This window comes from Micromonospora sp. WMMA1976 (genome assembly GCF_027497335.1).
GTDB classification, from domain to species: Bacteria; Actinomycetota; Actinomycetes; order Mycobacteriales; family Micromonosporaceae; genus Micromonospora; species Micromonospora aurantiaca.
On sequence record NZ_CP114912.1, the window covers coordinates 1,075,460 to 1,188,926 of the forward strand.

At 73.5% G+C, this 113,467-nt stretch carries 111 protein-coding genes, 3 tRNA genes and 1 pseudogene (2 of these 115 cut by a window edge); 81 read left to right on the plus strand and 34 right to left on the minus strand.

The window, feature by feature from the left end:
* On the minus strand, positions 1-44 hold the 5' end (the start) of the coding sequence (locus O7546_RS05110) for a 3-methyladenine DNA glycosylase (RefSeq protein WP_269696277.1). The gene continues 841 nt to the left of window position 1, outside the view; only the first 44 of its 885 coding nucleotides appear in the window; it begins with the start codon at positions 42-44; the stop codon falls past the left edge of the window.
* 34 nt (positions 45-78) lie between these two features.
* Positions 79-1,563: a hypothetical protein gene (locus O7546_RS05115; protein ID WP_194799671.1), complete on the minus strand. Its 1,485-nt coding sequence runs from the start codon at positions 1,561-1,563 to the stop codon at positions 79-81.
* Between the two features lie 215 nt (positions 1,564-1,778).
* On the opposite strand from O7546_RS05115, the gene O7546_RS05120 reads away from it, so the two are divergent.
* The 4 genes from O7546_RS05120 to O7546_RS05135 all read left to right on the plus strand — a co-directional run bounded on the left by O7546_RS05120 (position 1,779) and on the right by O7546_RS05135 (position 3,134).
* A complete protein-coding gene (locus O7546_RS05120) occupies positions 1,779-2,582 on the plus strand; it encodes a fumarylacetoacetate hydrolase family protein (protein WP_194799672.1) in 804 nt (267 codons plus the stop codon).
* Between the two features lie 107 nt (positions 2,583-2,689).
* Positions 2,690-2,761 (plus strand) — tRNA-Gln (locus tag O7546_RS05125).
* Positions 2,762-2,837: 76 nt separating this feature from the next.
* A tRNA-Glu gene (locus O7546_RS05130) sits at positions 2,838-2,910 on the plus strand.
* A 151-nt stretch (positions 2,911-3,061) separates the two neighbouring features.
* A tRNA-Glu gene (locus tag O7546_RS05135) sits at positions 3,062-3,134 on the plus strand.
* A 150-nt stretch (positions 3,135-3,284) separates the two neighbouring features.
* On the opposite strand, the gene O7546_RS05140 is transcribed toward O7546_RS05135, so the two are convergent.
* Positions 3,285-3,971: an IclR family transcriptional regulator gene (locus O7546_RS05140; RefSeq protein WP_013284529.1), complete on the minus strand. Its 687-nt coding sequence runs from the start codon at positions 3,969-3,971 to the stop codon at positions 3,285-3,287.
* A 49-nt stretch (positions 3,972-4,020) separates the two neighbouring features.
* Here O7546_RS05140 and leuC point away from each other — a divergent pair, with 49 nt between their 5' ends.
* From leuC to O7546_RS05160, 4 genes are all read left to right on the plus strand, one after another.
* Positions 4,021-5,463 carry a 3-isopropylmalate dehydratase large subunit gene (gene leuC, locus O7546_RS05145; RefSeq protein WP_194799673.1) on the plus strand — a complete coding sequence of 481 codons (1,443 nt, stop codon included), beginning with the start codon at positions 4,021-4,023 and terminating at the stop codon, positions 5,461-5,463.
* 16 nt (positions 5,464-5,479) lie between these two features.
* The gene (gene leuD / locus O7546_RS05150) at positions 5,480-6,067 is read left to right on the plus strand and encodes a 3-isopropylmalate dehydratase small subunit (protein WP_194799674.1); all 588 of its coding nucleotides are present in this window, start codon (positions 5,480-5,482) and stop codon (positions 6,065-6,067) included.
* A gap of 159 nt (positions 6,068-6,226) precedes the next feature.
* Complete coding sequence (locus O7546_RS05155) at positions 6,227-6,838, plus strand: HU family DNA-binding protein (RefSeq protein WP_135243714.1); 612 nt, start codon at positions 6,227-6,229, stop codon at positions 6,836-6,838.
* 136 nt (positions 6,839-6,974) lie between these two features.
* Positions 6,975-8,954, plus strand: a complete 1,980-nt coding sequence (locus O7546_RS05160) for an endonuclease/exonuclease/phosphatase family protein (protein ID WP_269696279.1) — start codon at positions 6,975-6,977, stop codon at positions 8,952-8,954.
* 6 nt (positions 8,955-8,960) lie between these two features.
* Here O7546_RS05160 and O7546_RS05165 read toward each other — a convergent pair whose 3' ends face one another.
* From O7546_RS05165 to cofC, 4 genes and pseudogenes are all read right to left on the minus strand, one after another.
* A complete protein-coding gene (locus O7546_RS05165) occupies positions 8,961-9,878 on the minus strand; it encodes an NUDIX hydrolase (protein WP_194799676.1) in 918 nt (305 codons plus the stop codon).
* A gap of 7 nt (positions 9,879-9,885) precedes the next feature.
* Positions 9,886-12,030, minus strand: coding sequence for an RNA degradosome polyphosphate kinase (locus O7546_RS05170; RefSeq protein WP_228531705.1), 2,145 nt, complete (start codon positions 12,028-12,030; stop codon positions 9,886-9,888).
* 216 nt (positions 12,031-12,246) lie between these two features.
* Positions 12,247-12,444, minus strand: a complete 198-nt coding sequence (locus O7546_RS05175) for a cold-shock protein (protein WP_043330566.1) — start codon at positions 12,442-12,444, stop codon at positions 12,247-12,249.
* Between the two features lie 39 nt (positions 12,445-12,483).
* Positions 12,484-13,092: pseudogene (gene cofC / locus O7546_RS05180) on the minus strand (2-phospho-L-lactate guanylyltransferase); the annotation flags it as partial.
* 95 nt (positions 13,093-13,187) lie between these two features.
* Here cofC and O7546_RS05185 point away from each other — a divergent pair.
* From O7546_RS05185 to O7546_RS05205, 5 genes are all read left to right on the plus strand, one after another.
* A complete protein-coding gene (locus O7546_RS05185) occupies positions 13,188-13,913 on the plus strand; it encodes a lysophospholipid acyltransferase family protein (RefSeq protein ID WP_194799679.1) in 726 nt (241 codons plus the stop codon).
* The gene (locus O7546_RS05190; RefSeq protein WP_013284538.1) at positions 13,910-14,917 is read left to right on the plus strand and encodes an NAD(P)H-dependent glycerol-3-phosphate dehydrogenase; all 1,008 of its coding nucleotides are present in this window, start codon (positions 13,910-13,912) and stop codon (positions 14,915-14,917) included. The genes O7546_RS05185 and O7546_RS05190 overlap by 4 nt, the downstream gene beginning before the upstream one ends.
* Positions 14,918-14,928: 11 nt before the next feature.
* The gene (locus O7546_RS05195) at positions 14,929-16,047 is read left to right on the plus strand and encodes a cystathionine gamma-lyase (RefSeq protein ID WP_281600561.1); all 1,119 of its coding nucleotides are present in this window, start codon (positions 14,929-14,931) and stop codon (positions 16,045-16,047) included.
* Between the two features lie 172 nt (positions 16,048-16,219).
* Positions 16,220-17,011, plus strand: coding sequence for a putative protein N(5)-glutamine methyltransferase (locus O7546_RS05200; protein WP_194799681.1), 792 nt, complete (start codon positions 16,220-16,222; stop codon positions 17,009-17,011).
* Between the two features lie 87 nt (positions 17,012-17,098).
* Positions 17,099-18,148, plus strand: coding sequence for an ROK family protein (locus O7546_RS05205; RefSeq protein ID WP_194799682.1), 1,050 nt, complete (start codon positions 17,099-17,101; stop codon positions 18,146-18,148).
* A gap of 22 nt (positions 18,149-18,170) precedes the next feature.
* On the opposite strand, the gene O7546_RS05210 is transcribed toward O7546_RS05205, so the two are convergent.
* Positions 18,171-18,362 (minus strand): DUF397 domain-containing protein, encoded by a 192-nt coding sequence (locus tag O7546_RS05210; RefSeq protein WP_194799683.1) that lies wholly within the window; start codon positions 18,360-18,362, stop codon positions 18,171-18,173.
* 4 nt (positions 18,363-18,366) lie between these two features.
* Positions 18,367-19,212 (minus strand): helix-turn-helix transcriptional regulator, encoded by an 846-nt coding sequence (locus O7546_RS05215; RefSeq protein ID WP_194799684.1) that lies wholly within the window; start codon positions 19,210-19,212, stop codon positions 18,367-18,369.
* A 234-nt stretch (positions 19,213-19,446) separates the two neighbouring features.
* Here O7546_RS05215 and O7546_RS05220 point away from each other — a divergent pair, with 234 nt between their 5' ends.
* Positions 19,447-19,671: a hypothetical protein gene (locus tag O7546_RS05220; RefSeq protein WP_194799685.1), complete on the plus strand. Its 225-nt coding sequence runs from the start codon at positions 19,447-19,449 to the stop codon at positions 19,669-19,671.
* Between the two features lie 166 nt (positions 19,672-19,837).
* A complete protein-coding gene (locus tag O7546_RS05225) occupies positions 19,838-20,941 on the plus strand; it encodes a D-alanine--D-alanine ligase family protein (RefSeq protein ID WP_194799686.1) in 1,104 nt (367 codons plus the stop codon).
* A 38-nt stretch (positions 20,942-20,979) separates the two neighbouring features.
* On the opposite strand, the gene O7546_RS05230 is transcribed toward O7546_RS05225, so the two are convergent.
* The gene (locus O7546_RS05230) at positions 20,980-21,567 is read right to left on the minus strand and encodes a DUF3515 domain-containing protein (RefSeq protein WP_194799687.1); all 588 of its coding nucleotides are present in this window, start codon (positions 21,565-21,567) and stop codon (positions 20,980-20,982) included.
* The gene (locus O7546_RS05235) at positions 21,568-21,801 is read right to left on the minus strand and encodes an Lrp/AsnC ligand binding domain-containing protein (RefSeq protein ID WP_013284547.1); all 234 of its coding nucleotides are present in this window, start codon (positions 21,799-21,801) and stop codon (positions 21,568-21,570) included.
* A gap of 163 nt (positions 21,802-21,964) precedes the next feature.
* Between O7546_RS05235 and O7546_RS05240 the strand changes: the two genes are divergently transcribed.
* The gene (locus O7546_RS05240) at positions 21,965-22,915 is read left to right on the plus strand and encodes a thiamine-phosphate kinase (RefSeq protein ID WP_194799688.1); all 951 of its coding nucleotides are present in this window, start codon (positions 21,965-21,967) and stop codon (positions 22,913-22,915) included.
* 207 nt (positions 22,916-23,122) lie between these two features.
* The gene (locus O7546_RS05245; RefSeq protein WP_135243728.1) at positions 23,123-23,590 is read left to right on the plus strand and encodes a GNAT family N-acetyltransferase; all 468 of its coding nucleotides are present in this window, start codon (positions 23,123-23,125) and stop codon (positions 23,588-23,590) included.
* On the opposite strand, the gene O7546_RS05250 is transcribed toward O7546_RS05245, so the two are convergent.
* A complete protein-coding gene (locus O7546_RS05250) occupies positions 23,587-24,843 on the minus strand; it encodes an ATP-grasp domain-containing protein (protein WP_281600562.1) in 1,257 nt (418 codons plus the stop codon). The genes O7546_RS05245 and O7546_RS05250 overlap by 4 nt on opposite strands.
* Positions 24,844-25,062: 219 nt before the next feature.
* A complete protein-coding gene (rpmB, locus tag O7546_RS05255; protein ID WP_011905179.1) occupies positions 25,063-25,254 on the minus strand; it encodes a 50S ribosomal protein L28 in 192 nt (63 codons plus the stop codon).
* A 209-nt stretch (positions 25,255-25,463) separates the two neighbouring features.
* Between rpmB and O7546_RS05260 the strand changes: the two genes are divergently transcribed.
* The 12 genes from O7546_RS05260 (at position 25,464) to O7546_RS05315 (ending at position 38,212) form a co-directional block, all read left to right on the plus strand.
* Entirely contained in the window at positions 25,464-27,077 is a 1,614-nt protein-coding gene (locus tag O7546_RS05260) for a DAK2 domain-containing protein (protein ID WP_194799690.1), read from the plus strand.
* The gene (recG, locus tag O7546_RS05265; protein WP_194799691.1) at positions 27,074-29,275 is read left to right on the plus strand and encodes an ATP-dependent DNA helicase RecG; all 2,202 of its coding nucleotides are present in this window, start codon (positions 27,074-27,076) and stop codon (positions 29,273-29,275) included. The genes O7546_RS05260 and recG overlap by 4 nt, the downstream gene beginning before the upstream one ends.
* A 76-nt stretch (positions 29,276-29,351) precedes the next feature.
* Positions 29,352-30,287 carry a serine hydrolase domain-containing protein gene (locus O7546_RS05270; protein WP_194799692.1) on the plus strand — a complete coding sequence of 312 codons (936 nt, stop codon included), beginning with the start codon at positions 29,352-29,354 and terminating at the stop codon, positions 30,285-30,287.
* A gap of 80 nt (positions 30,288-30,367) precedes the next feature.
* Positions 30,368-30,931 carry a 16S rRNA (guanine(966)-N(2))-methyltransferase RsmD gene (rsmD, locus tag O7546_RS05275; protein ID WP_194799693.1) on the plus strand — a complete coding sequence of 188 codons (564 nt, stop codon included), beginning with the start codon at positions 30,368-30,370 and terminating at the stop codon, positions 30,929-30,931.
* Entirely contained in the window at positions 30,928-31,404 is a 477-nt protein-coding gene (gene coaD, locus O7546_RS05280; protein WP_194799694.1) for a pantetheine-phosphate adenylyltransferase, read from the plus strand. Before rsmD ends, coaD begins: the two co-directional genes overlap by 4 nt.
* A 263-nt stretch (positions 31,405-31,667) precedes the next feature.
* Positions 31,668-32,165: a hypothetical protein gene (locus O7546_RS05285; RefSeq protein WP_135243736.1), complete on the plus strand. Its 498-nt coding sequence runs from the start codon at positions 31,668-31,670 to the stop codon at positions 32,163-32,165.
* 124 nt (positions 32,166-32,289) lie between these two features.
* Positions 32,290-32,853 (plus strand): YceD family protein, encoded by a 564-nt coding sequence (locus tag O7546_RS05290; RefSeq protein ID WP_135243737.1) that lies wholly within the window; start codon positions 32,290-32,292, stop codon positions 32,851-32,853.
* 5 nt (positions 32,854-32,858) lie between these two features.
* Positions 32,859-33,032: a 50S ribosomal protein L32 gene (rpmF, locus tag O7546_RS05295; RefSeq protein ID WP_030500827.1), complete on the plus strand. Its 174-nt coding sequence runs from the start codon at positions 32,859-32,861 to the stop codon at positions 33,030-33,032.
* 132 nt (positions 33,033-33,164) lie between these two features.
* Positions 33,165-34,124: a phosphate acyltransferase PlsX gene (locus O7546_RS05300; RefSeq protein ID WP_269698047.1), complete on the plus strand. Its 960-nt coding sequence runs from the start codon at positions 33,165-33,167 to the stop codon at positions 34,122-34,124.
* Positions 34,121-34,909 (plus strand): ribonuclease III, encoded by a 789-nt coding sequence (gene rnc, locus O7546_RS05305; RefSeq protein WP_194799695.1) that lies wholly within the window; start codon positions 34,121-34,123, stop codon positions 34,907-34,909. Before O7546_RS05300 ends, rnc begins: the two co-directional genes overlap by 4 nt.
* Complete coding sequence (gene mutM, locus O7546_RS05310) at positions 34,902-35,759, plus strand: bifunctional DNA-formamidopyrimidine glycosylase/DNA-(apurinic or apyrimidinic site) lyase (protein WP_194799696.1); 858 nt, start codon at positions 34,902-34,904, stop codon at positions 35,757-35,759. The genes rnc and mutM overlap by 8 nt, the downstream gene beginning before the upstream one ends.
* A gap of 239 nt (positions 35,760-35,998) precedes the next feature.
* Positions 35,999-38,212 carry an MMPL family transporter gene (locus O7546_RS05315; protein WP_269696283.1) on the plus strand — a complete coding sequence of 738 codons (2,214 nt, stop codon included), beginning with the start codon at positions 35,999-36,001 and terminating at the stop codon, positions 38,210-38,212.
* Between the two features lie 261 nt (positions 38,213-38,473).
* On the opposite strand, the gene O7546_RS05320 is transcribed toward O7546_RS05315, so the two are convergent.
* Both O7546_RS05320 and O7546_RS05325 read right to left on the minus strand, forming a co-directional pair.
* Positions 38,474-39,343, minus strand: a complete 870-nt coding sequence (locus tag O7546_RS05320; protein WP_281600563.1) for an endo alpha-1,4 polygalactosaminidase — start codon at positions 39,341-39,343, stop codon at positions 38,474-38,476.
* 77 nt (positions 39,344-39,420) lie between these two features.
* Positions 39,421-40,590, minus strand: coding sequence for a CAP domain-containing protein (locus O7546_RS05325; protein WP_194799699.1), 1,170 nt, complete (start codon positions 40,588-40,590; stop codon positions 39,421-39,423).
* Positions 40,591-40,962: 372 nt separating this feature from the next.
* On the opposite strand from O7546_RS05325, the gene O7546_RS05330 reads away from it, so the two are divergent.
* The 3 genes from O7546_RS05330 (at position 40,963) to O7546_RS05340 (ending at position 45,686) form a co-directional block, all read left to right on the plus strand.
* Positions 40,963-41,157, plus strand: coding sequence for a hypothetical protein (locus tag O7546_RS05330; RefSeq protein WP_013284566.1), 195 nt, complete (start codon positions 40,963-40,965; stop codon positions 41,155-41,157).
* A gap of 315 nt (positions 41,158-41,472) precedes the next feature.
* A complete protein-coding gene (gene smc, locus O7546_RS05335; RefSeq protein WP_281600564.1) occupies positions 41,473-45,072 on the plus strand; it encodes a chromosome segregation protein SMC in 3,600 nt (1,199 codons plus the stop codon).
* A complete protein-coding gene (locus tag O7546_RS05340) occupies positions 45,069-45,686 on the plus strand; it encodes an HAD-IA family hydrolase (RefSeq protein ID WP_194799701.1) in 618 nt (205 codons plus the stop codon). The genes smc and O7546_RS05340 overlap by 4 nt, the downstream gene beginning before the upstream one ends.
* Positions 45,687-45,692: 6 nt before the next feature.
* Here O7546_RS05340 and O7546_RS05345 read toward each other — a convergent pair whose 3' ends face one another.
* The 5 genes from O7546_RS05345 to O7546_RS05365 form a co-directional block, all read right to left on the minus strand.
* Positions 45,693-46,220, minus strand: coding sequence for a DinB family protein (locus O7546_RS05345; RefSeq protein ID WP_194799702.1), 528 nt, complete (start codon positions 46,218-46,220; stop codon positions 45,693-45,695).
* Positions 46,221-46,288: 68 nt separating this feature from the next.
* Complete coding sequence (locus O7546_RS05350) at positions 46,289-46,777, minus strand: universal stress protein (protein ID WP_194799703.1); 489 nt, start codon at positions 46,775-46,777, stop codon at positions 46,289-46,291.
* Between the two features lie 2 nt (positions 46,778-46,779).
* Positions 46,780-48,369 carry an MDR family MFS transporter gene (locus O7546_RS05355; RefSeq protein WP_194799704.1) on the minus strand — a complete coding sequence of 530 codons (1,590 nt, stop codon included), beginning with the start codon at positions 48,367-48,369 and terminating at the stop codon, positions 46,780-46,782.
* A gap of 109 nt (positions 48,370-48,478) precedes the next feature.
* Positions 48,479-48,904: a MarR family transcriptional regulator gene (locus O7546_RS05360; protein ID WP_013284573.1), complete on the minus strand. Its 426-nt coding sequence runs from the start codon at positions 48,902-48,904 to the stop codon at positions 48,479-48,481.
* Between the two features lie 13 nt (positions 48,905-48,917).
* Positions 48,918-50,630: an alkaline phosphatase D family protein gene (locus O7546_RS05365; RefSeq protein ID WP_281600565.1), complete on the minus strand. Its 1,713-nt coding sequence runs from the start codon at positions 50,628-50,630 to the stop codon at positions 48,918-48,920.
* Positions 50,631-50,776: 146 nt separating this feature from the next.
* Here O7546_RS05365 and ftsY point away from each other — a divergent pair, with 146 nt between their 5' ends.
* The 8 genes from ftsY to O7546_RS05405 all read left to right on the plus strand — a co-directional run bounded on the left by ftsY (position 50,777) and on the right by O7546_RS05405 (position 60,419).
* Positions 50,777-51,967, plus strand: a complete 1,191-nt coding sequence (gene ftsY / locus O7546_RS05370; protein WP_013284575.1) for a signal recognition particle-docking protein FtsY — start codon at positions 50,777-50,779, stop codon at positions 51,965-51,967.
* An 8-nt stretch (positions 51,968-51,975) separates the two neighbouring features.
* Positions 51,976-52,839, plus strand: coding sequence for an aminoglycoside phosphotransferase family protein (locus tag O7546_RS05375; RefSeq protein WP_174361701.1), 864 nt, complete (start codon positions 51,976-51,978; stop codon positions 52,837-52,839).
* 226 nt (positions 52,840-53,065) lie between these two features.
* Positions 53,066-54,361 carry an ammonium transporter gene (locus tag O7546_RS05380; RefSeq protein WP_281601142.1) on the plus strand — a complete coding sequence of 432 codons (1,296 nt, stop codon included), beginning with the start codon at positions 53,066-53,068 and terminating at the stop codon, positions 54,359-54,361.
* 25 nt (positions 54,362-54,386) lie between these two features.
* Entirely contained in the window at positions 54,387-54,725 is a 339-nt protein-coding gene (locus tag O7546_RS05385; RefSeq protein ID WP_013284578.1) for a P-II family nitrogen regulator, read from the plus strand.
* A gap of 17 nt (positions 54,726-54,742) precedes the next feature.
* Positions 54,743-57,007, plus strand: coding sequence for a [protein-PII] uridylyltransferase (locus O7546_RS05390; RefSeq protein WP_194799707.1), 2,265 nt, complete (start codon positions 54,743-54,745; stop codon positions 57,005-57,007).
* Between the two features lie 114 nt (positions 57,008-57,121).
* Entirely contained in the window at positions 57,122-58,675 is a 1,554-nt protein-coding gene (gene ffh / locus O7546_RS05395; RefSeq protein WP_194799708.1) for a signal recognition particle protein, read from the plus strand.
* 67 nt (positions 58,676-58,742) lie between these two features.
* Complete coding sequence (locus O7546_RS05400; protein ID WP_194799709.1) at positions 58,743-59,321, plus strand: Uma2 family endonuclease; 579 nt, start codon at positions 58,743-58,745, stop codon at positions 59,319-59,321.
* An 18-nt stretch (positions 59,322-59,339) separates the two neighbouring features.
* Complete coding sequence (locus O7546_RS05405) at positions 59,340-60,419, plus strand: amidohydrolase family protein (RefSeq protein ID WP_194799710.1); 1,080 nt, start codon at positions 59,340-59,342, stop codon at positions 60,417-60,419.
* A 42-nt stretch (positions 60,420-60,461) separates the two neighbouring features.
* Here O7546_RS05405 and O7546_RS05410 read toward each other — a convergent pair whose 3' ends face one another.
* Positions 60,462-61,055: a TetR family transcriptional regulator gene (locus O7546_RS05410; protein ID WP_194799711.1), complete on the minus strand. Its 594-nt coding sequence runs from the start codon at positions 61,053-61,055 to the stop codon at positions 60,462-60,464.
* Between the two features lie 75 nt (positions 61,056-61,130).
* On the opposite strand from O7546_RS05410, the gene proS reads away from it, so the two are divergent.
* The 12 genes from proS (at position 61,131) to O7546_RS05470 (ending at position 69,430) form a co-directional block, all read left to right on the plus strand.
* Positions 61,131-62,537 (plus strand): proline--tRNA ligase, encoded by a 1,407-nt coding sequence (proS, locus tag O7546_RS05415; RefSeq protein ID WP_194799712.1) that lies wholly within the window; start codon positions 61,131-61,133, stop codon positions 62,535-62,537.
* 1 nt (position 62,538) lies between these two features.
* Complete coding sequence (locus tag O7546_RS05420) at positions 62,539-63,207, plus strand: DUF402 domain-containing protein (protein ID WP_135243758.1); 669 nt, start codon at positions 62,539-62,541, stop codon at positions 63,205-63,207.
* 242 nt (positions 63,208-63,449) lie between these two features.
* Positions 63,450-63,908: a 30S ribosomal protein S16 gene (gene rpsP / locus O7546_RS05425; protein WP_018786330.1), complete on the plus strand. Its 459-nt coding sequence runs from the start codon at positions 63,450-63,452 to the stop codon at positions 63,906-63,908.
* On the plus strand, positions 63,883-64,143 hold the full coding sequence (locus tag O7546_RS05430) for an RNA-binding protein (protein ID WP_026268109.1): 261 nt from the start codon (positions 63,883-63,885) through the stop codon (positions 64,141-64,143). Before rpsP ends, O7546_RS05430 begins: the two co-directional genes overlap by 26 nt.
* Positions 64,143-64,682, plus strand: a complete 540-nt coding sequence (rimM, locus tag O7546_RS05435; RefSeq protein ID WP_281600566.1) for a ribosome maturation factor RimM — start codon at positions 64,143-64,145, stop codon at positions 64,680-64,682. The genes O7546_RS05430 and rimM overlap by 1 nt, the downstream gene beginning before the upstream one ends.
* Positions 64,683-64,709: 27 nt before the next feature.
* Positions 64,710-65,498, plus strand: a complete 789-nt coding sequence (trmD, locus tag O7546_RS05440; protein WP_194799714.1) for a tRNA (guanosine(37)-N1)-methyltransferase TrmD — start codon at positions 64,710-64,712, stop codon at positions 65,496-65,498.
* A gap of 143 nt (positions 65,499-65,641) precedes the next feature.
* A complete protein-coding gene (gene rplS, locus O7546_RS05445) occupies positions 65,642-66,001 on the plus strand; it encodes a 50S ribosomal protein L19 (protein WP_013284591.1) in 360 nt (119 codons plus the stop codon).
* Between the two features lie 168 nt (positions 66,002-66,169).
* Complete coding sequence (gene lepB / locus O7546_RS05450; protein ID WP_194799715.1) at positions 66,170-67,054, plus strand: signal peptidase I; 885 nt, start codon at positions 66,170-66,172, stop codon at positions 67,052-67,054.
* Positions 67,051-67,683, plus strand: coding sequence for a signal peptidase I (lepB, locus tag O7546_RS05455; protein WP_269696289.1), 633 nt, complete (start codon positions 67,051-67,053; stop codon positions 67,681-67,683). Before lepB (O7546_RS05450) ends, lepB (O7546_RS05455) begins: the two co-directional genes overlap by 4 nt.
* 90 nt (positions 67,684-67,773) lie before the next feature.
* A complete protein-coding gene (locus tag O7546_RS05460) occupies positions 67,774-68,241 on the plus strand; it encodes an NUDIX hydrolase (protein ID WP_269696290.1) in 468 nt (155 codons plus the stop codon).
* Positions 68,235-69,110, plus strand: a complete 876-nt coding sequence (locus O7546_RS05465) for a ribonuclease HII (protein WP_194799718.1) — start codon at positions 68,235-68,237, stop codon at positions 69,108-69,110. Before O7546_RS05460 ends, O7546_RS05465 begins: the two co-directional genes overlap by 7 nt.
* Entirely contained in the window at positions 69,107-69,430 is a 324-nt protein-coding gene (locus tag O7546_RS05470; RefSeq protein WP_011905215.1) for a DUF2469 domain-containing protein, read from the plus strand. The genes O7546_RS05465 and O7546_RS05470 overlap by 4 nt, the downstream gene beginning before the upstream one ends.
* Before the next feature lie 24 nt (positions 69,431-69,454).
* On the opposite strand, the gene O7546_RS05475 is transcribed toward O7546_RS05470, so the two are convergent.
* Positions 69,455-70,561 (minus strand): sulfite oxidase, encoded by a 1,107-nt coding sequence (locus tag O7546_RS05475; RefSeq protein ID WP_281600567.1) that lies wholly within the window; start codon positions 70,559-70,561, stop codon positions 69,455-69,457.
* Positions 70,558-71,217, minus strand: coding sequence for a class I SAM-dependent methyltransferase (locus O7546_RS05480; RefSeq protein ID WP_194799720.1), 660 nt, complete (start codon positions 71,215-71,217; stop codon positions 70,558-70,560). Before O7546_RS05480 ends, O7546_RS05475 begins: the two co-directional genes overlap by 4 nt.
* Positions 71,218-71,429: 212 nt before the next feature.
* Here O7546_RS05480 and O7546_RS05485 point away from each other — a divergent pair, with 212 nt between their 5' ends.
* A complete protein-coding gene (locus tag O7546_RS05485; protein ID WP_228531724.1) occupies positions 71,430-71,969 on the plus strand; it encodes a M23 family metallopeptidase in 540 nt (179 codons plus the stop codon).
* A 13-nt stretch (positions 71,970-71,982) separates the two neighbouring features.
* Here the strand turns inward: O7546_RS05485 and O7546_RS05490 are convergent, their stop codons facing one another.
* Positions 71,983-73,164, minus strand: a complete 1,182-nt coding sequence (locus O7546_RS05490) for an aminotransferase class V-fold PLP-dependent enzyme (RefSeq protein WP_194799722.1) — start codon at positions 73,162-73,164, stop codon at positions 71,983-71,985.
* A 48-nt stretch (positions 73,165-73,212) separates the two neighbouring features.
* Entirely contained in the window at positions 73,213-74,199 is a 987-nt protein-coding gene (locus tag O7546_RS05495) for a tyrosine recombinase XerC (RefSeq protein WP_194799836.1), read from the minus strand.
* A gap of 441 nt (positions 74,200-74,640) precedes the next feature.
* On the opposite strand from O7546_RS05495, the gene O7546_RS05500 reads away from it, so the two are divergent.
* The gene (locus tag O7546_RS05500; protein ID WP_194799723.1) at positions 74,641-74,982 is read left to right on the plus strand and encodes a hypothetical protein; all 342 of its coding nucleotides are present in this window, start codon (positions 74,641-74,643) and stop codon (positions 74,980-74,982) included.
* Between the two features lie 5 nt (positions 74,983-74,987).
* Here the strand turns inward: O7546_RS05500 and O7546_RS05505 are convergent, their stop codons facing one another.
* Genes O7546_RS05505 through O7546_RS05515 form a run of 3 tightly spaced genes read right to left on the minus strand, consistent with a single transcriptional unit; the run spans position 74,988 to position 78,047 of the window.
* Positions 74,988-76,169 carry a DNA-processing protein DprA gene (locus O7546_RS05505; protein WP_194799724.1) on the minus strand — a complete coding sequence of 394 codons (1,182 nt, stop codon included), beginning with the start codon at positions 76,167-76,169 and terminating at the stop codon, positions 74,988-74,990.
* Positions 76,166-77,686 (minus strand): YifB family Mg chelatase-like AAA ATPase, encoded by a 1,521-nt coding sequence (locus tag O7546_RS05510; RefSeq protein WP_269696294.1) that lies wholly within the window; start codon positions 77,684-77,686, stop codon positions 76,166-76,168. The genes O7546_RS05505 and O7546_RS05510 overlap by 4 nt, the downstream gene beginning before the upstream one ends.
* A gap of 1 nt (position 77,687) precedes the next feature.
* Complete coding sequence (locus O7546_RS05515) at positions 77,688-78,047, minus strand: YraN family protein (RefSeq protein WP_194799734.1); 360 nt, start codon at positions 78,045-78,047, stop codon at positions 77,688-77,690.
* Between the two features lie 138 nt (positions 78,048-78,185).
* Here O7546_RS05515 and O7546_RS05520 point away from each other — a divergent pair, with 138 nt between their 5' ends.
* The 9 genes from O7546_RS05520 (at position 78,186) to O7546_RS05560 (ending at position 87,288) form a co-directional block, all read left to right on the plus strand.
* Positions 78,186-78,347, plus strand: a complete 162-nt coding sequence (locus O7546_RS05520) for a hypothetical protein (protein ID WP_281600568.1) — start codon at positions 78,186-78,188, stop codon at positions 78,345-78,347.
* 100 nt (positions 78,348-78,447) lie between these two features.
* Positions 78,448-79,488, plus strand: coding sequence for a hypothetical protein (locus tag O7546_RS05525; protein WP_281600569.1), 1,041 nt, complete (start codon positions 78,448-78,450; stop codon positions 79,486-79,488).
* 328 nt (positions 79,489-79,816) lie between these two features.
* The gene (gene rpsB, locus O7546_RS05530; protein ID WP_194799737.1) at positions 79,817-80,683 is read left to right on the plus strand and encodes a 30S ribosomal protein S2; all 867 of its coding nucleotides are present in this window, start codon (positions 79,817-79,819) and stop codon (positions 80,681-80,683) included.
* 126 nt (positions 80,684-80,809) lie between these two features.
* Entirely contained in the window at positions 80,810-81,637 is an 828-nt protein-coding gene (gene tsf, locus O7546_RS05535; protein ID WP_030269902.1) for a translation elongation factor Ts, read from the plus strand.
* 157 nt (positions 81,638-81,794) lie between these two features.
* Positions 81,795-82,562 carry a UMP kinase gene (gene pyrH / locus O7546_RS05540; RefSeq protein ID WP_013284607.1) on the plus strand — a complete coding sequence of 256 codons (768 nt, stop codon included), beginning with the start codon at positions 81,795-81,797 and terminating at the stop codon, positions 82,560-82,562.
* 86 nt (positions 82,563-82,648) lie between these two features.
* Positions 82,649-83,206, plus strand: coding sequence for a ribosome recycling factor (frr, locus tag O7546_RS05545; RefSeq protein ID WP_013284608.1), 558 nt, complete (start codon positions 82,649-82,651; stop codon positions 83,204-83,206).
* A gap of 254 nt (positions 83,207-83,460) precedes the next feature.
* Positions 83,461-84,786 carry a phosphatidate cytidylyltransferase gene (locus O7546_RS05550; RefSeq protein ID WP_194799738.1) on the plus strand — a complete coding sequence of 442 codons (1,326 nt, stop codon included), beginning with the start codon at positions 83,461-83,463 and terminating at the stop codon, positions 84,784-84,786.
* Between the two features lie 104 nt (positions 84,787-84,890).
* A complete protein-coding gene (gene rlmN / locus O7546_RS05555) occupies positions 84,891-86,036 on the plus strand; it encodes a 23S rRNA (adenine(2503)-C(2))-methyltransferase RlmN (protein WP_135243775.1) in 1,146 nt (381 codons plus the stop codon).
* A 22-nt stretch (positions 86,037-86,058) separates the two neighbouring features.
* Entirely contained in the window at positions 86,059-87,288 is a 1,230-nt protein-coding gene (locus O7546_RS05560; protein ID WP_281600570.1) for a DivIVA domain-containing protein, read from the plus strand.
* 79 nt (positions 87,289-87,367) lie between these two features.
* Here O7546_RS05560 and O7546_RS05565 read toward each other — a convergent pair whose 3' ends face one another.
* The gene (locus tag O7546_RS05565) at positions 87,368-87,592 is read right to left on the minus strand and encodes a hypothetical protein (protein WP_013284612.1); all 225 of its coding nucleotides are present in this window, start codon (positions 87,590-87,592) and stop codon (positions 87,368-87,370) included.
* 248 nt (positions 87,593-87,840) lie between these two features.
* Between O7546_RS05565 and O7546_RS05570 the strand changes: the two genes are divergently transcribed.
* Positions 87,841-89,421: a Rieske 2Fe-2S domain-containing protein gene (locus O7546_RS05570; protein ID WP_194799740.1), complete on the plus strand. Its 1,581-nt coding sequence runs from the start codon at positions 87,841-87,843 to the stop codon at positions 89,419-89,421.
* Positions 89,422-89,529: 108 nt separating this feature from the next.
* Complete coding sequence (locus O7546_RS05575; RefSeq protein WP_194799837.1) at positions 89,530-90,168, plus strand: TMEM175 family protein; 639 nt, start codon at positions 89,530-89,532, stop codon at positions 90,166-90,168.
* Positions 90,169-90,172: 4 nt separating this feature from the next.
* On the opposite strand, the gene O7546_RS05580 is transcribed toward O7546_RS05575, so the two are convergent.
* Positions 90,173-91,771, minus strand: coding sequence for an NAD(P)/FAD-dependent oxidoreductase (locus tag O7546_RS05580; protein ID WP_194799838.1), 1,599 nt, complete (start codon positions 91,769-91,771; stop codon positions 90,173-90,175).
* Positions 91,772-91,895: 124 nt separating this feature from the next.
* Here O7546_RS05580 and O7546_RS05585 point away from each other — a divergent pair, with 124 nt between their 5' ends.
* Both O7546_RS05585 and O7546_RS05590 read left to right on the plus strand, forming a co-directional pair.
* Positions 91,896-92,315 carry a ribosomal protein L7/L12 gene (locus O7546_RS05585; protein WP_194799741.1) on the plus strand — a complete coding sequence of 140 codons (420 nt, stop codon included), beginning with the start codon at positions 91,896-91,898 and terminating at the stop codon, positions 92,313-92,315.
* Between the two features lie 104 nt (positions 92,316-92,419).
* On the plus strand, positions 92,420-93,589 hold the full coding sequence (locus O7546_RS05590) for an alkaline phosphatase PhoX (RefSeq protein WP_281600571.1): 1,170 nt from the start codon (positions 92,420-92,422) through the stop codon (positions 93,587-93,589).
* Between the two features lie 10 nt (positions 93,590-93,599).
* On the opposite strand, the gene O7546_RS05595 is transcribed toward O7546_RS05590, so the two are convergent.
* Positions 93,600-94,442, minus strand: a complete 843-nt coding sequence (locus tag O7546_RS05595; protein ID WP_194799743.1) for a YhjD/YihY/BrkB family envelope integrity protein — start codon at positions 94,440-94,442, stop codon at positions 93,600-93,602.
* A gap of 51 nt (positions 94,443-94,493) precedes the next feature.
* On the opposite strand from O7546_RS05595, the gene O7546_RS05600 reads away from it, so the two are divergent.
* From O7546_RS05600 to ispG, 7 genes are all read left to right on the plus strand, one after another.
* Positions 94,494-95,039, plus strand: coding sequence for a GNAT family N-acetyltransferase (locus O7546_RS05600; RefSeq protein WP_281600572.1), 546 nt, complete (start codon positions 94,494-94,496; stop codon positions 95,037-95,039).
* A 62-nt stretch (positions 95,040-95,101) separates the two neighbouring features.
* Entirely contained in the window at positions 95,102-96,331 is a 1,230-nt protein-coding gene (locus O7546_RS05605; RefSeq protein WP_194799745.1) for a PP2C family protein-serine/threonine phosphatase, read from the plus strand.
* A gap of 75 nt (positions 96,332-96,406) precedes the next feature.
* Positions 96,407-96,880 carry a YcxB family protein gene (locus O7546_RS05610; RefSeq protein ID WP_194799746.1) on the plus strand — a complete coding sequence of 158 codons (474 nt, stop codon included), beginning with the start codon at positions 96,407-96,409 and terminating at the stop codon, positions 96,878-96,880.
* Positions 96,881-96,993: 113 nt separating this feature from the next.
* A complete protein-coding gene (locus O7546_RS05615) occupies positions 96,994-97,782 on the plus strand; it encodes a Uma2 family endonuclease (RefSeq protein ID WP_194799747.1) in 789 nt (262 codons plus the stop codon).
* A 129-nt stretch (positions 97,783-97,911) separates the two neighbouring features.
* Positions 97,912-99,126: a 1-deoxy-D-xylulose-5-phosphate reductoisomerase gene (gene dxr, locus O7546_RS05620; protein WP_269696296.1), complete on the plus strand. Its 1,215-nt coding sequence runs from the start codon at positions 97,912-97,914 to the stop codon at positions 99,124-99,126.
* Positions 99,123-100,370 carry a site-2 protease family protein gene (locus O7546_RS05625; RefSeq protein ID WP_194799749.1) on the plus strand — a complete coding sequence of 416 codons (1,248 nt, stop codon included), beginning with the start codon at positions 99,123-99,125 and terminating at the stop codon, positions 100,368-100,370. Before dxr ends, O7546_RS05625 begins: the two co-directional genes overlap by 4 nt.
* A gap of 9 nt (positions 100,371-100,379) precedes the next feature.
* The gene (gene ispG / locus O7546_RS05630; protein ID WP_013474403.1) at positions 100,380-101,555 is read left to right on the plus strand and encodes a flavodoxin-dependent (E)-4-hydroxy-3-methylbut-2-enyl-diphosphate synthase; all 1,176 of its coding nucleotides are present in this window, start codon (positions 100,380-100,382) and stop codon (positions 101,553-101,555) included.
* 57 nt (positions 101,556-101,612) lie between these two features.
* Here ispG and O7546_RS05635 read toward each other — a convergent pair whose 3' ends face one another.
* Positions 101,613-102,287 carry a helix-turn-helix domain-containing protein gene (locus O7546_RS05635; protein ID WP_281600573.1) on the minus strand — a complete coding sequence of 225 codons (675 nt, stop codon included), beginning with the start codon at positions 102,285-102,287 and terminating at the stop codon, positions 101,613-101,615.
* A 128-nt stretch (positions 102,288-102,415) separates the two neighbouring features.
* On the opposite strand from O7546_RS05635, the gene O7546_RS05640 reads away from it, so the two are divergent.
* Entirely contained in the window at positions 102,416-103,234 is an 819-nt protein-coding gene (locus tag O7546_RS05640) for a class I SAM-dependent methyltransferase (protein WP_194799752.1), read from the plus strand.
* 48 nt (positions 103,235-103,282) lie between these two features.
* On the opposite strand, the gene O7546_RS05645 is transcribed toward O7546_RS05640, so the two are convergent.
* Positions 103,283-103,870, minus strand: coding sequence for a helix-turn-helix transcriptional regulator (locus O7546_RS05645; protein WP_194799753.1), 588 nt, complete (start codon positions 103,868-103,870; stop codon positions 103,283-103,285).
* A 121-nt stretch (positions 103,871-103,991) separates the two neighbouring features.
* Here O7546_RS05645 and O7546_RS05650 point away from each other — a divergent pair, with 121 nt between their 5' ends.
* From O7546_RS05650 to O7546_RS05675, 6 genes are all read left to right on the plus strand, one after another.
* A complete protein-coding gene (locus O7546_RS05650) occupies positions 103,992-105,218 on the plus strand; it encodes an MFS transporter (protein ID WP_194799754.1) in 1,227 nt (408 codons plus the stop codon).
* A 64-nt stretch (positions 105,219-105,282) separates the two neighbouring features.
* The gene (locus tag O7546_RS05655) at positions 105,283-106,122 is read left to right on the plus strand and encodes a DUF4081 domain-containing GNAT family N-acetyltransferase (protein ID WP_194799755.1); all 840 of its coding nucleotides are present in this window, start codon (positions 105,283-105,285) and stop codon (positions 106,120-106,122) included.
* A gap of 93 nt (positions 106,123-106,215) precedes the next feature.
* A complete protein-coding gene (locus O7546_RS05660; RefSeq protein WP_194799756.1) occupies positions 106,216-106,923 on the plus strand; it encodes an ATP-binding cassette domain-containing protein in 708 nt (235 codons plus the stop codon).
* Positions 106,920-109,070 (plus strand): YhgE/Pip domain-containing protein, encoded by a 2,151-nt coding sequence (locus O7546_RS05665; RefSeq protein WP_194799757.1) that lies wholly within the window; start codon positions 106,920-106,922, stop codon positions 109,068-109,070. The genes O7546_RS05660 and O7546_RS05665 overlap by 4 nt, the downstream gene beginning before the upstream one ends.
* A 10-nt stretch (positions 109,071-109,080) precedes the next feature.
* Positions 109,081-109,674, plus strand: coding sequence for a TetR/AcrR family transcriptional regulator (locus O7546_RS05670; RefSeq protein ID WP_073830318.1), 594 nt, complete (start codon positions 109,081-109,083; stop codon positions 109,672-109,674).
* 90 nt (positions 109,675-109,764) lie between these two features.
* Positions 109,765-113,250 (plus strand): ABC transporter ATP-binding protein, encoded by a 3,486-nt coding sequence (locus tag O7546_RS05675; RefSeq protein ID WP_281600574.1) that lies wholly within the window; start codon positions 109,765-109,767, stop codon positions 113,248-113,250.
* Positions 113,251-113,351: 101 nt separating this feature from the next.
* On the opposite strand, the gene O7546_RS05680 is transcribed toward O7546_RS05675, so the two are convergent.
* Positions 113,352-113,467 carry the end of an NADH:flavin oxidoreductase/NADH oxidase gene (locus tag O7546_RS05680; RefSeq protein ID WP_281600575.1) on the minus strand. 952 nt of this gene lie beyond the right edge of the window, so 116 of the gene's 1,068 nt are visible here — the last part of the coding sequence; its start codon lies off the right edge, out of view; it ends in the stop codon at positions 113,352-113,354.

Here is a 113,467-nt window from a genome sequence, read left to right on the forward strand (position 1 = left end):
TGCCAGTCGGCCAGGTCGAGCGCGGGGGCGAGGGCGGCGGTCACACACCCCAGGGTACGACCGCCGCCCGTGCCCGGATCACGCCACGTCCACCCGCACGCCCGCCGAGAAGACGCCGCTACGCAGCTCCAGCCGTTTCGGCGGCTCGTCGCCGCGCATGGTGAACACCAGCGGCAGCAGCACCCGCCGCCCGGCGGCCACCGGCTGGGAGAAGACGTCCCGGCCCAGGTTCGCCACCCGGGTGGCGTCCTCGTCGGCGGCGACCCAGTTGCCGCTGGGCAGGTACGCCCGCTGCAACTGCCCGTGCCAGGTCTGGTCCTCGTTGGTGAGATTGCGCACCCCGACCGTGGCCAGGCACGGCCGGCCACCACCCGGCGCCGGCGGCAGGACGTCGGCGCCGCAGCTCAGCCGGTAGACGGTGAACTCGAACGCGGTCTCGCGCAGCGGCTGGCCCAGCGCGCCGGTGACGCTGCTGCCCACCCACGCGCCGCTCGTCGGCTGCTTGGTGGTGTCCATCGCGGCCACCCGCTGCGTGGCCGACCAGGCCGCCGCGCCGACCACACCGGCCAGCACAGCCGCCGCCACGCCGACCACGAGCCACACCGGCGGCCGGCGACGACGGCTCGCGGGCGACGGCACCGCCGTACGCGGATAGACGGTTCCGCGCTCGGCCGGCCCGCTGTGGCCCGGCACGCCGTGGCCCGCTCCGCCCTGGCCAGGGCCGGCCCGGCCGGGCTCGGCTCCGCCCGGCACGCCCGGGCCGGGCACGCCGCTTCCCGGGGCGCCGGTGTGCATGGCGCCGCCTCCGGGCGTACCGGAGGGAGTCGCGGCGCGTCCCGCCGCCGTGCGCCGGCGGCGGCGCCACACCGCCCACCACAGCACGCCGGCGGTGACCACCAGCAGCGCGGTGAACGCGGCGAGCAGCACCGGCGGCCGCCGCCAGGCCGGGGCGGCGGTGACCTGCGCCGCCGGGGCCGTCGCGGCGCCCACCCAGGTCGCCGTGGCGCAGTCGAACGGGCGCGTGCCGTCCGAGCCGTAGACGCAGGTGGGGGCCGTCACCGAGCGGCCCGGACCGGGGACCGACAGCGCGGTGTGCAGCGTGGTGGTGCTCTTCGCCGGCAGCCGCAGCCGCCAGGTCACCTCACCGGCGCTCATCCCGGCGGGCCGGCTGGCCCGGCCGCCGCCGGTCACCGTGGTGGCCCGCGACCCGTTCGGCAGCTCCTGCCGGACCATCGTGTCGACGGGCGAGGTGCCGGCGTTGCGGACCTCGATCCGGTAGCCCGGCGCCGGGGTGCCCGACGCGCCCACCGCCACGCTGACCGGGGGCATCGACGGCCGGACCGGTGCCGGGCCGGTGGTCGGCACCGCCGGGGGCACCGCCGGCACGCCGGTCGGGATCGGGGTGGCCGCGGCGCCGGGGATGACAGCCGGTGCCGGGGCCGGACGGGCGGGGGCGGCGGCCGCGCCGGGCGTCGCCGGGGACAGCGCCGGTACGGCGGCGATGACGCCGAGGCAGTTCACGAACACTGCCAGGGCCCTCTGGTGTCGTCTCGATGCAGGCATACCAACGAACCTCCGGACCCGAAGCTATGGGCCGGGGACCGCCGGGCGGGTACGAAGCCGCCATTCCTGCCCCGTCCGGCGCGATCGCGCGTACCCTGTCCGGCCCTTGCCGATCCGGTGCCGCCGGCGCCGGTGAGGGTGTGGCGCGCGGCGGCCGGGGCGTGCCGCCTGCCGGTGTCCGCCGGGCGGCCCGCGGGCGGGGATAGATTGGCCGGGTGCGTATCGCTCGTTTCGCTCATGCCAAGGGAATGTCGTTCGGGGTCGTCGAGGGCGAGCCGGAGGCCGGGCCGCAGGGCCTGACCATCGCCGAGATCGAAGGCCACCCGTTCGGGCAGATCCAGTTCTCCGGCGCCCGCTGGGCGCTCTCCGACGTCCGGCTGCTGTCGCCGATCCTGCCCAGCAAGGTGGTGTGTGTCGGCCGTAACTACGCCGAACACGCCTCCGAGCACGGCAGCGAGGTGCCGAAGGAGCCGCTGCTCTTCCTCAAGCCGTCCACCTCCGTGATCGGCCCGCGCGACGCCATCCGGCTGCCGATCTTCTCCAAGCAGGTCGAGCACGAGGCGGAACTCGCCGTGGTGATCGGCGCCCCCGGTGCCCGCCGCGCCGACCGGGCCGCCGCCGAACGGGCCATCTTCGGTTACACCTGCGCCAACGACGTCACCGCGCGGGACCTCCAGCGCTCCGACGGGCAGTGGACCCGCGCCAAGGGCTTCGACTCGTTCTGCCCGATCGGGCCGTGGATCACCACCGGGCTCGACGTCAGCGACCTGGAGATCCGGTGTGAGGTGGGCCGCAACCCGGAGGAGATGGAGGTACGCCAGCTCGGCCGGACCAAGGACATGGTGTTCGACGTACCGGGCCTGGTGTCGTACATCTCGCACGTGATGACGCTGCTGCCCGGCGACGTGGTCCTCACCGGCACGCCGGCGGGGGTTAGTCCGCTCACCGAGGGGGATACGGTCACCGTGCGGATCCAGGGGATCGGGGAGCTGAGCAACCCGGTGGTCCCTGTCGCCTGATCCGCTCCGATGCCTCGTTTCCGCTGGTCAGGTGGGTTTCGAGGGGTTGGATTTGGCCTGTCGGCACCGGGAGGGTAAAGTTCATTCCCGGCGCCGCAAGGGGCCAATGGGGTATGGGGTAATTGGCAGCCCGACTGATTCTGGTTCAGTTAGTCTAGGTTCGAGTCCTGGTACCCCAGCGCAACCGAGGGTTCGTGAGAGCCCTCGGACGCTGGATTCCGGCAGTTCACGCTGGCGGAGTGCAATGAAGGTTCTGGCCCCGTCGTCTAGCGGCCCAGGACGCCGCCCTCTCAAGGCGGTAGCGCCGGTTCGAATCCGGTCGGGGCTACAGCACCGACAGCCCGTCCCGTTCTCCGGGGCGGGCTTTCTGCTGTCCGGCGCACGTGTGCAGGGGGTGACCCCCCTCCGTGGTGCCGCGCGGGATGCCGCTAGACTACTGCCACACCGCCCGGCAGGGTGGTGAAGCACGAAAAGTGCCTGGCCCCGTCGTCTAGCGGCCCAGGACGCCGCCCTCTCAAGGCGGTAGCGCCGGTTCGAATCCGGTCGGGGCTACACCCACGAACGGCCCGTCTCGCCAAGCGAGGCGGGCCGTTCCGCGTCCCCGCCCCGCCCCGCCCCGCCCCGTTGATCATGAAGTTGGCGGCAGCCGGGGAGATCAAAAATGCCGCCAACTTCATGATCAACGCGGTAAGAGGGGCGGGGTCAGAGGCCGGAGAGGCGCTGGCCGGCTCGGACCACGGCCATGGCGTGGCGTTCGCCGGGGCGGCGGCCGAGGCGCTCGATCGGGCCGGAGATGCTGATCGCGGCGATCACCCGGCCGGTGCGGTCCCGGATCGGTGCCGAGACGCTCGCCACACCCGCCTCCCGCTCGGCGACGCTCTGCGCCCATCCGCGCCGCCGCACCTCGGCCAGCGTGCGGCCGGTGAACTTGGAGCGGGGGAGCAGCGGCATGACCGCCTCCGGGGGCTCCCAGGCGAGCAGGATCTGCGCCGCCGAGCCGGCGGTCATCGGCAGCACCGAGCCGACCGGGACGGTGTCCCGCAGGCCGCTGGCGCGCTCGGCGGCGGCCACGCAGATCCGCTCGTCGGCGCGGCGCAGGTAGAGCTGGGCGCTTTCGCCGGTGGCGTCCCGTAGCGCGGCGAGCAGCGGCTCGGCGGCGGTCAGGAGCACGTCCGGGGCCGCGTTCGCCAACTCGCCCAGGCGTGGACCCGGGCGCCAGCGCCCCTGGGTGTCCCGGACGAGCATCCGGTGGATCTCCAGCGCCTGTGCCAGCCGGTGCGCGGTGGCCCGGGGCAGCTTGGTGCGTTCAACGAGTTCGGCCAGGCTGGCGCCGTCGACACAGGCGGCCAGGATGACCACCGCCTTGTCGAGAACGCCGACACCGCTCATACTGTGTCCCACAAGCCGAAATTTACCTCCCAGAATTTAGGATGTCCAGATGGTGGGAGTCACTCAACCGAGGACCCTGGCCGAGAAGGTCTGGGACGCACACGTGGTCCGCTCCGCCGCCGGCGAGCCGGACCTGCTCTTCATCGACCTGCACCTGCTGCACGAGGTGACCAGCCCGCAGGCGTTCGACGGGCTGCGTCTGGCCGGGCGCGGGGTCCGCCGTACCGACCTGACGATCGCGACCGAGGACCACAACACCCCGACCGGGTACGACGACCCGGCGTTCCGCCTCCGGCGCGGCGACCTGCTCACGATCGCGGACCCCACCTCCCGCACCCAGATCGAGACGCTGCGCCGCAACTGCGCCGAGTTCGGCGTCCGCCTGCACCCGCTGGGCGACGAGAACCAGGGCATCGTGCACGTCATCGGCCCGCAGCTCGGCCTCACCCAGCCCGGCATGACGATCGTGTGCGGTGACTCGCACACCGCCACCCACGGCGCGTTCGGCGCGCTGGCGTTCGGCATCGGCACCAGTGAGGTCGAACACGTGCTGGCCACGCAGACGCTGCCGCAGGCCCGCCCGAAGACCATGTCCGTGAACGTGGTCGGCGAGCTGGCGCCCGGCGTCACCGCCAAGGACCTGGTGCTCGCGCTGATCGCGCAGGTCGGCACCGGCGGCGGGCGCGGGCACATCGTCGAGTACCGGGGCGAGGCGATCCGCGACCTCTCGATGGAGGGGCGGATGACGATCGCGAACATGTCGATCGAGTGGGGCGCCAAGGCCGGCATGATCGCGCCGGACGAGACCACGTTCGCGTACCTGAAGGGGCGGCCCAACGCCCCCCAGGGCGACGACTGGGACGCGGCGCTGGAGTACTGGCGGACGCTGCCCACCGACGAGGGCGCGACCTTCGACACCGAGGTCACCCTCGACGCGAGCCGGATCACGCCGTTCGTCACCTGGGGCACCAATCCCGGGCAGGGCGTGCCGCTGGGCGCCACCGTGCCGGACCCGGAGGACTTCGTCACCGAGCCGGAGCGGGTCGCCGCCCGCCGCGCGCTGGAGTACATGGACCTCACCCCGGGCACCCCGATGCGCGACCTCGCCGTGGACGTGGTGTTCGTCGGCTCCTGCACCAACGGCCGCCTGGAGGACCTGCGGGCCGCCGCCGAGGTGCTGCGCGGGCGCCGGGTCGCCGACGGCGTACGCATGCTCGTGGTCCCCGGCTCCGCCGCGGTCCGCGAGGCGGCCGAGATCGAGGGGCTGGACAAGGTCTTCACCGACGCGGGCGCCGAGTGGCGCTTCGCCGGCTGCTCCATGTGCCTGGGCATGAACCCGGACACGCTGAAGCCGGGTGAGCGCTCCGCCTCGACCTCCAACCGCAACTTCGAGGGCCGCCAGGGCCGGGGCGGGCGTACCCACCTGGTGTCCCCGCCGGTCGCCGCCGCCACCGCCGTGGTCGGCCGGCTGGCCGCCCCCGCCGATCTGTAAGAAGGGCAGCCGACTGATGGACAAGTTCACCACCCACACCGGCACGGCCGTGCCGCTGCGCCGATCCAACGTGGACACCGACCAGATCATCCCCGCCGTGTACCTCAAGCGGGTGACTCGGACCGGATTCGCCGACGGTCTGTTCAACGCGTGGCGGGAGGACCCGTCATTCGTCCTCAACGATCCCGTCCATTCAGGTGCGTCGATTCTGATCGCCGGCCCCGAGTTCGGCACCGGATCCTCGCGGGAGCACGCCGTCTGGGCGCTGCGGGACTGGGGCTTCCGGGCCGTCATCTCGCCTCGCTTCGGCGACATCTTCCGCGGCAACGCGCTCAAGGAAGGCCTCCTTCCGGTCGAGCTGGAATTGAAAGCCGTGGAAGAACTGTGGGATCTCGTGGAATCCGAGCCGACCACGCCGATCACTGTCGACCTCGCCGCCCGCCAGGTCCACGCCGGTGACGCCACCTGGGCGTTCCCGCTGGACGACCACAGCCGTTGGCGGCTGATGGAGGGCTTGGACGACATTGGACTCACCCTCCGGCACGAGTCCGAGATCAGCGCGTACGAGGCGGCCCGGCCGGCGTTCCTGCCCTCGATCGCCTGACCTCAAGCGCTATTCGCCCCCACCGGTGCATCCGGTGGGGGCGAATCCGTTACGACACAAGGGCTTTTTTCCACCGAATGTTTGTGTCCAGGCAGCACAGGGCATACCGTGCGCGCAGAATGGCTCGCGTCGAGTCAGTTGCACAATCGGGAGGAAGTCGTGAACAAGGCCGAGCTCATCGAGGCGCTCGCCGTTCGCCTGGGGGACCGGAAGACGGCGACGGCCGCGCTCGACGCGGTTCTCGCTGAGGTCCAGGCGGCGGTCACCAAGGGCGAGAAGGTGGCGATCACCGGTTTCGGAGCGTTCGAGAAGCGCGTCCGGGGAGCCCGAACAGCGCGCAATCCGCGGACCGGCGAGGCGGTGAAGGTCAAGAAGACCTCCGTCCCGACGTTCCGGGCGGGCGCGGGCTTCAAGGAGATGGTGGCCAGCGGCAAGGTGCCCAAGGACACCGCCGCCGCGAAGAAGACCACCGGTGCCGCCAAGGCCACCGGCGGCCGGACCACCGCTGCCGCCAAGAAGACCACGGCGGCGAAGGCCACCAAGGCCACCAAGACCACCGCTACAAAGAAGGCCGCGCCGGCGAAGAAGGCCGCCGCGACCAAGACCACGGCGGCGAAGAAGACGACCGCGGCGAAGTCCACCGCGGCGAAGAAGACCACCACCGCCAAGAAGACGACCGCGGCGAAGTCCGCCACGGCGAAGAAGACAACGGCGGCCAAGAAGGCGCCCGCGAAGAAGGCACCGGCCAAGAAGGCCGCCACCCGGCGCTGACCGGACGGTCCACGAAAGGGCGCCCACCGTTCGCGGTGGGCGCCCTTTCGCATGGGTACGTCGTTGACCGCCCGCCGTCGCGCCCCGCAGAATCGCCGTGCCGAAAACCCCCGTCGGTCACGAGAAGAGGCGCCCCGTGCGGCACCGTCACCTCTCCACCCTCACGCTCGCGCTCGGTGTCGCGGTCCTGCTGGACGTGCTCCGGGTCTGGCTCCCGTCGGTCATCACCCTGTTCGGCCGGGCCGCCGAGACGCCCGCCGAGCTGCTCGGCGCGTTCGCGCTCGGCTGGTTCGTGCTGGCGCTCGCCGCGCCCACACTCGTACGCCGCATCGGCGCCGCCCCGGTCGGACTCGCCGCGGGGGGTGTGCTGGCGGTCGCCCGGCTGGCGCTGACCGCGCAACCCGGCGGCCCGGCCCAGCTCTGGCTGGCCTGCGCCGGACTGCTCGCCGGCCTGATCTGGCTCGCCGCGATCGCCGCGTCGGTGCCGAGGCCGGTCGCCGGGCTGGCGCTCGGGCTGGCCGGGAACGCGGTCGGGCACGCCCTGCTCGGCACCGAGGACCTGGTGTGGCGCGGCGGTGTGCTCGCCTGGAGCCTGAGCGCCCTGCTGGTGCTGGCGTTCCTGGCCGCCTCGGTGGCGGTGCGGCGGGACCGGGCCGCCGCTCCGGTACGCGGCGACGCGGCGCGGACGGCCGCCCCGGCGACGGATGTGACGGACGGCGACGCCGGGCGGCGCGTGCCCAGCCCGGGCCGCCGGGCCTGGTTGCTGTGCGGTCCGGCGCTGTTGCTGGCCGGTCAGGTGGCGCTCGCCCCGGCGCTCTGGAGCGCCGCCGCCGGCACCGGGTCGCCTGATTTCCCCGGTCTCGTCCGCCCCGGAAACGGTGCCCTGCCGGGTGCGCTCGCGGTGCTGCTGTTCCTCGCGGCGGCGTTGTTCCGGGCACCGGCGCGCGTGGCGCGGGTGCTGTGGCCGCTGGCGCTGCTCGCCGGGTCGGTGCTGTTCGTGACCGGGCTGCTCGTCCCGGGGTACCTGCTCACCGCCGCCGGTCTCGGCGGCTGCCTGGCCCGCACCGACACGGCCGCCGACGACGGCCGGGCCGCCGCCACTGACGAACGAGGCGCGGACGACGGGCGGGTGGAGGCGCGGCGCGGGCGGGCGGCGGCGCTCGGGATGCTTGTGTTCGCGGTGGCCACGGTGGCCTACTACGCCGCCTACGACCTGGGGTACCCCAACGGCTGGGCGCCGGTCGCCACGGCCGTCCTGGTGGCTCTGGTGGCGGCTACCGCGCCCGTCCAGCCCGGCGCGGCCCCACCCGGCCCGATGCTGCCCACCACGGTCCGGGTCGCGGCCCTGGCGGGGCTCACCGCGCTGGCCGGGCTCGCCGCCGCGCTGCACGTACCGCCCGCGCCGGCCCGGGCCACGACCGCGCCGGCGGCGGTACGGGTGGCCGCGTACAACATCCGGATGGGGTTCGGCCTGGACGGGCGGCTGGACCTGGACGCGGTGGCGCGGGAGCTGCGCGGCGCGGACGTGGTGCTGCTCAGCGAGGTCGACCGGGGCTGGTGGCTCAACGGTGGCCACGACACGCTGGCGTTGCTGGCCGGGCGGCTGGGGATGCCGTACGTCTTCGGGCCCGCCGCCGACCCGGTCTGGGGCGACGCGGTGCTCAGCCGTTTCCCGATGCGGTCCGGGCAGACGCGGCGGCTGACCGCGCACGGCGCGCCGACCGGGGCGCAGGCCCTCGGCGTCACGCTCGACCTCGGCGGGCGGGAACTGGCGGTGGTCGCCACGCACCTGCAACCGCCGCCCGGCCGGGATCCGGTCGAGCAGGCGGGTGAGGTGGCCGAATTCGCCGGCCGGTACGCGAACGGCCGTCCACTGGTGCTCGGCGGTGACCTGAACACCGAGCCGGACGACCCGGCGTTCGCCGCGTTCACCCGCGCGGGGCTGGTGGACGCGCTGGCCGCGGCCCGGCCGCTGCGGACCAGCCCGGCCGACGATCCGCGCACCCAGATCGACCACGTCCTCACCTCGCCGGGGCTGACCGCCACCGAGGTACGCGCGCCGCGCACCGAGGCCAGCGACCACCTCCCGGTGACGCTCACCGTCACGCTGCCCTGAACCGCCTCACAGGCGGTCGGGGAGGACCAACCGGTCACCGGCGAACGGCAGCAGCCAGCCGCCGCCCTTGTCGGTGGTGAAGTCCTCGTCCACGCGGCCGGTGAGCCGTTCCAGCGCGCCCGGGATCACCTTGCCCTGGCTGCACACCGCCACCGTCCCGGCGGCCTGCGCCAGCGCGACGAGCCGGGCCGCGGCGGCGAGTGCGCACTCCTCGACCTGCTGGCCCGGCGCCGGCTCGTCGAAGTCGCCGCAGACCTCGATCGGCAGGTCCAGCCGGGCCGCCGCCGGGTCCAGCGTCTGCACGCAACGCCGGGCCGAGGCGGAGAACAGGCGGGCCGGACGGACCAGCGCGACGAGCGGGACCAGCGCCCGCGCCTGCGCCCATCCCTCGTCGTCGAGCGGGCGGCCGTGGTCCGGGCCGGTCCAGGTGCCGCGCTTGCCGGCGTGCGCGTGCCGGAGCAGCAGCACCGTCGCGGTGACCGGCGGCAGCGCCGCGAACGCGGCGATCACCTCGGCGTCGTGCGGGTAGCTGACCCGGCGTACCGCGTCGTCGACCGGGAACCAGGCCACGTCGTCGACCTCGGTGCCGGGCTGGAAACCGCCGGTGCCGGCCGCCCGCATGGACCAGTAGTCGACCGCCTTGGCGAGACCCTCGCTGCGGTAGCGGACGGTGGGCAGGCGGACCTGCGGCACGGCGCGGACGTCCGATTCCTCGGCCACCTCGCGAACGGCGGCCACGAGCGGGTGCTCGCCACGGTCGAGCTTGCCCTTCGGCAGCGACCAGTCGCCGTACCGGGGGCGGTGCACCAGGCAGACCTCGACGCCGGCCGGACCCGGGCGCCACACCACGCCACCGGCGGCCCGGATCCGTACCGGTTCGTCGTCGCTCACCCGCTCACCGTATGCCCGCCCGGCACGCGCCACGGCCCGGTCAGTCCGCCCGGCCGCCGACCCGGCGCAGCAACAGATCCTGGAGGTGGGTCAGCGGCACGTCGCCGTCCCCGGTACGCCGGTGCCAGGTGCCGTCGGCGGCCAGCTCGAACGCGTCCACGTCCGGGTCGAACGCGGCGGTGAGGACGTGGTCCAGTTCGGCCCGTGCCACCGGGTCGCTCACCTGCACCAGCGCCTCGACCCGGCGGTCCAGGTTGCGGTGCATCAGGTCGGCCGAGCCCATCCAGAACTCGGCGTCGCCGTTGTTGCCGAACCGGAAGATCCGGGAGTGTTCCAGGAACCGGCCGAGGATCGAGCGGACCCGGATGTTCTCCGACAGCCCCGGCACGCCCGGCCGCAGCGTGCACATGCCGCGGATCAGCAGGTCCACGTGCACGCCGGCCCGCGACGCCCGGTAGAGCGCGTCGGTGATCTCCTCGTCCACCAGGGAGTTCACCTTGAACTGCACGAGCCCCGGCATGCCCAGCCGGACGTGTTCGATCTCCCTGTCGATGCGTTCGATCAGGCCGCTGCGGATGCCCTGCGGCGCCACCAGCAGCCGCCGGAACGCGGTCTGCCGGCTGTAGCCGGTGAGCACGTTGAACAGGTCGGTCAGGTCGGCGCCGATCTCCGGGTCGGCGGTGAGCATGCCGAAGTCCTCGTAGAGCCGGGCTGTCTTCGGGTGGTAGTTGCCGGTGCCGATGTGGCAGTAGCGGCGGATCTGGTTGCCCTCCTGGCGTACCACCAGCGCGGTCTTGCAGTGCGTCTTGAGCCCCACCAGGCCGTACACCACGTGGCAGCCGGCCCGTTCCAGCGTGCGGGCCCAGCCGATGTTCGCCACCTCGTCGAAGCGCGCCTTCAGCTCCACCAGCACCACCACCTGCTTGCCGGCGGCGGCCGCATCGACGAGCGCGTCCACGATCGGGGAGTCGCCGCTGGTGCGGTAGAGCGTCTGCTTGATGGCGAGCACGTTCGGGTCGGCCGCCGCCTGCTCGACGAAGCGCTGCACGCTCGTCGCGAACGAGTGGTACGGGTGGTGCACCAGCACGTCGCCGTCGCGCAGCGTGGCGAAGACGCTGCGCGGCACCTCACCCTCGGCCAGCCGCGGATGGGTGGCCGGCACGAACGACGGGTCCTTCAGGTCGGGCCGGTCCGCCTCGCCGTACACCTGCCACAGCGCGGACAGGTCGAGCAGGCCACGGACCCGCAGCACGTCGTGGCCGTCCATGTCCAGCTCACGGACCAGCAGCTCCAGCATGTGGTCGGAGATGGACGCGGCGACCTCCAGGCGTACCGGCGGGCCGAACCGGCGCCGGGCCAGCTCCCGTTCCAGCGCCTGGAGCAGGTCCTCGTCTCGGTCCTCGTCCACCTCCACCTCGGCGTTGCGGGTCACCCGGAACAGGTGGCACTCGACCACCTGCATGCCGGAGAACAGCTGGCCGAGGTGTACCGAGATGAGGTCCTCGACCGGCAGGAACCGCACGCCCGGCTGGTCGCGGTGCACCCGGACGAACCGGGGCACGTTGTTCGGCACCTTGACCCGGGCGAACAGCTCCGAGCCGCCGTCCGGGTCGCGTACCGACACGGCCAGGTTCAGTGACCGGCCGGAGATGTACGGGAACGGGTGCGCCGGGTCGACCGCCAGCGGGGTGAGCACCGGGAAGATGTGCTCCCGGAACCAGGTGCGCAGCCGCTCCCGCTCGGCGTCGTCCAGGTCGCTCCAGCGCAGTATGCGGATGTCCTCGGCGGCGAGCTTCGGCAGCACGTCGTCGACCAGGCAGGCGGCGTGCCGGGCGACCAGGCCGGCTGCCTTCTCGGTGATCAGGTCGAGCTGGGTGCGCAGCGGCAGCCGGTCGCCGCCGCGTACCGGCAGGCCGGCGGAGAGCCGCCGCTTCAACCCGGCGACCCGGACCATGTAGAACTCGTCCAGGTTGCTGGCGAAGATGGCCAGGAACTTCGCCCGTTCCAGCAGCGGGGTACGCGGATCCTCGGCGAGCGCCAGCACCCGGGCGTTGAAGTCGAGCCAGGACAGCTCCCGGTTGAGGAACCGGTCCTCCGGCAGCGGCGGTACGGCCGGCGGGGCGGCGTCCGCGGCGGTCTCGCCGGCCGGGCCGGGGCCCTCCACCGGGTCGAGCGGCTCGTCCAGGCCGGTCGCGCCGGCCGCGTCCGGGTCGGCGCCGAGGCGCTCCTCCGGGGGCCGGGTCTGGCGGAACCGCCCGTCCGGGCCGCGGGTGGGGCGGCCGTTGCGGGGCGTGCCGGGGTCGAGGATCGGCGGCGGGCCGTCGGGGTGCTCGCGAGGGGTGCTCACCACCTCATGATTCCCCGACAAGGGTGAACGGAAAATGAACTCGGGCCAGGTTGTTCACGCCATCGTCGGCAAGGTCACCCGGACCACCTCGCCGTCGGCGTCCCGCTCGATCCGGACACGCTGCCCCAATCGGAGCAGCCGCAGCCCGGAGGCGTCGAACGCGCGGGCCGGGAACGCCAGCTCGGTACCGTCGTCGAGCAGCAGCACGCCACTGCGGGTCGACGCGTCGTAGGTGGCCACCGTCCCCTGCATGCCAGCACCGTACCGGACCGCCCCGGCGACCCGGGCCAGCAGCGCGGCGGTGCGCGGCCCCACGCCCAGCCCGGCGGCGTCGGCCAGGTCCGCCGGGGTGTCCACGTCCCGGCGCAGGCTGGGCCACTCCCCGGCGAGCGGCAGCGCCCCGCTCGCCGCGTGCGCCGCGGCCGAGCCGGGCCCGAACCGCGGCGACAGCGCCGCGCCGGCCGGCGCGGCGAGCAGCACCGTGCCTCCCCCCGGGGCATCAGCCACGAACCCGCGTACCCGCTGGGTGGCCCGCAGCGCGGAGGCCAGGTCGGCCGGTCGCAGCGCGGGCAGGTCGGCGGTCAGGCAGGCCACCGCGGCGCGCGGCCCGACGACCGCCGCGCCGTGCCGGAACGCCGCGTTGAGGCCGCCGCCGGGGTCGCCGGCGACGTCGGCGCCCGTCGCGCCGGCCGCCGCCGCCACCAGCGGGTCGTCGGTGACCACGAGCACCAGGGCCACCGCCGGGCACGCCCGCACCGCGCGCAGCGTGTCGGCCGCCAGGGCCAGTGCCAGCTCCTCATGGGGTACGCCGGGCAGCGCGCCCCGCAGACGGCTCTTCGCCGCCGGCAGGCGCTTCACCGGCATCACCACGGTCCAGCGGGCCTCAGACACGCCGACCATCCTGCCAGCGGGGCCGCCGGTACCCGCACTGGCCGCAGCGGGGGCGAACAGGCATGATTCTGTGCCGGGGCGCGTGGGCGGATCGAGGAGGCACTGTGGCACGGCGCAGGCTGGGGTTCTGGCGACGGCTCGCCGTGGTGCTGGTGAAGCCGCTGATGACGGTCTGGACCCGGCGCACCTGGCGGGGCATGGAGCACCTGCGCGGCGACGGCGGCGTGATCCTCGTGCCGAACCACATCTCGCACGCCGACCCGCTCGTGGTCGCGCACTACGTCTACGACGCCGGGCGCTGGCCGCGCTTCCTCGGCAAGGCCAGCGTGTTCCGGGTGCCGGTGGTCGGCTGGATCCTGCACCGCTGCCAGCAGATCCCGGTCGAGCGGGGCACCGTCGAAGCGGTCAAGTCGCTGGACAAGCTGGTCGCCGCGCTGGCCGAGGGAGGCGCGGTGGTGATCTACCCGGAGGGCACCACCACCCGGGAGCCGGACCTGTGGCCGATGAAGGGCAAGACCGGCGCGGCCCGGCTGGCGCTGGCCACCGGCGCCCCGGTGGTCCCGATCGCGATGGTCGGCCCGGAACGGATGTTCGACCCGCGTACGGCCCGGTTCGGGCTGCGCCCGCGTACCCCGGTGACGGTGATCGCCGGGCCGCCGGTGGACCTGAGCCGCTGGGCCGGCGCCACGCCGACCCGGCCGATCCTGGAGGAGATGACGGACACCATCATGCTGCGCATCCGGGATCTGGTCGCGGAGATCCGCGGCGGCACACCACCGCCGCTCTGGCAGCGGCCCGCCCGCACCGGCACCCGGGAGGTCACCGAATGAGCGGGCACGTCGCCGTGCTGGGCGCCGGTTCCTGGGGGACCGCGTTCGCCAAGATCCTCGCCGACGCCGGGCGGGACGTGACGGTCCTGGCCCGCCGGGCCGCCGTCGCCGAGGCGATCCGGACCGGGCGGCACAACCCGGAGTACCTGCCGGGGATCCGCCTGCCCGAGCGGGTGACCGCCACCGGTGACGCCGCCGAGGCGATCGAGGGAGCCGAGGTGGTGGTGCTCTCGGTGCCCTCGCAGACGCTGCGCGGCAACCTCGCCGACTGGACGCCGTACCTGGCGCCGGACGCCACGCTCGTGTCGCTGATGAAGGGCATCGAGCTGGGCACCACCAAGCGGATGAGCCAGGTGATCACCGAGACCGCCGGGGTGCCCGCCGACCGGGTGGTGGTCGTCTCCGGGCCCAACCTGGCCCCGGAGATCGCCGCCGAACAGCCGGCCGCCACAGTGGTCGCGGGCACCGACAGCCGTCGCACCGCGCTGGTGCAGGCGTCCATCCGCACGCCGTACTTCCGCCCCTACACGAACGACGACGTGATCGGCTGCGAGCTGGGCGGCGCGGTGAAGAACGTGATCGCGCTGGCGTACGGCATCGCCACCGCGATGGGCTTCGGCGACAACACCCGCGCCATGCTGATGACCCGCGGCCTGGCCGAGACCGCCCGGCTGGGCGTGGCGCTCGGCGCCGACCCGATCACGTTCGCCGGGCTGGCCGGCATGGGTGACCTGGTCGCCTCCTGCTCGTCGCCGATGGCCCGCAACCGCACCTTCGGCGAGCACCTGGGCCGGGGCGAGACGCTGGAGCAGGCCCAGGCGGCCACCCGGCAGACCGCCGAGGGCGTCAAGAGCTGCCTGGCCATCCGCGACCTGGCCCGGGCGCACGGCGTCGAGATGCCGATCACCGAGCAGATCGAGCGGATCTGCCACGAGGGGATGGATCCGCGCCTGGCGGTGGACGCGCTGATGAGCCGTACCGCCAAGCCTGAGTCGTACGAGTGAACGGAGCGGGGATGAGCAGCGAGCACTGGGGTGACGGCACGCGCAGCGTGCACGCCGGCCTGCCGGACGCGGTACCCGGGCAGCCGTTCCTGCCCGGCCCGGTCTTCGCCGCGCCGTACCACCTGGACCCGGAGCGCGGCCCGTCGGCGGCGGTGGACGGGTACGGGCGGCCCGACAACCCGACCCGGCGGCTGCTGGAGACCGCGATCGGTGAGCTGGAGGGCGGCGACTGCCGGGTCTTCGCCAGCGGCCAGGCCGCCATCACCGGGCTGCTGCTGACGGTGCTGCGTCCCGGCGACACCGTGCTGCTGCCCGCCGACGGCTACTACTCGGTGCGCTCCTTCGCCTCCGGCGCGCTGGAGCAGCTCGGGGTACGTGTGGTGCTCGTGCCCACGGCCGGGCCGTACCCGTCGTTCGACGGTGTCCGGCTGGTGCTGCTGGAGACCCCGGCGAACCCCGGCCTGGATGTCGTCGACGTCGCGGCGGTGGCCGCCGCCGCGCACGCCGCGGGAGCGCTGGTGGCGGTGGACAACACCACCGCCACGCCGCTCGGCCAGCGCCCGCTGGACCTCGGCGCGGACGTGGTGGTCGCCTCCGGCACGAAGGCGCTGACCGGCCACTCGGACCTGCTGCTCGGCTACCTGGCGACACGGGACGCCGGGCTGCGGGACGCGGCGACCACCTGGCGCAACACCACCGGCGGTGTGCCCGGCGCGTTCGACTGCTGGCTGGCCCACCGGTCGCTGGCCACGCTCGACCTGCGGCTGGCCCGGCAGACCGCGAACGCGCGGGCGCTGGCCGACCTGCTCGCGGACCGCCCGGACGTCACCGGCCTGCGCTGGCCCGGACGGCCGGACGATCCGGCGTACCCGGTCGCGTCGGTCCAGATGCGGCGCGTACCGGGTGTGCTCTCGTTCGACCTGGATGACGAGCGCCGGGTGGCCCGGTTCCTCGCCGCCTCCCGCCTGGTGGCCGCCGCCACCTCGTTCGGTGGCCTGCACAGCACCGCCGACCGGCGGGCCCAGTGGGGCGACGACACGACGCCGGGCTTCGTGCGGTTCTCCTGCGGCGTCGAGGACACCGCCGACCTGCTCGCCGACGTGACGGCGGCGCTGGACGCGGCGGGCTGACGCCGTATCGGCCGCTGGGCTAAGGTGACGGGCAGCCACGGCCCGTGCGGCCCCGACCCGAGGAGGTGAGTCCGATCCACGAGCAGAGGACCGGCGCTCCCTCCGAGTCCGCGTCGCTTCGGGGCTGAGGCGACGCCGGGGGCGCCGACGAGCGCTTCCCGAAAGGCTTGCCATGGCATCCACCGTGTTCACCCCCGACCGCCCGGCCCTCGTCCGGCGGCTGCGCGCCGCCGGTTGCGTCTTCGCCGAGGACGAGGCGGACCTGCTGATCGCCGCCGCCGACTCGGCGCAGTCGCTGACCCGGCTGGCCGACCGTCGCGTCGCCGGCCTGCCGCTGGAGCACCTGCTCGGCTGGGCCGAGTTCTGCGGCCGGCGCATCGCCGTCCACCCGGGGGTCTTCGTGCCGCGCGGCCGGACCGCCCTGCTCGTCGACACCGCGACGGCGCTGGCCGGGCCGGCGCCCGCGGTGCTCGACCTGTGCTGCGGCTCCGGCGCCGCCGCCGTGGTGCTGCACGAGCGGCTGACGCCGCGCTGGCTGGCCGCCGCCGACATCGATCCGGTGGCGGTGGCCTGCGCCCGGCGCAACCTCGAACCACTGGGCGTCCCGGTCTACCAGGGCGACCTGTTCGACGCGCTGCCGGCCGGCCGGCGCGGGACGCTGGACCTGGTAGTGGCGAACGCGCCGTACGTGCCGACCGCCGCGGTGGCCTCGCTGCCGGCCGAGGCACGCCTGTACGAGGCGCCGGTGGCGCTGGACGGCGGCACCGACGGCCTGGCCGTGCTGCGCCGGGTCGCCTCCGGCGCGGCGCAGTGGCTCGCCCCGGGCGGGCACGTCGTGGTCGAGGTGAGCGTCGCGCAGGCCCCGGAGCTGTGCGCCGTGTTCACCGCCGCCGGGCTGCAACCGGCGGTGGTCCGCGACGAGGAACGCGAGGCGACAGCGGTGACCGCCCGCCGTCCCGGCTGACCGCGGCCGGGGAGTCCCGCCGGGGGGCGTGGCAGGTGGCCCGGACGGGAACTAGCCTCGGGTCAGGCGCGGCGGGAGGCGGTGGCGGTGGGCAGCGCAGGTGTGCCGGTGGTGGTGGGGCTGGACAACGGGGGCACTAGTGACAACGCCACGGTGCTCACAGTCGACGGCCGGTTCCTGGTGGACGGGCTGCTGGAGATCCCGAGCGACGTCGGCGCCGGCCCGGAGGCGGCGGTGGAGGCACTGGCGCGGGCGTTCGACGGCGTCCTGGCCCACACCGGCGTACCGCGTGACCTGGTCCGCGCGGTCGGGCTGGACACGCCCGGCCCGGCCAGCGCCACCGGTGTGATCTCGTCCCGCGGCTCGACGAACTTCTCCCAGCCCGCATGGCGGGGCTTCGACGTGCGCTCCGCGCTGGAACGGCGGCTGGGCCTGCCTGTGGTGTACGCCAACGACGGCAACGCCGCCGCCCTCTACGCCCACCACGTCTACTTCGGCGCCGAGGCGATGGCCCGGTCGTCGGTGTCCGCGATCGTCGGCACCGGGCTCGGCGGGGGCGTGGTGGAGTCCGGCCGGGTGGTCGGCGGCGCGGCCGGCATGGCCGGCGAGTTCGGGCACGTGCACATCCCGCTGGACGGCCTGATCGAGCCGGACCAGGCGGCGCCGGTCTGCGCCTGCGGTTTCACCGGGGACGCGGAGAGCGTCGCCTCGCTCACCGCGATCCGGCGCAACCTGCTGCCGTACTGGCTGGCCCGGCATCCGGAGCATCCGCTCGCGGCGGAGGAGCCGGACCGGGCGGCGAAGCTGCTGCGCGGCTACGGCGAACGCGGCGACCCGCTGGCCCGCCTGGTCTTCACCCAGCAGGCCAAGGCGCTGGGCCGGCTGTTCACCATCGCGGCCAACTTCACCGACCCGCACGCGTACTTCGTCGGCGGGGGCGTGGTGGAGGCGGCGCCGGAGTTCCGGGACTGGTTCCTCGCCGCGGTCGCCGAGCACACGGTGCTGCGGGAGGAGCAGCGGGCGGTGGCCACCTTCGCGCTGGTGCCGGACCGGGACATGGCCGGCGCGCGGGGGGTGGCCATCGCGGCGCTGGAGGCGGTACGCGGTGCCGCCACCGCCGCCGCCCCACTCGGCTGACGCCGCCCGCCGGACGGGCCGGTCAGGCGCTCGGCGGCGCGGCGGTGAACGCGGCCCAGGTGTGCGGCGGGAACACCAGCACCGGGCCGGCCGGGTCCTTGGAGTCGCGGACCGCCACCGCGCCGGGCAGCGGCGCCATCTCCACGCACGCGCCCTCGTCGCCGCTGTGGCTGCTCTTGCGCCAGCGGGCCGGTGTGGGATTCGTGCCGTTCATCTGGTCACCTCTCGTTCAGCAGGCGGAGGAGCTGGTCCCGACTGGCCGCCGGGCTCAGCGCCACGGTCCGCAGGTGCTCCATGATCTTGGCGCAGGTACGCAGGTCACTCGGCCGGTCGAGGACCATCTGCCCGGCGACTGTCTCCACCGAGGCGATGATCGGGTCCTCCGGGTCGGCGAACTCCAGGATGTGCAGCGATCCCCGGGTGCCCCGGTGGTAGCCGGCGGCGAGCGGGATCACCTGCACCGTGACGTTCGGCAGCTCGGCCATCTTCAGCAGGTGCTGGAGCTGGCCGGACATGACCGAGTGGTCACCGACCGGGCGCAGCAGCGCGCCCTCGTCGATGATGGCGTCGAGGATCGGCGGCTCGGACCCGGAGAGCCGCTGCTGGCGGTCCAGCCGTAGCTGGACCCGTTGCTCCACCTGCTCGTCGGTGAGCGTGTGGGGGCCGCCGCGCATCACCCCGCGGATGTAGTCGGCGGTCTGGAGCAGACCGGGCACCACAGACGGTTCGAAGTTCGCGATACCGGTGGCCTCGGCCTCCAGCGCGATGAAGTCGATGGTGCGCTGGTCCAGCAGGTACGAATAGGACACCCACCAGCCCGGCTTGCGGGCGTCCTTCGCCAGCTGCACCGCCGCGGCGATGTCGGCCGGGTCCACGCCGTAGCTGGTCAGCAGCGCGCGCACGGTGGCGGGGCTGACGAGCGTCTGCGCGTTCTCGTAGCGGGACAGCGTGCTCCGGGTGCTGTTGATCTCGTCGGCTGCGGCCTCCAGGGTGAGGCCGACGGCCTCCCGGTGGGTCCGCAGGGCGATGCCGAGCCGTCGGGCCCGGGCGGTCTTCGGCGCCATGCATCGATGGTCGCACATCTCTCGGGAAAGTGGGCGTGAGAGAAAGTCGATGAGAGTTGCATTCACGCCGGTCAACCTGTCAATGTGTGACGGCGTCCTCACCGCCGGTTGTCGTGGCGACGGTGGTGGTGAGCGACCGGAGGGGATGGGGCGCGCGGTGGTCGGATTCTTCACTCCCCCACGATCCGACCGCCGCGTGCCCCTGCCGGTCCACGAGACGGGAGGAATTGCGCGGTGACCAGGTTCCTCGTCGTCCTCACCGACGTGCGTCCGCCGGACGGCAGTCGACGCGACGAACGGACCAGCCCGGAACGCCGCCGTCAGGTCGTCGGCGCCAGCAGCCGGGAGGCGGCCGACCGGATCGCCGGCGCGTTCATGGCGCTGGGCATGGTGCGGGCGGGCCGGCAGCGGGTGAAGGTCATCGCGGTCGGCCGCCGGCCCCGGCACCCGGCCTTCTGAGGCACACCACTCCGTTACTCCCCGTATATGTCACCTTGACCGTTTGCCACGCGACTCCGCGTCTCCCCGGGTAACGACCACCACTTGCGGCAACGCACAGTAAGGTCAGTCGGGTGAGCGCCACCGGCGAGCACGGCCAGCCGCAGTCGCGAACGATGAGGTGACCATGACCACCCCAGGCAAGACCCGTGTGGCGATCGTCTTCGGCGGCCGCAGCCCCGAACACGGCATCTCGTGCGTCAGCGCCGGCAGCGTGCTGGCCGCGCTCGACCCGGACGAGTTCGAGGTGGTCCCGGTCGGCATCACCCGGCAGGGCCAGTGGGTGCTCGCCAGCGGCGACCCGAGCCGGCTCGCCATCGCCGACCGCAAGCTCCCCGAGGTGACCGCCGGCTCCGGCGCCGAACTGGTGCTGCGCGCCGACCCCGCCGTCGGCGGCCTGATGGTGCTCGACCCCGCCCAGGGTCCGGTCGCGCTGGCCGACGTGGACGTGGTCTTCCCGGTGCTGCACGGCGCGTACGGGGAGGACGGCACCATCCAGGGCATGCTGGAGATGGCCGACATCCCCTACGTCGGCGCGAACGTCTTCGCGTCCGCCGCGGCCATGGACAAGGAGTTCACCAAGAAGCTCTGCGCCGCCGAGGGCATCCCGGTCGGCCCGTACGCGGTGCTGCGCGCCGGGATGTCGCTCAGCGACGAGGACAAGGAGCGCCTCGGGCTGCCCGTCTTCGTCAAGCCGTCCCGGGCCGGCTCCTCGTTCGGCATCACCAAGGTCGACGACTGGGCGGACCTGGACGCCGCGCTCGTCACCGCGCGGGAGATCGACAGCAAGGTGCTCGTCGAGGGCGCCGTGGTCGGCCGCGAGATCGAGTGCGGAGTGCTGGAGGGCGAGGCCGGTGGCGCGCCGGAGGCCTCAGTGCTCGCCGAGGTGCGGATGATCGGCGACCAGGACTGGTACGACTTCGAGGCCAAGTACATCTTCGCCGACCAGGTCTGCGAGTACGACGTACCGGCCGACCTGCCCGAGCCGGTCGCCCGGCAGGTGCGCGACTACGCCACCCGGGCCTTCACCGCGCTCGACTGCTCCGGCCTGGCCCGGGTCGACTTCTTCGTGACCCCGCAGATGGATGTCTACCTCAACGAGATCAACACGATGCCGGGCTTCACCCCGACGTCGATGTTCCCGCGGATGTGGTCGGCCAGCGGGCTGGAGTACCCGAAGCTGGTCAACCGGCTGATCCGTACCGCCCTGCACCGCCGCGCCGGCCGCTGACGGCCGGCACCGCCCGCCGGCCGCTGGGCCGGCGGGCGTCAGGCGGAGCAGCCCGAGGGGGCCTGCTTCGCCGAGGGGACCGAGCTGACGATCGTGTCGGAGATCGAGGTCACCCACTGCAGCGGCGGCTCGTACGACTTCGGCATCCGCACCCGGATCGGGGTCTCCCGGTCGACGGTGGTCAGCACCGTGGCGTCGGCCTCCTGCGCCGCGTGCCAGCAGACCTGGTTGACCGTCCACACCTCGTCGGTGGGCGGGAACTCCGCCGGGCTGCCGCCGCAGGCCACGGTCAGCGCCGGGTCGCCGTACGCGGCGTTCTGCTCCGGGCCCGCGGTGACCGGACGCTGCGGCAGGTCACGCACGCTGTCCGGGAGCTGCGACATCAGGGCGCGGCAGAGGATGGTCGGGCGCTCGGCCAGGGCCGGGGCGGGCATCTCGACCGGCGCGCTGGACTGCGCCCGGGGACTCGCCGACGCGCTCGGCGCGGCGTCCGGCGACTCCGGGGCCAGCTTGGCGAACGTGAACCCGGCCACCGCCAGGGTCACCGGCACCGCGACCAGCGTCGCCCAGAGCGCGGCACGGCGGGTGGCGCCGTCCCGGCGGGGGGAGGTGTCCTTCTCGTCCACTTACAGCCGCACCACCGAACACGTGAGGGTGCGGGTGATGCCGGGCACCATCTGCACCTTGCTGACGATGAGTTTGCCGAGCTCGTCGACGGTGTTCGCCTCGGTGAGCACCACCACGTCGTACGGCCCGGTGACGGCGTCGACCCGTACCACGCCGGCCAGGTCCGCGATCAGACCGGCCACGTCACGCGCCCGGCCGACCTCGGTCTGGATGAGGATGTACGCCTGTACCACGACTCGACCTCCGTCCGTCGCCTCCGGGCGACCCGAAGGGTGAAACTACCGTACTGAGCGGCCGTGATCCCTATCGGTTGCCGGTCGGACGCGGTGAGCGAGCACACGCCGGTGCGGACAGGGGTGGGACGTGCGGAACGACGCAGCGGAGCGAGGGGACGGAATGACTGTCACTGATGTCGGCGAGTTCGGCCTGATCGGCCGGGTGACCGCCCGGCTGGCACAGGGACGGAACTGCCTGCTCGGCCCCGGCGACGACGGCGCGGTGGTGGCCGCGCCGGACCGGCGGGTGGTCGCCTCGACCGACGTGCTGGTGGAGGGGCGGCACTTCCGCCGTGACTGGTCGTCGGCGCGGGACGTGGGACACCGGGCGGCGGCGGCCAACCTCGCCGACATCGCCGCGATGGGCGCCACCCCGACGGCGCTGCTCGTCGCGCTCTGCATGCCGGCCGAGCTGGACCCGGCCTGGGCCGAGGAACTGGCCGACGGGCTGGGCGCGGAGGCGGCGCTGGTCGGCGCGAGCGTGGTCGGCGGGGACATGTCCGGCAGCCCGACGCTCACCGTCGCGGTGACGGCGCTCGGCGACCTGGCCGGCCGTGACCCGGTGGTGCGCTCCGGCGCCCGCCCCGGTGACATTGTGGCGCTGGCCGGACGCACCGGCTGGTCGGCGGCCGGCTACACCGTGCTGTCCCGGGGTTTCCGCACGCCGCGGCTGCTGGTCGAGGCGTTCCGCCGCCCCGAGGTGCCGTACGCCGCCGGACCCGCTGCCGCCGCAGCCGGGGCCACCGCCATGATCGACGTGTCGGACGGGCTGCTGGCCGACCTCGGGCACGTGGCGACCGCCAGCGGCGTCGCGATCGACGTGAGCCGCGACGCGTTCGAGGTGCCCCGGCAGATGCGGGACGCGGCGCAGGCGCTCGGCGTCGACCCGTACGCCTGGATCCTGGCCGGCGGCGAGGACCACGCGCTGGCCGCGACGTTCCCGGCGGACGCCGCGCTCCCGGACGGCTGGTTGCCGGTCGGGCGGGTGGCGGCCGGCGCCGGGGTCACCGTCGACGGCGCCGCCTACAGCGGTCCGCGCGGCTGGGACCACTTCCGCCGGACGGCGGAATAGTCGGCACGGCCGCCGGACGGCGGAATAGTCGGCACGGCCGCCGGACGGCGGAATAGTCGGCACGGCCGCCGGACGGCGGAATAGTCGGCACGGCCACCGGACGGCGGAGTAACCGGCGCAGCCGCAGGGCGGAGTGACCGGGCGGGAGTGATCTGCGTCCGACCCCCGGCGGCCGGGCCGGGCCGGCGGCGGTCGTAACCTGGCACGGTGAGCGAGATCGAGATCCGGGAGCGGCGCTTCGACGCGCCCGAGTCGCAGGCGCTGATCCGGGCGGCGCTGGCCGACCTCGGCGCCCGGTACGGCGGCAGCGGCGACGAGACCCCCGTCGACGCGGCCGAGTTCACCCCGCCGGACGGCACGTTCCTCGTCGCCTACCTGGACGGGCGGCCGGTCGGCTGCGGCGGCTGGCGCAGCCACGGCGAGGACGGCGACACGGCCGAGCTGAAGCGGATGTACACCGACCCGGCGGCCCGGGGCCGGGGCGTGGCCCGCGCGGTGCTCGGAGCGGTCGAGCGGTCCGCCCGCGATCACGGCCGCAAGCGGATCGTGCTGGAGTGCGGCGACAAGCAGCCCGAGGCGATCGCCATGTACACCTCGGCCGGCTACGAGCGGATCCCGAACTTCGGCTTCTACAAGGACGCCCCGGGCTGCCTGTCGTACGGCCGTACCCTCTAGCCCACCGAGATGCGGATCGCCCCGGCGGCGCGACGGGCGGCGTCCGCCGCCTCGTCCGGGGTGGCACCCCAGGTCATCAGGTGCCCGCTGCGGTGCGCCGAGGAGAGCAGCTCCGGCACGGTCTGACCGACCTTCGTCTCCACCTGCACGTCGAGCACGCCCGGCACGCGCAGCGCGTCGCGCCTGCCGTCCACGGCGGTCACCCGGCCGGGCGGCGCGATCAGGAACTCGATCGCCGCCGCGCCGGTCGCCCGCGCCGGCAGCTCCGGCCGTTCGCCACGCAGGATCCGCAGATACGCCTCGATGACGTCCCGCTCGTAGGCGATCGAGATGAGCGCGGTGATCATGTCGCCCGGCATCCGGGCCGCGCACTCCACCAGCGTCGGCACGCCGTCGGCGAGGATCCACTCGCTGTGCAGCATGCCGCTGCCGAAGCCGGCCGCCTCGGCGAGGCGTACCGCGGCGGCGCGCAGCGCGTCGTTCGCGTCGGCGGGCAGCGCGGACGGCACGGTGTGGCCGGTCTCGACCGGGTAGCGGCCACCGGCGATCCGCTTGTCGGTGACGTTGGCGAAGACCACCTCGCCCTCGGCCACGAGCAGCTCCACGCTGTGCTCGGAACCGACAAGCAGCTCCTCGACCAGCACGCCGGTGGGCAGGCCGCGCTCGGTGGCCTCGGCCGGGTCGGGCGGGGCGGCGCTGGCCGCCCAGCGGGCCGGCACCTCGGCCGCGTCGGTGATCAGCTGCACGCCCAGGCTGCCCGAGCGGCGGGTGGGCTTGAGCACGCACTGCCCGCCGTGCGCCTGCGCGAACTCCACCGCCCGCGCCGGGTCGTCGACCAGCTCGTACGCCGGGTTGGCGAGCCCGATCCGGTCGGCGAGCAGCCGCATCCGGTGCTTGTCGGAGAAGACGTCGGCGGCCTCCACCCCGGCGCCGGGCAGGCCGAGCCGGTCGGCGAGCCGGGCGGTGGCGCCGACCGCGTACTCCAGGCCGGGCAGTACCAGCCGGGCGTCGGCGAGGCCGGGCTCGCGGGCGAGCAGGGCGTCCGGGTCGAAGCCGGTCTGGTACTCGGCCGCGACGAGACGCCCGATCATCGGCAGCCGCTCGGCGAACCGGGCCAGGTCGCGGCGGGCGATCACGTCCGGCTCCTCGACCAGCACCACGCTGCCCGGCGGCAGCTCCTGGTCGAACCAGCTCAGCGAGCCGAACGACGCGCCGACCACCACCAGTTGCTCGCGACCCAGATCGAGGTCCACCGGTCACCCTCCCCACGGCTCGCGCCGGAACCGGACGGCCGGCGCAGCAGCACCCTAACCGGCCGGATCGAGGCGGTCGCCGTACGGTCGGTCAGGGGTGCGGGGGCGGGTCGGCCGATACCGGGCCGGTGGGCACGGCGTGTCGCCGGACACGACAGAAGCCGGCGGACCCCGAAGGGATCCGCCGGCGACCGACGATGTTCCGGTGGCGCTACCGCGTCAGGCGCGGGTGACCTTGCCGGCCTTGATGCACGAGGTGCAGACCTTCAACTTCTTGGTGTTGCCGCCACCGGCCGGGGTGCGCACCGACTGGATGTTCGGGTTCCAGCGGCGGTTGGTCCGCCGGTGCGAGTGGGACACGTTGTGGCCGAAGCCCGGCCCCTTGCCACAGACGTCGCACACGCTAGCCACGGGATACTCCTGGGATTGAAACGTTCATGAGGTCGCCGCCAGGCGCTGCCCGGGCAACCTGGTCAGGTTACCCGATGACAGTCGGTACGCCCAACCGGCCCTTTCGCGAGCCCACCCAGCGTACCGGCGTCCCGGCCGGGCCGTCCGCCGGGGCGGACACGCGGCGACGACCCCGGCGCGTGTCGGTGTGCGCCAGTAGGCTTCCCGACGTGCTGGAGACCCTCGACGCCGCAGCGGTACGCCGCTGGTGCGCGAGCGGGCTGACCGCCCTCCGGGCCCACCAGGGCGAGATCGACGACCTGAACGTCTACCCGGTGCCCGACGGCGACACCGGCACCAACCTGGTGCTCACGTTCACCTCGGCCCAGCAGGCCCTGGCGATGGACCTCGGCACCCTCCCCGACGACGGGCACACCCCGCACGGGCACGCGCTGCGGCTGATGGCCCGGGGCGCGCTGCTCGGCGCACGCGGCAACTCCGGGGTGATCCTCTCGCAGATCCTGCGCGGTCTCGCCGACACGCTCGCCGCCGTGCCCGCGGTGCGCGGGCGGCAGCTCGCCGACGCGCTGGCCGACGCCACCACCGCCGCCTACGCCGCTGTCGCCCGGCCGGTCGAGGGCACGCTGCTGAGTGTGGTCGCCGCCGCGGCGCATGCGGCTCGCCGGGCGGACAGCGACGACCTGCGCGCCGTGGCCCGGGCCGCGAGCGAGGCGGCGGCGCACGCGCTGGCGCGTACCCCCGAGCAGTTGCCGGAGCTGGCCCGCGCGGGCGTCGTCGACGCCGGCGGGCGCGGCCTGTGCCTGCTGCTGGACGCGCTGGTCGAGGTGATCACGGGGGAGAGCCCGGGCCGGCCGGCGCCCGCGCCGCCCGCCCGCCGCGCGCCGGTCACCTCCGTGCGGGAGAGCGGCTCCGACGCGTACGCCTACGAGGTGCAGTATCTGCTCGACGCAGGCGACGACGCGGTGACCCGGCTGCGCGCCGAGCTGGACGCGCTCGGCGACTCCCTCGCGATCGTCGGCGACGGCGCCGGCACCTGGAACGTGCACGTGCACGTCAACGACATCGGGGCGGCGGTCGAGGCAGGCGTGGTCGCCGGCCGCCCGCACCGGATCAGCGTGACCCGCTTCGCCGACCAGACCGCCCCGGCGCCCGGGCCGCAGGTGCCGCTGCCGGAGGGGCGGGCCGCCGTGGTGGTCGCCACCGGCGCGGGCATCGCGGAGCTGTTCGCCGCCGAGGGCGCCGTCGTGGTGCCCGCCAACCCGTCCACCGGTGAACTGCTCGACGCGATCCGGGCCACCGGCGCCGCCCGGGTGGTGGTGCTGCCGAACGACCCGAACACCCAGTCCGTGGCGAGCGCGGCAGCCCGGGAGGCGCACGGCCTCGGCGTGAAGGTGAGCGTGGTGCCCACCCGCTCACCGGTGCAGGCGCTCGCGGCGCTCGCCGTCCGCGATCCGAAGCGGCGGTTCGAGGACGACGTGATCGCGATGGCCGAGGCGGCCGGCGCCTGCCGGTACGCCGAGGTCTGCCACGCCGCCCGGGAGGCGCTCACCGTCGCCGGCCCGGCCCGCCCGGGTGACGTGCTGGCCCTGGTCGAGGGCGAGGTGCACCTGATCGGGCAGGATCTGGTCGACACCTGCACCGCAGTGGTGGACCGGATGCTCGGCGGTGGCGGCGAACTGGTCACGCTGCTCTGCGGCGCTGACGCGCCGGCCGGGCTGGCCGACCGGGTCCGCGCGCACGTCGAGGGGGCCTGGCCGTTCGTCGAGGTGCAGGCGTACGAGGGCGGGCAGCCGCACTATCCGCTCCTGGTGGGGGTCGAATGACTGGTGAAGCGGCCACTGTGGACACGCCGCTGAAGAAGCTGGTCGGTGAGCGCACCGCGAAGGCGCTGGCCGGGCATCTCGACCTGCACACCGCGGGCGACCTGATCTACCACTTCCCGCGCCGGTACGACGAGCGCGGCGAGCACACCGACATCCGCTCGCTCGACGTGGGGGAGCAGGTCACGGTGCTCGCCCAGGTGCAGCGCACCGCCGTGCGCCCGATGCGCCAGCGGCGCGGCAACCTGCTGGAGGTCACCGTCGGCGACGGTTCCGGCGGCGTGCTCACCTGCACGTTCTTCGGCAACCAGGCGTGGCGCGAGCGGGAGCTGCGGCCCGGCCGGTGGGGGCTGTTCGCCGGCAAGGTGACCGAGTTCCGGGGCAAGCGGCAGCTCAACGGCCCGGAGTACGTCCTGCTCGGCGAGGGCGGCGAGGGCGAGGCGGCGGCGAACGAGGAGGTCGAGGAGTTCGCCGGGGCGCTGATCCCGGTCTACCCGGCCGCGGCGGCGGTGCCGACCTGGGTGATCGCCCGCTGCGTCCGCGTCGTGCTCGACACGTTCACCCCGCCGGAGGACCCGCTGCCGGCCACCGTGCGGGCCACCCGCAACCTGGCCGACATCGGCACCGCGTTGCGTGAGATCCACCGTCCGACCAGCAAGGAGGCGCTCTACCGGGCCCGCCGCAGGCTGAAGTGGGACGAGGCGTTCGCCGTGCAGCTCACGCTGGTGCAGCGCAAGCAGCGGGCGGCGGCGTCCCCGGGACGGGCCCGGCCGGCGAAGGCGGGCGGCCTGCTCGACGCGTTCGACGCGCGGCTGCCGTACGAGCTGACCTCCGGCCAGCAGGTCGTCGGGCGGGAGATCGCCGCCGACCTGGCCCGGCCGCACCCGATGCACCGGCTGCTCCAGGGCGAGGTGGGCTCCGGTAAGACGGTGGTGGCGTTGCGCGCCATGCTCCAGGTGGTCGACGCCGGTGGACAGGCCGCGTTGCTGGCCCCGACCGAGGTGCTCGCCGCTCAGCACCACCGGGGCATCCTCGACCTGCTCGGCCCGCTCGGCCGGGCCGGTGAGCTGGGCGCCGCCGAGGACGCCACGCGGGTCGAACTGATCACCGGTTCGCTCGGCGCGGCGGCCCGGCGCCGGGCGCTGGCCGAGGTGGCCGAGGGCCGCGCCGGCATCGTGCTCGGCACGCACGCCCTGCTCTACGAGGGCGTCGACTTCCACGACCTCGGCCTGGTGGTGGTGGACGAGCAGCACCGCTTCGGCGTGGAGCAGCGCGACGCGCTGCGCGCCAAGGCCGAGCAGCCGCCGCACGTGCTGGTGATGACCGCGACACCGATCCCGCGCACCGTGGCCATGACCGTCTACGGCGACCTGGAGACCTCCACGCTGTCCCAGCTCCCGCAGGGCCGTTCGCCGATCGCCTCGCACGTGGTCCCGGCCGCCGAGAAGCCGGCGTTCCTCGACCGGGCCTGGCGCCGGTTGCGCGAGGAGGTCGCGAAGGGCCACCAGGCGTACGTGGTGTGCCCGCGGATCGGTGAGGGGCCGGTGTCGGACGAGGAGGCGCCGCGGGAGGACGACAACGGCCGGCGCCCGCCGCTGGCGGTGACCGAGGTGGCCCCGCTGCTGGCCGAGGGGCCGCTGCACGGCCTGCGGATCGGGGTGCTGCACGGGCGGCTGCCGGCGGACGAGAAGGACGCGGTGATGCGCGCGTACGCCGACGGCGAGCTGGACGTGCTGGTCGCGACCACAGTGGTCGAGGTCGGCGTGAACGTGCCGAACGCGACGGTGATGATCGTGCTGGACGCCGACCGGTTCGGAGTCTCCCAGCTGCACCAGTTGCGCGGCCGGGTGGGCCGGGGCTCGGCGGCCGGTCTGTGCCTGCTTGTCACCGAGGCGGCCGAGGGCTCGTCCGCGCGGGAACGGCTGGACGCGGTCGCCTCCACCACCGACGGGTTCAAGCTCGCCGAGCTCGACCTGGAGCAGCGCCGCGAGGGCGACGTGCTGGGCGCCACCCAGTCCGGCCGGCGCTCGCACCTGCGGCTGCTGTCGCTGCTGCGCGACACCGAGCTGATCCGCGACGCGCGGGCCGAGGCGATCGAACTGGTCGAGGACGACCCGGATCTGGCTCGGCACCCGGCGCTCGCGGCGTCGGTGGCCGCGCTCGTCGACGAGGAGCGCGCCGAATACCTGGAGAAGGGCTGACGCGCGGGCCCGGCCGGCGCCCCGGTGCGGCGTCGCGGGACTGCGGCACGGGCGTCGCGTGCCTAGGCTCGCGCAGATGTCGACACCATCACTCGAACACGGCGTGCTGCTTCTGACCCGGGGCGACGACCACGTGGTGGACCGGGTGGCCGGCGTCGCCGACGAGGCGTCCGGCCGGCGGTGCACCGCGGCGACGCGGTTCCAGATCGCCTCGATCAGCAAGCAGATGGCCGCCGTGGCGGTGCTGCTGCTCGCCGAGCGGGGAGCGCTGAGCCTGTCCGACCCGGTGGTACGCCGGCTGCCCGGCACGCCGCCGCCACAATGGTCCGGCATCACGCTGCACCACCTGCTCACCCACACGTCGGGCCTGGGCCACTGGGAGGACTACCCGGCGATCGACCTGCACGGGCCGGCCGAGCCGGACGAACTGCTCGACCGGTTCGCGGCGCTGCCGCCGCTGTTCCGGCCCGGAACCGCGTGGCACTACAGCAGCCCCGGCTACGTGCTGCTGGCCCGGACCGTCGAACGGGTGGCCGACCGGCCGTACGCCGATTTCCTCGCCGAGGAGGTCTTCGCGCCGCTGGGCATGACTCGTAGCTTCGCCGGTTCCGGCGACGGGCGAGCGGACGTGGCGATCGGGCACGAGGGCGGCCGTCCGGTGCCGTCCTGGGACCTGACGACGGTCAGCCTGGGCGCGGGTGACGTCTGGAGCACCGGGGCGGACCTGCTCACCTGGCTGGACGTACCGCGCCGGGGCCGGCTGCTCGGCGCGGCCTCGGTGGCGGCGATGACCGCGCCGCACGCGCCCACCGGGCGACCCGACGAGGCGTACGGCTACGGCTTCTTCGTCGGCCCGCTGGCCGGCCGGCGGGCGCTGCACCACTCCGGGGACAACGGCGGCTACAAGGCGTTCGCCGCCTGGCTGCCCGACACCGACCAGCGGCTCGTGCTGCTGACCAACCGGGCCGAGGTCGATCCGCGAACGATCACGTCGGCGCTCGACGCGGTCTGACCGCCCGTACGCACGGCGAGGGCGCGCCGGCCGGGTGCTCGGCGCGTCGCGTAGCGTCGGGGCATGCACAGGGAGCGACGGTGACCCGGATCGTGGCCGGCACGCTCGGCGGCCGGCGGATCGCCGCGCCGCCGGGTGCCGGCACCCGGCCCACCTCCGACCGGGTCCGCGAGGCGCTGTTCAGCGCCGTGCACTCCCACGTCGATTTGGACGGGGCGCGCTTCGCCGACCTGTACGCCGGTTCCGGCGCGGTCGGTCTGGAGGCGCTGTCCCGGGGCGCGGCGCACGTGCTGCTCGTCGAGTCCGACGCGCGGGCCGCCCGGGTGATCCGGGAGAACATCGCCGCGCTGCGGGCCGCGCCGGCCGCGCGCCTGGTCACCGGCAGGGTCGCGACCGTGCTGGCGGCGGGTCCGGACGGCGGGCCGTACGACGTGGTCTTCGCCGATCCGCCGTACGCGGTGCCGGACGCGGAGATCACCGCGATGCTGGCGGCGCTGGTCGACGGCGGCTGGCTCGCACCGGACGCCCTGGTGATCGTCGAGCGGTCCAGCCGTACCGGACCGGTCACGTGGGTGGAAGGTGTCACTCCGGAGCGCAGCAGACGTTACGGCGAGACCACTCTTTGGTACGGTCGCCGATCATGAGACGTGCGGTCTGCCCGGGCTCGTTCGACCCGGTCACCAACGGACACCTCGACATCATCGGCCGGGCCAGCCGGCTGTTCGACGAGGTGATCGTCGGAGTGCTGGTCAACCAGTCCAAGCAGGGCCTGTTCACGGTCGAGGAGCGGATCGACATGCTCCACGAGGTCACCGCCTCGTACGACAACGTCCGGGTGGAGTCGTTCCGAGGCCTGCTCGTCGACTTCTGCCGGGCGCAGCAGGCGAGTGTGCTGATCAAGGGCCTGCGCGCGGTGAGCGACTTCGACTACGAGTTGCAGATGGCCCAGATGAACATCGGCCTGGCCGGCGTGGAGACGCTCTTCATGCCGACCAACCCGCTCTACTCGTTCATCTCGTCCAGCCTGATCAAGGACGTGGCGAAGTGGGGCGGCGACATCTCCGCCCACGTCCCCGACCTGGTCCGCGCCCAGCTGACCGCCCGCCTCCGCCCCTGACCCCCGTCTCACCCTCCCTCCGCCCACCCACCCCCGCGATCTTGCAGTTTCGGCCCGGACATTCCTCCCGCAAGGGACGGACGCCGGGCCGCAAGTGCAAGATCGCCGGGGAGAGGGGACGGGGAGGGTGAGGGCGGGGCGACGCGCCGGGTGGGGCGGGTGGGGCGGTTGTGGCTCGGGCGCGACATGATGTCTGCAACGCCGAGACCGGGCGCGAGGCCGCATGATGGAGGGCGGCCGACGAAGACAGGAGTGAGGTACCGGTGGACCCGCTCGATCGCATCGACGAACTGATCGCCATGGTGGAGCAGGCCCGCTCCGTCCCGATGTCGCGCAACAACTGCATGGTCGACCGGGGCGAGATGATCGCCGCGCTCGACGAGCTGCGCGCGGAGCTGCCCGCCGACCTGCGCCGGGCCGCCGCGCTGCTGGAGGAGCGGGACAAGATCATGGAGGCCGGCAAGCGCGAGGCCGACCGGATCATCAGCGAGGGTGAGGCGGAACACGCCCGGCTCGTCTCGGTCAACGAGATCACCGTCTCGGCCGAGCACGAGGGCGCGCGGATCATCGCCGAGGCGCGGGCCGAGGCGCAGCGCCTCCGCGAGGAGGTGGACGACTACGTCGACACCGCGCTGGCGAACTTCGAACAGTTCCTCACCCGGGCGCTGGCCTCGATAGAGCGCGGCCGGGACAAGATGCACGCGCTGCGCGAGATCGGGACCTTCGGCGGGGACGAGGCGGACCGCCCGCTACCCTTCTGAGCGGCGCGCGGGCCGGTCGCCGACAGCCGGCTCCCGCCGGGCCGGAGGCGAGCCCCCGGTTCGACGGTCCGCCCGTCTGGCAGGTAACCTTCTTTGTCGGCCTCTCAACGGCCGGAGTCTGACTATGCCCAAACACTCGCCAAGCACACTCAACCCCAGGTCGCCGCTGGTCCTCGACACGAGGGAACTGCCGCGCCGACCTGGCGCGTTGCGTACGCACAAGCGGGTCGTGCCGGCACCGGCGGACCTCGGCGTGGAGTTGATCGGCGTGCCGGAGGGCGCGGACCTCGACCTCGACCTGAGGTTGGAGTCGGTGTCCGAGGGCGTACTCGTCTCCGGGACCGTCACCGGTCCCGTCAAGGGCGAGTGCGGCCGCTGCCTGCGCGAGATCGACGACTCGTTGGCCGTGACGATCCAGGAGCTGTACGCGTACGAGAACAGCACCACGGACGACACGACCGAGGAGGACGAGGTGGGCCGGATGCAGGGCGATCTGATCGACCTGGAACCGGCGTTGCGGGACGCGGTGGTGCTGGCGCTGCCGACGAACCCGCTCTGCCGGGAGGACTGCCCAGGCCTGTGCCCCGAGTGTGGGGTGCACTGGGACGATCTGCCGGCCGACCACAGCCATCAGCAGGTCGACCCGCGTTGGGCGAGCCTGACGCAACTGACCCGTACAGAGGAGTAAGAACCGTGGCCGTCCCCAAGCGCAAGATGTCGCGCAGCAACACCCGCGCCCGCCGGGCGAACTGGAAGGCCTCGGCGGTGGCGACCGTGGCCTGCCCGCAGTGCAAGTCGGCCAAGCTGCCGCACGCCGCCTGCTCCGTCTGCGGCACCTACAACGGCCGTCAGGTCCTCGAGGTCTGACCCGGCCGCCGAGTGACGTCCCCGACCACCGGTCGGGTGACGCGCGCACCAAGGCTCTCGCCCGGTGCCCCGGCTCCCGCCACCGCCGACCGGCTTCCGGCCGGCGGACCGTCGGAGCCGGGCACCGCGCGGATCGCCGTCGACCTCCTCGGCGGGGACGATGCTCCCGCCGTCGTGGTTGACGGCGCTCTGCGAGCGGTACGCACGGATCCCGCCCTGCACCTGCTGCTCGTCGGCCCGATCGAGGTGGCCGACGAGCTGATCGGTGCGCTCGAACCGGCCCAGCGCGCCCGGGTCACGGTCCGCCCGGTGCGGACCGCCGTCGGCATGGCCGACCATCCCACCGCCGCCCGCGGCGAGAGCACTGTCCGCACCGCCGTGCAGGCCGTCCGCGACGGACTCGCCGACGCGGTCGTCTCCGCCGGCTCGACCGGCGCCACTGTCACCGCCGCCGCGCTCGGCCTCGGCCGCTGGACCGGGATCCGCCGCCCGGCGCTCGCCGCCACGCTGCCGGCCGTCGAGGGGCCGGTGGTGCTGCTCGACGTCGGCGGCACGCTCGAACCCGGCCCGGCCACGCTGGCCCGGCACGCCCTCCTCGGCGCCGCCTACGCGTCGGTGGCCCACGCCGTCACCGCACCCCGCGTCGGGTTGCTCTCCGTCGGCCACGAGACGGGCAAGGGCGACCGGCTGCGCCGCGTCGCCGCGCCCGCGCTCGCCGCCGCGCCGCTGCCCTGCGACGGCCGCTACGTCGGCCTGGTCGAGGGGTACGACATCTCGCTCGGCGCCCGCGCCGACGTCGTGGTGACCGACGGCTTCACCGGAAACGTCCTGCTCAAGGCCATCGAGGGCGCGTACGCCCTGGCCGGCGGCCCACCCGCACGCGGCGGCGCCCCGCGCGCCGCGGCCCTGCTCGGGGTGGGCGGCACCGTGGTCGTGTGCCACGGCGCGGCCGGCTCCGAGGACGTCGCCTCCGGTATCGCGCTCGCCGCTCACCTGTGGCGCCGCGACGCCGCCGCGACGGTCCGTTCCCTGCTCGCGGACATCCCGCACGATCTCGCACCTGACCGACACGACACCGAGGTAGCACCATGACCAACGACAAGCGGCGGCGTGCTCCCGTCGGCCACCTGGAGGCGGCCTTCGGGGTGTCGCTCGACCCGGAACTGCTGGAACGCGCGCTGACCCACCGCTCGTACGCGTACGAGAACGGCGGCCTGCCCACGAACGAGCGGCTGGAGTTCCTGGGCGACTCGGTGCTCGGCGTGGTGATCACCACAGCCCTGTTCCACAACCACCCGGACCTGCCCGAGGGGCAGCTGGCGAAGCTGCGCGCCAGCGTGGTCAACATGCGGGCGCTCGCCGACGTGGCGCGTGGCCTGGGCCCGGACGGGCTGGGCGCGTACCTGCTGCTCGGCAAGGGCGAGGAGGCGACCGGCGGACGGGACAAGGCGAGCATCCTGGCCGACACGCTGGAGGCGCTGCTGGGTGCGATCTACCTCCAGTACGGCCTGGACACCGCCGCCATCGTCATCCACCGGCTGTTCGACCCGCTGATGGCCGAGTCGGCGGGCCGGGGCGCGGCGCTGGACTGGAAGACCAGCCTCCAGGAGCTGACCGCCGCGCTCGGGCTCGGCGTGCCCGAGTACCGGATCGAGGGCACCGGACCGGATCACCTGAAGACGTTCACCGCCTGGGTGGTGGTGGCCGGCAACCGCTACGGCGGCGCGGAGGGGCGCAGCAAGAAGGAGGCCGAGCAGCGCGCGGCCGAGTCGGCCTGGCGGATGCTCACCGAGCAGGCCGAGGCCGAGGCGGCGGCGCAGGCGGAGGCGGAGACGAGCGACACCTCCGACGTGGAGGCGGGCGCCGGCCGTGCCTGAGCTGCCCGAGGTCGAGACCGTCCGGGTGGGCCTCGCCCAGTGGGTGATCGGCCGGCGGATCGCCGCCGTCGAGGTGCGCCACCCCCGGGCGGTACGCCGGCACGCGCCCGGCCGCGCGCACTTCGCCGACGTGCTCGCCGGCCGGACGATCACCGGGGTACGCCGCCGCGGCAAGTACCTCTGGCTGCCGCTGGACAGTGGCGACGCGGTGATCGGCCACCTCGGCATGTCCGGCCAGCTGCTGCTGCAGCCGGTCGGCGCGGCCGACGAACTGCACCTGCGGGTCCGGTTCCGGTTCGCCGACGACGGGCCGGAGCTGCGCTTCGTCGACCAGCGCACGTTCGGCGGGCTGTCCGTGTCCGAAGGCGGGGCGGAGTTGCCCGCCGAGATCGCCCACATCGCCCGCGACCCGATGGACCCGGAGTTCTCCGACGAGGCGTTCGTGGCGGCGCTGCGGCGCAAGCGTACGGAGGTCAAACGCGCGCTGCTCGACCAGACGCTGATCTCCGGGGTGGGCAACATCTACGCCGACGAGGCACTGTGGCGGGCGAAGCTGCACGGCACCCGCCCGGCCGACGCGCTCACCCGTCCGGCCGCGCTGCGGCTGCTCGGGCACGTGCGGGACGTGCTCGCCGAGGCGATCAAACAGGGCGGCACCAGCTTCGACGAGCTGTACGTCAACGTCAACGGCGAGAGCGGCTACTTCGACAGGTCGCTGAACGCGTACGGCCGGGAGGGTGAGCCGTGCCCGCGCTGCGGCGCGCCGATCCGGCGGGAGGCGTTCATGAACCGGTCCTCCTACAGCTGCCCGCGATGCCAGCCGCGGCCCCGGGGCACCCTCCGGGGATGACCCCGAGCCGATTCGGGGTTGCGCCGGTGTGCATCGTCCGACGGTCCCCGGAGACGCGCCGGAGCGTACCCGGAGATGCCCTTTTCCGCCCGGTCCGCGGGGCCGGTTCCGGCCGCGCGGACCTCGCCCGGCGGATCGGGGACGAGCGGGGGCCGTTCCCCGATGTCGGGGCCCCGCCCGCTGCCTAGCGTCATCTGGGGTCGGCACAGGGCCGGCATCAGGAGGGTGGAACCCGGGACATGGGCAGGCGACCGGTGACCGTGCGGCTGGCACGGTGGAGTGCGGAGCATCCGTGGCGCGCGATCGCGTTGTGGGTGGTCTTCGTGGCGGTGTGTTTCGTGGGCGGCAGCGCCGCCGGGCTGAACGAGGCGACCGACGAGGATCAGGCGATCGGCGAGTTCGGACGGGCACAGCTGATCGTCGACAGTGGCGGGTTCGACCGGCCGGCGACCGAGAACGTGCTGATCACCGCCCGCTCGGGTTCGCTCGACCAGGCCGCCGCGAAGGTCGCGGCGCAGGACGCGGCGGACCGGCTGCGGCAGGTCGACGGCGTGGCCGCGATCGGTACGCCGATGCCGTCGCGCGACGGCAGCGCGCTGCTGGTGCCGATCACCATGTCGGGCGACCCGGGCACCGCCGGGGACCGGGTGCAGCCGCTGCGGGACACCACCGCGAAGGTGCAGGACGCGCACCCGCAGCTGCGGGTGGAGCAGGTGGGCGGCCCGTCGATCGACAAGGCGCTCGACGACACGCTCGGCAAGGACTTCAAGCGCGCCGAGCTGCTCAGCCTGCCGGTGACGCTGGCCATCCTGATCATCGCGTTCGGCGCGCTGATCGCCGCCGGGGTGCCGGTGCTGCTGGCGCTCTCCTCGGTGGCCGCGGCGATGGGTCTCTCCACACTCGCCTCGCACCTGGTGCCGGCCACCGACACCACGGCCAGCGTCATCCTGCTGATCGGCATGGCGGTCGGCGTGGACTACTCGCTGTTCTACGTGCGGCGGGAGCGGGAGGAACGGGCGAAGGGCCGATCCGGCCTGGACGCGGTGGAGATCGCGGCGGAGACCTCCGGGCACGCCGTGGTGGTCTCCGGCACCGCCGTGATCATCTCGATGGGGGGTCTGCTGCTCGCCCAGGACGCGATCTTCTCGTCGCTGGCGGTCGGCTCGATCCTGGTGGTGGCGGTCGCGGTGATCGGCTCGCTCACAGTGCTGCCGGCGCTGCTGGCGAAGCTGGGCCGCTGGGTGGACCGGCCGCGGGTGCCGCTGCTGTGGCGCCTCACCGCGCCACGCAACGGACAGCCGGCCCGGCCCCGGTTCTGGCCGGCGGTGCTCAAGCCGGCGCTGCGCGCGCCGGTGGCCACGCTGCTGATCTCGGTCGCGCTGCTGCTCGCGCTCGCCGCGCCCGCGCTCGGCATGAAGCTGAAGTTCCCCGGCCCGGAGGACGTGCCGCGCACCACCGCCGCCATGCAGGCGTACGACCGGCTCACCGCGGCCTTCCCGAGCAACGGCACCAGCCACACGGTCGCCGTGCGGGCGCCCGCCGAGCAGGCCGACCGGGTGCGGGCCGCGCTCACCGACCTGGCCGGCCGTACCGCCGCCGACCCGCTCTTCGCGCCGGCCGAGGGGGACGGCCCGGAGATCCAGGTGTCGGCGGACCGGCGGGTGTCGGTGCTGGAGGTGGCCACGCCGCATGCCAGCCGCTCAGACGAGGCGTCCCGGTCGCTGCACGAGCTGCGCGAGGACCTGGTCCCGGCCACGCTCGGCGGCATCCCGGGCGTGGAGTACGCGGTCGGCGGCGGCGTGGCCGCCAGCGAGGACTACGCCGCCCACATCTGGGCGAAGCTGCCGATCGTCGCGGCGTTCGTGCTGGCGCTGACGTTCCTGGTGATGGCGTGGACGTTCCGGTCGATCGTGGTGGCGCTGACCTCGATCGTGCTGAACCTGCTCTCCGCCGGCGCCGCGTACGGGCTGCTGGTGCTGGTCTTCCAGAGCACCTGGGCGGAAGGGCTGCTCGGCTTCACCTCGATGGACGCGATCGTCACCTGGCTGCCGCTGTTCCTGTTCGTGGTGCTGTTCGGGCTGTCGATGGACTACCACGTGTTCGTGGTCAGCCGGATCCGTGAGGCGGTCGACCGGGGCATGCCCACCCGGGAGGCGGTGGCGTACGGCATCACCTCCTCGGCCGGCGTGGTGACCAGCGCGGCGGTGGTGATGGTGGCGGTGTTCTCCATCTTCGCCACGCTCAGCATGATCGACTTCAAGCAGCTCGGCATCGGCCTGGCGGCGGCGATCCTGCTGGACGCCACGATCATCCGGGCGGTCGTGCTGCCCTCGGTGATGACGCTGCTGGGCGACGCGAACTGGTGGGCGCCACGCTTCATGCGCCGTCGGCGGCCCGTCCCGGCGGTCGAGCCGCCGCCCGCCCCGGCACCGGAGCTGGTCGGCGTCCGCTGATCCCGAGCGGACCCGCCCCGGGGCCCGGTCCCGGCGCCCAACCGGTGGTGCCGAACAGCTTGACATCAGCGCCGGCTCGTGCCGGCCGCTGAGAAGGCATTCGTGTTCGCGCGGTATACCTGAGAGTCATAACTATGACTCTCAGGTATACCGCCTTCCGTGCATCTGTTCGCCGCTGAGGGTCACGGAGAGTGTTGGCAGCTTTCGTACTGGATGATCGTCATCGGCGCCCCGCTCCCCGGCGGGCGGGGCGGCGGGGTGTCACGGCAGGGCGCACGGCTCCCGCCAGGCGTCCAACCGGCGGTCCTTGCGGATCGAGGCGAAGCCGTAGCCGACCGAGGTGACGCAGAAGTCCGCCGGCTCGCCGGTGTACTCGACGTGGAAGACCGGCTTCCCGGCGTCGGCGAACGGCAGCAGCTTCGCGCACTCGCGGCGGCGTACGCACTCCTGGTTGACCGCGAAGTCGAAGTCGGGGGCCAGCGCCGCCACCTGCGGCACGTCGTCGACCAGGCCGGGGGAGAGGCCCAGCTTGCGGGCCAGCCCGGCCAGCCGGCGGTGGAACAGCAGCTGGTCGTCGAAGTCCAGCGGGAAGCCGGAGCGGTGCCGGTAGCCGTCCGCGTCGGCGAGCGCCACCGCGCCGAAGCCCTTGCCCCGGCACAGCCGGAACCGGTCGGCCAGCACCGGCGCGAGCGCGTCCCAGGCCCGTACGTCCAGGAAACGGCTCCCCGGCCGCCCCGGCACCACCGCGCCGCGTACGGCGGTGGGGAAGCGGGTGGCGTCCGGGTCGGCGGCGGCGTACGTGCCGACGCGGACGTGGCAGACCAGCCGGCGGCCCCGCTCGCGCAGCGCGGCGGTCTCGGCCGAGGTGGTCGCCACCGGGTCGAGGAGGAAGACGTCGGCGTCGACAGTCACGTCCACCGGGGAGGTGAGCTGCCACTGCCACCGCCAGCCGGCGGCCTGCGCGGCCGGCCAGGGCGTGGGCGCGCCGGGTGGCGTGATCGGCCGGCGGCAGGCCTGCACCGGGGCGAGCAGCAGCGCGGTCAGCGCGAGCGCCACGCCCCGGCGCGGGCCACGTCGGCGGACGCGGGCCGGCCGGGAGCGCGGCACGGCCCACACCGGCCGGATCCGCATCGACAGCTCCCCGGACGCGGGCGGCCCGACGCCGCCCCCGACCGGTCAACGAGCGCCGGGCCGGTCACGACGCGCGGTCAGCTCGGGGTGGCGAAGACCTGCGTCCAGTACGGCCCGTTGCTGCGCGCCACACCCACCCCGATCTGGGTGTACGAGCAGTTGAGGATGTTCTTCCGGTGGCCCTCGGAGTTCATCCAACCCTCCATGACCGCCGCCGGGGTCTGGTAGTTCCAGGCCACGTTCTCGCCCACCATGCGGTAGCTGTAGCCGGCGGCCTTGACCCGGTCCCAGGGCTGGCTGCCGTCGCTGCCCGTGTGGTCCATCTTCTGGTGGTCGGCCTGGTCCTGGCTGTGCCGCTGGGCGGCCAGGTTCAGCTTGGCGTTGACGGTGAGCGCCTTGCAGCCGGCCTTCGCCCGCTCCTGGTTGACGATCGTGACGACCTTCTGCAGCTCGGTGCTCAGCCCGGTCGTGGCGGTGGCCTTGGTGCTCGTGGAGCCGCCGCTCGACCCGCCACTGCTCGACCCGCCGCCGGGGGCGCTGCTGCGTTCCTGCTGCCGCGACGGGGCGGTGCTGCGGCTCGGCTTCGGGGTGGCCTTCTTCGTCGGGCTCGGCGCGGCGGTGGTCGGTACGGCGGACGGGCTCGCCGACTCCGGCGCGGGCGCGTCGGCGGGTGCGTCATCGGACCCGTCGGGCGCCTGCGGCGCGGCGGCTACCGGCGCGTCGGCCGAGGTGCGCTTCGTGCCCTGGTCGTCGCCGGGCAGCAGGACGGCGCCCACGCCGAGGCTCACCACGAGCGTCGCCGCGGCGGCGGCCCCGCCGATCACGAGCGGCCGGGACAGGCGCCGCTTCGGGCGCCGCCGGTCGTCGGCCGGGGTGTCGGTCGCCGGCTGCCAGGTCGTGGTGGGCTGCTCCCAGCCACCGGCCGGCTGCTCGTGCCCCTGCCAGGCGGCGGGCTGTTCCCGGCCCTGCCATGCGGGCTCCTGGCCGTGCCATGCGGGCTGCTGGCCGTGCCATGCGGTGGTCGGCTGCTCCTCGCCGTTCCACCGGTCCCGGGGTGCCGGAGGCGCGTTCTCCGGGCCGTAGCCCGCGTGCGCCGGGCCGGCGGGCGCCCGCTGCGCATCGTCCCCGAACAGGTACGACGACCGCGGCTCGGGCCGGTCGCTGAGCCACGCCGGACCCTCGTCGGTCGGCGGCTCGGGACGCCGACGGGCGTCCTCCGGTTCGATCGGGTCGTTCCAGCGGTACACGCCTGTCCCCTCCACGGGTCGGTTGCGGGCCCGGGTGACGCTACGGGCGCGCTCCAAGCTGCGGCAACGTGGCTAAGAAAGAGTTAAGGCGAAGCCCGCGCCGAGGATGAGTCGTTCACGCATTTCCGGCGTACAGTAAAGGCGTCCGGACAGAGCGTGTCCGCGCCTTCTGGCAGCCCCCCGGCGAGTGGACCGGCCGACGTGGAGATGATCTACGGCCTTGGTCAACTTGACGAAGGAGGGGTTTTCGGCTCAATATGTAGGTGTCGCCAGTCGCGCCCAGCCATGCCCCGATGCAGTGGGAATGGCAGCCGCGAACATCATGGGCGCGCGTTGGCCGGCCTTTCCGGCAGCGCACATCAAGGAGTCAGCATGGCGAAGGCCCTCTACGGCCACGTAAGTGCAGCGCCCGACCGGCGTCTGCTCGACGAGGTCACCCGACTGCGTGCCAGGGTTCAGGCACTGGAGTTCGAGATCACGCGTCTGCGCGCCGACAACGATCGGCTTGCGGCGGCAGCGGCGGAGGCCGATGACCTCCTCCGTCTGGCCGAGCCCGCACTGACCTGATCTCCAGTTGTCGGAAAACTGAATCGCACCACACCGAAAAGCGCGCCGACACTCAAGTGCCGGCGCGCAGCCATGTGTGGACCCCTTTTCGTCGCCGCCGGCGCAATTATCGATCTTGCGGAAGCGCCCGGAATTGCGCCCGGTAATTGTGATCATGCATTTCCGTTCCGTCCGCGACGGCCGGGCGGAAAGCGGACAGCCGGTCCGGCGGGTGGGTCGCGTGGCGGCGGCGCCCCGGTCCCGGGTTAGTCTGCGGGTTCACCAGGTCCGCGCAGCCGGCGACGGTACGGCGGCCACCGGACGAGGATCGAGAAGGTGCATCTCAAGAGCCTGACGGTGAAGGGCTTCAAATCCTTCGCCTCCGCCACGACGTTGAAGCTGGAACCCGGGATCACCTGCGTGGTGGGCCCGAACGGCTCCGGCAAGTCCAACGTCGTCGACGCCATCGCCTGGGTGCTCGGCGAGCAGGGCGCCAAGGCGCTGCGCGGCGGCAAGATGGAGGACGTCATCTTCGCCGGCACCGCTGGGCGGGCGCCGCTGGGCCGGGCCGAGGTCACCCTCACCATCGACAACACCGACGGCGCGCTGCCGATCGAGTACACCGAGGTCTCCATCACCCGCCGGATGTTCCGCTCCGGCGAGAGCGAGTACGAGATCAACGGCGACTCCTGCCGCCTGCTCGACATCCAGGAGCTGCTGTCCGACTCGGGCATCGGCCGGGAGATGCACATCATCGTCGGGCAGGGCCGGCTCGACGGCATGCTGCACGCCAAGCCGGAGGACCGGCGCGCGTTCATCGAGGAGGCGGCGGGCGTCCTCAAGCACCGTAAGCGCAAGGAGAAGGCGCTGCGGAAGCTCGACGCGATGCAGACCAACCTCAACCGCCTGACCGACCTCACCGCCGAGCTGCGCCGCCAGCTCAAGCCGCTGGGCCGGCAGGCCGAGGTGGCCCGCCGCGCCGCCGGCATCCAGGCCAACCTGCGCGACGCCCGGCTGCGGCTGCTCGCCGACGACCTGCACACGCTGCGGACCACACTGGACAAGGAGATCGCCGACGAGACGGCGCTGCGCGAGCGGCGCGAGCTGATCGAGGCCGAGCACGGCGAGGTGCAGGGCCGCCTCGGCGAGCTGGAGGCGGCGCTGGCCGAGGACGCCCCGCTGCTCGCGGCGGCGCAGGACACCTGGTACCGCCTCTCCGCGCTCCAGGAGCGGTTCCGCTCGATCGAACAGCTGGCCCGGGAGCGGCTGCGTCACCTCAGCGCCGCCGGTGACGACGAGCGCCCCGGCCGCGACCCGGAGCAGCTGGAGGCGGAGTCGCGGCGCGTACGCGAGCAGGAGGAGGAGCTGCGCGCCGCGCTCACCGACGACCAGATCCGGCTGGCCGAGGCGGTCGAGCACCGCCAGGAGCTGGAACGGCAGCTCGCCGCCGCCGAGCGGGAACTGGTCGCCGCGGCCAAGGCGATCGCCGACCGGCGGGAGGGGCTGGCCCGCCTCACGGGCCAGGTCAACTCCGCCCGGGCGCGGACCACGAGCGCCGGCGAGGAGATCGAACGGCTCGCCGCCGCGCACACCGACGCGATGGGCCGGGCCGAGAAGGCGCAGGCCGACCTGGACGCGGTAGCCGAACAGTCGACCGAGGCGGACCGGAACAACGCCGACCTGGACGCCCGGCACGACGAGGCGGTGGCCGTCCACGAGCGGGCCCAGGCGGCGGTGCGCAGCCTTGCCGACGGTGAGCGCGCCGCCGAGAAGGACGCCGCCACCTGGAAGGCCCGCGAGGAGGCGCTCGCCATGGGCCTGCGCCGCAAGGACGGTGCCGGTGAGCTGCTGGCCCGCGCCGACCAGGTGCCCGGCCTGCTCGGCAGCCTTGCCGGGCTGCTCACCGTCGCGCCCGGTGACGAGGCGGCGCTGGCCGCCGCGCTGGGTGGTCTGGCCGACGCGGTGGCGGTCAGCGGCGTGGACGAGGCGGTCGAGGCGATGCGGCTGCTCAAGATCTCCGACGCCGGTCGGGCCGGGCTGCTCGTCGGCAGCCCCGCCGGACCGGGCATGGACGGTCCCGCCGACGCGCTGCGCCCGAAACTGCCCGAGGGCGCCCGCTGGGCCCCCGACCTGGTCGAGTGCTCGGCGGCGATCCGCCCGGCCGTGCACCGCGCGTTGCGCGACGTGGCGCTCGTCGACGATCTCGCCGCCGCGTCCGCGCTCGTCGCCGCGAACCCGGAGCTGCGCGCGGTCACCCCCGACGGCGACGTGGTCGGTGCGTACGCCGCGGCGGGCGGGTCGGCCAAGGCGCCCAGCTTCATCGAGGTGCAGGCCGCCGTCGAGGAGGCGCGGGCCAACCGGGCCACCGCCGAACGCTCCGCCGCCGAGCTGCGCGAACAGCTCGCCGAGGCGCGCGCCGAGGTGGCCGCCGCCAAGGAGGCGGTGCAGCACGCCGCGGCCGCGAAGCGGGAGGCGGAGAGCCACCGCAACGCCGCCGCGCGCCGCCTGGCCGAACTGGGCGCCGCCGCCCGGTCGGCCAAGGCGGAGACCGACCGGCTCGGCGAGTCCCGGGCCCGCGCCGAGGCGGCCCGGGAACGGGACCTCGCGGCGCTGGCCGAGCTGGAGGAACGGCTGCGGCTGGCCGAGGCCACCCCGATCGACGCCGAACCGTCCACCGAGGAGCGGGACCAGCTCGCCGCCCTGGTGCCGCAGGCACGGCAGAACGAGATGGAGGTCCGGCTCGCGGTGCGTACCGCCGAGGAGCGGGTGGCCTCGATCGCCGGGCGGGCCGACTCGCTGGCCCGGCAGGCGACCGCCGAACGGGCGGCGCGGGAGCGCGCCGCGGCCCGGCGCGCGGCCCGCACGCGCGGCGCCCAGATCGCCCGGGCCGTGGTCGGCGGCGCCCGCGAGGCGCTCACCCGGCTCACCGTCTCCATCGCCCGCGCCGAGGAGCACCGCGACGTCGTCGCCCGCGAACGCGCCGCGCGCGAGGCCGAGCTGTCCGAGGTACGCGGCGCGGCCAAGCGCCTCGCCGCCGAGCTGGAACGGCTCACCAGCCAGGTGCACCGGGACGAGGTGGCGCGCGCCGAGCAGCGGATGCGCATCGAGCAACTGGAGGCCAAGGCCGCCGAGGACTTCGGGCTGGACGTGGCCACGCTCGTCGCCGAGTACGGCCCGGACCGGCTGGTCCCGCCCACCGACGCGGACGTGGCGCTCGCCGAGAAGGAGGGCCGGCCGGTGCCCGAGCCGGTCCGCTACGAGCGGCCGGTGCAGGAGAAGCGGGCGGCCAAGGCGGAGCGGGAACTGGCCCTGCTGGGCAAGGTGAACCCGCTCGCGCTGGAGGAGTTCGCCGCGCTGGAGGAGCGCTACAAGTTCCTCTCCGAGCAGCTGGAGGACCTCAAGGCGACCCGGCGCGACCTGCTCACCGTGGTCAAGGACGTGGACGACCGCATCCTTGAGGTCTTCGCCAGCGCGTTCGAGGACACCGCACGGGAGTTCGAGCAGGTCTTCACCGTGCTGTTCCCCGGCGGCGAGGGCCGGCTCGTGCTCACCGACCCGGAGGACCTGCTGACCACCGGCGTCGAGGTCGAGGCCCGCCCGCCGGGCAAGAAGATCAAGCGGCTCTCGCTGCTCTCCGGCGGAGAGCGGTCGCTGACCGCGGTGGCGATGCTCGTGGCGATCTTCCGCGCCCGGCCCAGCCCGTTCTACATCATGGACGAGGTGGAGGCGGCGCTCGACGACGTGAACCTGGGCCGCCTGATCACGCTGCTGGCGCAGTTGCGGGAGAAGAGCCAGCTCATCGTGATCACGCACCAGAAGCGGACCATGGAGATCGCCGACGCGCTCTACGGGGTGACGATGCGCGCCGGTGTGACCCAGGTGATCAGCCAGCGGCTCAACCGGGCCGACGACGAGGAACAGGTGACGAGCGAGTGAGTCGGGAACGCGCCACGGCGCTCCTGGTGGACTTCGACGGCGTACTGCGCCGCTGGGATCCGGCGGTGGCCGCCGGCGTCGAGCGGGAGTACGGGCTGACCGAGGGCGTCCTCGGTGAGATCGCGATGTCCTGGGGACTGCTCCAGCCGGTGCTCACCGGCCAGGTCAGCCATGCCCAGTGGATGGTGAGCGTGGCCGACGCGCTGACCCCCGCCGTCGGCGCGGATCGGGCCCGCGCGGCGGTCCAGGAGTGGCAGAGCTACCGCGGTGAGGTCGACCCGGAGGTGCTGGCGTTCCTCCGCGAGGTGCGTGCCGCCGGTATCCGGGTCGGGCTGGGCACGAACGCCACTGACCTGCTCGACGCCGACCTGGCCGCGCTGGACCTGACCGAGGAGCTGGACGTGATCGTCAACTCCTCGGTCGTGGGGGTGCACAAGCCGGCGAAGGAGTACTTCCAGGCCGCCTGCGAGGCGCTGGCGACGCCACCGGGGCGGGTGCTGTTCGTCGACGACGAGGACCGCGCGGTGGCCGGCGCCCGGGTGGCGGGTCTGTCCGCGCACCGTTGGAGCGGCCCGGCCGACCTGCGGTACCTGCGGGCGGCGCTGGCGTACTGAGCCGGCTCAGGCGCCGGTGACGCCGTCGATGCGTTCCCGGATCAGGTCGGCGTGGCCGTTGTGCCGGGCGTACTCCTCGATCATGTGGACGTAGACCCAGCGCAGGCTGATCTCGTGCGTGGTGTCGCCCCGGCGGTGGTGGAAGGTGTGCTCCAGCGGCAGGCCGGCCACCGCCTCCCGGGCCGCGTCGATCTCGGCGCGCAGCGTGGCGAGCGCCTCGGCCGGGTCGGCGTCGGCGATGTCGTTGTGGTCCGCGTCCGGGTCGGTGCTGTAGTCGTACAGCGTGGGCACGTCCTGCCCGCCGGCGCGGATGCGGAACCACCAGCGCTCCACGTCGGCCATGTGCCGGACCAGGCCGAGCAGGGTCAGCCCGGACGGCTCCACGCTCGGCGTGCGCAGTTGCTCGGCGGTAAGCCCGGCGCACTTGTGCACCAGCGTGTCGCGGTGGTGGTCGAGCCAGCCTTCGAGCATGGTGCGCTCGTCGGCGACGTAGGGCTCGTGGCGGCGGTCGATCTCAGGAACGGTCCAGGTCATGGGCGCAGATGGTAAGAGGGGCCCCCGGTACAACGCGAGGCGTTAACAGGGGGCCCTTCCTTGCACCCTCAGGGGACCACGACGACGGGCCAGCGGCCGGTGCGCACCAGCCGGGTGGCGACCGAGCCGACCAGCCTGTGCCCGGCCTGCTCGGACGAGCCGACCACCACCATGTCGGCCCGGTGCTCGTCCGCGGCCCGGCACAGCTCGGTGTAGGCGTCGCCGCGCCGGCACAGGAACGTCACCGGCAGGTCCAGTTCCTCGGCCCCGCGCCGGCACTCCGCGCGCAGCTCGTCGGCCAGCTCGTCGTGGGTCTGCTGGACCGCACCGGCCACCACGCCGGAGAGCATCGCGCTGTACGAGGCGGGCGAGCTGACGAACACCGCCACCAGCGTGGCGCCCTGCCGCCGGGCCAGTCCGGCGGCGTACGCGGCGGCGCGCATCGAGGTGCGGCTGCCGTCCACGCCGACGAGCACCACCCGTGGCCCGTCCGTACCCCGTTCGTAGGGCAGCGGACGGGTCTGCGGGCCGTACCGTTCACGCTCCGCGGCGTCCATCGTCAGTCCTTCGTTCCGGCCGGAACGGCCTCGGCCGTCTCCCGTCCGGCGGGCACCGGCTCGGCGTTGGAGCGGCGCAGCGGCACCTCCCGGATGAGGACCACAGCGATCAGGGCGAGCAGTCCGAACGGGGCGGCGGCCAGGAAGATGTCACCGGCGGCGTGGCCGTACGCGGACTCGACCACGGCGCGGATCGGGCCGGGGAGCGTGTGCACGTCCGGCAGGCCGCCGCCACCCGACCCGGAGGCCGGGACGCCGAGGCGGCTCAGGCCGTCGGCCAGGTAGCCGGTGACCCGGTGCCCGAGGATCGCGCCGAGCGCGCTGACGCCGATCGCGCCGCCGAGGCTGCGGAAGAACGCCACCACCGAGCTGGCCGCGCCGAGTTCGTCCGGGCGGACCGTGTTCTGCACGGCCAGCACCAGGTTCTGCATGCTCATGCCGACGCCGAGGCCGATCAGCGCCATGAACACGGCGAGGCGCCAGTACGGGGTGTCCGCGCGCATGGTGCCCATCAGCGCGAAGCCGGCGGTGAGCAGCACCGAGCCGATGACCAGCCAGCTCTTCCAGCGACCGGTGGCGGTGATGATCCGGCCGACCACCGTCGAGGAGACCAGCAGGCCGCCGATCATGGGCAGCGTCATCAGGCCGGACATGGTCGGGCTGGCGCCACGGCTGATCTGGAAGTACTGGCCGAGGAAGACCGAGGCGCCGAACATGCCGACGCCGACCGCGATGCTGGCGATCACGGCGAGCGTGATGGTGCGGTTGCGGAACAGGTGCGGCGGGATCATCGGCTCCGCGGCACGCTTCTCGACCCGGGCGGCGAGCACGCCGAGCACCGCCGCGCCGGCCACCATCACGCCGCTGGTCCAGGAGATCCAGTCGTACCTGTCGCCGGCCAGGGTGATCCAGACCAGCAGCAGCGAGACGGCGGCGGTGATGAGCGTGGCACCCCACCAGTCGATCTTCACCTCGCGCCTGACCACCGGCAGGCGCAGCGTCCGCTGGAGCACGACCAGGGCGAGCACGGCGAACGGCACGCCGACGTAGAAGCACCAGCGCCAGCCGAGCCAGGAGGTGTCCACGATGACGCCGCCGATCAGCGGGCCGCCGATGGTGCCGACGGCCATCACCGCGCCGAGGTAGCCGCTGTACCTGCCGCGCTCGCGCGGCGCGATCATCGTCGCCATGATCACCTGGGCCAGGGCGGTGAGGCCGCCCGCGCCGACGCCCTGCACCACGCGGCAGGCGATCAGCTCACCCGTGGTCTGCGCCTGCCCGGCGAGCACCGAGCCCAGCACGAAGACCACCAGGGAGAGCTGGACCAGCAGCTTCTTGCTGAACAGGTCGGAGAGCTTGCCCCAGATGGGCGTGGTCGCGGTGGTCGCCAGCAGCGTCGAGGTGACCACCCAGGTGTACGCGGACTGGCCGCCGCGCAGGTCGGTGATGATTCGCGGCAGCGCGTTGGAGACCACGGTGGAGGAGAGGATCGCGACGAACATGCCCAGCAGCAGGCCGGAGAGCGCCTCCAGGATCTGCCGATGGGACATGTCGACGGCGGTCGCCCGCGCGGGCGCAGTCGCCTGGGTCATCGTGGATTGCCTCCGGAGCGGGAAAAAGGTTGCCTTGGGCAACCGTATAAGTCGTTGCCTTGAGCAACAACTCCTGCCGGACCGGCTTTGTTCCCCCCCGCCGGAGGCATCAGAACGACTCGTTGAAGCGGTGCATCAGCCGGGCCAGGTCCGCCACGTCCTCTTTCGGCCAGCTTTCGAGCGAACGCCTTATCTGTCCGAGTCGCGCCGCCCGGGCCGCGTCGAACCGCCGCGTGCCCTCCTCGGTCAGGCTCAGCTGGGCCGCCCGCCGGTCGGTCGGGTCCGGGTCGCGCCGGACCAGGCCCAGCGCCTCCAGCCCGCCGATCTGGCGACTCAGCGTGCCCTTCCCGATGCCCAGCTTCGCGGCCAGGTCGGTGAGGCGGATCGATCCGGAGCGGCGCAGCCAGAGCAGCAGGCCGTACGCGTTCGGTTCCAGGTTCGGGTGGACCTCGCGGGCGATCTCCCAGGACAACGCCCGGCCGCGGCGCAGCAGCGCGGTCAACTCGTGCTCCACGGCGCGCAGCGTCTCGTCCACGCTCAGAGGGTACTCAGTCCCCGTCGCTGAGTTGCTGTTGCGCCACCGGTCGCAGCTCGCCCTCGCTGGTCGTGCCCTCTATCACCACGGCGGCCCTGCGACCCTGATGCGTGAGCGTGGCGACCGCGTTACCGAAGTAGGGCCCCGCCAGCTTCCGCCAGCGCACCGGCGGGCGGCGTACCCCGGCCGAGCGTGCCAGCGCCCGGGTCGCCCCGGCCGGGCCGGGATTCCAGCCCAGCGTCATCAGCGGGCGCATCGCGGCCGGCACCTGGTTGTGGATCGGCGAACAGGTGAGCTGGTACACGGGTGTGCGGACGTCACGGTCGGCGAACCGGGCCCGCGCCACGTACGAGTGGTGCACGTCACCGGAGAGCACGCTGATCGACGCCGGTCGCGCGTACGCCGGCCCGGCGCCCACCCGCGCCCCGGTGCGCGGCGCGGTACCGCTGCCCAGCCGCGCGAACAGCTCGCCCAGCGCCTCGAACGAGCGCCGGAACGCGGCCCAGTGCTCCAGGTCCAGGGCCCGGCGGATCTGCTCGGAGATCCGGGCCACCCAGGGGCGGCCCGAGTCGGCCAGGCGTTCGTTCCACGCCTCGACGTGGTGGATGCCCGGCGGCAGCAGCCACGGCAGCGAGCTGCCCACCACCAGGTGGTCGTAGGTGCCGTGGGCCTGGTCGAGGAACCACGACCACTCGCCCGGCGGCAGCATCGCCCGGCTGCCGGGCAGGAGCACCCGGCTGGACCGGTTGTCCAGCATGACCAGGCGGGTGCGGCCCAGGTCCAGCGCGTAGCTCCACTGGTACTGCACGGCCCGCCAGCGCTCGGTGTCGTGCGCCAGGTCGGCCTCCTTGTCGACCCGCTCGCCGAACTCGTGCAGCACACCCGTGGCGTCCTCGGCGGCGACCACCTTCGCGTAGACCGGGTCGGCGGCGATCTCGTCCGGGCTCAGGTTGCCCAGGTGCTGGTAGACCCAGTAGGAGGCGAGACCGCTGCGGATCCGTTCGGCCCACCAGGGCTGCTCGCGCATGTCCGCGCGCCACGACTGCGAGGTGTTCCAGTCGTCGATCACCTCGTGGTCGTCGAAGATCATCACGCTCGGCACCGTGGAGAGCAGCCAGCGGATCTCCGGGTCGCGCCACGACTCCAGGTAGAGCTTGGTGTACTCGTCGAAGCTCACCACCTGCGTCGCCGGGGCGTCCTTCGGCCGCTTGCGGCGACGCTTCAGCAGCCGCCGCACGGTCGGCGAGGTCTCGTCCGCGTACACCTGGTCGCCGAGCAGCACCAGCAGGTCGGGCAGCACGGCCTCGTCGGGCGCCGCCATCACCCGCCGGGCGTACGCGTCCAGCGCATCAGGCGGCAGCTTCCGCGCGGTGGAGTGCTGGGTGGTCTCCCGGCACGAGCCGAACAACAGGCGTACCGGCTGGTCGGCGTCGTCGAGCGCGCGGGTCCGGATCACGCTGGGCGGGAACGACGAGTCGGGCAGCGGCCACGCCACCTCGTCGTCGATCAGCACCTCGTAGGTCGTGGCGGCGTCCGGGGTGAGCCCGCTCACCACGACGATCGCGTAGTGGTGGTCGTACGCGGAGAAGGTGGGCGAGCTGCCGGTGGCGCCGTCCGCCGTGCGGACGGTGACCACGGCGGGCGAACTGGTCTCCACCCAGACGGTCGCCCGCGTGTCGACGACCCGGCGCAGCAGCGGGCCGATGAGCAGGCGGGAACCGGGCACGACGCACCTCCGACAAGATCGTTGCGGCTGATTCCTACCCGGCCGGCGGTTGCGGTACGCCTTCCGGTGTGAGCGTACCCGCAGGTTGTTCGCGTGCCGAGGCGGTGAGTGGGACGCCGTCGCCGGCATCTGACAGGATTTCGGGCATGACGGAATACCTCCTCGTCGCTCTCGCCCTGCTCGGCGTGCTGATCATCGGCGGCCTGAGCCTCGTGGTGCCCCGGCTGCGCCGGCGCCCGCAGCCGCCGCTGCCGCGTACGGAGGTCGACACCCGGACCGAGGAGGACCTGGCCGGCCCGCCGGTCGAGGCCCCGGAGGCGGAACTCACCACCGGCGTGGTGGTCGAGGCGCCGCCGGCCCCTCCGGTCGAGGTGCCGCAGGTCGAGGTGCCGGAGCCGACCGCCGGCCGCCTGGTCCGGCTGCGCTCGCGGCTGTCCCGCTCGCAGAACGTCTTCGGCAAGGGCCTGCTCGGCCTGCTCAGCCGCGACCGGCTGGACGAGGACACCTGGGAGGAGATCGAGGACAGCCTGATCACCGCCGACGTCGGCATCGACGCCACCCGGGAGATCGTCGACCGGCTGCGCGAGCGGACCCGGGTGCTCGGCACGCGGACCGGGGAGGAACTGCGCGCGCTGCTCGCCGCCGAGCTGGTCAACGCGCTCGACCCGGGCCTGGACCGCTCGCTGCGCACCGCGCCGAAGGAGGGCGTCCCGGCGGTGGTGCTCGTGGTCGGCGTCAACGGCGCCGGCAAGACCACCACCTGCGGCAAGATCGCCCGGGTGCTCGTCGCGGACGGCCGCAGCGTGCTGCTCGGCGCCGCCGACACGTTCCGGGCCGCCGCCGCCGACCAGCTGGAGACCTGGGGCGGCCGGGTGGGCGCCGAGACGGTCCGCGGGCCCGAGGCCGCCGACCCGGCGAGCGTCGCGTTCGACGCGGTCAAGCGCGGCATCGACACCGGCGTGGACACCGTGCTCATCGACACCGCCGGCCGACTGCAGAACAAGATCGGCCTGATGGACGAGCTGGGCAAGGTCAAGCGGGTGGTGGAGAAGCACGGCCCGATCGACGAGACGCTGCTGATCCTCGACGCCACCACCGGCCAGAACGGGCTGGAGCAGGCGCGGGTCTTCACCGAGGCGGTGAACGTCACCGGCGTGGTGCTGACCAAGCTCGACGGCACCGCCAAGGGCGGCATCGTGATCGCCGTGCAGCGCAAGCTCGGCATCCCGGTCAAGCTCGTCGGCCTCGGCGAGGGCAAGGACGACCTGGCCCCGTTCGACCCGGCACAGTTCGTCGACGCGTTGCTCGGCACCGAGCCGCTCGCCCGGGACGCGTAGCCTCTCCCGTGACGACTGACGATCGCGCCTACGCGGGGTGGCGCGACCCCAGCCACCCGTCGCCACGCCTCGGGAGACCGTACGTGACTTCGCAGGAGATCCCGCTGCACGGCGGGAACGTGAGCACCGTGGTCCGTGTGGGAGACACGGTCCGGCGCAACGCCGGCCCGTGGACGCCCTCCGTGCACGCGCTGCTGCGCCACCTGGAGTACGTCGGATTCACCGGCGCGCCCCGGGCGCTCGGCATGGACGAGCGCAACCGGGAGGTCCTGTCGTACCTGGAGGGGGAGTGCGGGGAGTACCCGCTGGCCCCGCACTGGGTCACCGACGAGGCCCTGGTCACGGTGGCCACCATGCTGCGGATGTTCCACGACGCGCAGTACGGCTTCACCCCGCCGCCCGGCGCGGTCTGGCGCTCGTTCGGGCCGCCCCCGCCGGACACCGAGGTCATCTGCCACCACGACGCCGCGCCGCACAACGTGATCTGGCGTCCCGACGGCACGCTCGGGCTGATCGACTTCGACCTCGCCTCGCCCGGCGCCCGGATCTACGACGTGGCGTACGCGGCCTGGACCTGGGTGCCGATCTTCTCCGACCGGGACTCGATCACGCTCGGCTGGAAGCACCCGGACCGGCCGCGCCGGCTGCGGCTGTTCGCCGACGCGTACGGGCTGATCCCGCGCGACCGGCACCGGCTCATCCGGACCATCCGCAAGCGCATCGTCGACCACGTCGAGGGCATCCGGCGGATGGCCGCCGCCGGTGAGCCGGCGTTCGTCCGGATCGTCCACAAGGGCCACCTGCGTCGCCCTATGCGTGACCTGCGGCTGCTCGACTACGAGCGGCACCAGCTGGAGTACGCGCTGCGCTGAGCAAGATCGGCGTTCTTCACACGCCGGAAACAACCCGTCACGCGTCGGAAATCGCGCGGTGTCGCTGAAGGAAACAGCCGGCGACAAAGCTTCCGCGCAACCGGCTGACGGGCGATGCTGCCAGGTCTCAGTCGGAGGGAGGAATACGACAACGAGAGGAGGCAGCGTGGAGATCGACACCGGGAACACTGCCTGGTTGCTTGTCTCGACTGCCCTCGTGCTGCTCATGACCCCCGGTCTCGCGCTGTTCTACGGCGGCCTGAACCGGTCCAAGGGCGTTCTGAACATGATGATGATGAGCTTCTCGTCCATCGGGCTCGTCAGCATCCTGTGGCTTTTCTACGGCTTCACCGTCGCCTTCGGCGAGGGCGGCAGGTTCTGGGGTGACCTGGGCCAGTACCTCGGTACCAAGACCTTCGTCGGCGAGAGCGACCTGTGGGGCGAGACCGGCATCCCGATCTACGTCTTCATCGCCTTCCAGATGATGTTCGCGATCATCACCGTGGCGCTGATCAGCGGTGCGCTGTCCGACCGGGTGAAGTTCGCCGGCTGGCTGCTGTTCGCGTTCGGCTGGGCCACCCTGGTCTACTTCCCGGTCGCCCACATGGTCTGGGGCGGCGGGCTGATCGGCGGCGACATCGGCGCGCTGGACTTCGCCGGTGGTACCGCCGTGCACATCAACGCCGGTGCGGCGGCGCTCGCGCTGGTGCTCGTGCTCGGCAAGCGGGTCGGCTGGCCGCGCGAGAGCATGAAGCCGCACAACGTCCCGATGGTCGCCCTCGGCGCCGCGCTGCTGTGGTTCGGCTGGTTCGGCTTCAACGCCGGTTCCGAGCTGACCGCCGACGGGGTCACCGCGCTGGCGTTCATCAACACCCAGGTCGCCACCGCCGCCGCGCTGCTCGGCTGGATCGTCGTGGAGTGGCTGCGCGACGGCAAGCCGACCCTGGTCGGCGCCTCGTCCGGCGCCATCGCCGGCCTGGTCGCGATCACCCCGGCCTGTGCGTTCATCACCCCGGCCGCAGCGGTGCTGCTGGGCGTGGTGGCCGGTGCGGTCTGCGCCCTCGCGGTCGGCCTGAAGTACCGGCTCGGCTACGACGACTCGCTCGACGTGGTCGGCGTGCACTTCGTCGGCGGCTGGATCGGCTGCCTCTGGATCGGCCTGTTCGGTACCGCCTCGGTCAGCTCGCTGGTGGAGACCGACGGTCTGCTCGTCGGCGGCGACGCCTCGCTGCTCGGCAAGCAGGCGATCAGCGCGCTGATCGTCAGCGTCTACTCCTTCGTGGTCGCCTTCGCCCTGGGCTTCGTGATCGACAAGACGATCGGCCTGCGGGTCTCCGCCGAGGCCGAGGTCGACGGCATCGACATCGCAGAGCACGCGGAGAGCGGCTACGACCTGTCGCCCACCACGGGCAGCAGCGGTGGTGCGTTCGCGATGGCCGGGATCGGCGCCGGCAAGTCGGCCGCGGAGCCCGCCGTCGAGACCGACGAGTCCGCGCCGGTCAGCGAGAAGGTCGCCGGTTAACGTTCCTGGGATGGAGGGGTTGGACATGAAGCTGGTGACCGCGGTCATCAAGCCGTACCAGCTGGACGCGGTGAAGGAGGCCCTGCACGCGCTCGGCGTGGCCGGGCTGACCGTCAGCGAGGTCCAGGGCTACGGCCGGCAGAAGGGGCACACCGAGGTCTACCGGGGTGCCGAGTACACGGTCGAGTTCCTGCCCAAGATCCGGGTCGAGGTGCTCACCGACGAGATGGACGTCGACAAGATCGTGGACGCGATCGTCGGCGCCGCCCGGACCGGCAAGATCGGCGACGGCAAGGTCTGGGTGACCGGCGTCGAGGAGGTCGTCCGGGTGCGTACCGGCGAGCGCGGGCTCGACGCCCTCTGATCGCCGGATCCGCCGACGTGACCTCGTTGACCACGGCCGCCGCCCCCACCGGGGACGGCGTGCCCGTGGTCAACGAGGTCGCCGGCGTTCCCGCCGGCATCGGCGCGGCCGCCCGGACCGCCCGGGCCGACGCGCTCGACGCCTGGCTGTGCCGGGCCTTCCCGGACCGGGACGGGGTCGCGCTCGTCGCGGTGGGCGGGCTGGGCCGTCGCCAGTGCGCCCCCTACGGCGACCTCGACCTGGTGCTGCTGCACGCCGGGGTACCCGGCATCGACGAGCTGGCCGCGTCGCTCTGGTATCCGATCTGGGACGCCGGGCTGCGGCTCGACCACTCGGTCCGCACCGTCGCCGAGGCGCTGTCGGTGGCCCAGGACGACGTCAAGGTCGCCCTCGGCCTGCTCGACGCCCGGCACGTGGCGGGCGATCCGGCGCTCACCGACCAGCTCTCCCGTACCGCCACCGACCACTGGCGGCGGACCGCGATCCGCCAGCTCCCCGGCCTGCGCGAGATCACCGCCGCGCGCTGGGAGGCGCACGGCGAACTGGCCTTCCTGCTCGAAGGTGACCTCAAGGAGGCGGCCGGCGGGCTGCGCGACGTGGGCATCCTGCGCGCCATCGCCACCGCCGGCGTCACCGACGCGCTCCGTCCCGCCGTGTACGCGGCGCACCGGCGGCTGCTGGACACCCGCGACGCGCTGCACCAGCAGGTGGGCCGCCGGGTCGACCGCCTGGTCGCCCAGGAACGCGACGGCGTGGCGCGGCTGCTCGGCGCCGAGGACGGCGACGCGCTGCTGCGGCTCGTGGCCGGCGACGCCCGCACCGTCAGTCACGCCCTCGACGACGCCTGGCGGGCCGCCGACCGGCTCCGCTCCGGCCGGCACCGCGCCGCGCCCGGCCGCCCGCTGCGCCGCCCGGTCGCCCGGGACGTGGTGGAGCAGGACGGCGAACTCGTGCTCGCCCGCACCGCCATCGGGGCCCGCCCCGACCCGAGCCTGTCGCTACGTGTGGCCGCCGCCGCTGCCACCACCCGGCTGCCGATCGCGCGCGCCACCTGCGAGTGGCTCGCCGCGTACTGCCCGCCGCTGCCCGCGCCCTGGCCACCGGCGGCCCGCGCCGCGCTGATCACCCTGCTCGGCGCCGGTCCCGGCCTGGTGCCCGCCTGGGAGACCTGCGACAGGTACGGGCTGATCGACCGCTGGCTACCCGAGTGGACCCGGATGCGCAGCCTGCCCCAGCACAACCCGGTGCACCGGTTCACGCTCGACCGGCACCTGGTGCAGACCGCGTACGAGGCGAGCCGGCACACCCGCGACGTGGAACGGCCCGATCTGCTGCTGCTCGGCGCGTTCCTGCACGACATCGGCAAGGGGCTGGACGGCGACCACTCGACCGTCGGCGCGCCGCTGGCCGAGGCGGTGGCCACCCGGATCGGGCTGCCGCCGGACGAGGCGGCGCTCATCGGCACGCTGGTCCGGCTGCACCTGCTGCTGCCCGACGTGGCCACCCGCCGTGACCTGTCCGACCCGAAGACCGTCGCCGGCGTCGCCGAGCGGGTCGGTGACACCGGCACGCTGGAACTCCTGCACGCCCTGGTCCGCGCCGACGCCGCCGCCACCGGCCCGGCCGCCTGGTCCGGCTGGAAGGGCCGGCTGATCGCCGAACTGGTGAGCCGGGTGCGCACCACGCTGGACACCGGTGTGGTGCCCGCCCCGCCGGCCCCGGACCCGGCGCTCGTGGCCGGGCCGCTGCCTGTCGTACACCTGGGGGAGGACCGGGTGTCGGTGGCCGCGGCCGACCGGCGCGGGCTGCTCGCGACGGTGGCCGGGTGCCTGGCGCTGCACCGCCTGGAGGTGATCTCCGCGGACGCCGCCACCGTCGACGGCCGCGCCCTGGTCGAGTGCCGGGTGCAGCCGCGCTACGGGCTGGCCCCGGAGCCGATCGCGCTCAGCGCCGACCTGCGCCGCGCGGTCGGCGGCGACGTGTCGGTCATCCAGCGGCTGCGCGGCCGGGCCCTCGCGGCGCGCAGCCAGGGCGCCGCGCCGCGGGTGGTGTGGCACCGGGAGGCGGCCACCGACGCGGTGCTGCTGGAGCTGCGGGCCGCCGACGCCGCAGGGCTGCTGTACCGGGTGACCTGCGCGCTGGACGAGGCGGGCGCCCAGGTGCGGGCGGCCCGGATCTCGACGCTGGGCGGCGACGTGGTGGACGCGTTCTACCTGGTCGGCGGCTGGCCCTCGGACGAGGAACGGGCCCGGATCGAGGCTGCGGTGCTGGCCGCCGTGTAGCGGAACGCGCCGCCGGGCCGGAGCGGGGGTGCGGGCGGCGGGCTACCCTAACGGTGGGCTGGACCACCGGCCCGGCAGCATGTACCCGCCGAAAACGACAAACGGGATGTTCGCGTGTTTGACACCTTGAGTGACCGCCTGTCCGGGATCTTCACCAAGCTCCGCGGCAAGGGCCGGCTCACCGACGCCGACATCGACGCCACCGCGCGCGAGATCCGGATGGCGTTGCTGGAGGCCGACGTCGCCCTGCCGGTGGTCAAGGGCTTCATCGCGAACGTCAAGGAGCGGGCGCGCGGCGCCGAGGTCTCCCAGGCGCTCAACCCGGCGCAGCAGATCGTCAAGATCGTCAACGAGGAGCTGATCAAGGTCCTCGGCGGCGAGGGGCGGCGGCTCCAGTTCGCCAAGCACCCGCCGACCGTGATCATGCTGGCCGGTCTCCAGGGTTCCGGTAAGACGACGCTCGCCGGCAAGCTGGCCCGCTGGCTCAAGAGCCAGGGCCACCAGCCGCTGCTCGTCGCCGCCGACCTCCAGCGTCCCAACGCCGTCGGTCAGCTCCAGGTGCTCGGTGGCCGGGCCGGGGTCGAGGTGTACGCCCCGGCGCCCGGCAACGGCGTCGGCGACCCGGTGCAGGTGGCCCGCGACTCGATCGAGCACGCCCGCCGTGCCGCCCGGGACATCGTCATCGTCGACACCGCCGGCCGGCTCGGTATCGACACCGAGATGATGCAGCAGGCCGCGAACATCCGCGACGCCGTCCAGCCGGACGAGGTCATCTTCGTCATCGACGCGATGGTCGGCCAGGACGCGGTGCGTACCGCCGAGGCGTTCCGCGACGGCGTCGGCATCACCGGCGTGGTGCTGTCCAAGCTCGACGGCGACGCCCGCGGTGGCGCCGCGCTCTCCGTCCGCGAGGTGACCGGCCAGCCGATCCTGTTCGCCTCCACCGGCGAGAAGCTGGAGGACTTCGACGTCTTCCACCCGGACCGGATGGCCAGCCGGATCCTCGGCATGGGCGACGTCCTCACTCTGATCGAGCAGGCCGAGGCGGCCTTCGACTCCGATCAGAAGGAGAAGATGACCGCCAAGCTGATGGGCGGGGAGACCTTCACGCTGGAGGACTTCCTCGATCAGCTCATCGCGGTCCGGCGGATGGGCCCGATCGCCAACGTGCTGGCCATGATGCCGGGCATGGGGCAGATGAAGGACCAGCTCGCCGAGCTGGACGACAAGCACTTCGACCGGGTCACCGCGATCATCAGGTCGATGACCCCGGCCGAGCGCACCAACCCGAAGATCATCAACGGCTCCCGCCGGGCCCGCATCGCGAACGGCTCCGGCGTCACCGTCATGGACGTCAACCAGCTGCTCAACCGCTTCGCCGACGCGCAGAAGATGATGAAGCAGATGGGCGGCATGATGGGCCTGCCCGGCGGCGGCCGGCGCAAGGCGACCAAGTCGCCGAAGAACAAGCGCAAGGGCACCAAGGGCGGCGGGCGGCCGCGTACCGGCGCCGGCATGCCGGGCGGCTTCCCGGGCGGGATGCCGCAGCTCCCGCCGGGCCTGGACCCGGGCGACCTGGCCGGTGGGCAGGGCCTGCCGCCGGGCTTCAAGCTCCCGAAGATCGACTTCAACAAGCTCGGCAAGGGCGGCGACAAGGGCCCGCGGTAGCGTGTCGGTGACGGTGGGCGACATTGCTGTCTCTTAAGGTGATGTCGCCCCCTGGAAGGAGATGTCAATGACCGCGGCCCCGATCCTGCCGGAGCGGCACGAGTGGACGGTCGACGACCTGGGCGAACTGCCCAAGGACCTTCCGTACGAACTGATCAACGGAAGGTTGATCGTGCCGTCGCCCACTCTGCTGCACCAGGACATGTGTGTCCGTCTCCTGCTCGCGTTGGAGGTCAACTGCCCGAAGGAGTACCAGGTCGGCATCGACCTGTCGATGCGGGTCGACCACCGGAACGAGCCCCGGCCGGACGTCGTCGCGGTCGTGCGGGGTAACGCCAACCGGAGCCCGCTGCCGGTCGAGGACGCGGTGCTCGCCGTCGAGGTCATCTCGCCGACCTCCACCTTCCGCGACATGTACGACAAGGCCAGGGTCTACGCGTACGCGGGCGTCCGCTCCTACTGGGTGCTCGACCCCATCAAGGAGAAGATCACGCTGACCGAGTACGCGCTCGGCGCCAACCTCGAGTACAAGCAGGTCGGTCAGACAGACGACGTGTTCGTCACCGCACGGCCGTGGAAGGTCTCGATCGATCTGCCGGCGCTGACCGCGCGCCGCAACGACCTGCTCGCCGGCGAGGAGGGCTGATCGGGTAGGACTGTGCACATGGCTCTGCACGTGCGCGGTGTGTTCCTTCCCGACGACGAGGTCCGGGACGTCTGGCTGGTCGGCGACCGGGTCACCTTCGAACCGGTGCCCGGCGCCGAGACGGTGGCCGACGGCGGCTTCGTGCTGCCCGGCCTGACCGACGCCCACTGTCACATCGGCATCGCCCGCGGCGGAAGCCCGATCACCTCGCTCGACCAGGCACGGGACCTGGCCCGGATCGACCGGGACGCGGGCGTGCTGGCGATCCGCGACGCCGGCTCGCCGTACCCGTACCCCGAACTGGAGGACGAGCCGGACCTGCCGCGACTGGCCCGCGCGGGCCGGCACGTCGCGCCGCCGAAGCGCTACCTGCGCGACATCGGCGTGGAGGTCGGCGCTGCCGAGGTCGCCGCGACGGTGGCCGCGCAGGCCGCGGCCGGCAACGGCTGGGTCAAGCTGGTCGGCGACTGGATCGACAGGGGCGTGGGCGACCTGGCGCCGGCCTGGGACGCCGACACGATGACCGCGGCGGTCGCCGCCGCCCACGCCGCCGGCGTACGCGCGGCGGTGCACACGTTCTCCGAGTCGGCGGTGGAGATCATGGTGCGGGCCGGGGTGGACTCGGTTGAGCACGGCACCGGGCTGAGCCTCGACCTGATCGACCTGATGGCCCGGCAGGGCACCGCGCTGGTCCCCACGATGATCAACATCCGGACGTTCGGCCACATCGCCGAGCAGGCCCGGCCCAAGTTCCCCGGGTACGCCGACCACATGCTCGCCCTGCGCGACCGCTTCCCCGAGGTGGTGCGCGCCGCGCACGAGGCGGGCGTGCCGATCTACGTCGGCACCGACGCGGGTGGGGGCATCGACCACGGCCTGGCGGCCGAGGAGATGCTGCTGCTGCACGAGCAGGCCGGGATGTCCGCGCCGGACGTGCTCGCCGCCGCCTCCTGGCGGGCCCGGGAGTGGCTCGGCTTCCCCGGGCTGGTCGAGGGCGGTCTCGCCGACCTGGTGGTCTACCCCGAGGACCCGCGCCGCGACCTGCGCGTGGTCCGCGCCCCCAGCCGGATCGTGCTGCGCGGCCGGGTCGTCCGCTGACCTGCGGTCGGTGGCGGTGGTGACCGGCCGCCGTCGGCGGCCCTAGCGGGCCGTCGCCGCCGTCAGGAACAGGCGTACCGCCAGGTCGGCCAGCCGGTCGGCGGTCTCGTCCACCGGGCCACCGGGCAGCACGATGTGGCTCACCACCAGGCGTACGACGCTGTCCGCCGCGAACGCCAGGGCCGCCGGATCGGCGTCGGGCAGACGCTCACCGGTCCACTCCAGCAGCGCCCGCGCGGCCTCGGCGAGCACCAGCTCGGACCGGGTGGTGAGGTAGGGCAGCAACTCCTCCGAGCCGCCCCGGGTGCTGGTCAGCACCGCCCTCACCAGCGGGTTCTCGGCGGCCGAGGCGAGCGTGCGGTGGATCGCCGCGTACGCGGCCGCGCGGACGTCGGAGTCGTGCTCGTCCAGCGCGGACCGGACCTGGCCGACGAACCGGTCCACCTCGTGCCGGGCCAGCGCCTCGCCCAGGCCCGCCTTGGTGCCGAACTCGTTGTAGACCGTCTGCCGGCTCACCCCCGCCGCGCTCGCGACCGCACCCATCCGGACCCCGGCCCAGCCGGTCGTGACGGTCAGCGAGCGGGCGGCGTCGACGATCGTGTCGCGCACCGGCGTGACGTTCCTGGGCTTAGACATGGTGATCGAAGTCTACGGGCGCTGTTCCGCGCCCGGCTGCGCCGACCCGTCACGGGACGCATAGGATGTGCGGTCATGGCACGCGTGCTCACTCCCCGTGCGGAGGACTTTCCCCGCTGGTACCAGGACCTGATCGCCAAGGCGAAGCTGGCCGACAACGGCCCGGTCCGGGGGACCATGGTGATCCGACCGGCCGGCTACGCCATCTGGGAGCGGATGCAGGCCGAGATGGACGCCCGGATCAAGGCGGCGGGTGCGGAGAACGCGTACTTCCCGCTGTTCATCCCGGAGAGCTACCTGAAGCGGGAGGCCGAGCACGTCGAGGGCTTCTCGCCGGAGCTGGCGGTGGTCACGCACGGTGGCGGCAAGCAGCTCGCCGAGCCGGTGGTGGTGCGGCCCACGAGCGAGACGGTCATCGGCGAGTTCATGGCCAAGTGGATCGACTCGTACCGCGACCTGCCGCTGCTGCTCAACCAGTGGGCGAACGTGGTCCGGTGGGAGCTGCGCCCGCGGATCTTCCTGCGTACCAGCGAGTTCCTCTGGCAGGAGGGGCACACCGCGCACGCCACCCGTTCCGACGCCCGCGCCTACGCGCGGCGGATCCTGCACGAGGCGTACGAGGATCTGATGGTCAACGTGCTCGGCATCCCGGTGGTGGTGGGCCTGAAGACCGCCCGGGAGCGCTTCGCCGGCGCCACCGCCACGTACACGTGCGAGGGCATGATGGGCGACGGCAAGGCGCTCCAGCTGGGCACCAGCCACGAGCTGGGCCAGAACTTCGCCAAGGCGTTCGACATCAGCTACTCGTCGGCCGAGGGCGGCCGGGAGCACGCGTGGACCACCTCCTGGGGCACCTCCACCCGGATGCTCGGCGGCCTGATCATGTGCCACGGCGACGACAACGGGCTGCGGGTGCCGCCGAAGCTGGCGCCGGTCCAGGCGTACGTGATGATCGTCAAGGACGGCGAGGGCGTGAGCCAGGCGGCGGCCAAGCTGTGCGACGCGCTGCGCGACGCCGGGGTGCGGGTGGCGCTCGACGACCGGACCGACACCGCGTTCGGCCGCCGCGCCGTCGACGCCGAGCTGCGCGGCTACCCGGTCCGCGTCGAGGTCGGCCCGCGTGACCTGGCCGCCGGCAACGCTGTGGTGGTCCGGCGTACGGACGGCTCGAAGGCCCCGACGCCGGTGGCCGACGTGGTCGGCGCGGTGGTGGCCGCGCTGGAGGCCGACCAGCGGGCGCTGCACGACCAGGCGCTGGAGTTCCGCCGGTCCCGCACCGTCGAGGTGTCGACGCTGGCCGAGGCGATCGAGGCGTCCGCCACCGGCTGGGCGCGGGTGCCGTGGTCGGCGGTCGGCGTCGAGGGCGAGGCCGAGGCGAACGGCCAGGGCGTGACGGTCCGCTGCCTGGTGCGCGCCGACGGCTCGGTGCCGGACTCGGAGGACGAGCCCGACCTGGTGGCGATCCTCGCCCGCGCGTACTGAGATGCGGCCCGGCGATCCGGCCGGCCGGTTCGCGCCGGGGCGGCTGATCCTGCACCGGAACGTGCGGCACGGCCGGATCGGCTGGGTCCGGTCGGCCCGCGTGGTCTCCGACGACGAGCGTGGCCTGCTGCTCTGGGTGGCGCGGACAGCGCCCGTCGCGCACGAGGTGACGGAGGCCGGCCTGGGCATGCGGGCCGTGCCGTTCGCCGAGTGGGTGACGTCGTCCTACCGGCTCGCGCAGGGGCTGTGGAACGGCCCGCCGGTGCTGAAGTTCCTGCCCACCGGCGCGGCCCACTCGGTCTGGTGGTTCCGCGACGCCGCCGGCCGCTTCCAGAACTGGTACGTCAACCTGGAGGAGCCCGGCGTCCGCTGGGACGACGGCACGGTGGCCGGGGTCGACATGGTCGACCAGGACCTCGACGTCGTGGTCCACCCGGACCTGAGCTGGGAGTGGAAGGACGAGGACGAGTTCGCCGAGCGGCTGGCGTTCCCGGAGCACTACTGGGTGACAGACGAGAAGGCGGTACGCGCCGAGGGCGAGCGGGTGATCCGGATCGCCGAGGCGGGGGAGTTCCCGTTCGACGGCACCTGGTGCGACTTCACCCCGCCCGCCGAATGGGACGTACCGGACGAACTTCCGCCGGGCTGGGACCGCCCGCCGGTGCGCTGAACGAGTGTCCTCGGTCACGGTCCGGGCTGCCCCGGGCGTGGTGTCCGGGTCCGGTGTGAGAGTTCCGGTCCGGATCTGGCAGAATGGTTCGCTGGTATCCGGCACGCGTCCGGCGCCCTCTAACCCGGGCGCGTCGCCAGTTCACCGAGCAGTCTCCGGCCCAAACCCCACTGTGCCGGTCGGCGCTCACCCGCCACACCGCCCGTACGGGCCGGTGAGATCGCAACAGGAGCGAAACAACTGTGGCCGTAAAGATCCGGCTCCTGCGGATGGGCAAGATCCGCAACCCGCAGTACCGCATCGTCATCGCCGACTCGCGCACCAAGCGTGACGGTCGCGCGATCGAGTTCGTCGGTGTGTACCAGCCGAAGGAAGACCCTTCGGTGATCGAGGTCAAGTCGGAGCGGGTCCAGTACTGGCTCTCGGTCGGCGCCCAGCCGAGCGAGGCCGTGCAGCGCCTGCTGGAGCTGACCGGTGACTGGCAGAAGTTCAAGGGCCTGCCGGCCCCGCCGCCGCTGAAGGTCGCCCCCGAGCGGGCCGACCGCAAGGCGGCGTACGAGGCCGAGGCGAAGGCCGCCGCCGGCGTGGCGGACACCCCGGCGAAGCCGGCCAAGAAGGCCGCCGCCAAGGCGGAGGAGCCGAAGGCCGAGGCCCCCAAGGCCGAGGAGCAGACCGGTGCCGAGTCCGGCGAGCAGGCCTGACATGCCGCTGCGTCCCGCTCTGGAGCACCTGGTCAAGGGCATCGTCGACCACCCGGACGACGTCCGGGTGCGCATGGTCGACTCCCGTCGGGGCAAGCGCCTCGAAGTCCGCGTGCACCCCGAGGACCTCGGCACGGTGATCGGGCGGTCCGGCCGGACCGCCAAGGCGCTGCGCCAGGTGATCGGCTCCATCGGCGGGCGTGGGGTACGCGTCGACATCGTCGACTCGTACTGATGCTTCTCGTCGTCGGCCGGATCGGTAAGCCGCACGGCATCCGCGGTGAGGTCACCGTGGAGGTGCGTACCGACGAGCCCGAAGCACGGTTCGCCCCCGGCTCGGTGTTGACCACCGAGCCGGGGGCCACCCCGTCGGAGCCCGGTGCCTGGCGGGTGCCGCCGACACTCACCGTCGAGTCGGCCCGCTGGCACCAGGGCCGCCTGCTCGTCGCCTTCGAGGGCGTGCTGGAGCGCGACGTCGCCGAGGCGCTGCGCAACACGCTGCTCGGCGTGGACAGCGCCGACGTCGCCCCGCCGGAGGACCCGGAGGAGTTCCACGACCACCAGCTGGTCGGGCTCGCCGTGGTCACCCGCGGCGGCGAGCACGTGGGCGAGGTGGCCCGCATCGACCACGCGCCCGCGTCCGACATGCTGGTGCTGCGGCGCCCCGAGGGGCGTACCGCGCTGGTCCCGTTCGTCAAGGCGATCGTGCCCGAGGTGGATCTGGCCGGCGGTCGCGTCGTCGTCGACCTGCCCGGTGGCCTGCTCGACCTCTAGCTCTCGACCTCCGGCTGGAGCCACCGCATGCGCGTCGACATCGTGTCGATCTTCCCCGAGTACTTCGCCCCGCTGGACCTGTCGCTCATCGGCAAGGCCCGCGCGAACGGCACGCTGCGGCTGGCCGTACACGATCTGCGGACCTGGACCCACGACGTGCACCGCACCGTCGACGACACGCCCTACGGCGGCGGTCCGGGCATGGTCATGCGGCCGGAGCCGTGGGGTGAGGCACTGGACGCGCTGGCGCCCGGCGAGCTGAGCCCGGACGGGCACACGCTGCCCCGGCTGCTCGTGCCGTCGCCCGCCGGCGTCCCGTTCACCCAGGCCCTGGCGCACGAGCTGGCCGCCGAGTCGCACCTGCTGTTCGCCTGCGGCCGCTACGAGGGCATCGACCAGCGGGTGCTGGACCACGCGGCGACCCGGATGCCGGTGACCGAGGTCTCGCTCGGCGACTACGTGCTGTTCGGCGGCGAGGTGGCCGTGCTGGTGATCCTGGAGGCGGTCACCCGGCTGCTGCCCGGTGTGCTCGGCAACGCCGGGTCGCTGGACGAGGAGTCGCACGCGCACGGGTTGCTGGAGGCCCCGCTCTACACGAAGCCGGCGAGCTGGCGCGGGCTGGACGTGCCCGAGGTGCTGCGCTCCGGCGACCACGCCCGGATCGACCGCTGGCGGCGGGACGAGTCGCTGCTGCGGACCGCGGCCCGGCGCCCCGACATGATCGGCGCGCTGGCCCCGGAGACGCTCGACGAGCGGGACCGGGCGACGCTGGACCGGGGCGGATTTTCCCCGCCACCGGGGCATGTGGCAAAGTAGAGGGGTTGCCGCATCCGTCCACGCCGTGGGCGGCTGCGAGGACCCCCGACCGGGGCCGGTCCCGCCGGTCACCACCCGGGGGTCAGAATCACCCATCCGCGCATCGAGTGACGATGCGCCGTGAGCCTCACGAGGACACAGCGATGAACATCCTGGACGCCCTTGACGCCCAGTCGAAGCGTACCGACCTGCCCGACTTCCGTGCCGGTGACACCGTCAAGGTGCACGCGCGGGTCGTCGAGGGCAACCGCTCCCGGGTCCAGATCTTCCAGGGCGTCGTCATCCGCCGCCAGGGCGACGGCCTGCGCGAGACCTTCTCGGTCCGCAAGGTCAGCTTCGGTGTCGGCGTGGAGCGGACCTACCCGCTCAACGGCCCGGGCATCGACCGGATCGAGGTCGTGACCCGCGGTGACGTGCGTCGCGCCAAGCTCTACTACCTGCGTGAGCTGCGCGGCAAGAAGGCCAAGATCAAGGAGCTGCGGGAGAAGCAGCCGGCTAACTGATCCGCGTTCGCCACGCCGCCCGGGCTGCGCGGATGTCGTATCGACCAGACCGCATTACCCTGGTCGGTACGGGCGCAGCCGGACGGTGCGAAACGGTCCACTACCGCCCGTGGGGTCTCCGAGGAGACTCCCGGGCGGTAGTGTCGTTTCCGCGGACCGGAGAGTGGCATGGTGCAGATGGTTGACGAGGACGGCGCCGTCGATCCCTGGCGCCGGCGGGCCCGCCGCGGCCGCCGCCAGATGCCGCTCTGGCAGGAGCTGCCGCTGCTGCTGATCGTGGCGTTCTGCCTCGCGGTGCTGATCCGGACGTTCCTGCTCCAGGCGTTCTTCATCCCCTCCGGCTCGATGGAGGACACGCTGCTCGTCGGTGACCGGGTGCTCGTCAACAAGGTCGTCTACGACGTCCGGGACCCGATCCGTGGCGAGGTGGTGGTGTTCCGGGGCACCGACCGCTGGGTCGCCCAGGAGGCGCCCGCGCCGCCGACGAACTTCGCCGGCCGGGTCGGCCGCACACTCGGCGACCTGGTGGGCGTCAGCCGCCCCGGCGAGAAGGACTTCATCAAGCGCGTCATCGGCGTACCGGGCGACAAGGTCTGGTGCTGCGACGACGGCCGGGTGGTGGTCAACGGGGTGCCGCTGGACGAGACGGCGTACGTTTCCGAGGACTCCCCGGTCGAGCTGCCACCCAATCCGAAGGAGTGCCGGTCCCGGCAGTTCACCGAGGTGGTGGTGCCGCCGGGGCAGATCTTCGTGATGGGTGACCACCGGCTGGTCTCGCAGGACGCCCGATGTCAGGGACCGGTGCCGATCGAGAACGTGGTCGGCCGCGCCTTCATGATCGTCTGGCCCTCGCAGCGTTGGACGAGTCTGCCCGTACCGGAGACCTTCTCGAGCGTGCCGCGCGCGGACGCCGCGGCGGCGCCGGGGCCGGTGCCGGTGGATCCCGACCCGGTCGGCGGCGTCGTCCTGATCCTCCCGGTCGCGGCGACGCTCACCGTTCTGGCGGGTTCGGGGCGACCGCGGCATACCCGGCGACGTAGGCTCCACCCGTGATCGACGAGCAGACCGAGAAGCCCCGCAGCTCCTTCTGGAAGGAGCTGCCCATCCTCCTGGGCGTGGCGATCCTGGTCGCGGTGCTGGTGCGTGCCTTCGTGCTGCAGACCTTCTTCATCCCGTCGCCGTCCATGGAGAACACCCTCAAGATCGACGATCGGGTGCTTGTCAACAAGCTGGTCTACGACTTCCGTTCGCCGCACCGGGGTGAGGTCATCGTCTTCAAGGCGCCCATCGAGTGGAGCGGCAACCCCGACGGCGAGGACTTCATCAAGCGGGTGATCGGCGTCGGCGGCGATCACGTGGTCTGCTGCGACCGCACCGGCGGCCAGGAGCGGCTGGTCATCAACGGCAAGCCGATCGACGAGCCGTTCATCTTCCCCGGCAACAAGCCCGCCGACCAGGACTTCGACATCACCGTGCCGAAGGGGCGCCTGTGGGTCATGGGTGACCACCGGGAGGCGTCCGGCGACTCGCTGGAGCACTGGCAGCAGTCGGGCGAGGACATCAACGTCGCCACCATCCCCGAGGGCGAGGTCGTCGGCCGGGCCTTCACCATCTTCTGGCCGGTCAGCCGCGCGACCTGGCTCAGCGTTCCGAAGCAGTTCGACGGGATCCCCAATCCCTGAGCAGGCTCGCGCCACGCTCCGGCCCGCCGGCCCTGCGCGGCCGGCGGGAGGGCGTGGTCGTTCGTCGCAGGCGTCTGGCAGGCTGGTGCGGTGACCGTCTACACCCCTCGTCGCGCGGCCCGGGTGCTGCTGGTCGACGCGTCCGACCGGGTGCTGCTCTTCCAGGGCAGTGATCCGGCCCGGCCGGGTCACCGGTACTGGTTCACCCCCGGCGGCGGGCTGGACCCGGGGGAGTCCCCGGCCGACGGCGCCGCCCGGGAACTGGCCGAGGAGACCGGCCTGCGGCTGGCCCCGGCCGAGCTGGGCGCGCCGGTCTGGTCGGACACCGTCGAGTTCCCGTTCGACGGCGTCTGGTACCGCCAGGAGCAGCAGTTCTACCTGGTCCGGGTGACGGGCTGGGAGGTCGACACCGCCGGGTTCACCGACGTCGAGCGGGCGAGCGTGCACGGGCACCGCTGGTGGCCGGTCGCCGAGCTGGCCACCAGCACCGAGCGCTACTACCCACCGGACCTGCCCGGCTGGCTCGGCGCCGTGCTGTCGGGAGGCGGCGCATGCTGACTCCGCCGCGCACCGTGGTACGCCGCGACGGCGGCCTCTACGCGCTGGAGCGGGCCCTGCAACGGCGCGGCTTCCGGCACGTGGCGGGCGCCGACGAGGCCGGTCGAGGCGCCTGTGCCGGGCCGCTGGTGGCCGCCGCCGCGATCCTGCCCGAGGGCCGGCGCGGCGAGATCGACGAGCTGGCCGACTCGAAGCTGCTCACCCCCGCCGCCCGCGAGCGCGTCTACGACGAGGTGGTGGCACGGGCCCTGGCGTACGCCGTGGTGGTCATCCCGGCCGAGGAGGTCGACGCCCGCGGGCTGCACGTGTGCAACCTCGCCGCGATGCGCCGGGCGCTCGCCTCGCTCACCACCCGCCCGGAGTACGTGCTGACCGACGGCTTCGGCGTCGACGGGCTGGACGTGCCGGGCCTGGCGGTCTGGAAGGGTGACCGGGTGGCCGCGTGCGTGGCGGCGGCCAGCGTGCTGGCGAAGGTCACCCGGGACCGGATGATGGTGGAACTGGACGGGCGGTTCCCCGGCTACGGCTTCGCCGAGCACAAGGGCTACATCACCGCCGAGCACAGCGCCGCCCTGCGCGCGCTCGGGCCCTGCCGGGAACACCGCTTCTCGTACGTGAACGTGGCCGCCGTCTCCGGACGGGACGGCCGGCCTCCCCGCGCCCGCCGCCCGGCGGGCACCGACGCACCGTCGCCCGAGCCCGTAGCAGGGCTGCCGGGTCTCGGGCCCGGCGCGTTCGCCGGCCGCCCGGACGAGCCGATGGGGCGCTGCGGCGCGTCAGGGGGTACCGTCGGCGTGGCGTTGGGCGAGCAGCCGCGACCTCCGGCGTCGGTGGGGGAAGATGTGGTCATGGAAGGCGGAGTGCGATGAGCGCGGAAGATCTCGAGAAGTACGAGACCGAGATGGAGCTGCAGCTCTACCGGGAGTACCGGGACATCGTCCGCCAGTTCTCCTACGTGGTGGAGACCGAGCGCCGTTTCTACCTGGCCAACCAGGTCGACCTGCACGTGCGCAACTCCGACGGCGAGGTCTACTTCGAGGTCGAGATGCACGACGCCTGGGTGTGGGACATGTACCGCCCTGCCCGTTTCGTCAAGAATGTGCGAGTGATGACGTTCAAGGACGTCAATGTGGAAGAGCTCGAAAAGCCCGACATCTCGCTTCCCGCAGATTCCGGATTCGGGAGCTGACCGCAGGCGGCTGAACGCCGGAGATCACTCCGCCGGCACGACCACCTCGACCCGCTGTACCAGGTTGTTCGCGAACCCGCCCCGGTTCCACGGCTGCTCGACCGGCTGGGTACGCCCCGACGCGTCGGTCGCCCGGGCGCCGAGCACGTACCGCCCCGGCGTCGCCGTCCAGCTCACCGACCAGCGGCGCCACGCCCACTCGCCTCCGGCCGGCTCGTCCAGGACCGCCGGCGTCCACGTCCCACCGCCGTCGGTCGTCACCTCGACCGAGATCACCGGCGCGTGGCCGGACCAGGCCCGGCCGTCCAGAGTGCACGGCCCGGGCCGCAGCACCCGGGTGCGGGACATGAAATCCGGGAACCCGGGCGGACGCACCAGCGCACGCGGCTCGATCCGGATCACCGGCACACCCGGGTCGTCGGCGTCGCGCCGCAGCCGGTAGGCCACCGCGTTCTGGTAGCCGTCGAACGGCTCGGTCGTCACGGTGATGTCGCGCAGCCACTTCACGTGCGCCATGCCGTACCAGCCGGGCACGATCAGGCGCAGCGGCGCGCCGTGCTGCGGCAGCAGGGGAGCGCCGTTCATCTCGTACGCCAGCAGCACCTCCTCACGCAGCGCGTCTGCGACCGGCAGCGCCCGCTGGTAGTCCTGCTCGACGCCGCGCTCCACCCCGTGGTCCGCGCCGGTGAACACCGCGTCCACCGCGTCGCCGGACAGGCCGGCCTCGCGCAGCAGCGGCGCCAGCGGCGTACCGGTCCACTCGGCGTTGCCCACCGCCTCCACCAGCCAGGGCTGGCTGACCGGGCGGGGATGCAGCAGCGCCCGCCCGTTGCCGGCGCACTCCAGCGTCACGCGGTGTGTCACCCGGGGCCGGTCGCGCAGCGCCGCCAGGTCCAGCCGCAACGGACGCTCGACCGCGCCGGACACCTTCAGCGCGTACGCGGCCGGGTCGACGTCCGGGATGTCGTAGTGGATGAGCAGGTAGTGCAGGCCCGCCGGGGTCACGTCGTACCGCAGCGCCTCCAACGGGATGCCGTGGTTACGCGCGGCGAGCTGAAGCTCCTCGGCGCTGATCGCCTCGTCCGGCCCGGCCACCCGGGAGGGCCGGCTGAAGTCGTCCACAGTGGTCATTCCTGCTCCGTCCGCTCCAGCACGTCGTAGCCCGCGAACGTGAACATCCGCGCACCCGGCGCCAGCGGGCGGGGCGTGCCGGTGAAGCGGTGCGCGCCGACGCCCACACCGTCGGCCGGGCTGGTCACCGCGACCGGCTCGAAGCCCTCCTCGGCGAACCACTCGCAGATGACCGGCACCAGGTCCGGCTCCCGCCGGTGCCGCGTCCACAGCACCGTGCCGCCGGTGGCGCAGAGCGAGGCGCAGTGCCGCACCGTGGCCCGGATGTCGTCGTCGCTGATGTTGCCGAAGATGCCGCAGACCAGCACCAGGTCCGCCGGCGCCAGGTCGGCGTACCGGTCGGTCAGCGAGGCGTCCCCGGTCACCACCTCCACGCCGGTGAGCCCGGCGTCGGCGGCGGCACGGCGGGCCGGATCGGTGTTGCGCGGATCCAGCTCGACCAGGCGGGCGGTCACGTCGGCGCCCCGCGGATGGGCGGCCAGCACCGGGATCAGGTCGCGGCCCTGGCCCGCGCACAGACTCAGCGCGCGCAGCGGACCGGGTGGTGCCGCGTCGAGGGCGTCGGAGACACGCTGCCGCACCTCGGCGAGCCGCCGGGCCAGTGCGGACTCGGGCTGGTCGTAGTCGCGGTGCCAGGCGTACCAGTCCTTCGTCACCCGGCCAGCATAGGCGTCCGGGCCGTAGCAGATCGGCCCCGAATTCGGCGCTCGTCCACAGTGAGGGCGTCGTCCACAGGGCCGGCGGGTGGGGTGCGCGGGAGGGTGCCCGGGCTGGGCAGGGTGCTCGCGTGCGTTCCTCGATCTCTTACGCCGTGGTGTTGTTCCTCGTCGTCTGTCTGCCGGGGCCCTCCGCGTCTTCCCGGACGACGCTGTCGGCCTCGGTCGGGCCGTTGTCGGGGTTACCTGCGGGTGCCCCGACTCCTGGTGCTTCGGCGGCGGGCGGCTCGGCTGCGGGACTTCGGGGTGCGCCCGGTGGGCGGTTCCGGTGGCCGCTGCCGGGCGCGCCCCGGGTGGTGCGGCGCTTCGACCCGCCGCCGCAGCCCTGGCTGTCCGGGCACCGGGGTGTCGACCTCGCCGCCGAGCCGGGCGCGCCGGTGCTGGCGGCCGGCGCCGGGACCGTCCTGTTCGCCGGCACCGTCGCCGGCCGGCCGGTGCTCACCGTCGGCCATGCCGACGGGCTGCGCACCACATACGAACCGGTCCGCTCCCGGCTCGCCGCCGGTACCCGTGTGGACGCCGGCACGCCGGTCGGCGTCCTGCTCGCCGGGCATCCCGGGTGCGTGGAGGCGGCCTGCCTGCACTGGGGACTGCGACGCGACGCGGAGTACCTCGATCCGCTGGCCCTGCTCGGGCTCGGTCGCGTCCGGTTGCTGCCGCTGCACCCCGTCCCCGCCGACCTCGCCGGGTGATCGGGCGTGTCGCTCAGCCCTGGGCGAGCAGCGCAGGCAGCCGGACGGCCAGCCGGTCGTACTCGTCGGGGGTGTTGTAGACCTGTCCGCACAACCGCAGGTAGCCGCGCCCGTTCCAGCCGGCGATCGACACCTCGGCGGAGAGCCGGTCGGCGATCCGGGTCCGCAGCTCCCGGGCCGCGTCCAGCGTCGTCGCGACACCGGGCGGCAGCGGCACGAGCCGCATGGCGACCGCCGGTCCGCCGGGCTCCGGCAGCCGCTCCGGCGCCACACCGAGCGCGTCCCCGACGACCCGTTGCCCGTACGCGGCCAGCGCCGCGTTGTGCGCGCGTACCCGGTCCACGCCGAGGCTGCGCAACGTGAACAGGCCCACCGGCGCGGCCAGCCAGCCGGTGTAGTCGAGCGTCGCCTGCCACTCGACACGGACCGGGAAGCCGCTGTCCTGCTCCCACGAGACGACGAGCGGCTGGATCTTCTCCCGCCACTGCGGCGCCACCACGAGTACGGCGGTGCCGCGTGGCGCGTACGCCCATTTGTGCAGGTTGCCGACCCAGAAGTCGGCGCCTACCGACGCGACGGTGGCCGGCAGCATGCCCGGCGCGTGCGCGGCGTCCACCAGCACCGGCACGCCCTGCTCCCGGGCCACCGCGACGATCGCCGCGGTCGGGAAAAGCCGGGCGGTCGGCGAGGTGAGCTGGTCGACGATCAGCAGCCTGGTACGCCCGGGCCGCAGCCCGGTGCGGACGATCTCGACCACCTCCTCGTCGGTGGCGGTCAACGGCACCGGCAGCGTGCGGTGCACCGCCCCGGTGCGGGCGCACTCCCTGGCGATCGAGAGCGCCACCGCCCCGTACCCGTGGTCGGTGGTCACGATCTCGTCGCCGGGGCGCAGCGCCAGCGACTGCAACACCACGGCCGCGCCGGTGGTGGCGTTGCCGACGAGCGTGGTGCCGTCCGGGTCGGCGCCGAGGAACGCGGCCAGGTGACGGCGGGCGTGGGCGATCCGGTCGACCAGGCCCTGCGTGAAGAACCGCAGCGGGTTGGCCTCCATCTCGTCGCGCAGGCGCTGCTGGGCGCGTTGCACGGCGATCGGTACGGCGCCGAACGAGCCGTGGTTGAGATGGCTGACGGAGGGATCGAGGGAGAAGAGCAGCCGAGCCCCGGGAATCGGCTCGGGCGGCTGCGGCACCGTCATGCACCGATCCTAGCCCGGGATGGATCATGCGCCGGCCGCATTCGGTGGTCAGGCGCGGGGGTGTGCCTGGCGGTACGCGGCGCGGAGCCGCTCCACCGAGACGTGCGTGTAGATCTGGGTGCTGGCGAGCGACGAGTGCCCCAGCAGCTCCTGCACGGCGCGCAGGTCCGCGCCTCCTTCGAGCAGGTGCGTCGCTGCGGAGTGGCGCAGCCCGTGCGGCGTGACCCGCGGTACCCCGGCGGCCCCGGCCCAGCCGGACACGATCCGCCGCGCGGTGGTCGGGTTGAGCCGCCCGCCCCTAGCTCCGAGCAGCAGTGCCCGGCCCGAGCCCGGGGTCAGCAGAGTGGGCCGGCCGTCGCGCAGCCAGGCGTCGAGCGCCCGCTGGGCCGGCACTCCGTAGGGCACCGACCGCTCCCGCCCGCCCTTGCCCAGCACGCGTACCACCCGGCGGGCCTGGTCGACGTCTGTGACGTCGAGGCCGCACGCCTCGCTGACGCGTACCCCGGTGCCGTAGAGCAGTTCCAGCAGCAGCCGGTCGCGCAGCAGCACCGCGTCGGGCGGTCCGTCGCCGGCCGCCTCGGGGGCCGTTGCGTGGTCGCGTCCGAGCCCGGCGCCGTCGGGGTGGACCGTCGAGCGGTCGGCCTCGGGCGGGCCCGGGCGCTGCGACGGTGCCTCCACCAGGGCGGCGGCCTGGTCGGCGCGCAGCACCGTGGGCAGTTCCCGCCGGGCGCGAGGGCTGGCCAGCGGCGCGGCCACGTCGTCGGCGAGCAGGCCGGTGCGGTGCGCCCAGGCGCTGAACGTCCGGGCCGCGGCGGCGCGTCGCGCCATCGTCGTCCGGGCCGCTCCCACGGTCCGCTGCTTCGCCAGCCAGCTGCGCACCACGGCGAGGTCCAGCTCCGGCAGTTCGGCGCAGCCCATCCGGACGGCGTGATCCAGCAGCGACACGAGATCCGTGACGTACGCCCGGACGGTGTGGACGGAGCGGTTGCGCACCCGCGACAGATGATCGGCGAAGTCGTCCACCGCCTCGCGCATCGAGGCCGGCAGTTCCTCGTGTGCGTCCCGGGTGCCGCGCTGCCGTCTGCTCACCGCGGCACCCGGTCCGGGCGCACACGGTCGCGGCGGCGGAGGCGGACGGCGATCACCGCCCCAGCGTAAGGCCGGAGCGCCGCCCGTCGCCGTGCCGCCACCTCGCCGTGCCGCCCGGCTGTCGCTCCCGCCTTCGCGGCGGGTCGGCCGTCGCCCGTGGGCTGTGCCGTCCGCCACGTCGGCCGCGTCCTTCCGGCGTGGAAAGCGTGACGACGCGCTGAGCGGGGTGGCAGAAGCCGGTCTGGACAGGGGAAACTCATTCTGCGGCACGCTCCGGTGCGGCGACCGGCGGGCAGCGCGGCCGAGCCGGCCCCGACGGAGGCCGATCCGGCCGCGATCAGGCCAGTGCGTCCCCGTGACGGTGACGCCGGTACGAGGAGGCCGAGAGTGGGAGTGGACGCCGTCCTCTACCGGCAGATATCGGCGGGCACCGGTCGTCGCCGGCCCGCGTATGTCTCGATCGAGGCCGTCGCAGACCCGCAGGACGTGCTGCTCGACCTGCTCAAGCGTGTCCGGGGCGGCGGGCGGACCCCGCTGCTGGACCGCGTCGACCCGCTCGGTGAGCTGACAGTGAGCGCCGAGCGGATGCCGCAACTGCTCGCCGAGCTGCGGTGCCTGGCCGAGGTGGCCGGGGCGCCGGCGGAGGTCGACCACGTGCACCGGCTGGCCCGGCTCGTCCGCCGATGTGCCGAGCGCCGCGACGCCGAGATCCGGTTCGAGGGCGACTGACGCGCTCACCAACGGGCGACCGGTGGGGGCGGTGCGAGTGCGTATCCGTCGTCGCGGCGTACCACCATCGCCAGTTCCTCCAGCATGGACAGTTTGCGCATGGCGGTACGCAGGTCGACGCCCGCCCGCGCGGCGATGCTCTCCAGGTCGAGGGCCCGGCGGCGGGGCAGCGCCTCCAGCACCTGGGTGGCCTCCTCGTCGAGCCGGTCCCGGGGGCGTTCGGGCGCCCGGGCGGGCGGGGCCAGGTCGTACCCGATGCGTCCCACCTCCTCCAGCACGTGCGCGACGTTCGCTACCAGCCGTGCCTCCGGCCGTTCCCGCAGCACCTCGTGGCCACCGACGGACATCGCTGACGTGACCGGCCCGGGCACCACCATCGCCGGGCGGCGCAGGCCGAGCGCCCGGTTGAGTGTCTGGGTGGCGCCGCTGCGGGCGGCGGCCTCGACGAGGACAGTGCCGTTCGTCGCCGCCGCGATGACCCGGTTGCGGATGAGGAACCGGGGCCGCAACGGCTCCGCGCCCGGAACCCATTCGCTCACCAGCAGGCCGGTCTCGGCGATCCGGTCGAACAGCGCGGCGTTGCCCATCGGGTACGGGCGGTCCACGCCGCAGGCGAGCACGGCGACGGTGCGCCCGCCCGCTGTCAGCGCCCCGCGATGCGCGGCGGCGTCGATGCCGAACGCCCCGCCGGACACGACTGTCCACTCCCGGTCGGCGAGACCGTAGCCCAGCTCGGTGGCGATGTGCGCGCCGTAGGGGGTGGCCGCCCGCGCGCCGACGACCGCCACCGAGCGCGCCAGCGCCTCATCGAGCGGCCACGCTCCGCGTACCCAGAAACAGAGCGGCGGATCGGTCTCCACGTCGACCCGCCGGGTGGCCCCGGAGAGCGCCAGCCGGCGCAGGTCGCCGACCTGGGCGGGCCATTCGTCGTCGTCCGGGGTGACCAGCCGGGCCCCGAGCCGTTCGCCGCGGGCCAGCGCGTCGGCGGCGACCGCCCGGGCGTCCCCGGCAGCGCCGCGCGCCGCGACGGCCGACCGCAGCGTCCGCTCCGGCGCCCCGCCGGACAGCAGCAGATCGAGTGCGGCGACCGGGCCGAGCCGCTCGACCAGGGCGTACACCGACCGGGTGCCGGGTTCGGCGAGCCAGGTGAGCGCGACCCGCGCCAGCCGGCGATCGTCGGCGCTCACGCGCCCTGCCCGGTCCGGAGCTGGATGGCCTCCGCCACGTCGTCGTGGCCGGGCCGGTCCCGCCCGTCCAGGTCCGCGATGGTCCAGGCGAGCCGGAGTACGCGGTCGTAGCCGCGCGCGGACAGCGAACCGGTGTCGAGCCGGCGGCGCAGATCCGTGGTGACCCGGGCCGGCAGGTGCCACGGCGGCCGGCGCAGGTACGGGCCGGGGACGTCGGCGTTCACCCGGTGCCCGGTGGCCGTCCAGCGCTCGGCGGCGGCGTGCCGCGCGGCGACCACCCGGGCGGCGACGGTGGCCGAGGACTCCTGCGCGGCGCCGGTGCTCAGCAGCTCCGCCGCGCGTACCGCCTTCAGCTGGACCTGCACGTCCACCCGGTCGAGCAGCGGACCCGACAACCGCCCCAGGTAGCGTCGCCGGGCCGGCGGCGGGCACTCGCAGTCGACGTCGCCGGACGGTTTCGCGCACGGGCAGGGATTGGCCGCCAGCACCAGTTGGGTGCGGGCCGGGTACTCGGTGGCGCCCCGGGTACGCGCCACCCGCACCCGGCCGCTCTCCAGCGGCTGCCGCAACGCCTCCAGCGCGCCCTTGCTGAACTCGGGCGCCTCGTCCAGGAACAGGACCCCGCGGTGGGCGAGCGACACCGCGCCGGGCCGGGCCAGCCCGGAACCGCCTCCGACGAGCGCTGGCACCGTGGCGGTGTGGTGCGGCGCCTGGAACGGGGGACGGCGCAACAGCCCGCCGCCGGGTGGCAGCAGACCGGCGATCGAGTGCAGCGCGGTCACCTCCAGGGCTGCCTCGTCGTCCAGCTCGGGCAGGATCGACGGCAGCCGTTCGGCGAGCATGGTCTTGCCGGCGCCGGGCGGACCGAGCAGTGCGAGGTGGTGGCCACCGGCGGCGGCGATCTCCAGCGCGCGCCGCCCGAGCGGCTGCCCGGCCACGTCGGCCAGGTCGGGCCCGGCCGTGCCGCCGGCCGGGACGTGGGCGGGCGGGGCGAGCAGCGGGCTGCCGTCGCGGACGTGGGCGACGAGCCGGTGCAGCGTGTCGACCGCGTGCACGCGTACGCCCGGGATGACTGCCGCCTCGGCGGCGTTGCCGGCGGGTACGACGACGCGGGTGTGCCCGGCGCGGGCGGCGGCGGCGACCATCGGCAGCGTGCCGCGGACGGGGCGTACCGTGCCGTCGAGGCCGAGTTCACCGAGCACGACAGTGGCGTCAAGCGCGACCGGTGGCAGTTCACCCGAGCCGGCCAGGACGGCGAGCGCGATGGCGAGGTCGAACGCCGAGCCGTACTTCGGCAGTGTGGCAGGAAGCAGGTTGAGCGTGATGCGCCGGTTGGGCCACTTCTGGCCGGAGTTGACGATCGCGGCGCGGACCCGGTCGCGTGCCTCGTGAAGCGCGGTGTCCGGCAGGCCGGAGATGATCACGGCGGGCAGGCCGGGCGCCAGGTCGGCCTCGACCTCGACGAGATGTCCGGCGACTCCGGCCAGGCCGACGCTCAGCACTTTCGCGTACCCCATCTCAGAACGCGCCGCGGACGTGCTCGACGCGGGCGGGGCCGGTGAGCGGGAGCCGGACGGAGAGCACGTCGAAGCGGACCTCGTCGGCGGTGGTGCCGGTCTCGGCGAGCCAGCGCGCGGCCAGGCCGCGCAGCCGGCGGGCCTTGGCCGGTACGACGGCCTCGGCGGGGGAGCCGAACTGCTCGGTACGGCGCGTCTTGACCTCGCAGATGGCCAGGACCGGGCCCTCCCAGGCGATGATGTCGATCTCGCCCTCGGGGCAGCGCCAGTTGCGGGCGACCGGGCGCAGGCCCGTCTCGATCAGGTGCCGTAGCGCGCACCGCTCGCCGTACGCCCCGACGGCTCGGTTCCGGTTCGTCATGCCGGCCAGGATGCGACCGGCGGACGGGAGCGGGGGCGTCGTGCGGGGCCGCCCTGTGGACAAGGTGCCGCCTGTGGACGGAACGACGATCATGACTCCGATCTGCTACGGAGAGCGCGGGAGAGACGTGAGGCTTGCATGAATCGGTACGTCGAGCGGCTCGCGCGGATGGTGCCGCCTCCCGCCCGGTCGAGCGCGCCACCGAACTGGCCGGCGGTGGAGCGCTCGCTCGGCTTCGCGCTCCCCGGCGACTTCCCCTACCCGGACGTCGCGCCGATCTTCACGCCGTGCGGCTACTGAGCGTGTTTTGTCGGCGACCCGGCGATATCGGCGCTGACCTGGGCCGATCCTCGGGAGGCCCGAATGGCGCGGCTGGAGCCCGTCGCATACCGTGCCGGTCGTGGACGGACGACGCAGCTATTCCGAGGATGAGCAGGGGTCGCGATGGGGCGACCGGGGATACGAGTCGGACTGGCGCGCCGCGGGCGAGCCCCGCTACCGCGACGACGACTACCGCACGCCCGAGCAGCGCGCCGGTGACAGCCGGTACGCCGAGCCGGGCCGGTACTCCGCCGCCGATCCGCTGGTGGACGACACGAGCAGCTGGCGGTCGCAGCGGCCGGACGACCCGGAGGTCTCCGGTGAGCTGCCCGGGTCGCGCGCCGGCCGTCGCGCGGCACGCGAGTCGGCGGCCGACCCGCTCGGCGCGGTGTCCCGCAGCGGCGTCGACGCGCTCGGCACCGCCGCGCACGGTAACCCGCTGTCGAGCACGCTCGGTGCGCCGGCAACCGCCCCGCTGACCGGCGCCGTACCGGCCGGTGCCGACCCGTACGGCCTCATCGTCCACGGCAGCGACCCGGCGGGCGGCGCCGACGCCCGGAGCGCTGCTGCCGGCGTCGAGAAGCCCCGGCTCAGCCCGATCGGCGGCTACCCGGTCGTCGAGCCGGCGCCTGGTGCCGACGGCGGGGCCGAAACGGCCGCCGCGGCACGGCTGAACCCCGGCGAGGCCACTCCGCTGCGAATCGGCGAGCGTCCGGGTGGTCCGGCCCAGCCGGCGGCGACCCCGAACCCGCTGGAGATGCCGACCGGCCCGATGCCGGCACTCATGCCCCGACCGGACGGTCCGCCGCCCGGCGACGGCGTCTACCGGACCCGGCGCCCCGCGCTGGCGGTGCTGCTGGCGGTGCTGGTGCTGGTGCTGGAGGTGCCGGCGGTGCGGGTGCTGCTGCACGGCCTGTTCGGCGACCCGGTGTCGACGTCGCACGTGGTGGTGGGCATCTTCCTGGTGGTGGGTCTGCCGATCTTCGGCACCGGTCTGTACGGGCTGCGCACCGGCGGGCTGGCGCTCGCCGACGGCAGCCGGGGCTGGCTGCGCCCGCCGACCGCCTACCTGACCGTCGGCCTGGTCCTCTTCCTCGCCGCCGCCCTCGCGGCCGGCTGAGCCCGACCCCAGTGCGCCGGAGTGGCGGTGTCACCGACAGGGTGACGCCGCCACTTCGCCGTCCTGGAGTCGATCAAGGCGCACCTGGAGTCGATCACGCCGGCCTCCGCACCCGGGGGCCGGGCAGCGGAGAGGGCGCGTACACTGGTCGACTGGCGACCGCCTCGCGCGGTCGACCTCGCGTGCCCTCTCCACGGTCTCCTCCGTGGGGCGACGGCCTCCCTGGTCCCGGTCTGACGTACCGGGCCCACCCTGGCCGGCGACCGGGCGCCAGGCGTCCGGCCGCCGGCTGGACGGACAACCAGGGACAACGTAGGAGTAACCCACCATGGCCGTCGTGACCATGCGTCAGCTGCTGGAAAGCGGTGTGCACTTCGGGCACCAGACCCGCCGCTGGAACCCGAAGATGAAGCGCTTCATCTTCACCGAGCGCAACGGTATCTACATCATCGACCTGCGCCAGACGCTCGACTACATCGAGAAGGCGTACGAGTTCGTCCGCACCACCGTCGCCGGTGGCGGCAGCATCCTGTTCGTCGGCACCAAGAAGCAGGCCCAGGAGGCCATCGCCGAGCAGGCGACCCGGGTCGGCCAGCCGTACGTGAACCACCGCTGGCTCGGTGGCATGCTGACCAACTTCCAGACCGTGTACAAGCGGCTGCAGCGGATGAAGGAGCTGGAGGCCCTGGGTGACCTGAGCGGCACCGCCGCCGGTTACACCAAGAAGGAGACGCTCCAGCTCTCCCGCGAGAAGATCAAGCTCACCAAGACCCTCGGTGGTCTGCGGGACATGCAGAAGCTCCCGGCCGCGGTCTGGATCGTCGACACCAAGAAGGAGCACATCGCCGTCGACGAGGCCCGCAAGCTGGGCATCCCGGTGATCGCGGTGCTCGACACCAACTGCGACCCGGACGAGGTCGACTTCCCGATCCCGGGCAACGACGACGCCATCCGCTCGGCCGAGCTGCTGACCAAGGTCGTCGCCGCCGCCGTCGCCGACGGTCTGATCGCCCGTTCCGGCCGCAACCGGGGCGCGGACGAGAAGCCCGAGGCCGGCCAGGTCGCCGCCGACGAGCCGCTGGCCGAGTGGGAGCGCGAGCTGCTCGAGGAGCCGAAGAAGGCCGACGAGCAGCCCGCCGCCGCCGAGCCGGCCGCGCCGGCCGCCGAGCAGCCGGCGACCGCCTCCGCGGAGTGATCTCGCCGTCGCGTCCCCACCGTCCGGGTTCCCGGCGGTGGGACGCGACGGGTACGCCGGGCAGAACCGGCCCGGAACCGGGTAACCAGCACCCCAGACCACCTCACTGACACCGAAGAGAGAGTCATGTCCAACTTCACCGCCGCGGACGTCAAGAAGCTCCGCGACCTCACCGGCGCCGGCATGATGGACTCCAAGAAGGCGCTGACCGAGGCCGAGGGCGACTTCGACAAGGCCGTCGAGATCCTGCGCGTCAAGGGCGCCAAGGACGTCGGCAAGCGGGCCGGGCGCACCGCCGCCAACGGCCTGATCGCCCACTCCGGCCAGGCGCTGCTCGAGCTCAACTGCGAGACCGACTTCGTCGCCAAGAACGACGCCTTCATCGCGCTGGCCCAGCAGCTGGTCGAGCACGGCGTGGCCAGCGGCGCCACCAACGCCGAGGAGCTGCTCGCCAGCAGCATCGACGGCAAGAGCGTGGCCGACCTGATCCAGGAGCAGTCCGCCAAGATCGGCGAGAAGCTGGTGCTCAACCGCTTCGCCAAGCTGGACGGCACCACCGCGGTCTACATGCACCGCAAGAGCCAGGACCTGCCCCCGGCGGTCGGCGTGCTGGTCGAGTTCACCGGCAAGTCGGACGAGGCGGCGGACGCCGACGCGCGCGCCGTGGCCATGCAGATCGCCGCGATGCGGCCGAAGTACCTCACCCGCGACGAGGTGCCGGCCGAGACCGTCGAGTCCGAGCGGCGCATCGCCGAGCAGACCGCCCGCGAGGAGAACAAGCCCGAGGCGGCGCTGCCGAAGATCGTCGAGGGCCGGGTCAACGCCTTCTTCAAGGACTTCGTCCTGCTGGAGCAGGCGTCGGTCGCCGACAACAAGAAGACCGTCAAGCAGGTGCTGGCCGACGCCGGCATCGAGGTGACCCGCTTCCTGCGGTTCGAGGTCGGCCAGGCCTGAGCCGCCGCACCGGGCCGTCCGGCCCGGGCACAGGGGAGAACGTCGACGAGGAGGCCGCCGGTGTACGCGACAGGCACCGCGGCCTCCTCGTCACATAGGGTCGGCAGGGGCACGTACGCGACGCTCGCGCGATGCGCGGGGAGAAGGGGCGGGGCGGATGACGCAGGTTGTGAGTGACCGGAGCCTGGCGGCGGAGGACCCGACCGCCCCTCCGCCCGGTCGGTCCCGCCGGGTGGTGCTGAAGCTCTCCGGTGAGGTCTTCGGCGGCGGCGCGATCGGCGTCGACCCCGACGTGGTGCAGGGCATCGCCCGCCAGATCGCCACCGTGGTACGCCGCGGCGTGCAGGTGTCGGTGGTGGTCGGCGGCGGCAACTTCTTCCGCGGCGCCGAGCTGCAGAAGCGCGGTATGGACCGGGCCCGCGCCGACTACATGGGCATGCTGGGCACGGTCATGAACTGCCTGGCCCTCCAGGACTTCCTGGAGAAGGAGGGCATCGAGACCCGGGTGCAGAGCGCCATCACGATGGCCCAGGTCGCCGAGCCGTACATCCCGCTGCGCGCGATCCGCCACCTGGAGAAGGGCCGTGTGGTCATCTTCGGCGCCGGCGCCGGCATGCCGTACTTCTCCACCGACACGGTCGCCGCCCAGCGGGCGCTGGAGATCCGTGCGGACGTGGTGCTGATGAGCAAGAACGGCGTGGACGCGGTCTACACCGCCGACCCCCGGATCGACCCGACCGCGAGCAAGCTCGACTCGATCACCTTCTCCGAGGTGCTGCGCCGTAACCTGCGGGTGGCCGACGCCGCCGCGTTCAGCCTCTGCATGGAGAACGGCCTGCCGATGCTGGTCTTCGGCGCCCAGGGCGACGACACCATCGTCCGGGCCGTCGGGGGCGAGAAGATCGGCACCCTGATCACCGCCTGACCGGCCCGCCGGACCGGCAGCGGTCCCTCTGCCACGGCAGCACCCGCACCACACACGACGAGCGACAGAAGGAGGCGAGGAGACCGGTGATCGACGACACCCTCCTCGAGGCGGAGGAGAAGATGGAGCGTGCCATCGAGCACGCCAAGGAGGAGTTCGGCGGCATCCGTACCGGACGCGCCAACGCCGCCATGTTCTCCCGGATCGTCATCGACTACTACGGCAGCCCGACCCCGCTGCCGCAGATGGCGTCCATCGCGGTGCCCGAGCCGCGCATGGTCATCATCAAGCCGTACGACAACTCGCAGCTGGGCGCCATGGAGAAGGCGATCCGCGACTCGGACCTCGGGGCCAACCCGAACAACGAGGGCAACCAGCTCCGCATCGTCCTGCCGCAGATGACCGAGGAGCGGCGCCGCGACATGATCAAGGTCGCCCGGCAGAAGGGCGAGGAGGCCAAGGTCGCCGTCCGCAACATCCGCCGCAAGGCCAAGGAGGAGCTGGACCGCCTGGTCAAGGACGGCGAGGTCGGCGAGGACGAGGGCCGGCGCGCGGAGAAGGAGCTGGACGACCTGACCCAGCGCTTCGTCGCCGGCGTCGACGAGTTGGTCAAGCACAAGGAGAGCGAGCTGCTCGAAGTCTGAGCACCCGCGTACCTCGCACGGCACCGCGCCGCCGTCGCCCGCCCGGGCGGCGGCCCGGTGCCGTCGTCGTGCCCGGCGGCGCACACCCTCGGGGCCGGGGCGGGTGCAGTAGGCTCGGCACGATTCCCGACCACCACGGGGTGAACGGCGGGAGTCGCCCGGCCGTCGGTCGGTAAACAGGAAGTCTCACGCCGGTAGGGGATGGTCTTGGTCTTGCGTCATGTGGTGGCTCTCGTACCGGCTGCCGGTGCGTGATGTCCCACCCCGACCCCTACGGCAACACCGAGTCGCGTGGCTGGGACCGCCCGGCCGCCCCGGCCCTGCCCTGGCCGGACACCGACCTGGAACCCGGCCCCTGGCGACCCGGCCCGGCCGCGCACACCCACCCCGCCGAGCCGGACACCTACGCCCGTCCCGGAGCAGGCCCGGACACGTACGCCGGTCCGGACACCTATGCCGCTCCGGACACGTACGCCGGGCCGTACCCGACGACCTCGCGGCACCACGACGGCCCGGGCCGGTACGACGGACCGCCGGCCGGCGACAGCGGGCGGCCCGCCGGGCCGGACCACGACGGGCCGTGGGGTGAGCCCGCCCGCGACGACGAGTACCCGACCGCGCAGATCGCGCCGGTGCGTGCCGAGCCCACCGAGCAGATCCCGGCGGTACGCGACGAGCCCGTCTCGGAGCCGCCGGCCGGCCGCCGCGGGCCGGGGCGCCGGCGGGCGAGCGCCGAGCGCCCGCCGACCACCGCGCCGAAGACGTCCCGGGCGGGGCGCAACCTGCCGGCCGCGATCGGCGTCGGGGTGGCCCTCGGCGCGGCGGTCGTGGTGCCGCTGTTCTTCTTCATGCCGGCGTTCCTCGCCGTGCTCGCGACCGCTGTGGGGATCGGCATCTGGGAGATGGCCCGCGCGGTACGCCGCAGCGGCGCCCACCCGCCGCTGGCGCCGCTGGTCGCCGGTGGCGTGATCACCGTGGGCCTGGCCTGGTACGCGGGCCCCGACGCGCTCTGCCTCGGCCTGCTGGTCACGGTGCTGGGCACGATGATCTGGCGGCTGGGCGACGGGCCCGGCAACTACCAGCGCGACCTGACCGCGGCCACCTTGATCGCGGTGTACGTGCCGTTCCTCGCCGGGTTCGCGGCGATGCTCGCGGCGGCGCCCGGTGACGGGCACCTGCGGGTGCTGGTGACGCTGGCGGCGGTGGTGCTCTCCGACACCGGCGGGTACGCCGCGGGCGTGTCGTTCGGCAAGCACCCGATGGCGCCCACGATCAGCCCGAAGAAGTCCTGGGAAGGCTTCGCCGGCTCGGTGACCGCCGCGGCGGCGGGCAGCGCGGCGCTGCTGTGGGCGTTGTTCGACGTGGCCCCCTGGTGGGGTGCGCTGTTCGGGATGGCGATCTCGGTCTCGGCGGTGCTCGGTGACCTCGCCGAGTCGATGATCAAGCGGGATCTGGGCGTCAAGGACATGAGCAACCTGCTGCCCGGGCACGGCGGCCTGATGGACCGGCTCGACTCGATCCTGTTCGCCGTGCCGGTGGCGTACCTGCTGCTCGCCGTCTTCGTTCCGGTGGTGAACTGAGGCATGCGTCACGGCGGCGACCCGCTGCGGGCCGGGTGGCCGGGGGCGATTCGACACGTACGGACGGGTGCGTCCGGGCGGGAGCGTGTCAGACTGGACGCGCCATGACGAGTCTTCCGCTGATCTCCGTAGACCCCGACGCCCGCGGCCGCCGGCCCGCGATGCCTCCCCGCCACCTCGCCGACCTGGACCTGCCGGGCCGGCAGGCGCTCGTCACCGAGCTGGGTGAGCCCGCGTTCCGCGCCAAGCAGGTCTCCAACCACTACTTCGGCCGCCTGGTGCGCGACGCGGAGCGGATGACCGACCTGCCGGCCGCGACCCGGGAGCGGCTGGCGGGTGAGCTGCTGCCCACGCTGCTCACCCCGGTCCGCGAGCTGGCCTGCGACGACGGCGCGACCCGCAAGGCGCTCTGGCGGCTGCACGACGGCTCGCTGGTGGAGAGCGTGCTGATGGGCTACCCGGACCGGGTGACCGTCTGCATCTCCAGCCAGGCCGGCTGCGGCATGGCCTGCCCGTTCTGCGCCACCGGCCAGGCCGGGCTGACCCGTAACCTGTCCACCGCCGAGATCGTCGACCAGGCGGTCTACCTGGCCGGGGTGGCCGCCTCCGGCGCCGTGTCCGGGTCGCCGCCGCGGCTGTCGCACGTGGTGTTCATGGGCATGGGCGAGCCGCTCGCGAACTACTCGCGGGTGGTGGCGGCGATCCGCCGGCTGGTCGCCCCGGCGCCGGAGGGACTGGGCCTGTCGCAGCGGCACATCACCGTCTCGACCGTCGGTCTGGTGCCGGCGATCCGCCGACTGGCCAGCGAAGACCTCTCGGTGACCCTTGCGCTGTCGCTGCACGCCCCCGATGATGAGCTGCGCGACGAACTCGTCCCGGTCAACCAGCGCTGGAAGGTGTCCGAGGTGCTGGACGCGGCGTGGGACTACGCGGCCACGACGGGGCGTCGCGTGTCCATCGAATACGCGATGATCAAGGACGTGAACGATCAGCCGTGGAGAGCCGATCTGCTCGGGCGGCTACTGGCCGGCAAGCTGGCCCACGTGAACCTGATCCCGCTCAACCCGACTCCGGGCAGCCGCTGGGACGCCAGCCCGAAGCCGGTCGAGCGGGAGTTCGTCCGGCGGTTGCGCGACGCCGGGGTGTCGACCACGGTGCGCGACACCCGGGGACGCGAGATCGACGGGGCCTGTGGGCAGCTCGCCGCCGCCGGGGACACGGACGGCGACTCACGCGCGGCAACGGCGTAGCGGTACGAGACCAGGAGACATAGTGGCGAGTCAGGGTCAGCGTTTCCGGCGTAAGGCGCTCCGCCGGGGCTACAAGGTCGACGAGGTCGACGCCTTCCTGGACCGGGTCGAGGCGACACTCGACGGCCAGCCGATCGGCGCGCCCGTGGCCTCCCAGGAGGTCCACGACGTCGTCTTCCGGGTCCGGTTCAACGGCTACGACGAGTGGCAGGTCGACCTGCACCTCGACCGGGTCGAGCGGCAGCTCGCCGAGCTGGAGGAGCGCGGTGGCGCACCGGCCGGGCGCGGTGGCGATCCCCGGATGGCCGACCGGCTCGGCCCGCCGATGCGCGACGACCGGGGCATGTCGCCGGTGCCGCAGCCGCCGATGCCGCCCCGGCAGATGCCCGCTGCGCCCGGCCCGCCGGCCGACCGCTACGGCAACCGCTACGACGAGCCGACCGGCGCGTTCGCCGGTGGCTACGACGGCCCGCGCGGCGGCTACGACGGCCCCCGCGGCCCGGGTGGTCCCGGCCCGATGGGTCCGGGTGCGCCGATGGGGCACGGCGGCCCGCCGCCGCGCGGCCTGCCGCCCGGCCCGGGTGGCTACGGTCCGCCGGACAACGGCCCCGGCGGCTACGGCCCGCCCGACAGCGGCCCCGGTGGGTACGGTCCGCCGGACAGCGGCCCGGGTGGCTACGGTCCCCCGGACAGCGGTCCCGGCGGGTACGGCCAGGAGGAGCGGTTCGACGGGTTCGAGGCCGGTCGGCGCGCGCGTGCCGACATGACCGCCGAGATCCGCATGCCCGAGCGCGAACTGCGTGGTCGTGGCCCCGGCGGCCCGCCGGCGCTGCCGCAGCAGGGCTACGGCGCACCGGAGCCCGGCTACGGGCCGCCCGACCCGGGTTACGGTCCGCCGGACCAGGGCTACGGCCCGGGCCCCTCGATGACCGGCCCGCCGCTCGTGGGTCCGCCGGTCGCCGGGCCGCCGATGGTGGGACCGCCGATGGCCGGTCCGCCCGGCAGTGACCTGCACCGGGTCGACCAGATCCGGCGCAGCTTCCAGGTCCGCCGGTTCGGCAGCGGCTACGACCCGGACCAGGTCGACCGATTCTTCGAGACGCTGCTGGGCGGCATGCAGGGGCGCAACCCGATGCCGGTGAACCCGAAGGAACTCGACACGCTGCGGTTCGGGCTGGTGCCCGGTGGCTACTTCGAGGCCGAGGTCGACGCCGCGCTCAAGGACGTGCAGGACATCCTGCTCGGCCGCTGACCCCGGCCGCGAGACGACGAAGGGCCCGCCCCCTCACCGGGGGGGCGGGCCCTTCGCGCACTACCGTGGGCGCCGCGCGTCAGGACCGCAGACCGTTGCGGCGCAGCACGGCGTCGCCGATGACGATGGCGATCAGCAGTCCGGCGATTCCGAACAGCCAGATGTGCTCCACCCGGCCCTCCTCGATCCCGCAGAGCGCCATCAGTACCAAAGCCACCGCCGACAGCACCGCACCGATCCGTCCGGACTTGCGGTGTCCGGGCTTGTGCTGATCTGGCGCGGTTACCGGCTCGTCTCCTGCCACTGTCGGTCCTTCCCTCGCGATCGGATCTCCGATCAGTCTGGCACGGCCCCAACCGGGCCCGGCGCAGGGTCCGACCTCCTGTGCCGGGGATGACCCGGGCGGGCGACAGCGGGCGGGCGGCGCGGCCCGGGTCGTTGGTCCCGTACCGGTGGGGGCGGATGGCCACTACCGGCGTCGCGGGACGGCGAGCACACTGCCTCCGGTAGCGTCTTGACGTACACCTTGATGCCTTTTTGAGGAGGACTGCGGTGCGAGTGACCGGTACGGGGCATGCCAGCATGCGGATCGACACGGCCGCGGGCAGCATCCTGTGCGACCCGTGGGTCAACCCCGCCTACTTCGCCTCGTGGTTCCCCTTCCCGGACAACTCCCTGCTCGACTGGGCGACCCTCGGCCAGGTCGACTACCTGTACGTGTCGCACCTGCACCGGGACCACTTCGACGCGAAGCACCTGCGTGACTTCGTGTCGAAGGACGCCACCGTCCTGCTGCCCGAGTTCCCCACCTCGGAGATGGAGGACGAGTTCCGGGAACTGGGCTTCACCAAGTTCCTCAAGGCCCCGAACGAGCAGGTCGTGGAGCTACCAGGCGGCCTGAAGATCATGATTCAGGCGCTGACCAGCCCGACCGACGGCCCGATCGGCGACTCGTCGCTCTGGGTCGAGTACGACGGCGTGCGGCTGCTCAACCAGAACGACGCCCGCCCGACCGACCTGAGCGTGTTCGCCGAGCTGGGCCACGTGCACGCGCACATGCTCCAGTTCTCCGGCGCGATCTGGTACCCGATGGTCTACGAGCTGCCGCAGGCGGCGAAGACCGCGTTCGGCAAGCAGAAGCGGGACCGGCAGTTCGACCGCACCTGGCGCTACATCGACGACCTGAAGGCCGACCACGTCTTCCCGATCGCCGGCCCGCCGTGCTTCCTCGACGACGAGCTGTGGCAGTTCAACGACATCTTCGGCGACGAGGGCAACATCTTCCCCGACCAGTCGGTGTTCCTGGCCGAGTATGCCAAGGTCGGCGGCACCAACGGCATCGTGCTGCTGCCGGGCAGCGTCTCGGAGGTCACCACCGAGGGCGCGACCACCACGCACCCGGTGCCGGTGGAGGAGTTCTTCGCGAACAAGGTCGCCCACCTGGAGGAGATGCGGGAGCGCAAGCGCGGCGTCATCGAGGCGGAGAAGGCGTCCTGGCGGCACCCCGAGGTGGACGTGCTGGGTGAGATGAAGCGCCGGATCGAGCCGCTGCTGGACGAGTCGATCTACCTGGCCAAGGGCGTCGGCGGGCCGGTCCGCTTCGACCTGGTCGGCTACGACGGCGCCGAGGTCGAATCCATCGTGGTGGACTTCCCGGGCAAGGAGGTCCGGCCGTACGCGGACGAGAAGGTCCGCTACCGGTTCCGGACCGAGCGGGCGCTGATCGAGCACCTGCTGCACATCGGCGAGGTGGACTGGGTCAACTCCCTCTTCCTGTCCTGCCGTTTCTCCGCGGCCCGCATCGGCCAGTACAACGAGTTCGTCTACGCCTTCTTCAAGTGCCTGTCCGAGGAACGCCTCCAGTACGCCGAGGGCTGGTACGACGAGCACGAGCGGGCGGTCGACGCCGAGGACATCACGCTCGACGGCTGGGTGGTGCAGCGGCGCTGCCCGCACCTGAAGGCGGACCTGAGCCGGTTCGGCATCGTCGACGGCGACCAGCTCACCTGCCAGCTGCACGGCTGGAAGTTCGACCTGGCCAGCGGGCGCTGCCTGACCAGTGTCGGGCACAAGATCCGCGCGCACCGCGCCGACGCGGAGACCCCGGCGCCGGCCGGGGAAGCGGCCGTCTGACGAGTTCCGCCCCGTCCGCCGCCCTCGGCACGCGACCATCGGTCGGGAGGGGGCGGCGTGACGGGTGCGGACAGGGAACCGGCGTACCGGTTCGGGCGTGGCAACGAGATGGCGCGCGACGCCTCCCGGGTGGAGGCGTTCAGCGACGCTGTCATCGCCATCGTGCTCACCCTGATGGCCGTCGAGCTGCTGTCGTTCGACCCGGACACGCCGCAGGACGACGGTCTGCCGGCCGCGCTGCTGCACGAGTGGCGCGCCTACCTGGCGTACGTGATCACCTTCGCCATCGTCGGCCAGGTCTGGCTGACCCACCACAACATGTGGCGGTACGTCCGCCGGGTCGACCAGATGCTGCTGGTGCTGAACCTGCTGCTGCTGATGTTCGTGGCGGCGATCCCGTTCACCGCCGACCTGCTCGCGGACAACCTGCGCGGCACCGTCGGCGACCAGCGGCTGACCGCCGCGCTGTACGCGGGCGTGGTGCTCGGTGAGGCGCTGTTCTTCAACCTGAGCTGGTGGTGGGCGCGCCGCCGCGGGCTGCTGCAACCGGGCCTGGACCCGAGGCTGGCGCGGGCGGTGGCCCGCCGGTTCCGCCTCGGTCCGCTGCTCTACCTGGTCGCGTTCGCGATCGTGTTCGTCGACCCGGTGCTGAGCCTGCTGGCGTACCTGCTGCTGGTCGGCGTCTACCTGGTGCGCGGGCCGGGCGACCTCCCGCCCGCCGGTCAGGAGGCACCCGACACGCCGTGAGGACTCAGCCCAGGTCGGCGAGGATGCGGCGGGCGGCGTTGTGCCCGGCGGCGCCGATCACGCTGCCCGCCGGATGGCAGCCGGCGCTGCCCGCGTACACCCCGTCCACCCCCGTCGCGTACGGCATCCGGTCGGTGAACGACACAGTGTTGTCGACGTGGTGGATGTGCCCGCCGGTGATGCCGAAGTGCGCCTCGATGCCGGGCGGCGGCAGCGGCACCGCGTCCGCGACCAGGTCACCGGCGCCCGGGGCGTACCGCTCGCAGATCGCGAGCAGCCGCTCCACGTAGCCGGGCAGCGCCGCCTCCCAGGTGGTGCCGGCCAGCTCGTAGGGGACCGACTGCACGAACAGCGCCGACGAGTGGTGGCCCGCCTCGTCGGACAGTGATGGGTCGACAGTGGTGTGCAGGTACCACTCGATCGTCGGCTCCTCCGGCAGCCGCCCGGCCCGCACGTCCGCCCACATGCCGCGCAGCGCCGCCATCGGCGACTCGCCGCCGTCGCCGACGAGCGAGGCCGAGCCGGGCAGCAGGTGGATCGTCGACCCGAACGGGCTCGGCGCGTCGGTCGGCAGGCAGGAGAAGCGCGGCAGCCCGGTCAGCGCCAGGTTGAGCTTGAGCGTGGTGCCGGGGCGGCGGACCGCCGCCATCCGCGCGCCCAGCTCCGCCGGGAGCGCGCCGTCGGGCAGCAGCTCCATCAGCCGGTACGGGTCACAGGCGCCGAGCACCACAGGGGCGTCCACCTCCCGCCCGTCGGCGAGCGTCACCCCGGCGGCGGCGCCTCCGGCCAGCCGGATCGCTGTGACCGGCGCGTCGGCCACGATCCGCGCCCCGGCGCGCACGGCGGCCTCGGCGAACGTGCGGGACACCGTACCCATGCCGCCCCGGGTGATCATCCAGGTGCCGTCCGCGCCGGGTAGCCGGCACATGTTGTGCACCAGGAAGTTGTGCCCGGTGCCGGGGTCGTCCGGTCCGGCGTTCAGCCCGGACAGGCCGTCGGTGACCGCGTACATGCTGACCAGCAGCTCGGAGCGGAAGTCGAAGCGGGCCAGGTGGTCGGCGACCGAGCCGCGGACCAGGTCGACGAAGACCTGCCGCAGCGCGGGCCGCACGTAACGCTCGGCGGTCTCCTCGACCGGCAGCGGCTCGGCCAGCCACGCCGGGGCGAGATCCTCCCGCAGTTGGGCCAGCTCGGCGTGCAGCGCGTCGTCGGCGGCGACGTCGGCGGGGGAGAACATCTCCGCGAGCTGCCGCCGGCTCGCCGCCACGTCGCTGCCGGCCAGCAGGTACGGCGAACCGAGCCCGCCCGGCGTGGGCAGGAAGTAGTGCGGGTCGCGGCGTAGCACCGGGATGGTCACGTCGAGCGTGGCCAGCAGCTCCGGCGGCATCAGCCCGAGCAGGTACGACCCGGTGGAGTGACGCAGCCCCGGCACCTTCGGGAACGGGTTCTCGGTGCGGGTCGCCCCGCCGATCACGCCTGATGCCTCCAGCACCAGCACGTCCAGGCCGGCGCGGGCCAGCAGGATCGCCGAGACCAGGCCGTTGTGCCCGGCGCCGACCACCACGACGTCGGCGCGGGACGACAGCTCACTCGCGTCGCTCATGGCGTGCCGGCTGGGCATGCGCTCACGGCCCTCGCTTCGCTCGGTGCGTTCGCTCATGCCGCGGAGCGTAGCGGCGGGCGAGCTGTTGCGGGAGGGTTCGCCCTGGGGCGCTACCGTTCCCGGCATGTCCCCGGCTGTCCAGATCGCGCTCGCGGTGGCGCTCGTCGTGGTGGTGCTCCTCCTCCTGCTCGTGCTGCGGCGCGACCGTCCCCGGGACCTGGTCGCCCCTGATCGCCCGGCCGGCGACGGGCAGGCCGAGGTGCTCCGGCTGGCCCGCGCGGGGCGTACGGTCGAGGCGGTCAAGGTGCTGCGCGAGCAGACCGGGCTGTCGCTGCTGGACGCGAAGCGGGCGGTGGACGCGCTGGCGACCGGTGGAACCTGGTCGCCCGGCCCTCCGGCCCCCGGAAGGGGCGTCGACGATTCGGTGCGGGCCGAGGCCGCGCGGCTGCTGTACCAGGGGAAGAAGATCCAGGCGATCAAGGTGGTGCGGGAGCACACGCACATGTCGCTCGCCGACGCGAAGCGGTACGTCGAGGGGCTCTGACGCCGGACGGCCGTCACCGGGCGTTCACCCTATAGTGGCAGTTGTCGATGCATTTCCGTCCTACCGTCGACGGGACACCCACCGCCTCCGGGAGGTAATCCCCGATGGATCGTCGTACCGTCCTGCGTGCCACAGCCGTCGGTGGCGCCGCCGCTTTCGCCGGTGGTCTCTGGGCCGCCGCTGCCGCCCCGGCCCAGCCCGCCCAGCCCGGTCCCGGCCCGTACGGCGACCTGCTGGCCGCCGACGCCAACGCCCTCCAGTTGCCGGCCGGGTTCACCAGCCGGGTGATCGCGCGGTCCGGGCAGCGGGTCGCCGGCACCTCGTACACCTGGCACCCCGCGCCCGACGGCGGCGCCTGCTTCCCGTCCGGCGACGGCTGGATCTACGTCTCCAACTCGGAGGTGCCGCTCGTCGGCGGCGCCTCGGCGGTGCGGTTCGCCGCCGACGGCGCGATCGCCGCCGCGTACCGGATCCTCGGCGGCACGAACGTCAACTGCGCGGGCGGGCCGACCCCGTGGGGGACGTGGCTGTCCTGCGAGGAGGTGCCGCTGGGCCGGGTCTTCGAGACCTGGCCCGAGGGCGGCCGGGCCGGCGAGGAGCGGACCCGGATGGGCCGGTTCAAGCACGAGGCGGCGGCCTGCGACCCGGTGCGGCGGGTGGTCTACCTGACCGAGGACGAGGGGGACGGCTGCTTCTACCGGTTCGTCCCGGACACGTGGGGCGACCTGCGCACCGGCAAGGTGCAGGTGCTGTGCGCCCCGGACGGCCAGGTGACCGGGCCGGTCACCTGGCGGGACCTGCCGGACCGCGACGGGTTCCCGGTGCCCAACCGCTACCAGGTCGCCGCGGCGCAGACGTTCGACGGCGGCGAGGGCTGCTGGTACGCCGACGACACCTGCTGGTTCACCACCAAGGGGGACAACCGCGTGTGGGCGTACGACGCGGTGAACCAGCGGCTCGACCTCGCGTACGACGACTCGCTGGTGCCGGCCGGAGCCGCGCCGCTCACCGGCGTCGACAACATCACCGGCACCGCCGGCGGTGACCTCTACGTGGCCGAGGACGGCGGCAACATGGAGATCAACGTGATCACGCCCGCCGGTGTGGTGACCCCGTTCCTGCGGCTGCTCGGGCAGTCCGAGTCGGAGATCACCGGGCCGGCGTTCTCGCCGGACGGCAGCCGGCTCTACTTCTCCTCGCAGCGCGGCACCAGCGGCGCCCGGGCCGGGACCGGCGGCATCACGTACGAGGTGCGCGGCCCGTTCCGGCGCTGACCTGCAGCCGTCAGGCGCGGGCCGCCACCCGGGCGGCCCGCCACCGGCTCGCCGCCAGCGTCGCCGAGTAGCCGGACAGCACGATCACGTGGAACAGATAGAGCCACAGCAGCACCGCCACGCCGCCGCCGATCTCGTCGAACCCGCCGAACGGCACGCCCAGGTCCAGCGGCAGCGAGCAGAACAGCACGAACCCGTGCAGGAAGCCGGACAGGTTCGCCGCGGTGAACGAGCCCAGGCCCACTGTGACGAGCCAGTCCGGGGAGGCCGGGCCGACCACCCGGAACACCCAGATCAACACCGGCGTGAGCACCAGCCACACCGCCAGGAACGACAGCACCACGCCGAGCGCGCCGATCCAGCCGCCCTGGCGTACCAGCCGGGTGGTCATCGGCAGCCCGAGCAGGATCGACAGCAGCAGCACCGGGGCCGGCGCCAGCAGCGGGAGCAGTAGCAGACGCCCCCGCCAGCCGACCAGCGCACCGGACTCGGCGCGCGGCTCGGCCACCGAGACGAACGCGCGGCGCAGTCCTTCCCCGTAGAGCGAGGCAGGCAGCAGCGACGCCAGCGCCAGCAGCGGGGTCAGCCCCAGCCCGGCCTCGACGAGCGCGGCCGCCGCCCGGTGGGCGCCGATCTCGGTGGGTAGCGTGTCGATCGCGTACCCGGTCAGCCGCCGCACCCGGTCCGCCCCGGCGAGCAGCCCGGTCAGCCAGATCGCCAGCAGCGCCACCGGCACCACGGCGATCGCGCCGTAGAAGGTGATCGCGGCGGCGTGCAGCGACAGGTCCCGGCCGCGGACCGGCCGGAACGCCGCAGCCGTGATCCGCTTGGTCCGCTCCCACCCGTCGCCCATCGCCCTCTCGTTCCCCGTATGCCACCGCGCCACGCATTACGATCCGGCGGCATGACGATCGCCACGACCGACCGGCTGGTGCTCCGCGACTGGACCGAGTCGCCGGACGACCTGGCCCGCATCTACGACATCTACTCACGGGACGAGGTGATGCGCTGGCTGGGCGGCGGCAAGGGGCGGATGACCGACCCGTCCGAGGCGCGCGAGCGGGTCCGGATGTGGCACGAGCGCTGGGCGCCGTACGACGGTCGCTGGGGCCTGTGGGCGATCGAGCCGCGCGACGGCGGACCGGTGGCGGGGAGCATCCTGCTCAAGCCGCTGCCGGGACGCGACGGCGTCACGCTGACCGACGACATCGAGGTCGGCTGGCACCTGCACCCCGACGCCCAGGGCAACGGCTACGCCACCGAGGCGGCCCGCTCGGTGCTGGAACGCGAGTTCGCCACCGGCACCCCGAGGGTGTACGCGGTGGTGATGGCCGGGAACGACCCGTCGATGGCGGTGGCCCGGCGCCTCGGCATGACGCACGTGGGCGTGCGCACCGACTGGTACGGCGGTGCCGAGGTTGAAACGTTCGTCCTGGAACGTCCGGCCTGAGCCGTGCCGTTGGCAGTTCGCCCTCGGCCTCCTACGGTGGTGGGGACACGGGGGAGGCACGGATGGTCGACGGTGGCGACGCAGCGCGCTGGCTGCACCTCCACGCCGCCCGGGGCGGTCCGGACGACCTGTCGCTCCTGGTGAACCGGGTCGCGCCCGCCATCGGGGCCACCGACATCGTGATCTACCTGGCCGACTACACGCAGTCCTCGCTCGTGCCCCTGGTCGGCGCGGGCGCGCCTCGGGACGAACTCACGATCGAGACGACGCTGGCCGGCCGGGCGTTCACCGGCCTCCAGGTGCAGCGCGCTCCCGACCGCCCGGACCGGCTCTGGGTGCCCCTGCTGCTCGGCTGCGAACGGCTGGGGGCACTGGAGATCGTGTCGTCGCGCGCCGGCGACCCGGCGCTGGACCGGCCGGCCTGGGAGGTTGCGGTCGCCGTCGCTCAGGTCCTGGTGAACCGCCGGCTCTACGGCGACGTCGTGGAACGGATCCGCCGCCGCCTGCCGATGCAGGTCGCCGCCGAGACCGTGTGGGGGCTGCTGCCGCCGCTGACCTTCGCAACGGACGAGCTGGTGATCACCGCCATCCTCGAACCGTGTTACGACGTCGGCGGGGACATCTTCGACTACGCGCTCAACGGTGACGTGCTCAGCGTCGGGCTCTTCGACACCTGTGGGCACGGGATCAAGGCGAGCGCGATGGCCTCGCTCGTGGTCAGCGCGTACCGCAACGCCCGGCGTACCGGTCTCGACCTGGTCGACACGGCGATCAGCATCGACAGGTGGGTCCGCTCCGAACACCCCGGCCTGTTCGCGACCGCGCTGCTCGCCGAACTCGACCGGCGGACCGGCGTGCTGCGGACCATCAACGCCGGCCACCCCGGCGCCATGCTGCTGCGGGACGGCAAGGCCGTCCGGGCACTGCCCGGACCGACCGCGCTGCCGCTCGGGCTGGGCAACCTGTCGACGCGGCGCCCGCGGGCGCACGAGGAGGCGCTGCACCCGGGTGACCGCATCCTCGCCTACACCGACGGCATCACCGACGCCCGGGGCGACGACGGGGAACGGTTCGGGCTGGACCGGCTCGTCGACTTCGTCGAGCGTGCCCTCAACGAGCGGCTGCCCAGCCCGGAGACGATGCGCCGGCTGGTGCGCGCCGTCCTCGCCTACCAGCAGGACCAGCTCGACGACGACGCCACCGCGCTGTTCCTGGAGTGGCAGCCCTCGCACCTGCCGTTGGAGCACCTGGAGCACCTCACCGCGCCCGACGGGACGATCGCGTCCCCGTAGCCTCATCCCGCAGCGACAGCCCCGCCTGACCGTTCGGCGGAGATCGCCGGGCGTGGGCGCGGTTTACCGTACGTCGTGCTGATCGAGTTCGAGGCCGCGCCCGAGCGGGGGCCGTTCACCGTGGCGTGGCGCCGGCTCCTGCGGGGCGTGGTCCTGCCCTATCGATGGGTGGGCGGCACGCTGGCGCTGCTGTCGGTCTTCACGCTCGTCGTGGAGCCCCGCCTCGTCGCCGCTGCGCTGGCGGGTGGGGCCGTGCTCTGCTGGTTCCTCGCCCCGGCCGTGATGCTGCACCGTGCGGTGGGGGCGGCCTGGCAGTGGGGCTCCGTTGCGGCCCGCTGGAACCTCTCGGACGAGGGGTTGCGGTGCGAGAGCCCGGAGGGCCACACGCTGGTGTGGTGGTCCGCCGTGTCCGCCGTCGAACAGGTCCACGGCCAGTTGCTGGTGCGACTGTCGGGAGGGCGAGCGCTGATCGTGCCCTTGGCAGAACTCACGCCGCAGCAGAGACAGGACGTTCTCGCCTTCCTCCACGACCGGACCTTGCTCGTCTGAGCGCGTCGGTTCGCCACCGGGACGCACCATCTGTGCGAGCGACGGCACGAGAACGGGTGAAGCTCGACTCCGAGCATCCGGCTCGGCCTGGTCGAGGAGAAAGGGTGTCTTCGGTGAGCGGAGGCACGTCGAGTGACGCGGAGCGGAGTCCCGTCCTGCCCGGCACGGCTGCCGTCCCGGCCGGCGAACTCGCACGCCGCCAAGGTGCCGAGCCGGTCACCAGCCTCGACGATCTGGCTCGTCCGGACCTGATCGGGTCGGACGAGGAACTGGAGGTTCTCCTTGCCGACCTCGACGCCTCGCGGCATCGGGACCGGCCTGACCGCGACTCGTCCGGTAGGTCGTTGGATCTTCTGGGGTGCCTTGACCAGCCCTGGACGGCCGCGGCGGCACTCGACCTGCTGCCGGAGAACAACGGCCCGAGGATCGAGGTGCTGCGCGGCTGTGTGATCGTCACGCCGGGCAGCGGCGTCGACCGGCGTACGGCGCATCTCCATCTCGCGTACCTGATCGGGAGGGCGGCGCGGGCCGCCGGCCGGTGGGGCTGCCGGTCCGTCAACCTGGTCTCCGCTGACGACCTGTTCATTCCCGATCTGGCGGTGCTGCGACACCCGGCCGGTGGTCTCCGCGCCGTCACAATCGAGGACGCGCTGCTGGTGGGGGAGATCGCGCCGTCAGGCGTGATCGACAGGCCGCGGGAGTACGCGACCGCCGGTGTGCCGTACTTCCTCCGGGTCGACCTGCGTAACCGGGTGCCGGCGCTTGCCCTCTACGAACTGGTCGACGGCGAGTACCGGCCGCTTGCGGCCGCGGCCGCCGGTACGACGTTCGTGATGCGGCAGCCGTTCGAGTTCAGCGTCGACCCGGCCGACCTGCTCGACGAGGAGGCGCCGCAGGCGTGATCGACACCAGTTCGCCGAAGTGGTGGCATCGCGGCGCCTGGGATGCCGCCACCTCGGCGAAGTGGAGTCGATCATGTCGCCGGGCACTCCGGGACGAACCGGGGTGAGGCGCTGGGGAACAATGGTCCGGTGACCACTCCCCGAGATCTCGTGCTGCTCGGCTCGACCGGCTCGATCGGCACCCAGGCCATCGACATCGTCAAGCGCAACCCGGACCGCTTCCGGGTGGTGGCCCTCGGCGCGGGTGGCGGCAACGTGGAGTTGCTCGCCGCGCAGGCGCTGGAGCTGGGCGTGGAGGCGGTCGGTGTGGCCCGCGCGTCCGCCGCGCAGGATCTTCAGCTCGCGTTCTACGCCGAGGCGAGCCGGCGCGGCTGGGCCACCGGCGACTTCAAGCTGCCGAAGATCGTGGCCGGGCCGGACGCGATGACCGAGCTGGCGCAGTGGCCGTGTGACGTGGTGCTCAACGGCGTTGTCGGCTCGCTGGGCCTGCCGCCGACGCTGGCCGCGCTGCACGCCGGTCGTACCCTCGCCCTGGCCAACAAGGAGTCCCTCGTCGCCGGCGGCCCGCTGGTCAAGGCCGCCGTCTCGCGACCGGGGCAGATCGTCCCGGTGGACTCCGAGCACTCGGCGCTGGCGCAGTGCCTGCGCGGCGGCGTCCGGGGCGAGGTACGGCGGCTGGTGGTCACCGCCAGCGGCGGCCCGTTCCGGGGGCGGCGGCGTGACGAGCTGACCGCCGTGACGCCGGAGCAGGCGCTGGCGCACCCGACCTGGAACATGGGCCCGGTCGTCACGATCAACTCCGCCACGATGGTCAACAAGGCGCTGGAGGTGATCGAGGCGCACGAGTTGTTCGACGTGCCGTACGCCGACATCGAGGTGATGGTCCACCCGCAGTCGGTGATCCACTCGATGGTCGAGTTCACCGACGGCTCCACCCTGGCCCAGGCCAGCCCGCCGGACATGAGGCTGCCCATCGCGCTCGGTATCGGCTGGCCGGACCGCGTGCCCGGCGCCGCCGCGGCTGTCGACTGGACCACTGCCCACACCTGGGAGTTCTTCCCGCTCGACGACGCGGCGTTCCCGGCTGTCGCGCTGGCCAAGGCGGCGGGCGAGGCCGGGCGCTGCCGCCCGGCGATCTACAACGCGGCGAACGAGGAGTGCGTGGCCGCGTTCGTCGCGGGCCGGCTGCCGTTCCTCGGCATCGTCGACACCCTCCAGCGGGTGCTGGAGGACGCACCCGATTTCGACGAACCAGGTACCGTCGAGGACGTGCTCGCCGCCGAGTCGTGGGCACGGGCGCACGCCCAGGAGATCATCGTCGGGTCGGTGGAAGGAGCTCGATGAGCTATCTGCTCGGGGTGGTGCTGTTCGCCCTGGCGATCCTCATCTCGGTGAGCCTGCACGAGGCGGGGCACATGCTGACCGCCAAGGCGTTCGGGATGAAGGTCACCCGCTACTTCGTCGGCTTCGGCCCGACCCTGTGGTCGTTCAAGCGGGGCGAGACCGAGTACGGCGTCAAGGGCATCCCGCTCGGCGGCTTCTGCAAGATCGTCGGAATGACGCCGCAGGACGACGACGTCGAGCCGGGGGACGAGAAGCGCGCCATGTGGCGCTACCCGGTGTGGAAGCGGACGATCGTGATGTCCGCGGGCTCGATCACCCACTTCGCCCTGGCCCTGATCGCGCTCTGGATCATCGCGGTGTCGGTGGGGCTGCCGAATCCGAAGTTCCCCAGCACCGAGGCCGGCTTCCGGGCCGAGCCGGCGGTGATCGCCATCGCGCCGTGCGTGGTGGTGGAGAACGCGGCCCGCGCCTGCGAGTCCGGCGACCCGGCCAGCCCGGCCGAGAAGGCCCAGCTCAAGGACGGCGACCGGATCACCGCGGTGAACGGCAAGCCGGTCTCGACCTGGGGCGACATGCTCGACGTGGTCCGGGCCACTCCGCCCGGCACGGCCACCGTCGCCTTCGTGCGCGACGGCAAGCCGGACGAGGCGCGGGTCGACCTGGCCTCGGTGCAGCGTCCGCCGCTGGACGACCCGAAGGGCGCCGCCTCGGCGGTCTCCGCGCTCGGCGTGGCGCTCTCGCCCACCACCCCGACCCGGGTCGAGTACGGCCCGGTCGCCGCGTTCGGCGCCACCGCCGACTTCACCGGCACGATGGCCGTGCAGACCGCGCACGCCATGCAGCGCATCCCGCAGAAGGTGCCGGCGTTGTGGAACGCGATCACCGGCGGCGAGCGCGACGTGGACACCCCGATCAGCGTGGTCGGCGCCAGCCGGCTCGGCGGCGAGGCCGTGGAGAACAACGCCTGGCTGGTGTTCTTCATGCTGTTCGTGTCGCTGAACTTCTTCATCGGCGTGTTCAACCTGCTGCCGCTGCTCCCGCTGGACGGCGGCCACATCGCCATCGCCTGGTTCGAACGGGCGCGGTCCTGGCTCTACGCGCGCATCGGCCGTGCCGATCCGGGGCGCGTCGACTACCTCAAACTCATGCCGTTCACGTACGCGGTGATCCTGATCGGTGGCGCGTTCACGCTGCTGACGGTCACCGCCGATGTCATCAACCCCATCACGCTCTTCTCAAGGTGAGTGCCTGAAGTGACCGCTGTCAGTCTCGGTATGCCCCCCGTACCGCCGCCGCCGCTGGCCCCGCGCCGGGCCAGCCGCCAGATCATGGTCGGTTCGGTGCCGGTCGGTGGTGGCGCGCCGGTCTCGGTGCAGTCCATGACCACCACCCTCACCGCCGACGTCAACGCCACGCTTCAGCAGATCGCCGAGCTGACCGCGTCCGGCTGCCAGATCGTCCGGGTCGCCGTGCCGTCGCAGGACGACGTGGAGGCGCTGCCGGCGATCGCCAAGAAGTCGCAGATCCCGGTGATCGCCGACATCCACTTCCAGCCGAAGTACGTCTTCGCGGCGATCGACGCCGGCTGTGCCGCGGTGCGGGTGAACCCGGGCAACATCCGGCAGTTCGACGACAAGGTCAAGGAGATCGCGCGGGCCGCCGGCGACGCGGGCGTGCCGATCCGGATCGGCGTGAACGCGGGCTCGCTGGACAAGCGCCTGCTGGCCAAGTACGGCAAGGCCACCGCCGAGGCGCTGGTGGAGTCGGCGCTGTGGGAGTGCTCGCTGTTCGAGGAGCACGGCTTCCGGGACATCAAGATCTCGGTGAAGCACAACGACCCGGTGGTGATGATCCGCGCCTACCGGCTGCTGGCCGAGAAGTGCGACTACCCGCTGCACCTCGGCGTCACCGAGGCGGGCCCGGCGTTCCAGGGGACGATCAAGTCGGCGGTGGCGTTCGGCGCGCTGCTGGCCGAGGGGATCGGCGACACCATCCGGGTCTCGCTGTCCGCCCCGCCGGTCGAGGAGATCAAGGTCGGCAACGCGATCCTGGAGTCGCTGGGCCTGCGCGAGCGTGGCCTGGAGATCGTCTCCTGCCCGTCCTGCGGCCGGGCGCAGGTCGACGTCTACAAGCTGGCCGAGGAGGTCACCGCCGGGCTGGAGGGCCTGCCGGTGCCGCTGCGCGTCGCGGTCATGGGTTGCGTGGTGAACGGTCCGGGTGAGGCCCGCGAGGCCGACCTGGGTGTGGCCTCGGGCAACGGCAAGGGCCAGATCTTCGTCAAGGGCAAGGTCGTCAAGACCGTGCCGGAGGCGCAGATCGTGGAAACGCTGATCGAGGAGGCGCTGCGGATCGCCGACGAGATGGGCGCCGAGATCCCCGAGGAGCTGCGCGACCTGGTGCCGGGCGGTGCCACCGTCACCGTGCACTGATCCACTTCCGCGTTGTCGTGCGGCCGTCCCCGGCAGGGGGCGGTCGCACGCGGCGTCTCAGGGCCGGGGCACGGCGGCGAAGGGGGAGAGGGTGAACCAGCCGGGCGCGGCGCGCCGCAGCGCCTCCGGCCCGGTCACCTCCACCGCGCCGCCGCGCAGCGCCACGGCCCACTCCAGGTCGCCCATCCAGACCTGGACCAGGGCGCGCAGGTCCGCCGTGACGGTCACCGTCACGGCGTGCCCCGGGTCGATGTCGCAGACGTCGGCTTCGCCCCCGGCGATCACCATCCACCAGTCGCGCTGCGCCGTGGGCACGTCCCGGAAGCGGAACCGCACGACGGTACGCCCCGGCGGGACCGCGTCGTGGTCGACGTGCCGGTGCATGTCCCACAGCAGCAGCTTCGGGTCCAGGTCGGCGTCGCCCAGTTCGCCGATCCAGCGCACGCCCCAGGCACCGAGTGCCTCCAGCACGGGCCGCAGCTCGCGCCCGGCGGCGGTCGGGACGTAGCGCACGTCGACGCCGTCGACCCGCCGCTCCACCACCCCGGCGCGGACGAGCTGGTGCAGCCGGCGGGACAGCAGCGTGGGTGACATCCGGGGCAGGCCCCGGCGCAGCTCGTTGAAGCGTTCCGAGCCGCTGACCAACTCCCGGACCACGAGCAGCGTCCACCGCTCGTCGAGCAGTTCCATGGCCTTCGCCACGGGGCAGAACTGGTGGTAGGAGGCCCCCATGTCGGGCACGCTACGCCCGGCCCGGCGGCCCGGCCAGCGGCCTGTCGGGAGCGGTACAGATCTCGTACTGGGGGCCGGGTCGTCCGCTGCCTAGCGTCCTGTGCAGGGACGACTGTGAGGAGCGACAGATGATCGAGGAACGGGAACAGGACGCCGCGGTGAAGGCCCGGCACCGCGCGATGTGGGCGATGGGCGACTACGCCGCCGTGGCCGCGCAGGTGATCCCGGAGCTGGGGGCGACGCTGGTCCGGGCCGCCGGGGTGGCGCCGGGCATGCGGGTGCTGGACGTGGCGGCCGGGACCGGCAACGCGGCTCTGCCGGCGGCCCGGGCCGGTGCGGAGGTGGTGGCGGGCGACCTCACCCCGGAGTTGCTGGCGATCGGGCGGGCGGAGGCTGAGCGGGAGGGCTTGGCGCTGACCTGGGAGGAGGCGGACGCGGAGGCGCTGCCGTACGCGGACGGCGCGTTCGACGCGGTGCTGTCCTGTGTGGGTGTGATGTTCGCGCCCCGGCACCGGGCCGCCGCCGACGAGGTGCTGCGGGTGTGCCGGCCGGGCGGGACGATCGGCCTGGTCAACTGGACCCCGGAGGGCTTCGTGGGCCAGTTGTTCGCGGCCATGCGGCCGTTCGCGCCGCCACCGCCGCCGGGCGCGCAGCCGCCCCCGCTCTGGGGCGACGAGGACCATGTCCGGGAGTTGTTCGGCGACCGTGTCGACGCGCTCCGGCTGGGGCGCGACGACGTGGTGGTGAACCGGTTCGCCACGCCGGAACAGTTCCGGGACTTCTTCGCCACCCACTACGGGCCCACAGTGGCGGTCTACCGGGCGAACGCGGGCGATCCGGAGCGTACGGCGGGGCTCGACCGCGCGCTGACCGACCTGGCGGCCCGGCACCTGGACGGCGGCGTGATGCGCTGGGAGTACCTGCTCGTCACCGCTCGCCGCGCCTGACGGCACGCCGGTCGTCGTCCGGCCGGCGTGCCGTCGCGGCGGCGGTGCTCACTCGGACTCGGCGAGGATGGCGTAGAGCTTGCGCCGGGTCTCGTCGAGCACCTGGGCGGCCCGGGCGCGCTGGTCGTCGGTGCCGGTGGTCATGACCTGCCGCAGCGCCTGCATGGCCTGCGCTCCGGCGTCGCGGATGTCGTGCCAGCTGTTGACTGTCTGCTCGGCGAACTCCGCCCAGGGCGGGGTCTGCGCCGCGTCGGCCGCCTCGGCCTGCCCCGCCTCGGTCAGCGCGAACCGCTTGCGCCCGCCCTCGGAGTCGGCGGCCGTGGCGATGACGCCCTCGTCCTCCAGCAGTTGCAGTGTCGGGTAGATCGAGCCGGGGCTGGGCCGCCAGGCCCCGCCGGTGCGGGAGTCGATCTCCTGGATCATCTCGTAGCCGTGCATCGGCCGCTCGGTGAGCAGGGCCAGCACGGCGCCGCGGACGTTCGGCCGCCGTCCGCGTCCCCGGCCGCCGCGCCCTCGCCCGCGACCGTGCGGTCCGGGGGAGAAGGGCGGCGGACCCGGGGGTACGGGCGGGAAGCCGAAGCCGCCGTGGCGGCGCATCTCGTCGTGCATGGCGTGCATGCGTCGATGGAAGCCCATCGGTGTTCTCCTTCTGTAGTCGCATCACTGATGCATCAACGATATATCGGCAATGCATCGCCGACAAGACGTCGCGAAAACCGGACTGAAAACCGTACGTACGTATTGTTAGGCTGCCGGTGTGCGCCTGCTTCCCGAACCGGGCCCGTCCCGGACCCTCGCCCTCTCCACGCTCGTCAACACCGTCGGGCGGGGCACCTGGCTCACCGCCAGCGCGCTGTTCCTCACCCGGTCGGTCGGGCTCACGGTGGCCCAGGTCGGCGTGGCGCTCACGCTCACCGCGCTGGTCAGCCTGGTGGCGAGCACCCCGATGGGCTATCTCGCCGACCGCCTCGGCCCGCGCGGGCTCCAGATGGCCGCGCTGCTCGCCTCGGCCGCGTGCACGACCGCCCTGGTCTCGGTGCGCTCGTTCACCGGCTTCCTGGTCGTCGGCATGCTGATGGCGGTCGCGGACGCGGGCACCCGGGGCGCCCGCGGGGCGCTGATCGCCGGCGCCGTACCGCCCGACCAGCGGGTCCGCACCCGCGCCTACCTGCGCGCCGTCACCAACGTCGGGATCTCGGTGGGCACCGTGCTGGCCGGGTTCGCGCTCGCCGCCGACACCCGCAGCGCGTACGTCACGCTGATCCTGCTCGACGCCGCCACGTACGTGCTGGCGGCGGCGGTGCTGCTGCGGCTCCCGCCGGTGCCGCCGATGCCCGCCCCGGCGCACGGGCCACGGCTGATCGCGCTACGGGACCGCCCGTTCCTCGCCTTCACCGTGCTGGACGGGCTCATGTCCATGCACTTCTCGCTGATCAACATCGCCCTGCCGCTGTGGATCGCCGGGCACACCAGCGCACCGAACTGGCTGATCTCCGTCTGCCTGCTCGTCAACACGGTGGTGGTGATCCTGTTCCAGGTCCGCGCCTCGCGGGGCACCGAAGACCTGACCGGCGCGGGCCGGGCCGCCCGCCGGGCCGGTGTCCTGCTCGCCGCCGCCTGCGCGCTGTTCGCCGCGGGTGGCGGCGTCCCGGTGGCGGTTGCGGTGCCGCTGCTGCTGGCCGGCGCGCTGGTGCACGTCGTGGGCGAGCTGTGGCACGCCGCGGCCGGCTGGGGCATCTCCTTCGGCCTGGCTCCGGCGCACGCGCACGGGCAGTACCAGGGCGCGTACGGGATGGGCATGCAACTCGGCTCGATGGTCGCCCCGGTGGTGGTGACCACGCTCGCGATCGGCTGGGGCGTACCCGGCTGGCTGGTGCTCGGCGTGGTGTTCCTGCTGCTCGGCGCGTTGGTGCCGCCTGTGGTGCGGTGGGCCGCCCGGACCCGGCCGCCCGCGCCCGAACCGGTGCCGGCGGCGGCCGGCTGAGGGCCGTGCGGCAGGTGCCCGGTCGGCCCGCGCGCGCCGGGGTGGATCTGGCAGGCTGGTAGTCGTGCTCACGGTGCCGGTACGCCAACTCGGGGAGTCGGAGCGCCGCGCGGTCGAGCGGCTGCTCGACCTCGACCCGTACGCCGGCGCGCAGGTCGCCGAGCGGGTGGCGGCACGCGGTCTGGCCTGGTGGCGGGCCGAGGCGCGGATCCTCGGGTACGGCTCCCGCCGGCACCTGGAGTCGATCTGCTGGCTGGGCGGCAATCTGACCCCGGTGCTCGCGTCCGAGTCGGCGGTGACCGCGTTCGCCGACCAGTTGAGCGCCGAGGAGCGGCTCTGTTCCTCGATCGTGGGCCGGGCCGACGCGGTGCTCGGGCTCTGGGACCGCCTCTCCGCGCACTGGGGGCCGGCTCGGGACGTACGCCCGAACCAGCCGTTGCTGGCGACGGACGCGCTGCCCGCCGTGGCGCCCGACCCGCACGTGCGGCGGGTGCGCGGTAACGAGGTCGACCGGCTGTTCCCGGCGGCGGTGGCGATGTACACCGAGGAGGTCGGGGTGTCGCCGCTGGCCGAGGACGGCGGGCGCGGCTACCGGCGGCGGGTGACCGAGCTGGTGCGCGCCGGCCGTGCCTACGCCCGCTTCGTCGACGGGCGGGTGGTCTTCAAGGCGGAGCTGGCAGTGGTGACCCGCCGGACCGCGCAGGTGCAGGGCGTCTGGGTGGCGCCCGAGTGGCGCGGCCGGGGCATCGCCACCGCCGCGATGGCCGCAGTGGTCCGCGACGCGCTGGAACGGGTCGCGCCCACGGTGAGCCTCTACGTAAACGACTTCAACCTGCCCGCCCGCCGGGTCTACGAGCGCTGCGGCTTCCGCCCGGTCGGCACGCTCGCCACAGTGCTGTTCTGAGGATCACTCCCGCCAGGCGTCCCGAACCGGACACCCGGCGCTATGCTGGGCATGTTTTTATACTGACTAGTCAGTTCGGAATTCGGGAGCGGAATGAACATCGTCGAGGCCGTCGGCCTGGGCCTGCGCACCCGCCGCGGCTGGGTCTACCGGGACGTCGACCTCACCGCCGCGAGCGGTGAGCTGCACGCCGTGACCGGCCCGCCCGGCAGCGGGCGCACCTCGCTGCTGCTCGCCCTGGCCGGGCGCTTCCCGCACAACCACGGCGAGCTACGCCGCCGCGGACCGGCCGCGCTCGGCCAGGTGGCGGGCGTGCACGAACCCGACCCGACGCTCACCGTCGCCGAGCACATCACCGAACGCCTGCTGCTGCTCGGCCCGGTGCCCCGCCGCCGGCGCCGCCTCGTGCCGGTGGCAGCGGTCCGAGCCCGCCGGGCCTACCGCCGCGACGCCTACGCCGCCGCCGTCGCCGGCGCCGGACTCACCGACGCGCCCCTGGACCCCGACCGGTACGGCCGCGACCTCACCCCGGTCGAACGGCAGGTGCTCGGGCTGGTGCTCGCCAGCCTCGGCGGCCCCAGCCTGATCGTCGCCGACGACGTGGACGCCGGCGCCGACCGCCCCGAGCGGGAGTGGATGTGGGGCGCGCTGGAACGCCTCGCCGACCAGGGGTACGCCGTGGTCGCCAGCGCCCGCGCCGTCGAACCCGGCGTGGCCGCCACCGTGCACCGCATCGGCGACCCGGTCCCGCCCGTCCCCGCCCTCACCGTTCCCGCCGAGCCCGCCGAGGTGCCCGCATGAGCGTCCTGCGACTGGCCCTGTTCGAGCTGCGCCGGATGACCCGGGGCCGGCTGCCGCGCGCCGCCCTCGCCGTGCTCACCATCGTCCCGCTGCTCTATGGCGCCCTCTACCTGTACGCGTTCTGGGATCCCTACGGGAAGATGGACCGGATCCCGGTCGCCCTGGTCAACGCCGACCGTCCGGCCACCGCCGGTGACGGCAGCGAGGTGCACGCCGGCCGTGACCTCACCGACAAGCTGCTCGACCGCAAGGTGTTCGGCTGGACCGTCACCGACCAGGGCGACGCCACGAAGGGGCTGCGCGACGGGCGCTACCACCTCGTCTTCTCCATCCCGGAGGACTTCTCCGCCACCCTCGCCGCCGGCCCGGAACCGGACCGCCCGGCCCGGCAGGGCGAGCTGAAGGTCGTCAACGACGACGCCACCAACTACCTCTCCGGCCTGCTCGCCCGGTCGGCGTTCAGCGAGATCCGGGCCGCAGCCGCGCAGAGCACCGCCGCCACGTACTTCGACAAGATGCTGATCGGCTTCACCGACGCCAAGGCCGAGACCGGACGCGCCGCCGACGGCGCCGGGAGGATCGCCGACGGGCTCGGCAGCTCCCAGCAGGGCGCGGGAAAGATCGCCGACGGGCTCGGTGACGCCGAGGACGGTGCCGGGCAGCTCGCCGGCGGGCTCAACCAGTCGGTCCAGGGCGCGGACAAGCTCGCCAAGGGCCTCGACCAGCTGCGGACCGGCGCCGCCCAGCTCGCCGACGGCGCCGGCCGCGCCGCCACCGAGACCAAGGCCGCAGCGGCCACCGTGAACGCCGCCGCCGACAAGTACGAGCCGGTGCTGCGCCGCAACGCCGACAAGATCGAGAAGGCGGCCACGCTCGTCGCCGACGGCGCGCAGCAGCTCGCCGCCGGGCTGGACGCGCTGCCGGGCAAGGCCGCCGAGGTGGTCGCTACCGCCGAGGAGATCCGCGACCGGCTCGACGCGGTCGCGAAGGAACACCCCGAGCTGGCCGACAACAGGGACTTCGCCGCCGCCCGCAAGGCCGCCGACCAGGCCGTCACGCAGGCCCGTTCCGTGGTGGCCGCGCTGGACAAGACCGACATGGCCACGCTGCGCAAGCAGATGACAGACGTGTCGAAGACCGCCCGCGAGGTGGCCGCCGCCGCGCCGCACCTGGCCGACGACGTCGCCTCCGCCCGCGCGAAGGTCAACGAGCTGGCCGGCGGGCTCGCCACGCTGGCCCAGGGCAGCGCCAAGCTCCGCGACGGGCTGGGCGACGCGTCGACCGGCGCGAACGAGCTGCGCGGCGGCCTCTACCGGCTCGCCTCGGGCGCCCGCCAGCTCGACGGCGGCCTGGCCCAGCTCGGCAGCGGCAGCAACCGCCTGGTCGACGGGCTGACCCGGCTGGAGGGCGGTGCCGGCGACCTCGCCGACGGGCTCGCCGCCGGGGAGCGGAAACTGCCCGGGTACGACGACGCGGCCACTCGCGCCGGCGTGCTCGGTGACCCGGTCGGCCTGATCCGCGACTCGCAGAACCCGGCCGGCTCGTACGGCGTCGGCTTCGCCCCGTACTTCCTCTCGCTGGCGCTCTGGGTCGGCGCGATGATCACGTACATGCTGTTGCGGCCGGTCAACCGGCGGCACGTGATGTCCGGCGCGCCCGGCTGGCGGGTCGTGCTCGCCGGGTGGCTCCCCGCCGCCGGTATCGGCCTGGCCCAGGTCACTGTGCTCTACACGGTGGTGACGCTCGGGCTCGGGCTCGACCCGAGGCACGGGGCGGCCACGTTCGGGCTGCTCGCCCTCACCTCGCTGGCGTTCACCGCGATCATGCAACTGCTCGGCGTGGCGCTCGGCCCGGCCGGCCGGCTGGCCGCGCTGGCGCTGCTGATGCTCCAGCTCACCTCGTCCGGCGGCACCTACCCGGTGCAGACCTCGCCCGGCTTCTTCCAGGCCGTCCACCCCTGGCTGCCGATGACGTACGTGGTGGACGGCCTGCGGCACACCATCAACGGCGGTACGACCGCCCCCGTGGTCACCGCCGCGCTGGTGCTGCTCGCGTTCGGGCTGGGCGCGACGGCGCTCACCGTCGGCGCGGCCCGCCGGTCCCGCCGGCTCACCCCGTCGAAGCTGCACCCCGAACTGACCATGTGAGGATGAGCCGGTGACGGACGGACGGACACGCCGGCGCGAGGACACCCGCCAGCGCCTCTTCGTGGCGGCGGTGGACCTCATCGCCGAGCAGGGCTTCTCGGCCACCACTGTGGACGACATCGCGGCCCGCGCCGGTGTGGCGAAGGGGACCGTCTACTACAACTTCGAGTCCAAGACCGTCCTGTTCGAGGAACTGCTGCGGCACGGCATCGGCCTGCTCACCGCCGAGTTCCGGGCCGCCGTCGACGGGCTGCCGCCGCTGGAGGCGCTCGGCGCGCTGGTCCGCGCCCAGCTGGAGTACATCCGCCGCTACCGCGCCTTCGCCCAGCTCCTGCTCTCGGAGATGTGGCGGACCAACAGGGAGTGGCAGCAGACGCTGCGGCTGCTGCGCGGCGAGGCCATCGCGGTGATCGCCGACACCGTGCAGGCCGGCGTGGACAGCGGCGACCTCCCGGCCGACCTGGACGTGCGTACCGCGAGTTCGGCGCTGTTCGGCGTCGGGCTGGTGGTGGCAGTGGACTGGCTGGTCTTCTCGCCGGAGCGGCCGATCGACGAGGTGCAGGAGTCGCTGCTCGGCATCGTCCGGCGGGTCGCCCGGACCTGACCAAGGGCCGGTAATTCGGTTGAATCCGGGCCGCCGTGAGGACGAGGCTGGGGACACCGCCCCCACCGAGCCGAGTCCGGAGGACCTTCCATGCGCCTGCTCCGAGATCTCTGGGCCACGGCGCCCCGGCGGATGACGGCGGTCCTGCTGCTGATCGTGCTCGGCGCCGCCGGCCAGGCGGCCGCTGCCGCGCTGGCCGGGCCGGTGCTTGTGCACCGCTCGTCCGGCTGGTTCGTCGCGCTCGCGGTGGCGCTCGTCGCCGCTGTCGTCACCGACCTGCTGATCGGCCTGATCATGGCCCGGCTCACCGCCGACTGGTCGGCCGACGTGCGGCGACGGCTCTGCCGGGTCGCGCTCGGCCAGGACCTGCCCACCCTGGAGACCACACCGGTCGGCGAACTGCTCGACCGGATCGACAACGACGTCTACCAGGTCGCCGCCGAGATGCGGAACACCGGCGTACGGCTGGCGCAGGGCCTCGCGGTCTGCGTACTCGCGACGGTGAGCGCGCTGATCGTCTGGTGGCCCGCGGGCATCGGCATGATCCTGCTCATCGCGCTGCTCGTGGTGACGCTGCGCCGTCCGACCGCCCGGATCGCCCCGGCCCGGATGGCCGAGGAGGAGGCGTGGTCCGACCTCGCGGCGGTGATGGAGGAGGCGGTGCACGGGCAGGACGACGTGCGCACCAGCCTCGCCCGGCCGTACGTGCTGCGCCTCTACGCGCGCCGCGCGGCCGAGGTGATCGCCCGGTGCGTCCGGGTGTTCCGGCTCTCCGCGCGGGTCACCGCCACCGCCGCGGGCGCGGTCGGGCTCGGCGTCGCGGGCGTGGTGCTGGGCGGCGCGTGGGCGCTGGCCACCGGCCGGGTGGACGCCGCCCGGCTCACCGCGATCTGGCTGCTGGTGATCGCGTTCGGCGCGACCGTCGAGCAGATCGCGCGCTGGGTGCCGCACCTGCAACAGGCGTTCGGCGCGTGGGGCCGGGTGCAGCTGCTCGCCGGGTCGCCGCAGGAGCCGGACGGCGGCGCCACCCCGGTCGACGGCGACCTGACCGTGCGCGGTCTCACCTACCGCTATCCGGCCGGCGGGGACGACCGCGGTCCGGCGCTGCGCGACGTGCACCTGGACTTCGTCCGCGGGCGCTCGTACGCGCTCGTCGGGCGTACCGGCTCGGGCAAGTCGACGCTGGCGAAGGTGCTCACCCGGGCGGTGGACGTGCCGCGCGGCACGGTGTTCCTCGGCGGCACCGACCTGGCCGACCTGGACGTGGACGAGTTGCGCCGGTGGATCGCCGTGGTGCCGCAGCGCACCGAGATCCTGGCCGGCACGCTGGCCGAGAACGTGGCGCTGTTCGACCCGGAGCTGCTGGACGCCGCCGAGCGGGCGCTGGCCGAGCTGGGCCTGGCCGGCTGGATCGCCGAGCTGCCCGACGGCGTGCACACCCGGCTCGGCGACGGCGGGTACGTGCTCTCCGCCGGGCAGGAACAGCTCGTCGCGTTCGCCCGCATCCTGGTCCGGGACCCGCACGTGGTGATCCTCGACGAGGCCACCGCACGGCTCGACCCGGTCACCGAGAACCGGGTACGCGAGGCCACCGAACGGCTGCTCACCGACCGGATCGGCATCGTCATCGCGCACCGGCTCTCCTCGGTGCGCCGCTGCGACGAGGTGGTGGTGATGGCCGACGGCGCGGTACTGGAGGCCGGTCCGCTGCGCGAGTCGGCCCGCTTCGCCGAACTGCTCGCCACCAGCCACGCCGGGGCGTACGCCGGAGTGGGCGCCCGGGGCGGCGGCGTGAACCTGCTCGACGCGCCCGCCTGGGACGACGCCCCGGCCACGCCGACCGCACCCGCGACCCGGCCGGCCGCCGTGCCGCGCGCCGACCCGCCACCCGCGCCGCCCTTGCCGCCCGCGCGGACCATGCGGGAGATCTTCCGGCTGGGCACCAACGACACCCGGTACGGCCTGCTCTCGGTCGGCCTGTTCATCGTGATGACGGTGCTCGGCATGGACGGCGCGGTGCTGCCCTGGCTCTGGGCCGACCTGATCGGCGGAGGCGACCCGTGGCTGCCGGCGCTGGGCATCGTGGCCGCGCTGCTCGTGGTGCTGCCGCTGCCGTACCTGACCAATTTGTGGTTCCCGCAGTGGTGGATCCGGCAGATGCTGCGGATCAGCGCCCGGCTGGTGCACGGGCAGACCGGCGCGCGCCGGGTCAGCGGGCACACCCCGGCCGAGGTGGTGGCCCAGGGCGGCGACACCGACCGGGTGGTGCACCTGGCCGACAACCTGATGGACCAGTTCATCTCGCTGGTCATCGTGGTCGCCATGACGCTGGTGACGGGCAGTCTCGTACCGGCGATGTTCTTCGTCGGCACGATGGTGGTCTCCGGGCTGGCGGCGACGCTGTTCGCGCCCCGGCTGGAACGCACCGCGGCCGGCACGGTGAAGGCGCGCGCCGCGTTCGCCACCGCGCTGGTCTCCGCGCTGTCCGCCGCCCGTACGGTCAAGCTGGCCGGCGCGACCCGCCCGGTGCTGCGCCACCTCGCCCGGCTGGACGAGGTACGCAGCGAGCGGCAGCGACGCGAGATCGCCATGCAGGTGTGGGCCCGGTCCACTCCGTCGGTCGCCAGCGGCCTGCTGCCGATCGGCGCGTGGGCGCTCTACCTGGCCGGGGAGCTGTCGGCGGGTGCCACGCTGGTGGCCGTGTCCACCCTGGCCGCGGCCCGCTGGTTCGCGTGGACCACCGCGTCGCTGGTCTCGCAGTACCCGTCGGCGCGGGTGTGGACGAAGCGGACGGTGGCGATGACCGGCGAGGCCGTGTACGCGGCGCCGGTGCCCGGCCTGGACCTGGTCGCCGGCACCGCGCCCGCGCCCGAGCCGCCGCCCCGGCACCCGCTGCGCCGCCTGGAGCTGGCCGGCTTCGGTGCGCTGCACTCCGACGGCACGCTCGCCGTCCGCGACGTGGACCTGGTGGTCGAGCGCGGGCAGTTGGTGCTGGTCGTCGGCCCGGTCGGGTCCGGCAAGTCGTCGCTGCTGCGCGCGCTCGCCGGGATCGTGCACCACGTCGGCGAGCTGCGCTGGAACGGTGACCCGGTGACCGAGCCGGAGATGTTCCTGCGTCCCAACCAGGTCGGGTACGTGGGCCAGATGCCCCGGGTGCTCTCCGGCACGGTGGCCGACAACATCGCGCTCGGCCACCAGGTGGACGCCGCCGGGGCGGTCACCACCGCCCAGCTCGAACACGACCTGGCCGCGGCCGGGGGCGGGCTCGGGTTGCTGATCGGGCACAAGGGCACCCGGCTGTCCGGCGGTCAGCTCCAGCGGCTGGCGCTGGCCCGGGCGCTCGCCCCGCGTACCGAGCTGCTGGTGGCCGATGACGTGTCGTCGGCGCTGGACGTGAGCACGGAGCTGGCTCTGTGGGCGGCGTTGCGCGAGCACGGGGTCACTGTGGTCGGCTCGACCGCGAAGCGGGCCGCGCTGGTCCGGGCGGACCACGTGGTGGTGCTGATCGACGGCACGGTGGCCGACCAGGGCACCTGGACCGACCTGGAACCCCGCTGGAACCACCTGGCCGGCTGACCCCCCTTTCCCGGTTGATCATGAAGTTGGCGGCGACAAAACGGACGCAGAACGCCGCCAACTTCATGATCGACCCCGCAAGGGCGGGGCGGGGAGGTCCGTCAGACGGCTCGGGTGTACTGGGTGGGCCAAGTTGGGGTGGCGTTCAGCTTGGCGGCGGCGCGGCGCGGCCAGTACGGGTCGCGCAGCAGTTCCCGGCCCAGCAGCACCAGGTCCG

Bases quoted from the DNA above. Each gene is read 5' to 3' on its own strand.
- O7546_RS05625 (WP_194799749.1), top strand. From the start codon at position 99,123: ATGAGCTATCTGCTCGGGGTGGTGCTGTTCGCCCTGGCGATCCTCATC.
- O7546_RS05115 (WP_194799671.1), bottom strand. From the start codon at position 1,563: ATGCCTGCATCGAGACGACACCAGAGGGCCCTGGCAGTGTTCGTGAAC.
- O7546_RS05405 (WP_194799710.1), top strand. From the start codon at position 59,340: ATGGCTCTGCACGTGCGCGGTGTGTTCCTTCCCGACGACGAGGTCCGG.
- O7546_RS05225 (WP_194799686.1), top strand. From the start codon at position 19,838: ATGACCACCCCAGGCAAGACCCGTGTGGCGATCGTCTTCGGCGGCCGC.
- leuD (WP_194799674.1), top strand. From the start codon at position 5,480: ATGGACAAGTTCACCACCCACACCGGCACGGCCGTGCCGCTGCGCCGA.
- O7546_RS05380 (WP_281601142.1), top strand. From the start codon at position 53,066: ATGACCCCCGGTCTCGCGCTGTTCTACGGCGGCCTGAACCGGTCCAAG.
- lepB (WP_194799715.1), top strand. From the start codon at position 66,170: ATGGTGCAGATGGTTGACGAGGACGGCGCCGTCGATCCCTGGCGCCGG.
- coaD (WP_194799694.1), top strand. From the start codon at position 30,928: ATGAGACGTGCGGTCTGCCCGGGCTCGTTCGACCCGGTCACCAACGGA.
- O7546_RS05605 (WP_194799745.1), top strand. From the start codon at position 95,102: ATGGTCGACGGTGGCGACGCAGCGCGCTGGCTGCACCTCCACGCCGCC.
- leuC (WP_194799673.1), top strand. From the start codon at position 4,021: ATGGTGGGAGTCACTCAACCGAGGACCCTGGCCGAGAAGGTCTGGGAC.
- O7546_RS05320 (WP_281600563.1), bottom strand. From the start codon at position 39,343: ATGCGGATCCGGCCGGTGTGGGCCGTGCCGCGCTCCCGGCCGGCCCGC.
- O7546_RS05270 (WP_194799692.1), top strand. From the start codon at position 29,352: ATGTCGACACCATCACTCGAACACGGCGTGCTGCTTCTGACCCGGGGC.
- O7546_RS05240 (WP_194799688.1), top strand. From the start codon at position 21,965: ATGACTGTCACTGATGTCGGCGAGTTCGGCCTGATCGGCCGGGTGACC.
- O7546_RS05190 (WP_013284538.1), top strand. From the start codon at position 13,910: ATGAGCGGGCACGTCGCCGTGCTGGGCGCCGGTTCCTGGGGGACCGCG.
- O7546_RS05345 (WP_194799702.1), bottom strand. From the start codon at position 46,220: ATGACCTGGACCGTTCCTGAGATCGACCGCCGCCACGAGCCCTACGTC.
- proS (WP_194799712.1), top strand. From the start codon at position 61,131: ATGGCACGCGTGCTCACTCCCCGTGCGGAGGACTTTCCCCGCTGGTAC.
- O7546_RS05350 (WP_194799703.1), bottom strand. From the start codon at position 46,777: ATGGACGCCGCGGAGCGTGAACGGTACGGCCCGCAGACCCGTCCGCTG.
- O7546_RS05660 (WP_194799756.1), top strand. From the start codon at position 106,216: ATGAACATCGTCGAGGCCGTCGGCCTGGGCCTGCGCACCCGCCGCGGC.
- O7546_RS05465 (WP_194799718.1), top strand. From the start codon at position 68,235: ATGCTGACTCCGCCGCGCACCGTGGTACGCCGCGACGGCGGCCTCTAC.
- O7546_RS05510 (WP_269696294.1), bottom strand. From the start codon at position 77,686: ATGGGGTACGCGAAAGTGCTGAGCGTCGGCCTGGCCGGAGTCGCCGGA.
- O7546_RS05590 (WP_281600571.1), top strand. From the start codon at position 92,420: ATGGATCGTCGTACCGTCCTGCGTGCCACAGCCGTCGGTGGCGCCGCC.
- O7546_RS05585 (WP_194799741.1), top strand. From the start codon at position 91,896: ATGTCCCCGGCTGTCCAGATCGCGCTCGCGGTGGCGCTCGTCGTGGTG.
- trmD (WP_194799714.1), top strand. From the start codon at position 64,710: ATGCGCGTCGACATCGTGTCGATCTTCCCCGAGTACTTCGCCCCGCTG.
- O7546_RS05495 (WP_194799836.1), bottom strand. From the start codon at position 74,199: ATGCGCGAGGCGGTGGACGACTTCGCCGATCATCTGTCGCGGGTGCGC.
- O7546_RS05330 (WP_013284566.1), top strand. From the start codon at position 40,963: ATGGCGAAGGCCCTCTACGGCCACGTAAGTGCAGCGCCCGACCGGCGT.
- ftsY (WP_013284575.1), top strand. From the start codon at position 50,777: ATGACGGAATACCTCCTCGTCGCTCTCGCCCTGCTCGGCGTGCTGATC.
- O7546_RS05550 (WP_194799738.1), top strand. From the start codon at position 83,461: ATGTCCCACCCCGACCCCTACGGCAACACCGAGTCGCGTGGCTGGGAC.
- O7546_RS05580 (WP_194799838.1), bottom strand. From the start codon at position 91,771: ATGAGCGACGCGAGTGAGCTGTCGTCCCGCGCCGACGTCGTGGTGGTC.
- O7546_RS05635 (WP_281600573.1), bottom strand. From the start codon at position 102,287: ATGGGGGCCTCCTACCACCAGTTCTGCCCCGTGGCGAAGGCCATGGAA.
- rpsB (WP_194799737.1), top strand. From the start codon at position 79,817: ATGGCCGTCGTGACCATGCGTCAGCTGCTGGAAAGCGGTGTGCACTTC.
- pyrH (WP_013284607.1), top strand. From the start codon at position 81,795: ATGACGCAGGTTGTGAGTGACCGGAGCCTGGCGGCGGAGGACCCGACC.
- O7546_RS05315 (WP_269696283.1), top strand. From the start codon at position 35,999: ATGGGCAGGCGACCGGTGACCGTGCGGCTGGCACGGTGGAGTGCGGAG.
- recG (WP_194799691.1), top strand. From the start codon at position 27,074: ATGACTGGTGAAGCGGCCACTGTGGACACGCCGCTGAAGAAGCTGGTC.
- rplS (WP_013284591.1), top strand. From the start codon at position 65,642: ATGAACATCCTGGACGCCCTTGACGCCCAGTCGAAGCGTACCGACCTG.
- O7546_RS05645 (WP_194799753.1), bottom strand. From the start codon at position 103,870: ATGGGCTTCCATCGACGCATGCACGCCATGCACGACGAGATGCGCCGC.
- O7546_RS05520 (WP_281600568.1), top strand. From the start codon at position 78,186: ATGAATCGGTACGTCGAGCGGCTCGCGCGGATGGTGCCGCCTCCCGCC.
- O7546_RS05420 (WP_135243758.1), top strand. From the start codon at position 62,539: ATGCGGCCCGGCGATCCGGCCGGCCGGTTCGCGCCGGGGCGGCTGATC.
- O7546_RS05595 (WP_194799743.1), bottom strand. From the start codon at position 94,442: ATGGGCGACGGGTGGGAGCGGACCAAGCGGATCACGGCTGCGGCGTTC.
- O7546_RS05290 (WP_135243737.1), top strand. From the start codon at position 32,290: ATGCCCAAACACTCGCCAAGCACACTCAACCCCAGGTCGCCGCTGGTC.
- O7546_RS05400 (WP_194799709.1), top strand. From the start codon at position 58,743: ATGACCGCGGCCCCGATCCTGCCGGAGCGGCACGAGTGGACGGTCGAC.
- O7546_RS05195 (WP_281600561.1), top strand. From the start codon at position 14,929: ATGAGCAGCGAGCACTGGGGTGACGGCACGCGCAGCGTGCACGCCGGC.
- O7546_RS05575 (WP_194799837.1), top strand. From the start codon at position 89,530: ATGGCGCGCGACGCCTCCCGGGTGGAGGCGTTCAGCGACGCTGTCATC.
- O7546_RS05515 (WP_194799734.1), bottom strand. From the start codon at position 78,047: ATGACGAACCGGAACCGAGCCGTCGGGGCGTACGGCGAGCGGTGCGCG.
- O7546_RS05490 (WP_194799722.1), bottom strand. From the start codon at position 73,164: ATGACGGTGCCGCAGCCGCCCGAGCCGATTCCCGGGGCTCGGCTGCTC.
- O7546_RS05210 (WP_194799683.1), bottom strand. From the start codon at position 18,362: ATGAACGGCACGAATCCCACACCGGCCCGCTGGCGCAAGAGCAGCCAC.
- O7546_RS05385 (WP_013284578.1), top strand. From the start codon at position 54,387: ATGAAGCTGGTGACCGCGGTCATCAAGCCGTACCAGCTGGACGCGGTG.
- O7546_RS05640 (WP_194799752.1), top strand. From the start codon at position 102,416: ATGATCGAGGAACGGGAACAGGACGCCGCGGTGAAGGCCCGGCACCGC.
- O7546_RS05475 (WP_281600567.1), bottom strand. From the start codon at position 70,561: ATGACCACTGTGGACGACTTCAGCCGGCCCTCCCGGGTGGCCGGGCCG.
- O7546_RS05175 (WP_043330566.1), bottom strand. From the start codon at position 12,444: ATGCAGGGGACGGTGGCCACCTACGACGCGTCGACCCGCAGTGGCGTG.
- tsf (WP_030269902.1), top strand. From the start codon at position 80,810: ATGTCCAACTTCACCGCCGCGGACGTCAAGAAGCTCCGCGACCTCACC.
- O7546_RS05600 (WP_281600572.1), top strand. From the start codon at position 94,494: ATGACGATCGCCACGACCGACCGGCTGGTGCTCCGCGACTGGACCGAG.
- O7546_RS05215 (WP_194799684.1), bottom strand. From the start codon at position 19,212: ATGGCGCCGAAGACCGCCCGGGCCCGACGGCTCGGCATCGCCCTGCGG.
- O7546_RS05675 (WP_281600574.1), top strand. From the start codon at position 109,765: ATGCGCCTGCTCCGAGATCTCTGGGCCACGGCGCCCCGGCGGATGACG.
- O7546_RS05665 (WP_194799757.1), top strand. From the start codon at position 106,920: ATGAGCGTCCTGCGACTGGCCCTGTTCGAGCTGCGCCGGATGACCCGG.
- O7546_RS05200 (WP_194799681.1), top strand. From the start codon at position 16,220: ATGGCATCCACCGTGTTCACCCCCGACCGCCCGGCCCTCGTCCGGCGG.
- O7546_RS05470 (WP_011905215.1), top strand. From the start codon at position 69,107: ATGAGCGCGGAAGATCTCGAGAAGTACGAGACCGAGATGGAGCTGCAG.
- rlmN (WP_135243775.1), top strand. From the start codon at position 84,891: ATGACGAGTCTTCCGCTGATCTCCGTAGACCCCGACGCCCGCGGCCGC.
- rnc (WP_194799695.1), top strand. From the start codon at position 34,121: ATGACCAACGACAAGCGGCGGCGTGCTCCCGTCGGCCACCTGGAGGCG.
- rimM (WP_281600566.1), top strand. From the start codon at position 64,143: ATGCTTCTCGTCGTCGGCCGGATCGGTAAGCCGCACGGCATCCGCGGT.
- O7546_RS05140 (WP_013284529.1), bottom strand. From the start codon at position 3,971: ATGAGCGGTGTCGGCGTTCTCGACAAGGCGGTGGTCATCCTGGCCGCC.
- O7546_RS05355 (WP_194799704.1), bottom strand. From the start codon at position 48,369: ATGACCCAGGCGACTGCGCCCGCGCGGGCGACCGCCGTCGACATGTCC.
- O7546_RS05410 (WP_194799711.1), bottom strand. From the start codon at position 61,055: ATGTCTAAGCCCAGGAACGTCACGCCGGTGCGCGACACGATCGTCGAC.